This window comes from Pseudoscardovia radai, assembly GCF_002259605.1.
GTDB lineage: Bacteria > Actinomycetota > Actinomycetes > Actinomycetales > Bifidobacteriaceae > Pseudoscardovia > Pseudoscardovia radai.
In genome coordinates this window covers 57,672-173,014 of sequence record NZ_MWWR01000003.1, presented here as the reverse complement: position 1 = coordinate 173,014, position 115,343 = coordinate 57,672, and the positions used below count along the sequence as shown (strand labels likewise).

Below are 115,343 nucleotides of genomic sequence, written 5' to 3'. Positions count from 1 at the left end.
CACCACGGTGAGCTTGCTCAGCGGCTGGCGCACGCGGATCTTCTCCGCCTTGCGCAGCGAGAGCGTGGCGGACACGATCTCGCGCACCTTCTCCATGGCGTCCACGAGCGCATCATCGGCCTGGAGCGTCTGGCCCAGCTCGGTGGCGGGGGCGTCGGCCGCGCCGTCCTCGGTGAGGAACGGCCAGTCGGCCAGATGCACGGACTCGCCTCCGGTCAGGCCGCGCCACATGGTCTCGGTCTCCATCGGGGCGAGCGGCGCCATCACGCGCCCGAGCACCTCGAGCGCCGTGTACAGCGTGTTGAGGGCGTCCGTGTCGCCGTCGGCGAAGCGCTGGCGGTCGTTGCGGATGTACCAATTCGTCAGGGTGTCGATGAAATCGCCCACCTCGCCGCATGCCGAGGAGATGTCGAACTCGTCGAGATCCTTCTCCACACCCAGCACGAGCTTGCGCAGGCGCGCGAGCAGGTAGCGGTCCATCTCGGGCAGGCCGGCCACCTCGTCGGCGCGCACATGGCGCGCGTCGTAGCCCTTGCCGCCGTTCGCGGCGTTCGCATACAGCGTGAAGAAGTAGTACGAGCTCCACAGCGGCAGCATGATCTGGCGCACAGTGTCGCGGATGCCGTCGGAGGTCACGATGAGGTTGCCTCCGCGCAGGATCGGCGAGCTCATGAGGAACCAGCGCATGGCGTCGGAGCCGAACTGGTTGAACACGCCGTTGACATCCGGGTAGTTGCGCAGGTGCTTGCTCATCTTCTGGCCGTCGGAGCCCAGCACGATGCCGTGGCAGATGACGTTCTTGAACGCGGGCTTGTCGAACAGCGCCGTGGCCATGATGTGCAGGGTGTAGAACCAGCCGCGCGTCTGGCCGATGTACTCGACCACGTAGTCGCACGGGAAGTGCTGCTCGAAGTACTCCTTGTTCTCGAACGGGTAGTGGAACTGGGCGAACGGCATGGAGCCGGACTCGAACCAGCAGTCGAGGACGTCGGTGATGCGGTGCATCTGGCTCTTGCCGGTCGGGTCGTCCGGGTTCGGGCGCGTCAGGCGGTCGATGTACGGGCGGTGCATGTTGATCTCGCCCTTGTCATCGCGCGGATAGTCGCCGAAGTCGGCCTTGAGCTCGTCCAGCGAGCCGTACACGTCGACGCGCGGATACTTCGGGTCGTCGCTCACCCACACGGGGATCGGGCTGCCCCAGAAGCGGTTGCGGCTGATGGACCAGTCGCGCGCGTTCTCGAGCCACTTGCCGAACTGTCCGTCCTTGACGTTGGATGGGATCCAGTTGATCTCCTGGTTGTGCTCGAGCAGGCGGTCCTTGATCTTCGTGACCGACACGAACCAGCTCGACACCGGCTTGTAAATCAGCGGCGTGCCGCAGCGCCAGCAGTGCGGGTAGCTGTGCACGTAGCTCTTCTCCTGGAAGAGCAGGGCGCGGCGGTCCTCGGGAATCGACGCGAGCGCGCCGGTGCCGTTGCGAAGGTCGCGCAGCACGGACTTGGAGGCGTCGAACACGTACTGGCCCTCGTATTCGGGGCATTCCGCGGTGAAGACGCAGCCTTCGTCGAGGTAGTCGACGCTCTTGATGCCCTTGGCGTTGAGCGTCGCCATATCGTCCTCGCCATAGGGCGCCTGATGCACGATTCCCGTGCCCTCGACGGTGTCGACGTAGTCGGCCGTGTAAATCGTGAAGGCGTGCGGACCGGGCGTGCCGCCCTCGGCCAGCTGCGCGTCGGAGGCGTAGTACGGGAACACCGGCCAGTACGTGCGGCCCTCGAGCTCGGAGCCCTTGAGTTCGCGCACGACGGCGTAGTTCTCGCCGAGTTCCTTGGAGAAGGCCTCGAGGCGCGGCTTGCCGATGTAGAAGCGCTTGCCGGCGAACTTGCCCTCGGTGGGCTCGACCTCGACGTAGTCGATGTCGGCGCCGACCACGATGGCGAGGTTGCCGGGAACGGTCCACGGCGTGGTGGTCCAGAACACGATGTACGCGTCCTCGTCGCGCAGCTTGACGGCCACGGAGATGGAGGTGTCCTGGCGGTCCTGGTACACGTCGGCGTCCATACGCAGCTCGTGGTTGCTCAGCGGGGTGCGGTCCTTCGGGCAGTACGGCAGCACGCGGTAGCCCTTGTAGGCCAGGCCCTTCTCGTACAGCTGCTTGAAGGCCCACATCACGGATTCCATGTAGGTGGTGTTGAGAGTCTTGTAGCCGTTGTCGAAGTCCACCCAGCGGCCCTGGCGGTGCACGTACTCGCGCCACTCGTTGGTGTACTTGAGCACGGAGGCGCGGCAGGCGTCGTTGAACTTCGCGATGCCCATTTTCTTGATGTCGTCGACGGAGTCGATGCCGAGTTCCTTCTGCGCCTCGAGCTCTGCGGGCAGGCCGTGCGTGTCCCAGCCGAACACGCGGTTGACCTTGCGGCCCTTCATGGTCTGGTAGCGCGGGATGACGTCCTTGGCGTAGCCGGTCAGCAGGTGGCCGTAGTGCGGCAGGCCGTTGGCGAACGGCGGGCCGTCGAAGAACACGAATTCGTTCTGGGAGTGGTCGCCGGTCTCACGGCGGTCCACGGACTTCTTGAACGTGTTGTCGGCATCCCAGTACCGGAGGACCTTCTCCTCCATGTCAGGGAAGCTCGGGTTCGGGGCGACGCTGGCGCCCTCCTGCCCGAGGGATGCCTTGGGATACACGTGATCGGTGGTTTCGCTCACTTAAATCTCCTCGACTGGCTGGTTGACATTGCCACGAGGACGACATGGGCCTGGGCCCGCGCCGCGGTACCACCTCGCTTGCCGTGCCGCCGCCGGGCTGGCTCGGGTTCGACCGATGCCGCCGGGTGCGTGCGCGACCGCTTGCGTCCGGCTGTGTCGGGCCGGTCCCGTCGGTTCTACTGGGGTTCCGCAACGATTTACGGATTCCGTTCTTCCGAAGGCTCCCCGCTGATAACGGATCGTTGCCTTTTACAGGCGTCATGATACCACCGCCGGCGGGACTATGCCCCCGGCCGATTGCGAATCGGCCGGCGTGGAGCGGCGGCGGAGCCTGAAATCGTCTAAAGTGGGTGCCGCCACACCCGTCGAAGCCCATTTCGCTGGGAAAATCGTCGAAAACCAACCCCAAACCGCATAAAGTGGGTGCCACCACACCCGCCGAACGCCATTTCGGCCACCCAGACGACCCCAAACCCACCGAAACCGCCCAAAGCGGGTGCCGCCACACCCGCCCAACGCCATTTCGCGCCAAACCGGCCCCTCTCCAACAACGGCGGTACGGCTTTCGGACGGAAACAGACCCCCGGAGGCCCGGCATCGTCGAATAATGTACGCAACCCGCACCACTGTTACAACGGAGGCACAAGAGACACAGAAGAGACCCCGCCGCCACCCCGCATCGCGTACGTATCAGGACGCAGCATACCCGTCGTCGAACAAATCGCCGGCATCAAGGAATATCATGTCGCGGTCGGCGGCGTATTTCTCTCGCGTCGCCGTGGACACACGCCTCTTTGAGAAAACCGCAAGCCGGGTACGGCCGAAGGAACCATCCACCAGTCCGATGCGCCCGCGCAAGGCCTCGATCGCGGAGCTTTCGTTGAACGAATTGCGCCACTTGCACTCGCCCAGAAGAAGCACCTTGTCGAAATCGTCAGCCGCAACCACATCGATGTCGGTCTGCTCATGCGCCACGGGATTCGAACCCCACCACTTGCCGGCGCGCGACACGAGCATCCCAAGCTTGTTTTCGCGGCTCGCCTTCAGCACCCACTGCATGCAGACGGATTCGAACTCCATGCCCACGTAGGTATCGAAAACCTCTCCGAAGGCCACGCGCCGAGCCGCGCTCTCGCCGTTGCCCGTCTCGATAAGCCCCGCATAGGGCGCGACGAACTGGTGCCAGTAGGCGAAGAACGGATCAGCGATGCGGTACCGCCCGCGCCGGGATTTTTCCGGGTTCTCCCCAAACGGCACGGTGCGTTCCACGATGCCCAGTCCGACAAGGGTGCGCAGGTAGACGCCCACCGACTGCGCATCGATTCCGCTCTTCTCCGCCATCTGTTTGGGAGTGGAGGCTCCGTTCCCGATCGACCGCAGAAGCGAGTAGTACGTGGCGGGGTCACGGACCTCCTGACGCAGGAGCATCATTGGCTCCTCGTACAGAAGGCCGGCGTTGCTGAAGCACAGCCGGATGACGTTCTGTTCGAAGGTCTGAGACGGATCGATCTGCCTGAGATAGTACGGCGTTCCGCCGAACGCGGCGTAGTATCTGATTTTCTCCTCCGGACCGGCGGTTGCGGGCAGGAGACGGGCGGCATCGTAATAGTCGAAGGGGCGAAGCTTCATCTGCGCGGTCCGGCGCCCGTACAGCGGGCTTTTGCTTCCCAGCACGTCGCTTTCCATGAATCCTTGGTTGCTTCCGCACAGGATCATCATCACGTTCGAGCGCGAGAACCCATGGTCGATGGCGATCTGCAGCACTGAGGGCAGTGACGGCGACGTAGCCGCGGCATACGGGAATTCGTCGAACACGACGACGATGCGTTCCCCCGGCATCTGGCGCGACCTATCGACGATGAAATCGAACGCATCGCGCCAGCTGGCGAAAGCGGGCGTCGATGCGGGGAGGCCGAAGAAGGAGATGACGCAGGAGCTGAAATCGCGTAGGTTGAGCGCGGCGTTCTGCTGGCTCGCGGTGAAGTAGATGGTCGGTTTGCCATCCACGAAAGCATCGATCAGCGCGGTTTTGCCCACGCGACGGCGCCCATAGATGACGACCATCTGGAAATCATCCTTGGCATAGGCGTTTTCGAGGGTTTCGAGTTCCTTGTCTCGTCCTACAAACGATGGCGCCATGATATACCTCCCATTCCTCCCCGATGGTGAACGCGCTTGATGACGGTTATGCTAAGTAAATCACAATTATCTTAACCACGATTTAGTTATATTTACAAAGTGGGGAACGGGCGACATCGCTCATAATCGGAGACGTGCCAACGCACATATCCAGAACCCTGCCAACCCGACTTACATACATATGTGCAGCCGAACGCCGCTCTAGCAGGAAATTGTCGAGAACCTACCCGAAACCGCCCAAAGTGGGTGCCACCACACCCGCCGAAACCCATCCCGCCGGGAAAATCGTCGAAAACCTACCCGAAACCGCCCAAAGTGGGTGCCACCACACCCGCCCAACGCCATTTCGCGCCAAACCGGCCCCTCTCCAACAACGGCGGTACGGCTTTCGGACGGAAACAGGCCCTCGGAGGCCCGGCATCATCGAATTATGTACGCAACCCGCACCACTGTTCCGGGGGATTCGCCATCGTTCCGCGGGGCCCGCACGGCAGGCGTCAACGCAGGCGCGAGATGCGCGAGATGTCCGCGAAGCGCGACATCATGGCACCACAATCGCCGCAGGCATCACGATCGAAGGAGGACACATGACAGACGACACGAACACCAACCCCGACACCAACGCCACCACCGCCCCCAGCAACACCACCGTCACCCCTGACGACATCTCGCGCTACTCGCTCGCCTTCGAATCCGACCGCGCCAACCGCGTCGCCGCGAACGCCGCGGTCAGCAACGGCGTGCTCGCCGCGGCGACGAGCTATCGCGGCGTGCGCGACCTTCCGCGCGACTTCAACGTCCAGCTCAAGCAGGGCTCGATCACGAACCAGCGCCGCTCCGGCCGCTGCTGGATGTTCGCATCCCTCAACACACTGCGCTACGAGGTGATGCATCGCTGGAACCTCGACGATTTCGAGTTCTCCGAGAACTACCTGTTCTTCTGGGACAAGATCGAGAAGGCGAACGTCTACCTCGAGAACGTGCTCGCCACGCTCGACGAGCCCACCGACAGCCGCACCTTCGAGGTAATCAACGAGGGCCCGGTGGACGACGGCGGCTGGTGGCAGATGTTCGTGAACCTGGCCGACAAGTACGGCCTCGTGCCGAAAAGCGCGTACCCGGAGTCCGCGAATTCCATGGATTCCGACGCCTTCGTGCAGTACCTCAACACGGTGCTGCGCGGTTTCGCCGCCCGCCTGCGCGAGGCGCACGCCCAGGGCGCGGATATGGCGCGGCTTCGCCAGATGAAGGACGATGACATGGCCGTGGTGTATCGCATGACGGCGATCGCGCTGGGCGAGCCGCCGACGCATTTCGAGTTCACGGCGCGCACGAAGGGCGATGCCGACGATGGCGAGGCGGCGGAGGACGTCGAGAAGAACGGCGGCGAGAAGAAGGCCGACGATTCCGCCGACGCCGGCGCGGACGCCGCGAGCGCCGACGATTCCGCCGCCCCCGCCCCGAAGGACGGCACCGAGAACTACGACGGCACCGACCGCAGCGGGATCATCCACGAGGAATCCATCACGCCGCTGGAATTCATGCACAAGTACGTGCCGGTGAGCCCCGACGATTTCGTGACGCTGTGCAACGCGCCGATGGATCGCACGCCCTTCGGCAAGCGCTACGCGATCAAGTGGTCGACGAACGTGGCGGGCACGGAGCAGATGACCTTCGTCAACGTGCCGATGGACACGCTGCGCGACGCTGCGGTGCGCCAGCTGGAGGCGGGCCATCCGCTGTGGTTCGCATGCGACTGCATGCAGTTCGCGTTGCGCGGCAAAGGCATCTTCGACCCTGCCACGGTGCGCGTGGACGAGCTGTTCGGCATCGAGCTGCCGTATGAGAAGGGCGAGGCCATCGAATACGGCGACGCGCCGTCGAACCATGCCATGACGCTCACGGGCGTGAACCTCGATGCCGACGGCCGCCCCAACCGTTGGAAGGTCGAGAACAGCTGGGGCAAAACCGCCGGCGAGGACGGCTACTTCGTGGCATCGAACGATTGGTTCGACCGCTACGTGACCGAGCTCGTGGTGCGCACGGATCTTCTGGATGACGCCACGCGCGCGATCCTCGGCACGCCGGTGGTCGAGGTGGAGCCGTGGGAGCCGCTTACGCGTCCGTGCGAGTGAGTCGTGCATACTCGGCGAGCATCCACTCGCCCATGCGCGAACCGTCCTCGCCGAAGATCATGGTCAGCGAGTTGACGGGGGCGGCACGCAGGAACAGGAGCATCGTCGAATCGTCGGGCAGGGCCGGGAACTCGCCGGCCTCGCACCGGCGTCGCAGCGCGGCGACCACCTGTGCTCCCACCGGGTCGTCGCTCCATTCCTCGAAGGTGCTCCACCCGTCGAGCCGGGCGGCGAGCCCGTCGCCGTCGAGGCGCATGGGAATGCTCGCCGCGATGCGGCGGCTGGATTCGCCGACCTGGACGCGGTACTCCCCCGCCTCCAGGTGCCACGCGTGGTACCGCTCGGACCAGTAGGAGAAGGCGCGGGCGTCAAGGTCGATGACGACCTGCGCTGCGCCATGGGCTGGCACGGCCACCTTCGCGAAACCCTTGAGCTCGTGCGCGGGGCGCGCCACGCGGCTATCGGACGGCGGCGCCACATACACCTGCACCACATCCGCGCCATCGCGGTCGGACAGGTTGCGCACGATGGCGCTCACGCGCACGATGGGGGTGCCATACGATTCCGCGGCACCTGCACCTGCGCCGGTACCCGCACCGGCACCGTTGCCCTCACCATCACCGGCACCGCCGCCATCCAGGCGCTCGACGCGGATATCCGCCAGCTCGAACCGCGAATAGCCCAGACCGTAGCCGAACTCGTAGGCGACGGGCACACCGGCCGTATCGTAATGCCGGTAGCCCACGAACACGCCTTCGCCGTAGTCCACATGGCCTTCCTCGCCGGTCCAGCGGCCGCCGCCGACGATCATCGTGGGGTCGTCGGCGATGCCCATCGGAATGCTCTGCGCCAAGCGGCCCGAGGGGTTCACGTCGCCGAACAGCACGTCGGCGACGGCCTCGCCGCCCGCCTGGCCGGGAAGCCATGTCTCGAGAATGGCGCGGGCGTCGTTGCGCCACGGCGCGACGGAGACAACCGATCCGTTCGCCAGTACCGCGACGGTGTTGGGATTGGCCCGCGCCACGGCGTGCAGGAGCTCGATCTGGCCTGCGGGAAGGTCGATGGCGGTGCGGTCGAATCCCTCCGATTCCGCTGATTCTGGCAGACCGAGGAAGAGCAGCGCCACGTCGGCGCCACGTGCCGCGGCCACCGCCTCGTCGCGCAGACGCGCTGCGGCGCCCGCGTTCGCCGCGCCATCACCCGCAACGCCGCCGTCCGCGCCCGCGTTCGCACCATCGTTCGCGCCATCGTCCGCGTCCGCACCATCGTTCGCGCCATCGTCGAGTGCGAAACCCGGTGCGAAGGCCGCCTCGATGCCACGTCCGCGCAATGCGTCGAGGAAACTCGAGACGCGCGTGGGATTGATATGCGACGATCCGCCGCCCTGGTACCGCGGGGAGCGCGCGAACTCGCCGATCACCGCCAGACGCCGCCCACCGGTGCGCGGATCGAGCGGCAGAAGGCCGTCGTCGTTCTTGAGCAGCACCATCGACTCGGCCGCGGCATGGCGCGCGATGGCGTGATGGATGGCGCAATCGTATCGGTACCCGGCACCGCCCGCCGTCTGCGAAGCCTGCCCGCGCCCCGCCGCCGCGCGCCCGGCCCGCGCCGCCCACTCCAGCGCGGGCCGCGCCTTGTCAGCCAGCCGCAGCACTCCCCCGGCCATCGCATCGAGCTGCGGGCGCGCCACGCGTCCGTCTCGCGCGGCCTCGGCCACGCGCGAATCCGTTCCGCTCGGCGGCATCTCGAGGTTCAGTCCCGCGTTGACGGAGGCCACGCGGTCATGGCACGCGCCCCAGTCCGACATAACCAGCCCCTCGAAACCCCACTCCCCGCGCAGGATGTCGGTGAGCAGCGCCTTGTTCTGTGCGCCGAACGCACCGTTCACACGGTTGTAGCAGCACATGACGGCCCACGGATGGCAGCGGCGCACCACGTATTCGAAGGCGGGAAGGTAGATTTCGCGCAGCGCGCGCTCGCTCAGGCGCGCGTCGACGCGCAGACGGTCGGTTTCCTGGCTGTTGACGGCGAAATGCTTGAGCGTGGCGCCCACGCCGCGCGTCTGGAGCCCGTCCACCAGCCCCGCCGCCTCGTGCCCGGCGAGGAACGGGTCCTCCGACCAGTATTCGAAGCAACGCCCGCCCAGCGGATTGCGCTTGATGTTGATGGCGGGCCCGAGCACGAGCGACACGCCCTCCTGCAGGCATTCCTCGGCCAGCGCGTCGCCCACGGTGCGCGCGAGCGCCGGGTCCCACGAACTGGCGAGCGTCGCGGCCGGAGGGAAGCAGGTGGCGGGGACGGCGCCGGTGCCGTCGAGGTCCTTGCGCAGCCCGTGCGGCCCGTCGCACATCGTGATGCCGGGGATGCCGAGGCGCGCGACGCCCTGCGTATGCCACGCGTCGCCGCCCGACGTCAGCGACGCCGCCTCATCCACGGTGAGCTGCGGAAGAAGGCTTTCATACGATGCCCTCGCTCCGGTCGGTGCCGCGGACGGCATTGCGCCGGAAGCGCCGACAGGACGAGACGATTGCGGATTCTGTGACGAGTGCGAATCGGATGCTGACATGGCCATGGCTCCTCCTGCCCTTGCGCGGCTTCCTCGCCGCCGGTTATGCCCACACCCAGCCTAATGCACCGGCCGTTCATCGTGCACAGACGCTCGCACCGGACGTCCCCGGCCCTTGAAAACCACCCTCAGCCAAAGCCAAGGCCAAGGCCAAGGCCGTCCGGTGCACGCATTCGCCCACACCGAACGGCCCCGGCCTCATCAGGCAGCGTGCCCTACGCCGCCTTCTCCTGATCCGCGCCGACGCCCGCACCGGACGCAACCGCATCGGCCATCGCACCGGCGGCGTCGAGGTCGCCGCGCATGACGGCCTCGTGCTCGCGAGCCGCCGCCTCGGGGGTGTCCATATCGGCCGCGTGCATCTTCTTGGCCGCGGCGATCATGAGCTTGATGCGGTTGAGCTGGTTGGCCTCGGACGAACCCGGGTCGTAGTCGATCGACACAATGTTCGCGTTCGGATACTGGCGGCGGATCTCATGGAACATGCCGCGCCCCGTCACGTGGTTGGGCAGGCATGCGAACGGCTGCGCGCACACCACGTTCGGCGTGCCGGACTCGATGAGCTCGATGATTTCGCCGGTGAGCAGCCATCCCTCGCCCGCCTGCACGCCGAGCGACGTCACCTGCTGCGCGCGCCGGATGAGCTCGGGCAGCGGCAGGTCGGGCTCGAAGCGCTCCGACGCGGCGAAGGCGTCGTTCATCGGCTTCTCGTACTTCTCCACGCACCAGCGCAGCACGCCCTTGCCGAAGCGGTTGCCGCCGGTTCCCAGGATGCGCTTGTTCCACTCGGTGGTGTAGAAGTTCTGCGTCATGAACTCCATCATGCCGGGCACGACGGCCTCGCATCCCTGGGATTCGATGACGTCCACCACATGGTTGTTGGCGTCCGGATGGTATTTGACGAGGATCTCGCCCACCACGCCCACGCGCGGCTTGCGCGGGATGTCGCGCAGCGGCAGCGTGTCGAAGCTGCGCACGATGTCATGCACGAGGCGGTCGTAATGGTACGTGCCGTGGCCGAACCACTCCCTGCCGTGCTTGGTATGTCCGTGGTTCTCGATGGTTTCGCGGATCACGACGTTCCACTTGCGGTGCAGCTCGTCCGCCGCCCCGCGCGTCTTCTCGTACGGACGCACGCGGTTGACGCATTTGAGCAGCACGTCGCCGAGCACAAGGGCCTTGACGGCGCGATGCACGAGCGGCAGCGTGATCTGGAAGCCGGGGTTTGACTCGATGCCCTGCGTCGACAGCGCGATGACGGGGATCTGCGGGTAGCCGGCGTCCACAAGCGCCTTGCGGATGAGGCCGTAGTAGTTCGTCGCACGGCACATGCCGCCGGTCTGCGTGATGACGAGCGCCGTGCGGTCCGGGTCGTACTTGCCCTGGATGATGGCGTTGACGAGTTGCCCGATGACGATGATCGACGGGTAGCACGCGTCGTTGTTCACGTACTTGAGGCCGCATTCGATGTCCTCGTGCGAAGCATGGCGCAGGATGTCGGTTTTGTACCCGCCGGAGCGGAACACGGATTCGAGCAGCTCGAAGTGGAACGGGCTCATCTGCGGGCCGACGATGGTGTAGTTCCTCTTCATCTCCTTGGTGAAGACGCGCTTGTGCGCGTACTTCGACAGGCGGGAGCTGGTATGCGCGCCCTCCTCGCCGGACGATGCGCCGGCGGCATCGCCCGTGCCGGCGGCGGTGTTCGTCTCGATGGCTGCGCGCGCCACGACGCTGTCGGTGGCGGCGGCCGCCTGGCGGGCACGGCGGCGCGCCTCGTCCTTGGTCACGATGGCGTCGCCGAGGCGCACGGTGCCGGTTTTGCGGAATCCGTCGGAGGCGGCGGCCGCCGGCGAGACGTGCAGCTGCTTCGACGATTCGCGGGAGGCGGCGAAAACACCGGTGCCATCGGACGCACCGGCGGCATCGGACGCAGCGGCATCATCGTGCGCCTTCGCGCCCGCAGCGGCACCGGCCGCAGCCGCTCCCGCGGCCTCGCGGCGCCTCTCCGCCTCGCGCTCCTCCACCGCGGCCTTGAGCGAACGCAGGCGGATCTTCGCGGCGCCGAGGTTGCTCACCTCGTCGATCTTGAGAACCGTGTACACGTCGTCCTTCTCGGCAAGCACCTCCTGCACCTGGTCGGTGGTTATGGCGTCGAGGCCGCATCCGAAGGAGTTGAGCTGCACGAGCTCGAGGCCCGGGTACTCGGAGACGAAACGCGCGGCCGCGTACAGGCGGGCATGGTACGCCCACTGGTTGCGCACGCGCAGCGGCTCCTCCACCTCGCCGCGTCCGTCGAGCAGCACCTCCTGGCTCGAGGCGTGGCTTTTCCCGGTGGCGTCCACGAGGCGGCGCACCGGCGCCATGGCACCTGTCACATACGGGTTGAAGCCATCGTCGACCTTGCGGAAGCCCTCGGCGTCCTTCGCGCCGGGGCGCACCTCGTGGGCGCCGACGAACGGCGTGAGGTTGAGCTTGCGGCCGGGTTCGAGCCACGAGACCGCGTCCTCCGAAAGAACCACCATGCCCAGCGTATTGATGGCCTCGGGGATGCCGTGGTTGATCTCGGGGTCCACGTGGTAGGGTCGGCCGGCCAGCACGATGCCGCGGCAATCGTGCTCCTTCATGTACGCGAGCGCGCGCAGGCCCTCCTGCTGCACGTCGTGCTTGAAGATCTTGTCCTCCGCGTACGCGGCGACCACGGCCTTGCGGGCCTCCTCGGGGGTGACGTTCGCCCAGGCGAACTCCTCCACGATGCGCTCGACCATGAGCTCGTGGTTGGCGAGGTTGAAGTACGGGTGCATGTAGCGGATGCCCGGCTGGTGCAACTCGGCCATGTTCGCCCCGATGACGCCCGGGTAGTTCGCCACGATGGGGCAGTTGAAGCGGTTGTCCATGCCCTCGACGTCCAGGTCCTCGAAGTGGACGCACGGGTAGAAGATGGTCTTGTAGCCCTTGTCGAGAAGGTCCTTGATATGCCCGTGCGCGAGCTTGGCCGGGTAGCAGATGTTCTCGGAGGCGATGGAGTCGATGCCTTTCTCGAACAGCTCGTGGTTGGAGCGCCCGGAGATGCCAACGCGGAAGCCGAGGCTCGTGAGCAGCGTGAACCAGAACGGATAGTTCTCGTACATGTTGAGCACGCGCGGGATGCCGATCTCGCCGCGCGTGGCGGCCTTCTCGGTCAGACGGCGGTAGGCGAAGGCGCGGCGGTACTTGTAGTCGTACAGGTTCGGCAGCGTCGACTTCTTCTTGGTGCGGTCGCCGCCGCGCTCGCAGCGGTTGCCGGTCACGTAGCGCGAGCCGTCCTGGAAGGTGGTGATGGTGAGCTTGCAGTGGTTCTGGCACAGCTTGCACTGGTCGCGCGAGGTGGTCATGCTCAGGTGGTCGAGGGCCTCGCCGCGCACGAGGGTGCTTTCCTCGCCGTCCTCGTAGTGCATGCGCGCGGTGAGGGCCGCGCCGTACGCGCCCATGAGGCCCGCGATATTCGGGCGCGTGACCTTGCGGTCGGTCAGCAGCTCGAAGGCGCGCAGCACGGCGTCGTTGAGGAACGTGCCGCCCTGCACCACGATGGTGTCGCCCAGGTCGCCGGCGTCACGCAGTTTGATGACCTTGTACAGCGCGTTGCGCACGACGGAGTAGCACAGGCCGGCCGCGATGTCCTCGATGGTGGCGCCTTCCTTCTGCGCCTGCTTGACCGAGGAGTTCATGAACACGGTGCAGCGCGAACCCAGGTCGACGGGGCGCGTGGAGTTGAGCGCGGCCTTCGTGAAGTCCTGGATCGTCAGGCCCATGCTCGTGGCGAAGGTCTGGAGGAACGACCCGCAGCCCGAGGAGCATGCCTCGTTGACGGAGATCGATTCGATGACGCCGTTCGTGATGGCCAGGTATTTCATGTCCTGGCCGCCGATGTCGATGACGGAAGTCACGCCGGGGCTGATGAGCTCGGCGCCGCGGTAGTGCGCCATCGTCTCCACCACGCCTTCGTCGACGTGCAGGCCTGCGGTGATAAGGCCCTCGCCGTAGCCGGTGGCGCAGGAGCGCGCGATATAGGCTCCCTCGGGCAGCTCGGCCTCGATCTTCCTCACGATGTCGGCGGCGGCGAGCAGGGGGCTTCCCTGGTTCGTGCCGTAGCTGGACCAGACGATTTCGCGGTCGTCGTTGACAAGCGTGGCCTTGATGGTGGTCGATCCGGCGTCGATGCCGAGGAACAGCGGCCCCGTGACGCCATCGAGCGTGCGCTGGACGATGAGCTCGCGGTGGTGGCGCTCGTTGAACTCGTCGCGCTCCTTCTGGTTCTTGAACAGAGGGCGCATGGTTTTCGTCGTGGCCGTGACATGGCGCAGATGATCGAGCTGGCGCAGCAGCTCGTCGATCGTGCGCGGCTGGAGGCGGCCGTAGGCGACGGAATCGTCGGAGGTCTCCGCGCCGGCGGCGCTCGTGTCTGCGGTGTCCGCGTCGGCGGAATCGTCGGAGGCGGAATCGCCGCCGCGCACGGCGCTGACGGACTCCTCCACCGACATGTCGACAGAGCTGGGCGCGGATTCGTTCTGCGCGTCGAGCTCCACCTCGTCGTCGCTGACGATGGCCGCGCCGTACGCCACGTACAGATGCGCGTTGACGGGCGTGATGTACTGGCTCACCTTGCCCTCGAGCGTGCGGTGGAAGGCCTCGCGCAGCTCGGACATGAAGAACAGCGGGCCGCCGAGGAACACCACGTTGCCCTTGACGGGGCGGCCGCAGGCCAGGCCGGCGATGGTCTGGGTGGAGACGGCCTGGAAGATGGAGGCGGCCAGGTCGGGCTTGGCCGCGCCGTCGTTGATAAGCGGCTGGAGGTCGGATTTGGCGAACACGCCGCAACGCGAGGCGATCGGGTACAGCGTGGTGTGGCTTTTCGCCATCTCGTTCAGACCCTCGGCGTCCGTGCCCAGCAGCGTGGCCATCTGGTCGATGAAGGCGCCGGTGCCGCCGGCGCACGAGCCGTTCATGCGCTGCTCGGGCGTGGGCTTGAGATACGTGATCTTCGCGTCCTCGCCGCCGAGCTCGATGATGACGTCGGCCTCGGGGTAGGCGTCGTCGATGGCATCGGTTTCGGCGATGACCTCCTGCACGAAGGGCACACGCAGGCTGTCGGCCAGGCCCAGGCCGCCCGAGCCGGTGATGGCGAGGCGCACGGGCTCGTCCGCCAGGCCCAGCTTGGCGAGGGCCGTGCGGATGTCCTTGAGAAGGCCCGCGGCCGTCGCGCGCACATTGGCGTGGTGGCGGCGGTAGTCGGAGAACAGAACGCGCCCGTCGTCCTCGGTCAGCGGACGGGCGGGCGGTGCGGGGCGTTCCACCGTCGAGTCGAGGACGACGGCCTTGACGGTGGTGGAACCCACATCGAGACCGATGCGGATGCGGGGCGAAGCGGCTCCGGCGGGCGTATGCGGCGTAGACGTCACGAAATCCTCCTTGCGGGGCGCGCGAGCGTACGCGGGCACACGCAATCCCGTCGACGTTCCGGCACACCCCCTCTATGTTCTGGTAGGGAGTCTACTCACCGGTCTGCCCGATGGATATCGTCATCGGCGCCGCTTCGCGGCGGTTTCCCCCACGACGTAATCGTTGATCTCCGGAACCATTCGCCGCATCGCCGCGCCAGCATGCGCCGCACCGCCGCGCCGAATACGGCGACGCCGCCGGCCCGGAACCGGGAACCGGCGGCGTCATTCGCAAGCCTTTGCGGGGCCTGCGTCAGCCGCGCTTCGTCAGCTGGTAGTACGACGGCAGGCCCATGTAGTTGAACACCACGTCCTGCATGGCCGTGCTCGAGCCCGCGTTCACGTTCATGTCCCACAGCGGGATCACGGGCAGGTCCTTGAGCAGCTGGCGCTCGGCGTCCTGGTAAATCGACACCGCCTTGTCAAGGTCGGTTTCCTTCGCCGCCTCGTCCATATACGAGTCGAAGGCCTCGCTTTTGTAATCGCCGTTGTTCAGGCCCTTGCCGTCGGCGTAGGCCGAATCGTAGCCCTGCGCCAGATAGCCCTCGGGATGCGGGTAGTCGGACTGGATGCCGGAGCGGAAGGCCGCGTCGATGGTCCGCTCGTTCACCTCGGTGCTGAATTCCTTGCTCGTCGGCAGGCTCAGCCCCTGCGCGTCGATGCCGAGCGCATTCGAGATGGAGTTCGCCACGGCGTCCACCCACGTCTTGTTGTCGCCGTCGGCGTTGTACGCGATGGAGAAGGTGCCGCTCCACGGCGAGATGGCGTCGGCCTGCGCCCACAGCTGCTTGGCGCGGTCGGCATCGTAGCTCAGCACCTTGTCGGAGTCGATGTCGGTCGAGTAGCCGGCGATGGACGGCGCGAGGAAGTCGGTTGCCGGCGTGGCGCCGTTCGAGAGGATCTTCGTGCAGATGCCCTCGCGGTCGATGGCCAGGGAGATGGCCTCGCGGCGCAGCGCGCCCTCCTCGCCCTGGAAATGCTCGAGGCTCTGCGGAATCGTGATGGACTTGAAGGCCGGGCCCGTCTGCGAATACGCCTCGATCTGCGAGTCGCTCTGGTACGTCGGCAGCGCGGACGACGGAATCTGGTCGAGGATGTCGAGGTTGCCGGCCTGCAGGTCGGCGTAGGCGGTGTCGAGGTCGCTGTAGACGCGGAAGCTGATGCCACCGTTCTGCGCGGCGCGGGGCCCGGTGTACGAGGCGCTGCGGCGCAGCTCGATGCTGTCGTTGACGGTCCACGATTCAAGGGTGTAGGGGCCGTTGCCGATCGGCTTCTTGCCGAAGGCGTCCATGTCGTCGTAGGCGACGGACGGCAACGGCAGGAACGCCACGTCGCCCACCTTGTACGGGAACGAGGAGTCGGGCGCGTTCAGCGTCACCTTGAGCGTGGTGTCGTCCACTGCCTCGAGGCCCGACAGCTGCGCGTCAGGATTGCCGTTCGGGTCCTGCACGTCGTCGTAGCCCTTGATGGTGGCGAAGATGGCGGCGCCGAGCTGGCCGTTGGCGGCGTTCGCGGCGTACGACCAGGCGCGGGCGTAGCTTTCGGCGGTCACGGCCTCGCCGTTGGAGAAGGTCAGGCCGCTTTTGAGCTTGACCGTGTACTCGGAGGCGTCGTCGTTCGGAGTGATGGACTCGGCGTCATCATATTCGAGGCCGCCGTCGGAGGAGAAGGTGACGAGGCCGTCGAAAACCTGCGTGATGACCTTCCAGCCGGCTGTGTCGGCCACGTTGCCCGGAAGGAGCTCGCCGGTCGGCTCGACGGCGTTGACGCTGATGATGGCGTTGGGGTCGCTGCCTTCCGACGAACTGCCGCCGGCGGCGGAACCGCAGGCGCTCAGCGGCAGCACTGCGAGAACGGCGGCGAGCGCCGCTGCGATGACGGTGAGAACGCGCCGGCGGGCGCGTGTCGTTTTCCTGCGGATCATGGTCCCTCTTCTCTGGGGTCTGGGTCTGTGTTCTGGGGCTCTGTGTTCTGGGGTCTGGGGTCGAGACTCCGGGCTTGGCGTTCCGTGTTCTGGTTCTGTGTTCCGGTGTTTCCGCCCGGCGCGGCGTTCCGCGACGGGCTCCATCCTAACGTGCCGTGCGGAAACCCCGCGTTATATCGCGCCGTGGGCGAAATAACGAAATATCATGGATGGAATAGGAACACGCCGCGACGTATTCGATGTGTCGCATCCGACGTGACGCATCCGAGGCGTATCGCGCGCCATGACAAGGAACGCCCTGTCCGCGGGAAGAGGACGGGCGAAAGGAGAACGATGGCTTCCAGAAACACCGGTCTGAAAATCACGCTGGGCGTCCTGTGCGCCCTGTGCCTGCTGTTCACACTGTCCTGGTGGATGCCGTACTCGTGGGAGACCGTCCCCTTCATGGCAGACATCGGCGCCCTGGCGCCGTGGACGCTGGTGCTCATCATCATCACCTTCGCCATCGCCGCCTACAGCCGGCGCGGCATCACATGCATCGTGATGAGTCTGTGCCTCGTGCTGCAGGGCGTGGCCATCTTCCCCTACTTCGGCCACGCGGACACCGAGCTCAGCCCCGCCACGCGCGAGATCATGGCCGACATGTCCACCGACAAGGTGGCCAACCCCAACGACCGCTGCGCGCGCATCATGACGCTGAACGTGGGCCAGGGGCGCGCCGACGTGCATGAGATCGTCCAGACCGTCTCGGAAAAGCGCATCGAGGTGCTCGCGCTGCAGGAGACCACGGAGAGCTTCATCACCGAGCTCGAAAGCGCGGGCATCGAAAGCTACCTGCCCAACCACATCGAGTCGGATTCCTCGAGCGGCACGATGAACGCCATCTACACGATGGCCTCGCTCGGCGACCCCTCGCCCACCTCGATCGACTCGTCGGCGTCCGACTTCCCCGCCGCTACCGTGACCTTCGCCGGATCGGGAAAATCGTCGAGGATCCGCTTCATCTGCGTGCACACCACGTCGCCCAAGTCCGGATCGTTCTCGCAATGGGGCCGCGCGCTTGACGAAATCAGCGAATGGTCGGCCCAGCACGCCTCCGACGGGACGGCGTACGTGCTGCTGGGCGATTTCAACGCCACCTCGAGCCAGAAGCATTCCCAGCGCATCCTCAATCCAGGCTTCCGCGACGCGGCGCGCGTCACGAAATCCGGCATGCAGTTCACATGGCCTGTCAACGGGCCCCTGCCCTCGCTCGCCGCAATCGACCATATCCTCGTCAACAGCGGCGTACATGTAGGCGATGCCACCACCGTGAAAATCAAGGGCACCGATCACAAGGCCGTGCTCGCCGTGGTGGAGCCGAGCGACATCGACGGCAGCAAGTAACGGACTCGCGCCAAGTAACGGACTCGCGCAGTGCGCCACCATGAATAACAATGTGATGGCTTGCGGACACGATCGGAGCATTTTCGGCGCAAAACCGGGGAATTCTGTCCGGAATCCATCACATTGTTAGTGAGTTGTTAGTGAGAGGGGCACGAGAGGGCGCATGCCCGATCTCAGCGCCTCTCAGCGCTGGGTGCCGGCGTGTTCGGCGCCGGCCTGCTGCTTGTCGCGCGCGGCATCGAGCTGCGAGCGCACCTCGGACAGCAGCGCCTGCGCGCGGTCCGCGAGCGCCTCGCCGATCTGCCAGTAGCGCAGCGAGTCCTCAAGCGACATGCCGCCGTGCTCGAGCTGCTTGACGATTTTCGCCAGCTGGTCGCGCGCATCCTCGTAGCTCATGGCGTCAACGCGCGCCTTGTCTTCCTCGGTCATACCCTTCATGGTCACGGTCTCGCCGTTGTCGGTGGTGTTGGTGCTCATATCTGTCTCCTTGAAATTAACGATTGTGATATTGACGATGGGATGGACGAACGATTGAACGGCCGGTTCGCAGGTGTCTACTCGCCGTCCTCCGCAGAGCTATCCTCCGTAGGGCCGCCCGCGGATCCGTCCTCCGCAGGATCCCCTGTCGCGGACGCCTGCGCGGCGGGCGCCGTATGCCGCCCGCCCGTTTTCGTGGCGCGGATGGTGCCGCGGCTGACCACAAGCGTGAGCTCGGAGCCATCGGGCACATCGTCGGGGTCTTGCACCACATGCCCGTCGTGGCTTTGCACGATGGCATAGCCGCGTTCGAGCGTGGACTGCGGGCTCAGCGCCCTCAGCGTGGCCTTGTTCTGCTCGATGGCGCCCTGCCCCCAGTCCACGAGCCGGAGCATGGCGTTGCCCAGCCGCTCGCGGTCCATATGCAGCTGCGCCTCCATCGGGTCGAGCATGGTGGCGGGGTTCGTCAGCAGCGGGTTGTGCAGGTAGCCGTCGAGCGTGGTTTCCTGCACCCTGACGATGCGCTCCATGATCACGTCGATGCTGTGGCGCGCCGCGGCGATGGTATCCCACTGCTCGTTGACGTCCGGCACCACGGCCATGGCCGCGCCGGTCGGCGTGGTGGCGCGGTAGTCGGCGGCCAGCTCGATAAGCGTCCAATCGTCCTCATGCCCGATGGCCGAGACGATGGGCGTGCGGCAGGCGGCGGTGGCGCGCACGACGCCCTCGTCGGAGAAGCCCAGGAGGTCCTCGAAGCTGCCGCCGCCACGCGCCACGATGATGACATCGACGTCCGGATCGGCATCGAGCTCGCGGATGGCGGCGGTCACCTGCTGCGGGCATTCGGGGCCCTGCACCTTGGCGTAGCGCTTCTTGAACCGGATGACGGGCCAGCGCAGCAGGGCGTTCTTCTCCACGTCGGTTTCCGCGCGCGACTGCGGCGCGCAGATCAGGCCGATGCAGCGCGGGAACTCCGGCAGCGGCACCTTGCTCTCCGCGTCGAACAGACCTTCGCCCTTGAGCTTGCGGCGCAGCTGCTCGATGCGCGCCGCGAGGTCGCCCTCGCCGAGGCGGTAGACCTCCATGCCCTTGATGGACAGGCGCGTCTCCTTCTGCCAGATGTCGGGCTTTCCATACATCACGATTTTGTCGCCCTGGCGCAGCTGCAAATCGGCGCAGGCATGGGCGAACTCGCCGAATCCGACGACGTTCACCGACACGTCCTCGTCGAGGTCGCGCAGCGTCATGTACACCGAGCCGGCACGGCGCATGGAGATCTCGCCGATCTGCCCGATCACCCAGGACGCGGGCCATTTCTGCACGGTGACGGCGTATTTGTAGCTCACGAGGCCGACGGGCCATGGCTCGTCGCGCGTGGTGTCGTGCGCGTACATGGGGACCTCGCGACGGCCCCAATGATCGTAGCGGATGCCGGCGCGCTGCTGCGGGGCCTCGGGCTCCCGCCCGCCCGGCGTGGCGCCACCGGCGGCGCCGTCCCCGCCGGCTCCCCCGGCGGCGATGATATCGGAAAGATTCATGTCCCTCCCCCTGTTCGTGTGGTTACATTCGTCTGGTTACGTTCATGTGGCCGCGTTCATGTGGTCCGGCTCCTGCGGTCCGGCTCCTGCGATCGTTTCGCGGCATCGCGATCCCGCACTCGTCATGGTGCTCCCATCGTAGCCGATATGGGCCGTCGTTCGCGGGAAGACGAATTCATCATCTGTACATGAACCGTTCACCGTGTATCACGACCACATTCACCTTGCCCGCCTAGCGTCTTGTCCAGGCGGCGATGTTTTCCGTCTTCCCCAACGGCGTCGATCCGCCACCCATCAGAAGAAGTCTCAGGTTAGAGAAGAAAGATCCATGAACACGAATTCCATTCGACGCAAAGTCATGGCCGGCGTGACCGCCTTCATCGCGGGCGCCACCCTCATCGCCAGCGTCCCGGCCGCCTCCGCGACCGAAACCGCTGATGTCCAGACGCTCAGCCAGCACGGCGGCGCGCAGCGCATCGCCAACACCCCGGCGTCGGGCAAGGCCAAGAACGTCATCCTGTTCATCGGCGACGGCATGGGTGATTCCGAGATCACCGTCGCCCGTGATTACCTCTACGGCCCCGGCGGCACGCTCAACGGCATCGACAAGATCGGCCAGCCGGGCGCCACCTCCGCCACCGAGACCGGCGTCGGCCAGTACACCACCTACGCGACCGGCGATGGATCGAGCCGCACCAACCAGGTGACGGCCGTCACCGACTCCGCCGCCTCCGGCTCCGCTTGGGCCACCGGCACCAAGACCTACAACAACGCCGTGTCGGTCGACAACAGCTTCACCCCGCAGATGAACCTCCTCGAGCTGGCCAAGGCCAACGGCAAGGCCACCGGCAACGTGACCACCGCCGAAGTGCAGGACGCCACCCCGGCCGTCATGGAATCCCACTCGACGCAGCGTTCCTGCTACGGCCCGCAGGGCAAGACCGACGGCTCCTCCGATGACTCCGCCGCCCGGTGCGACGCCGAGCAGCTGCTGCAGAACGGCGGCATCGGCTCCATCTCCGAGCAGCTGCTCGACACCCGCGCCGACATCACGCTCGGCGGCGGCAACAAGTACTTCAACCAGACCGCCCAAGCGGGCGAGTGGGCCGGCAAGACCCTCAAGGAGCAGGCCACCGAGCGCGGCTACCAGTACTTCGAGGATCCCGCCCAGCTCTCCTCGCTGACCGAAGCGAACCAGGACTCCCCGGTCCTGGGCCTCTTCTCCTCCGGCAACATGCCGACCCAGTACAACGAGTCGAAGGCACTCGACCATGACACGGCCGAGCAGATGGCGCTTGCCGGCCAGCAGGACGGCAACCAGAGCCTCGTGAGCTGCACCACCAACTCCGAGTGGCTCGGCAACAAGGGCGCATCCCTGGCTGACATGACCTCCAAGGCCATCGACCTTCTCTCCGACAACCAGAACGGCCAGAGCAACGGCTACTTCCTGCAGGTCGAGGGCGCCTCGATCGACAAGCAGGACCACAACGCCAACGCCTGCGGCCAGATCGGCGAAACCGATGACCTCGACAAGGCCGTCGCCACCGCCCTGAGCAAGGTTGACCTGTCCGACACCCTCATCATCGTGACCGCTGACCACGCCCACACCAGCCAGATCGTGTCCTGGCCGTCCTACTACGGCCTGACCACCCCGCTGCGCGCCAAGGACGGCTCCGCCCTGTACGTGTTCTACGGCACCTCCTCCTCCCAGATGGACAACGGCGGCTCCATGAGCCACACCGGAACCCAGCTGCGCATCGCCGCCTCCGGCCCCGGCGCCTCCCGTGTGGACGGCCTGACGGACCAGACCGACAACTTCTTCACGATCACCAAGACGCTGGGTCTCGCTTCGAGCACCAGCGAGATCAACGCCCTGTCGGATAACGCCGACGTCAGCGTCGAGAAGGCCTCCGACGGCGCCTACACCGCCGACCTGACCGCCTTCAACGGCGACGCCTCCGTGTCCTACTCGCTCGTCGACACCGCCACCGGCCAGACGGTCGCCTCGCAGGACGGCTGCACGGTGGACAACGGCCACCAAGGCGTCTGCGGCGTCCGCGTGCGCACCACGCAGACCACCCCGATCTCCTTCTCCGCCGACACCATCAAGGACGGCTCCACCTACCGCCTCACGGTGAAGGGCAAGCAGTCCGGCAAGCAGGTCGTCAAGGAGTTCACGGCCGGCGCCACCAATAGCGCCGACACCACCGCCGACGGCACGATCGAGATCCCGACCACGGACGTCACCGAGGCCCAGGCCGCTGCCGCCGAACAGAAGGAAGCCCTCGCCAAGACAGGCATCGCCATCATCATGCTCGCCCTTCTCGCCGCCGTCATCGCCGGCGCCTCGTGCGCGGTGCGCCGCTTGCGCAACGGCGTCGAGACCTCCGGCGACGGCGAGTGAGACCGGACGCCGGACGCCGATGACCCGCCGGTGAAATCCGGCCCCGCACGGTGACACGACACGCCGAGCGGAGCCGCCGTCCATCCCCCTCGCCGCAGCCATCGGATCCGCACAGCAGGCCCTCCCCTTCACGGGGAGGGCCTGCCATATACGCGACCTCATGCTCCGCTCCACACCGCCACGACCGCCACGCCGCCACGCCGCCACGCCCCCACGCCGCCACGGCGACGGCCGGAAGACGCCTCGAGCTTTCACAAAATGTTTTCCAATAATACGGTGGGTTACCTGTCTCGAGCCGCCAGTTTCCAGTAGAATCGGGAAATAGAGGTGGTTTCAATGGCGATACTCTCCCCAGAAAGAACGTATATAAGACCTGCCGCCGTGGCAGGCAGCTTTTACCCGGCCGACCGCTTCGTCCTGCGCGAAAGGGTGCAGCGCGAGATCAGGTCGGCCACCACGGCCGTCGTGACGATGGCGACCGAAGGAATCGTGCATCCCACGATTCCCAAGGCCATCATCGTGCCCCACGCCGGCTACACATACTCCGGCTCGACGGCCGCCCTCGCCTACGCCCTGCTCGAACGGGGCCGCGGCGAGGTGACGCGCGCCGTCATCGTCGGCCCCACGCACCGCGTGGCGGTCCGCGGCGTGGCCTGCTGCAACGCATCGGCCTTCGACACGCCGCTGGGCGCCATGACGGTGGACCGCGACGCCGAGCAATACGCCCTCGACCATGCCCCCGCGATGATTGTCAACGATGACACGCACCGACAGGAGCACGCCGTCGAGGTGCAGCTGCCCTTCGTACGCGAGACGCTCGGGAACGTCGAGATCGTGCCGCTCAACGCCGGCGACGCGACGCCGCGCGAGGTGGGCGACGTGCTGCGGGCCCTGTGGGGCGGGCCCGAGACGGTGATCATCATCAGCTCGGATCTGTCACACTACTACCCGCACGAGAAGGCGCGGCATCTGGACGACCAGACCATCGGGCGCATCTGCGAATGCAACCTGCCCATCAACCCGGACCAGGCGTGCGGCGCCATCCCCGTCAACGGCCTGCTCGACGTGTGCATCGAGAAAGGCCTGCACCCGGTTCTTCTGGGACGCGCCACGTCGGGCGACGACAACGAGGTGTCGGTGGCCGGCGAACCGCGCGTGCCCATCGCCGACACGAACGAGGCCGTGGTCGGCTACGCGTCGTTCGCCATCTGGGAGGCGCCGCATGACGGCGGCGCAGACAACGCCGGAAGTGCGTCGGCGCGCGCTTGCGCCACGATGGCCCCGATGCGTACCTGCGCAACCGGCTCCTTCTCCCCCGGCTCCGACGACGAGAATGACACGAAGGATCCGCCCGCCGTGTCGAGCGACGAGATGCCCGCCATCGGTGCGCCATCGTCCGCCGCTTCGCACGCGCAGCCGGCGCCGCATCCGCACGCCATCCGCACGCCAGTGCAGGCCGTCAGGGATGCGCTCGCGCGGCAGAACGCCCAGCGCGCGCAGCGACCCACCGGACTCGCGGGGCTTGTCAAGCACACTGAGGAATACGCCCATCTGGCGGATGACCCGGAGACCTACGCCTCCGACCCGGCCACGAATACCACCGGTATGATCCCGCTCGACGCGGGCAACGACCTGCTCGTCGTGGCACGCAACGCCATCGCGCGCGAGCTCAACCGCCCGCCGGTCGGCGAACCGTCGAACACCACGAGCAAATGGCTCGACCGCAAGGCCGCCACCTTCGTCACGCTCACCGAGAACGAGAGGCTGCGCGGCTGCATCGGCACGCTGCACGCCCGCGAATCGTTGCGCGATGACGTGGCGCGGCACGCCGTCGACGCCGCGTTCAACGACCCGCGTTTCGCCCCCGTGCAGAACGAGGAATACCCGATGCTGCATATCGAGGTGTCGGTGCTCTCCGAACCCGAGCGCATCGAGGGCGTGCATTCGCGCGGCGACCTGCTCGATCGCCTGCACCCGTACTCCGACGGCCTCGTGCTGCGCTACGGCCCGCATCTGGCCACGTATCTGCCGCAGGTATGGGAGCAGCTGAGCGACCCGCGCGACTTCGTGACGCATCTACTGCTCAAGGCCGGGCTCCCCGGGGATTTCTGGGACGAGGGCATCGTGGCGGAGCGCTACTCCGTCATCACCTTCTCCGAACCCGAGAAGTAGCGGCCGCAAACCCGCCGCCTCGCCACCGACCACCTGCCACCAATGCGAAAATGCAAAAGGGACGCCCCCATCAGGGAGCGCCCCTTCGTCATGCGGTCTGCGGTACCACGCCTACAGCTCGAAACCGAGCTCCTCGGCGGCCTTCGTCGGCACCGGGTTGTCGCACCAGTAGAAGCCGAGGTTGTCTTCGTCGGTCAGGGACCGGATCTCGGCCTTGTCGATATACACCTCACCGCTCAGGTGGTCGGTTTCGTGCTGGAAGATACGCGCCGGCCAGCCGTGGAGATGCTCGGTGTGCCACTGCGCCTGCTCGTCCTGCCACGTGGCCTCGATGTCGAGCCAGCGCTTGCGCACGGCCTGGTAGCCCTCGAAGGAGAGGCATCCCTCGTAGAAGCTCGCGGTGGCGTCGCCGATGGGCTTGTAGGAGGGGTTGATGATGACGTGGAACGGAAGATCGTCGATCTCGCGCGGATCGCCCTCGTCATCCTTGCTCTTGTGGTCCTCCACCACGGCGAGGGCGAGACCCAGGTCGATCTGCGGGCCCGCGAGGCCGACGCCCGGCGCCGCGAGCATGGTGCGGCGCATGAGCTGGATGAGGTTCTTGAGCGTGCGCTCGTCGAGCTGGCCCGTGTACTCCTCGGTCTGGTGGCGCAGCACCGGCTCGCCCATCTGCGTGATGGGCGCCACGCCGTCCTTGCCGGCTTCGGAGATCATCTCGCGCACGGCCTTGTCGAGGTGCTTGTTCTTATTCGCCTTGTCGAATGCCATAATCGCCTTTCGTCGTTATGCGGATGGGTTTGCGGATGGGTTGACAGGTCTGCGGGTGGCGCATGTGGCCGGCGCATGCCTGCCGATGACGGCGGACGCGCTCAGATCTTGAGCTCGGGCCTCGCGCTCAGATCTTGAGCTCGTCGGCCACCACCTGCGCCAGGCGCTTGCAGACATCGTCGGCCTGCTCCTGCGTGGCAGCCTCGACCATGACGCGCACCAGCGGCTCGGTGCCGGAGGGGCGCAGCAGCACGCGGCCGGTGTCTCCGAGAACCTTCTCCTCGCGCTCCACGGCGGCCTGCACGGCGGCGTTGGTGGTGGCGGCCTTCTTGTCGACGTTCGGCACGTTGATCAGCGTCTGCGGCAGCTGCGGGAAGTCCGCGGCGAGCTCCTTGAGGCTCTTGCCGGACTTCATGACCTCGTAGCTCAGGCGCAGCGCGGTGAGCGTTCCGTCGCCGGTTGTGGCGAACTCGCGGTTGATGACGTGGCCGGACTGCTCGCCGCCCAGCGTGTAGCCGCCGCGCAGCATCTCCTCGAGCACATAGCGGTCGCCCACGTTCGTCTGCACGGTTGTGATGCCCATGTCCTTCAGGGCGAGCTTGAGGCCGAGGTTGCTCATGACGGTCACGACGAGCGTGTTGTGCGCGAGCTTGTTCTCGCGCTTGTAGGCGCGCGCGAGGATGCCCATGATCTGGTCGCCGTTGACGAGCGTGCCGTCCTCGTCCACCGCGAGGCAGCGGTCGGCGTCGCCATCGAAGGCCACGCCCATCTGCGCGTCGGAGGCCTTGACCATGGCCTGCAGCTGCTCGGGGTGGGTGGAGCCGGCGTGGTCGTTGATGTTGTAGCCGTCCGGGGATGCGTTGATGACCACCACGTCCGCGCCGGCACGGCGCAGGGCCTCGGGGGCCACGACGGAGGTGGCGCCGTTCGCGCAGTCCGCCACGATGCGCAGGCCTTTGAGTGGCTGCGGGGCGGGCTCGGTGGCGTCGGCCGGCTGCGGGGCCACGGCGGAGACCAGATGGTCGATGTACAGGTTGGTGGCGGTCACGGTGTCATGCGAGATGCGGCCGACGCCGGCACCGGTGGGGCGCTCCCAGTCCTGGCCGAGGATCGCCTCGATCTCGTCCTCCTTGGCGTCGGGCAGCTTGAAGCCGCCGCGCGCGAAGAACTTGATGCCGTTGTCGGGCATGGGGTTGTGCGAGGCGGAGATGACGGCGCCCATCTCGACGTTGAGCACCGACGTGAGGTATGCGATGCCCGGCGTGGGGATGATGCCCACGTCGATGACGTCGAAGCCGCCCGCGGCCATGCCCGCGCCGAGCGCCGCGGCGAGGAAGTCGCCCGAAACGCGCGTGTCGCGTCCGATGAGGGCACGATGCCGCCCCTCCGTCTTCTTCTCGTCGCCGAGCACTCGCACGGCGGCGTCGCCGAGGTCCAGCGCCAGCTGGGCGTCCAGATCACGATTCGCCAGTCCTCGCACACCATCGGTGCCGAACATCTGAGGCATTGCAGCTCCTCCACTTGGCGCCCCTGCGTTGCGGGACGCACACGAATTCGCGCGGGGCTCCGTTGGCCTCCGCGCACCCACAGACAAATATAGCGGCCGCCCGCCCGAAGGCAGACGACCGCCACGATTTCGACACACGATGTCAACGTGTCACGCGAGGGAATCGTTGTACGTCCTCACGCGCAGCGTGCGGCGGGAGCCGTCGACGTTCTCCACCACCATGCGGCGCAGCGCGCGGTCGGCGTCCTCGTGCGAGGCGAGCCAGGCGTCGCCGGCCTGGACGAGCGCGGCCGGGTCCGCGTAGCTCGGGTACAGGCCGGAGCCGCGCGAGGTGCCCTGAAGCAGCGCCTCGGACATGTGGAAGGTGCGGTTCTTCCACACCCAGTCCACGGCCTCGAAGTACTTGGCGACGTACGGCTCCTGCAGCTCGGGGCTCGGGGTGAGCGAGAAGCCGCCGGCAAGGTCCTCGATCTGCGAGTTCGTCAGCGTGTCGTCATGCAGCGCGGTGTCCCACGCCCACGCCTTGGCCTCGGGCGTCGGGATGGCGCCCTTGGCCATGTAGGCGAACTGGCGGTTCTCGGTGGTCTCGTTCTTGGCGAGCTCGGCGTCGATCTGCTCCGCGGTCTCGAAGCCGGCGGATGCGAGCGCCACGATGATGCCCCAGCGCATGTTGTTGTCGATCTCGAGGCCATCGAGCGTCACGGTGCCGTCGAGCAGGCCGCGCGCGTCGGCTTCGAAATCGTCTCCCTGGCCGTAGCCCAGCCACGAGTTGACCAGCTGGAACTGCTCGTCGGAGCCCGGTGCGGCCTCGTTCGCGAGCTGCCACAGGCGCGTGGCGACGTGCGAGACCATCTCCTTGCGGCGCGAGGCGGCCGTATAGTGGAACGCCGCCGTGGACACCTGCCCGAGGGCGTAGCGGAAGGTGGTCGACTCGCGTTCGGTGGCGAGCGCCGCGAGCGACGTTTCGATGAAGCTTTCCGCCGGCAGCTCGGCGTCGCGCGTCATATCCCACAGCGCGAGCCACACGATGGAGCGGGCCAGCGCGTCGTCGAAGCGGTACAGGTTCTTGAGGGCGAAGTCGAGCGAGGCGGGGTCGAAGCGCAGCTTCGCGTAGGTCAGGTCGTCGTCGTTGATGAGGATGAACGCCGGACGCTTGCGGCCGATGGCCTCGGTGACCTGCGTGGCGGCGCCGTCGACGTCGAGTTCGAAGCGGGCGGTGCGCACGATGCGGCCGGTCGCCGCATCCTCGCCGTCGGCCACATCGTAGAAGCCCACGGCCAGGCGGTGCGGACGCAGCACCGGATGCTCGGCCGGCGCGGTCTGCTCGATGGTGAACCCGGTGATGGTGCCGTCGGCGGCGGTGTCGACCTTCGCGCCCAGCGTAGTGATGCCGGACTGCTCGAGCCACGTGGCGCTCCAGGCCTTGAGGTCGCGGCCGCTGGCCTTCTCGAGCTCGGCGAGCAGGTCGGCGAGCGTGGCGTTGCCGTAGGCGTGCTTGGTCAGGTAGCTGTGGATGCCGGCAAAGAACGGCTTGCGGCCCACGTAGGCCACGAGCTGGCGCAGCACCGAGGCGCCCTTGGCGTAGGTGATGCCGTCGAAGTTGACGTAGGTGTCGTTGAGGTCATGGATCGGCGCGACGATCGGGTGCGTGGTCGGGCGCTGGTCCTGCGCCTCGCCCCAGCTCTTCTCGCCGGAGCTGAACGTGGCCCATGCGTCCTTCCAATCGGTGGCCTCGGCCGTGCACAGCGTCGACATGAATTCGGCGAAGGATTCGTTGAGCCACAGGTCGTTCCACCACTTCATGGTGACGAGGTCGCCGAACCACATGTGGGCGAGCTCGTGCAGCACGGTGACCACGCGGCGCTCCGCGAGCGCGTCGGTGACCTTCGACTCGAATACGTAGGAGTCGCGGATGGTGACGGTGCCGATGTTCTCCATGGCGCCCGCGTTGTATTCGGGTACGAAGAGCTGGTCGTACTTGGCGTAGGGGTACGGCACGCCCCACTGCTCGTTGTAGAAGGCGAAGCCCTTCTTCGTGATGTCGAAGAGGTAGTCGACGTCCTTGGCCATGGCGTCCTTGAGGGCCTGGCGGCAGTAGATGCCCATGGGCACGGTGCGGCCGTCCTCGTTGGCGTATTCGGTGTGCCAGCTGGCGTAAGGGCCGGCGCAGAAGGCCGTGAGGTAGCTGCTCATGGCGGGGGTCGGCTCGAAGCGCCAGGTCTTGGTGGCTTCGGCGGCCTGGTCGCCGGCGGTGGCGGGCTCGGCGGCGGTGACGTCGGCGGCGGGCATGTTCGTCACGACGGTCCACGATTCGGGGGCCGTGACCGTGAACGTGAACACGGCCTTGATATCGGGCTGGTCGAACACGGCGTAGACGCGGCGGGCGTCCGGCACCTCGAACTGGGAGTAGAGGTACACGTTGCCGTCAGAGGGGTCGACGCTGCGGTGCAGGCCCTCGCCGGTATGCGAGTACTGGCAGGTGGCCGCCACGGTGACGGTGTTGTGCTCGGCCAGGCCCTCGAGCTCGATGCGCGAGTCCTTGTAGACGGCGGCCGGGTCAAGGGCGCGGCCGTTGAGCTCCACGGATTCCACGCGGTCGGTGGAGTCGACGATGAGGTCGAGGAAGGTAGAGGCGCCCGGCTTGGCGTCGAAGGTGACGGTGGTGACGGAACCGAAGTTCTCGGTGCGTTCCGATCCGTCGGATTTGTCGCCGCCCGTCAGGTCGAGCGCGACGGCGTACTGGGGGACGCCGCGGACGACTCCGCGGCGTTCGATGGCTTCCTGCTGGGTGAGATTCGCTCCTGGCATACTGCTCCTTGCTCGGTGCTTCTTCGTGTTGTGGTCGCGTCTCGACCGCACGGCGCCCGGTGCCGTGCCGGTTCGCACCGCGGTCTTCCCGCCCCTGCGGGTGCGCGGCCGGTTATTCACATGCAACCATACCCGACTCTCGCCCATGCGGCAGCCACCGCCGCGGCACCTGATGCCTATGGAGACTCAGATGAAATCGTACATATAGAGGATCTCGATGTCCTCGATGGAGTACCGATTGACGAAATCGCGCTTCTCCTGCTCGGTCATGCGCGCGGCGCTGCCAAAGCCGTTCATGCAATTGATGAAATTGTCAACCAGCCCCATGTTGCACTTGATCCTGTCATACAGGCTGAGTTTCTCGCGCTTCTCGGTCGGCGCAGTCTGCTCGGTCTGCTCGGTCTTCTCAATCAGCTCGGCCTGGTCGGTCTGGTCATTTTTCTCTTCCATAGTCTTTTCCCCTTCGTGTAACTGTGTGCGGATGCAGATTGGAACCCTTCATGAAGCCCTGCACCACCGTCTTCGGCGATGTCACGAACTCCATATAAAAATGCTAAACCCGCGACACGCCGTACTGAAGAACTTCACTTTTCATCGCGCACCATCCCCGCAGCGCAACGGCACAACACCACAGCGGCGCCATCGTGTACCTTCCTCCCGCCGCCCGCCGGTACCATGGCAGTGACGGAAGGAGCGCGGAGCATGAACATCGACATCATCGCCCCCGGGCGCATCAAGGAGCGCTACCTGCGCGACGCGATCGACGAGTATTCGAAGCGGCTGCAGCGTTTTTGCAAGCTGAGCATCTACGAGGTGGCCGACGAGAAAACGCCCGAGCACGCGACGCCCGGCACCGACGAGCTCATCAAACGCAAGGAAGGCGAGCGCATCGCGAAGCATATCAAGGACGGCGCGTATGTGATTGCGCTCGCCATCGACGGGCAGATGCTCGCCTCGGAGCGGTTCGCGGCGAAGCTCGACGACCTCGCACTGCACGGCGCCAGCCACATCCAGTTCATCATCGGCGGCTCGCTCGGGCTGGCGCCCGAGATCCTGGCGCGCGCCGACTGGAAGCTGAGCTTCTCCCCCATGACCTTCCCGCACCAGCTCATGCGCGTGATCCTGCTCGAGCAGGTCTACCGCGCGTTCAAGATCAATGCGCACGAGCCGTACCATAAGTAGAAACCAAGTGCACCGCGCCGGAAACCGACGCCCCAGACCAGCAAAGAAGCCCCATGCACGCCGGCATCGCAAACATCAACCACGTGGCGCCGTATGTGAACGACCTCGAGGCGGCGAAGGATTCCTTCGTCACCTATCTGGGCCCACGGCGAATGACGAGTACCATAATCCGACCACCGACTTCCGCTCGTATTTCCTCAGCTTCGGCGAGGGTACGCACGATGGAGCCGCACATGATGGGACTATGCCACGAAGATATGCCACGTGTGCAGGATTCGGGTTGAACTTGCCGCGTACTTGCCACGTACTTACCAGCAGGTGGCAAGTAAGTGGCAAGTAACAAGTAAGTCGAAAAACATCCGTCGACGGCGGCAACACATTGCCCGAAGTGCAGACCCCATGCCCTTTCCCGAAACGATGGTACGGTTTGCGGACATAAGTCGTGCATTTTCCGTAAAAAACAGACGGAATTTGTCCGCAAGCCATCACATTGTTCCCGGAGGGAATCAGATGTCTTCCAGGCGGTCGGGGTCGCGGATGAGGATGTCGCGGCGGCGACGGGCGATGTAGCCTTCCTCCTCCAGGAAGCGAAGCTTGCGCGAGAGGGTTTCGGGCGTGGTGCCCAGATACGATGCCAGCTCGCGCATGGTCATCGGAATGCGGATGCGCGGCGACCCGCCCGCGCCTTTCGACAGGTCGAGCAGATACATCGCGAGGCGCTCCTCCACGCGGCCCATCGTGAGGAACTGCGCCTGCTCCTCGGCGCGCGCCATCTTGCCGGCGACCGCCGACAGCAGGCGCAGGCTCAGCTGCGGATGCGTGCCGAGCAGCTCCATGAAGTCGCTGCGCCGCAGGATGCACACCTTGGTGTCGCCCAGCGCCTCGCCGTAGAGATTATGCGCCGGCGCGGCGTTCGCGGCCGTGTCTGCAGCCGCGGCGCCATCGTTGTCAAAAAGCCGCGCCTCGCCCTCATACCCGCCGGGCTCGACCACACGCAGCAGCTGCTCGCGCCCGTTGGGCGAGATGCGGTACACCTTCATGCTGCCGCGCGCCACGATGGTCAGCTGCGGTTCGGACGCCGGGGAGAAGACGATGTCGCCTTTGCCGAACATGCGGAAACGCGTCTTGCGCTGGATCTCCATCTGGTCGTCGAGGACCAGGCCGTCGAACAACGGCACCAGCTGCACGCACAGGTCATGCGGCATATCGTCTCCTTCCCCGGTCCGATGCGCGGGATTCCCTACTGTACACGAGCGGCGTCGGCGTTCGTACCCGCAGCGCCCGTGCCTCCCTCCGCCTCATACAGGCGATGCGCCTCCTGAAGCATGCGATACGTCCCTTCGAGCGTCATGCAGGCGTCGTCCGGAATCGCGTACCCGCCGGTCAGGCGGCTGATCTGCGCGAGCTCCTCGCCGACCTGCGGCTGCGCCCCATGCGACGCCGCCACGCGGTCGCGAATCGTCTCATAGTTCCTGCGCACCTCGAACACCTCGGGGTGATGCGCCGCGTGCGCGCGCGTGATGGCGAGGGTGCCCAGGTCGAGGCGGTCGAGGTTGGCAGTGATGTAGTCGGTGAATGCGGTCATGGTCTGTCCTTTCGGGATATGTAGGTTATGCGGGTTGCGTGGCTTGCACTACAGGTTCGCTGCGTGGAGCGAGGCTCCACACCTCACGCGACGCTCGTGCCGAGCACCGGGTATCCGACGGTTTCGATGGCCTTCGCCACGGTCTGCGCATCGGTGCGGGCGTCGTCGAAGCGGAACTTCACCTTGCTGTTGGCGAACGAGACGTGCACCGTGTCGCTGTCCACGCCCGGCACCGAGCGCGCGGCGGCCTCGATCTTGAGCATGCAGGACGGGCAGGTGAGGGTGTCGAGTTTCAGGGTTGCGGTTTTCATGGGTTCTCCTTGTCTTTGTTGTGTTTTTCGAGATCTGGTGTCGGTCGGTTGCGGAATGCTCCACGATTCGCCCGGTCTGTAACGGCGGGGCAATCGTGTAGTTTCGCCACACGCCGCTTATTTCACGCGGTACCGCAGCAGGCGCATGCCGTTGAGAATCACCGCCAGCACGCTCGCCTCGTGGACGAACATGCCCACGGCCATGGTGAGCCACGATGTGAGCACGAGGCCCGAGAGCAGCAGCGCCACCGCTCCCACCGCGATCGCGATGTTCTCGCGCATGTTGCGCACCGTACGCTTCGCCAGGCCGTACGCGTGCGGCAGACGCGAGAAGTCGGAGTCCGCGAGCACCACGTCGGAGGTGTCGATGGCCACGTCGGTGCCGTTGCCCATCGCGATGCCCACGTCCGCGAGCGCGAGGGACGGGCTGTCGTTGATGCCGTCGCCGACGAACACCACGCGGTGGCCTTCGTCGCGCAGGCGCGAGATGTACGCGGCCTTCTGGTCGGGCAGCATGCCGCCAACCGCGCGGTCGAGGCCAAGGCCGGCCGTCATGAGGTCGACGGCGCGCTGGTTGTCGCCCGAGAGCACCACGATGTTCCTGGCGCCCAGGCGGCGCAGGTTCCCGATGCCGTCGGCGATGCCGGGGCGCAGGCGGTCGCGCACGCCGAGCATGAGGCGGATGCGTCCGTCGAGGGCCACGGCCACGAGCGAATCGCCGTGCGATTCGAGCTCGGCCGCGTCCGCGTGGGCCGTGGGGCCGAGCTCCACGCCTTCCGTTTCGAGGAAGCGTGGGCTGCCGACGAGGATCCGGTGGCCGTCGTGCACGGCGCGGATTCCGCCGCCCGTCACCACCGACACCTCGTCCACCTGTGGGGCGGGGACATCGTCGAAATGCCGCACGATGGCCTTCGCCAGCGGGTGCTGCGACTGCGCCTCCACGCCGACGAGGTAGCGCGTGGCGTCATCGGGGGCGGAGGATGTCCCGGCAGCGTCGTCAGGGGCGAGGGCGATGGAATCGTCGTAGCGCCTCACGTCCGTCACCTGCGGCATGCCGACCGTGATCGTGCCGGTTTTGTCAAACACGAAGGTGCCGACGGAGCTCAGGCGGTGCGTCACCTCGCTGCCTTTGATGAGCACGCCGTGGCGCGCGCCGTTGCCGATGCCGGCCATATTCGACACGGGCACGCCGATGACGAGCGCGCCGGGGCAGCCGAGCACGAGCATGGTGATGGCGAGGTCGACGCGGCGCGTCACCAGACCCACGATGACGGCGATGACGAGCACCGCCGGCGTGTAGTACGTGGCGAAGCGGTCGATGAAGCGTTCCTCTTTGGATTTGGAGTCCTGCGCGTTTTCGACGAGCTCGATGATCTTGCCGAAGGTGGTGTCCTCCCCCACCGTGTCGGCGCGGATGGTCAGCATGCCGTCGTCGAGCAGGGTGCCGGCGGAGGCGCTCGAGCCCTCGGCTTTGTCAACGGGGATGGGCTCGCCGGTGATGGCGGATTCGTTGACGAGGCCGGCGCCCGATGTCACCACGCCATCGACGGGGATGCGGTCGCCGGTGACGACCTTGACGATGTCGCCGACGCGCACATCGTCGACCGGAACGGTTTCGAAAGTACCGTCGGTGCGGCGGACCGCGGCGGATTGCGGCGCCATGTCGGCGAGGGCGCCGATGGCCGAGCGCGTCTGGTTGAGCGTATAGCGCTCGATCTGGCCGCCGACGAGGAAGAGGAACGTGACGATGGCGGATTCGTCCCAGCTGCCGATAAGGAATGCGCCGAACACGGCGATGCTCACGAGCACGTCGATGGATATGACCCGGACGCGCAGTGCCTGCACCGCCTGGATGAGGATCGGCAGCACGCCGATGACCGAGGCGGCGATAGACGCCGCGGCGTAGGCCGGCTGCGAGTGCAGGGCGAAGCGCGCGACCAGGCCGGCGGCGATAAGCGCGCCGCCGATGATGGTGAGCTGCGGCTTGTGACGCAGGATGAAGCTCTGCATGGGCGGGGCCTCCTTTCGTGATGTCTGTCACGATGTCTTGATGGTGCCCAAGATACGGGCGCCGCACCGGGAAAACATTGACCGCCGTCAAGTTCGGGGAATTCCTTTGGGATTATTGAGAGGAGCCGAGCGAGGCTGGTGGGACGCTGCCGTGCAGGTTCGAAGCATCCGGCGCCCCTGTGCACCGGAAGTCTCTCCCATCCGTCTATACGGACACCCGCGCGATTGCGTCGGCGAATGGGCAAAGCCGCATGATTCCGCGGTTTTCCGGCATCCGCCATGTGTTCGATACACGTGCGAAAACCTATCTGCCGGTTTGTGGGGTCCCGCGGCGCGAGACGCCGACGCAATTTCAACGTTTTCGAGCCCCGTATACTCGCCCCACCCCCGAAAAAGGACCTCACAAACCGCGAAATACACCCCCGGAGCCGTATCGAACACCCCGGAATGCGGCTATGAGTCCACGATTCCTGCGCCGCGATGGGATACGCCAGACAGCATGCACCCAGCGCCATAACGACCAGGGCCGCGATGACGCGGACCGGTTTGCCGCCGGTCTTCGGCTTGGCGGCGCCTTCGGGATTGGTGCCGGCCTTCGGTTTGTTGCAAGTCATGGTGCCCCGTATGTCGGTCAGCCATCCGGAACGGTCCATGTTTTCAGCCCCGGTCGACCGATGGTGATGGATTACATACGGACGCCCGAATAGTCCCCGTAGCAACCCGTGAGTAAGTTGGACTTGGCGCCGGCTGCACGCAGCGCGCACGCACCGTCTGCACGAAACCCGTCGGGCCGGCAATCGCAACGGAAAACACAAGAAGAAAAGGAAGGTACACGTGGTCACCAAGGATTTCTGGGTGCTGCTGGCCATGGTCCTGTATTTTGTGACCATGCTGTCCATCGGATTCGCCTACTCCAAGCGGTCCAACTCGTCAGCAAAGCAGTACTTCGCGGGAGGCCGCGGCGTCGGTCCGTGGCTGACGGCCCTGAGCGCCGAGGCGTCGGATATGAGCGGCTGGCTGCTCATGGGCCTGCCTGGCCTGGCGTATTTCACCGGCGCGGCCGACGCCATGTGGACGGCCATCGGCCTGGCGATCGGAACATATCTCAACTGGAAGCTCGTCGCACGCCGCCTGCGCCGCTACTCCGTGGTGGCCGGCGACGCCATCACGGTGCCGGACTTCTTCTCCAAGCGCTTCCATGACCGCAAGAACGTCATCTCCACCATCGCGGCGCTGATCATCCTCGTGTTCTTCTGCGTCTACGTGGGCAGCTGCTTCGTGACGGTCGGCAAGCTCTTCTCCACGCTGTTCGGCTGGGACTACCACCTGACGATGGTCATCGGCGCGGCCGTGGTGTTCGCGTACACGCTGATCGGCGGCTACCTGTCCGTGGTCGTGACCGACTTCATCCAGGGCATGCTCATGTTCTTCGCCCTCGCCGTGGTGTTCATCGGCTCCGTGGCCTCCGTCGGCGGCGTCGACAACACGGTGGCGTTCCTGCGCGGCATCCCAGGCTTCCTCGACGGCACGCATACGGCCACCCCGGTGCTCGACGCCATGGGCCAGCAGATCGTGCGCGACGGCCAGGCCGTGTTCGGCTCCCCCACGGACTACGGCATCATCTCCATCGTCTCCATGCTCGCCTGGGGCCTGGGCTACTTCGGCATGCCGCAGGTGCTTGTGCGATTCCTGTCGATCCGCAGCTCCGAGGAGATCCGCAAGTCCCGTATCATCGCCACCACGTGGTGCGTTATCTCGCTGACATGCGGCGTGTGCATCGGCCTGGCCGGCCGCGCCATGATGCCGACGCAGTTCGCCACGCAGGCCACCGCCGAGAACGTGTTCATCGTCATTGCGCAGGCGCTGCTGCCCAGCTTCCTGTGCGGCATCGTGGTGTCGGGCATCTTCGCCGCCTCCATGAGCTCGTCGTCGTCCTACCTCATCATCGGCGCGAGCGCCGTGGGCGAGAACATCTACCGCGGCGTCATCAACCGCAAGGCCAGCGACCGCCAGGTCATGCGCGTGGCGCGCGGCACGCTGCTCGTCATGTTCCTGTTCGGCATCTTCGTGGCCTTCGACCAGAATTCCTCGATCTTCCAGGTGGTCTCCTACGCGTGGGCCGGTCTCGGCGCGTCGTTCGGCCCGCTGATGCTGACGTCGCTGTACTGGCGCCGCACGAACAAGTACGGCGCGATCGCGGGCATGCTCTCGGGCACCGCGATGGTGCTTATCTGGCATAACCTCGTCAAGCCGCTGGGTGGCGTGTGGGGCATCTACGAGCTGCTGCCGGCGTTCATCGTCTCGCTGCTGTTCATCGTGGTGGTCTCGCTGCTGACGCCCGCCCCGGAGGCCGAGGTGCTGCATGAGTTCGACCATTACCTCGACGATCCGAAGGGCGACGATATGATCGACTCCACGCTCGCCTCGAATATGGAGGTCGAGGAGGAGCGCCGCGAGGAGCTGTAAAACAGACGATGGCGCTGCATAACCGCCTGGGCACACGATTGCCTTGATGCACGATTTGAAGGCGGGTGATTGAAGGTGGCGGGCCTACGCGGTCCGCCACCTTGCATAAGAGGGAGCGGCGCCGGAGCGCAACGCTCCCCGCCTCATCCGCCTACAACGCAAAACCGCCCCTCGCAAAGCGAAAGGCGGTTCCGTGAATCGTGAAGATCTATTGCAGATCCATACCAGTTATCAGTGCATCACTTGGTGCCGGCGGGCAGCTGCGCGGCCTCGTCCTCGTCGGCGATGTCGGCCACGACCGGCACAATCATCGGACGGCGATGCCACTTGCGCGAGATCCAGCCGCCGAGCGTGCGGCGCATGACCTGCTGCAGCTTCTGCGTATTCGTCGTGCCCGACAGCAACGCGTCCTCGAGGTTGCGCACGATCTGATCCTTGACGGACTCGATGCTGCTCTCGTCCTCCGCCACGGCGTTGAGGAAGATCTTCGGGTCGGTGACGACCTCCTTGTTCTCGGAGTCCACCACCACGAAAGCACTCACGAAGCCCTCCTCGGAGAGGATGCGGCGCTTCTCGAGGTCATCGTCGGTCAGTTCGCCCACGGAATCGCCGTCGACGTACACGTAACCGCACGGCACGGAGCCGACGACCGCGGCTTGGCCGTGGTAGAGGTCCACCACGTCGCCGTCCTCGGCGAGCACCACGTTCTGCGGCGGAACGCCGGTCTTGACCGCAACGAGGCCATTCGCCACGAGGTGGCGGTTCTCGCCGTGGATCGGCATGGCGCACTTGGGCTTGATGATGTTGTACAGGTACAGCAGCTCGCCCTGGTTCGCATGGCCGGAGACATGGATCGCCGCGTTGTCGCGGTTGACAACCTTCGCGCCGAGGCGCGTGAGCTTGTTGATGACGCCGTACACGCTGTTCTCGTTGCCCGGGATAAGCGAGCTGGCGAGGATCACCGTGTCGAACTCCTCGATGTGGATGTCCGGGTGGTTGCCGTCGGCGATGCGGCCGAGCGCGGCGAGCGGCTCGCCCTGCGAACCCGTGCACATGTACACGATCTTGTCGTCCTGGATGTCCGCGGACTTCTTGAGGTCCACGACGGTGCCCTCGGGGATGTGCAGGTAGCCCTTGTCGGCGGCGATGGCCATGTTGCGCACCATGGAGCGGCCGACGAACACCACCTTGCGGCCGTACTTGTGGGCGGCGTCGACGACCTGCTGCACGCGGTGCACGTGGCTGGAGAACGATGCCACGATGATCTTGCGCGTGGCCTCGGCGAAGGCCTTGTCGAGCGCCGGGGCGATGGACGTCTCGGGCTTGACGAAGCCGGGGACCTCGGCGTTCGTGGAATCGCACATGAACAGGTCGACGCCCGGGTTCTCGCCGAGGCGGCCGAATTCCACGAGGTCGGTGATCTTGTGGTCGAGCGGCAGCTGGTCGAGCTTGATGTCGCCGGTGTCGATGAGGCTGCCGGCGGGCGTGCGCACGAACACGGCGAGCGCGTCCGGGATGGAGTGCGTGACGGTGATGAACTCGAGGTTGAACGGGCCCACCTTGGCCTTGTCACGGCCCTGGACGACGTGCATGACCGGGTTGATCTTATGCTCGTCGCACTTGGCCTTGACGAAGGCGAGCGTCAGCTCGGAACCGTACAGCGGGATGTCCGGACGCAGGCGCAGGAGGTACGGCACGCCGCCGATATGGTCCTCGTGGCCATGCGTGAGGACCATGCCCTCGACCTTGTCGAGACGGTCCTTGATATAGGAGAAATCGGGCAGGATGAGATCGACGCCTGGCTGCTCCTCCTCGGGGAAGAGCACGCCGCAGTCGATGATGAGGATGTGGCCGTTGTACTCGACCACGTTCATGTTGCGGCCGATTTCGCCGAGTCCGCCGAGCGGCACGATGCGCATCGAGCCCTTGCGGTACTTCGGCGGGGCGACGAGACCGAGTTCCGGCGTCTGGTTTCCGCCGACCTCATGGCTGCGCGGCGCCGAAGAACGGCGGCCGCGTCCACGGCGGGAGGCGGAGCCGGAGGAGCGCCGGGGCTTGCCCGTATTTCGCTTTTCTGTTGTGGTATCTGCCATAGCTGCTTTCTATCCTTACGCGCGCCGCGCGGCGGGACGCCGGAGCGGCGGACCCTCGGGCCCGTCCGGTTCCGGCCGCCTCCCCGCGCGGTGCTTCCTGTGTCCGCGCCCTATGCGCGAACCTCACATCTTGAGCTATGCGACAGGTGTGCGTTGTGGTCGTCGCGGCCGCCCGGGCGGGGCGGTCGCGGATCCGGATGTCCGGGCCCTTCGGGGCCCGGTGCTGGGGAATCTCAGATCAGACCGGCGGCACGCATGCCGTCTTCGACCTTCTTGTACTGTTCGTCATTCGCCTCGACGTTCGGCAGACGCATCGCGGCGCTGGGGATATAGCCCTTCACCTTGAGGGCGGCCTTCGCCATGACGGCCTGGAAGCCGTCGCCGTTAAGCGCATGCACGACGGGCACGAGGCGCGCGGCGATGCTCTCCGCCTCGCGGATATCGCCGCGGTCGAAGGCCTCGACGAGCTCGCGCATCGGCGTGCTTGCCACGTGGGCGATGACGGAGATGACGCCGACGGCGCCCACGGAGAGGAACGGCAGGAAGATGCCGTCGTCGCCGGAATACCACGTCAGTCCGGTGCGGTTGTGACGCTCCAGGGCGTTGGCGAGGTTACCGGTGGCGTCCTTGACGGCCGCGACGTGCTCGAGCTTGGCGAGCTCGTCGTACGTCTCGGTGGCGATCTTCACGCCGGTGCGACCCGGAACGTCGTACACGATGATCGGCTTGTCGGACACGGCATCGACGGCACGGTAGTGCTCGATGATGCCGGCCTGGGAAGGACGGGAGTAGTACGGCGCGACGATCAGCAGAGCGTCGGCGCCGGCCTCCTGGATGTTCTCCGCCATGCGCACGGTGTGGGCGGTGTCGTTGGAGCCCGCACCGGAGATGACCGGCACGTTCACGGCTTCCTTGACGGCGCGAACAAGGTCGATCTTCTCATCCATATGCGTGCAGGGCGACTCACCGGTCGTGCCATTGACAAGCAGTCCGTCGGCGCCGTCCTTCACGAGCTGCTGCGCCAGCTTCTGGGCGGCGTCGTAATCGATGCTGCCGTCATCCTTCATAGGGGTGACCATAGCCGGGATGATACGCCCGAACGGCGCGGGATCAAGCAGATGAGAAGTAGCTTCAGTCATGTCTCTAACGGTAGACCGTGGGCGCGACTCTCCACAAGGGGGTTAGGTTACCGTTGTGTTGCGCGGACGGGCGGGGCGGCGGGGCGGGCGAGTGCGGCGGCGCGAAAAGCCCCGCGCCGCGGCATGGCGGTGCGGGGCGTGTTGTGAATCGTCGCGGTCCACGATTCGCCCGATCCTCACACGATTCCGGATTCTCCTAGGAATCGGCGATCCGATGCGGAAGCCCGGCATCGGTGAAGATTACGAAACGGTGTCGGACTTACGAAATCGTGGATTCTCGCGGCCCTTTACAGATCGAGGTAGTTGTCGAGACCCACGGTGACCGTGCCCGGGTTCTCCCCCGCGTGGCGCACGGCCAGCAGGACGCCCGGCATGAAGGAGCTGCGGTCGAAGCTGTCGGCGCGCAGGACGAGCTGCTCGCCCGGATTGCCGAACAGCACCTCCTCGTGCGCGTTGAGGCCGCGCAGGCGCACGGCGTGCACATGAATGCCGTCCACCACCTGGCCGCGGGAGCCGCCGTCGGTCTGCGTGTTATCGGGAATCGGGCCCATGCCGGCGTCCTTGCGGGCGGCGGCGATGGCGTGCGCCGTGTGGATGGCGGTGCCGGACGGGGCGTCCACCTTGTTCGGGTGGTGCATTTCCACGATTTCCACGGACTCGAAGTACTTGGCGGCCTGGGCGGCGAAGTTCTCGGCCAGGACCGTGGAGATGGCGAAATTCGGGGCGATGAACACGCTGACGTCCGGATGGGAGGCCAGCGCCTCCTTAACGCGGGCGAGCTTCTCGTCGGTCCAGCCGGTGGTGCCGACCACAACGTTCACGCCCTGGTTCACGAGGGCGAGCACGTTGTCAAGCGAGGCGGCCGGGACCGTAAACTCCACCACCACGTCGGTGTTCTCCGGGGTGATCTGCGTCAGGTCGTCGCCGGCGTCGAGGGCCTTGGCCAGCTCGGTGTCGGGGGCGTTCTTAACGGCGTCGACGACCGTCGCGCCCATGCGCCCCTTGGCGCCCACCACTGAGACTCGAATCATGATTCCTCCATCCAATCGTTAATCGTTCGTATTCCGATCTCTTGCGGTCCCGCCGGGGTTGGGGCCGGCCGGGCCACTGCCACGAGACCGCATCCATCCACAGTTCTACTCGACGCCCGCTACAGATACAGGAATCGTCGACACCACCCCGAAATCGTCTACAACGGGTGCCACCACACCCGCCCAACGCCATCTCACCGGAGAAATCGTCAAAAACCAACCCCAAATCGCCTTCGGCGGGTGCCACCACACCCGCCTAACGCCATTCTGGCCACCCAACCGAAGCAAAACACTCCAAAATCGTCTTAAGCGGGTGCCACAACACCCGCCTAAGACGCATCCCCTCATCTCACCACTGACCGCGGCGGGCGGACAGCGCGGCGAGCGCGATGAGCGGAATCGACACGGCGCACGCGGCCATCGGCAGGGCGAGGCCGGCGTTCGGACCGGCGTGGTCGAGCACTACGCCCACAATCGTGGAGCCAATCGACTGGCCGATGTTCACGGATGTGCTCAGCCACGAGAGTCCCTCAGTCAGGAAGTTCGGCGACACGGTCTGCTTGACGATGAGGTTGCCGGTGGCGTAGATCGGCGCCACGCCCAGGCCGGCGACGAGCTCGATCGCGCCGATGAGCACGAGGTTCTCCCCCGCCAGATGGATGCCGACGAATCCGAGCGTGAGGTACGCCATGAACACGAGCATGTGCTTCCAATGCGAGCCGCGCAGCCGCACGCTGCCGAACACCAGCGCGCCGATGCACGAGCCGACGGCGAACATGGCCAGCTGCACGCCGACGATGTTCGCGCGCCCGAGCGCCTTGGTGAGGCTGGTCATGGAGACGTCGAACATCGAGAAGCACATGTTGAACACGACCCACATGATCATGAGCATGAGCATGCCCGGGAACTGCAGGGCGCTGTGCTTCGACGGGTCCGCCTTGGCACGCAGGGGCTCCGTCGTATCGAAGGCGGAGGCGGAAGCAAAGGCGTCGGAGGCAGACGATTCTTCCGCCGTTCCGCGCGCCGCATCCTCACGCGCCGCATCCCCGCGCGCCGTCGTATCAACGGGCGTGAGGACGGCGACGGGCGGCTCGGTGCGTTTCTGCAGGAAATACACGGCGCCGCCGATGCCCGCCGCGGCCGCCGCCACGAAGAACGGCGCGACCGGGTGAATCGAGGTGGCGAGCCCGGCCGTGAGAATCGGCCCGAGGATGAACACCACCTCATCCACCGCGGATTCGAAGGCATACGCGGTGTTGAGCAGGTTCGGGTCGCCTTGGTCGCGCAGGGCCCACGACCAGCGGGTGCGCACCAGCGCACCGAACGCGAACTGCGTGGCGCCGATGCCGGCCGCGAGCACGAACAGAACCGTCAGCGGTACGCGCATCATGGCCGCAAGTGCGAAGGCCACGAGCACGGCCACCTCGGCGCCGAGCGCGATCCAGCCGACGCGGCTCTGGCCGTATCGGTCGAAAAGGCGCGCGTACACCGGGGTGGCGATGGCCATGGCGAGCACGCAGACCGCGCTCATGGTGCCGGCGACGGTCCAGTTGTCGTACAGGTTGTTGAGCGCAAGCACGATGCCGAGGCTGGTCATCGACATCGGCAGGCGTGCGAGGGCGCCGGCGGCGGAGAAGGCCTTGGTGCCGGGGATGGAGAAGACACGGGCGTACGGCGAGCGGTGACCGCGCGGGGACGGCTCCGGCGTGCGCGACGGCGAGGGGGCTATCGTGTTCCTGCGTGCCATCGCAACCTCACGCGCGACCCGCGTACACGTACTTGTCGAGGAGCTCGTCGGAGCAGAACGACGGGATGCGCGGCGTCTCGGCCACGCGTTCGAGGCCGTGGGCATCGTAGAAGCCGTAACTGCAGCCGCTGTCGGTGAACAGGAAGTAGCGCGAAACGCCGCGGGAGCGCAGGTGGTCGAGAAAGCCGGAGAACAGGCGGCCTCCGATGCCCCGGCCACGGGCGCGCGGCGACACGATGAACAACTGGAGCTCCGCGTCGAAGGCGCCGTGCACGCGGCGGCATGCGGATTCGAGAAGCATGTGGTTCACGTCGATGTCGGCGTCGATGTCATGCACGATGCGTTCGCCGCCGGTGACGTTCCCGGCCTGGGCGCGGCGATCGCTACGGAGGCGGGCGGCGCCGGGCAGGGCGGGGGCGTCGCCGCGCACGGTGCCGAGCGCGAGGCCGAGCAGGCTTCCGTCGGCGTCAAGGGCGACGCGGCCGTAGGTGGTGTGGGGAAGGTAGCGCAGTACGTCGACATGCGAGGCATAGGCGAACGATTCGTCGGTCGGGTAATACGCGCGGTCGAACCAGGTCTCGCGGTCGAGGCGCGCGACCGCGGGGATATCGTCCTCGCGGATGGCGCGGAAATGCGGCGCGGACGCGGACGCAGCGACGTGCGCGGCGTGCACACCGGACGGCGCCACGATTCGCGCGGCGTGCGCGGTCTGCGCGATCCGGTCTGCGGGCGATGACGGGGCGGTCTGCGCCGGCGCCGTCATCGTCGGAATGGTTGTTTCTGCCTGTTCTGCCGTTGAGACGCCAGTCGTCATCTGGCTTTCCGACGACACCATGTCACACTCTCCTTGTGATTCCCGCGACGGCGGGCGGCCGTGTCGGGCTTTGCTTCTGTGACCGATGGGCGGCTTCTGCCGATTAGTGGCTTATGCCGGCCATGGCCTGGGTATCGGGGTTTCGGTATCGAACGCGGGTTTCCCAACGACGCGGGTTTCTCAACGACGCGGGCGCGCCGCTTGCGGGGGCGGCGTGACGCGGCGTACGAGCACGGTGCGCAACGCGGATTCCGGAAACGTTCGATACGGTTCCCATCCGGCGGCTGTCGCGCGCCCGCACGACCCGGGCGATGAACCTCAGCCCGGGCGATCGGCGCGGCGCACGACGGCCGCCTTGTCCGCGTCGCCTCTTCCGTCTCGTGTGACTTCGCCGACTGCACCCCGGCGCACGGCGCCATGGGGATTTGCCAGTGGGAGGTTCATCTTCGCCCCGCAGCAGGTCGGGCGACATGCAGGCGCGGCGAGCTCCTCCACGATTCCCGCCCGGCCGGATCGGGCGCCGCATGGGCGACGCCGGATCCGGCCGGCGGATACGAGAATCAGTGACGCATACGCGTCCAGTATACGGCCCCCAATCGTCCCGCTGCTGAACGAATATGGCGGTGAGCGAAATGAACGGACGCTGCCGGGTGAACGCATGGGCGGCGCAACCGGGGTGGGCGCCCCAAGCGCGGCGCTATTGGGAATCGGCCTCCTTCATGTCAGCGTCCTTCGAATCGGTGTCCTTCGAAAGGTACAGGCCCTTCTCGATCTCGCCGACGATCTCCTCCTCGGTTTTCCGCCGCGCGACGACGAATCGCCCGGCCTCGTCCCCGACGCCCACGTAATACAACGTGGCGTCGATGTGGTCGAGGGGGATCTGCCAGAACCTGCTGAGCATCAGGCGATAGGCATCGAGCTGGATGAGGCGGTTCTCCTCCTCATCGGCGTTCGGCCTGCGGCCCGTTTTCCAATCGACTATGGTCACGAGGCGTTCGCCGTCTTCCGAGGCGGTGGGACCGCCCATCGGATTGCGCGAATCGAGACCGCCCTCGAACACCGCGTCGATGGTGCCGATGATGGCGCGGCCCGCCACAACCGTCGTGATCTTCTTCTCCGTGGCGGCGCAGACGCGCTGCATCCAATTCGATTCAGCCAGACGATGCCGCCACTGCTTCTCGTCGCCGGTGAGATCCGGGTCCGAGTCGATGCCTTCGACGAGCTGCCAGCGCTGATCCGGTTCCGTGTTGAAGAGCTGCTCGGCCCAGGCGTGAAACACGGTTCCCTTCGAGGCACCCGCGAAAGGCTCCTGGGGGACGGGGCGCAGGATGGCACGGGCCTCGTCCTCGGCCGTTCCCACCGCGGCGCCCTTCCCCGAACGAATGCCCAGGGTGCGTTCGATGCCGGTCACCGATGCCGGTTGCGTGGCGCGCACGGCGTTCGCACGGGCGATGAGATCGCGCGACATCGCCGCATCGCGGCGCTCCACGTCGAGAACGCGCATGGCCCTCGACAGCAGCGGCCACGTTGCACGGCGTTCGTCGGCCGCCAGCTCCTGCGCCTGCACAACGGCCTCGGATTCAGTGCCGTCTGACGGCAGGATGCTACGAACAGCCTCGGAGCTCATGCCGATCAGCATACGGGCCGTGGCATTGAGCTTCTGCGGCCAGCAGGCCGACGTATCGCCGAAAGCTGTGCCGTCGAGCACACTGCAGAAATCGTCAATACCGGACCACCAGCCCCATTCCGTGAGCGTGCGGCACACGTCGGCGCATTCGTGCTCGTCGGTTCCGGACACATAGCCCGCGGGAGCCAGAAGAGCGTTCTGGTTCGCGAGAATAGCCACCGCATTCCGGAAGCGCTTCTCCACCGTCGAGCGGGAAGAGACTGTGAAAAAATCGGAAGGATCGGTGGCATCCGCGGTGTTTCCGGCTATGTCTTCGGCATCGGACGCCGCATCCTGCGAGTCTGCATCCGACCGGGCGATGTATCCGTACAGCTCCATCCACAGGTTGGACGGCACCGTGTTCTCAATTCCCTCGTCTTTATCGTTCTTATCGGGCTTCCGATACGGATTCACCTCGACAAGTTCAATGGGAAATTCGCTGTCCTCCTCCGCTTCGTGTTTCCTGGAATAGTATGAGTCGAGTCCTTCACCGACCCCCTGCTTCCACTCCTCGACATCAGCAAGCGAATCCTCGGATCCATCCACGGGCTTGCCTTGGTCGCCCCACACCATGCATGCGGCGCGAGTTGTCGACCGGTCGCGGAAAGACTGGCCCACCACATCGCTCGGATCGGTTTCGGAATCGGTGGATGCCCTGAAGCCATCCGGCATGGGCATGGATGCGGCGGCTTGCGCAGCGGCATCCCACTCGTAAGACAGCGACGCGACGTCGTCATCCGTCAGACGGTCGAGATACCTCTTTGTGCTCTTGGTGGCGACCACCAGGGCATCACCGCGGGTCCTGGTCAGCGCCACATAACCCAGACGACGTTCGTCGTCATGGCGCCTGCGCCCATACTCTTCCTTCTGGCTCAGGTAGGCGTCGCCAGGCCTGTGCTCCGTCTCGTTCACGCGGTACAGATCGTCGCTGTACTCGTGTTCGAGCTGCTGGACGGTCGAGATGTCCTCAAGCGTCCCGGCGTGCGGGAACGGGGGCAGAATGGCGCTGTCCGCCCGCACTTCGGCCGGAACCTCCTCGGGCATGTCGAGCCAGGACTTGCACAGGGAGATGTATTCGACGCCTTCGGAACCGGCATAGTCCGGATGCTCGTTCGGTGCACCACCAGTGGCCGCAATCGACAGATAATCCCCTTGCTTCGTCGGGAACCTGCCCTCGGTCATATTGACGATGGCGACGGCAGGCCACTCCAGGCCCTTGGACTGATGCACGGTCATGAGCTCCACATCCACCGCGGCACCGACCGTGGAGTCAGGCCCCTCCACATCGGTCGACGCGCTGTTCAGCCACGAAAGGAAGCCGGGAATGGTGGCGTGGAAGCCATCGGGCAGCTCCTGCTCGTAGCTCTGCGCCTGCTGGACGAGAAGGCCGACGGCCTGCGTGTAGTCGGACTGCGTTCCGCGAATGACGGCCGACACGGAGGAATCGACATCGAGGGCAAGCACAGCACCCGCCGCACGAATCGAGGCAGGAACGTTCTCCCGCGCGATGCTCTCCGCACGGTGGAGCATATCCGCCACGCGCATAGCCTGCTCCTTGCCACGCGCACTCAGGTCAGATTCGGAAATGAGCTCGCACACATTCGGCGACATCAGCGCATCCACCAGCGTCACGCCTGTCGGCAGCTGGTATTCCTGTCGCTTCTCGGCGACGATGGCCTCGATCTGGCTGCCCGACGGCTCTTCCGACTCTCCGGGTTCCACAAGACCGGCCTCGCGCAAGGCGCGGTACTGGTAGCGGGAGTTTTCGGCATCCGCGAGCTTGGCGAGCTTGCGCGCGTCGTCCGCGCCCATGCCGATGCGCGGGGTCATGGCAAGGCGCTGGACCGATGCGTAATCCCCATGGTCGGAAATGGCCGACAGAAGCGCCATGATATCGCTGACATCGGGACGGTCGAGCAGCGCGCCGAGTCCGACGACACGGCATGTCAGGCCCGATTTCTCCAATGCCTCCCTGTAGCCGTTCATCGTGCCCTTCGATCGGAACAGCACGGCAACGGGCACGTTCCTGCCATCCGTGCCGTATTTGGCGACGGCGGAGTGGGCGAAGGCGACGACCGCTGCAATGGACTCCGACTCGTACTGGTAGCACATCGTGGCGATGTAGGACGAATTCGTCGCCGCATCTGCGACGGCGCCCTCCTTGGGTGTCAGAGGCGACACGGGGATTTCCCGCTGGCTCTCCGACAGGCTGGACGGCACGGCGTACGCGTGGTGGAAGGCATCCGTCAGATGATTCGCCGCCTCCAGAATCACACGCGGATTCCTCTGCGACACGGTCAGCTCATACGGATCGCGCGTAATGCCGAACGTCTCCTTGAAGAAACGGAAGGCGCCCGGGCTCGCCCCACGCCACGAGTAGATGGACTGGTAGGGATCGCCCACGGCGGTGACCGCGGAGCGATGTCTGGCGTCATGGTGGAACAGCTCGGCCAGCAGCAACGCCTGGGTGGTGGAGGTGTCCTGGTATTCGTCGAGGAACACATGGGTGTACCGCTTGCGGTATTCGGCGGCGATGGACGGGTGCTCGACCACAAGGCGATAGGCGGCGATGGTGAAGTCGCTGAATTCCGCCATGCCGCGCTCACGCTTGGCACGGATGAATTCCTCGACGAAATCGAGAAGGAGATCGCGCTGTTCAACCGTCTTCCCAAGCCTGGTGACGACGCCGAGATAATATCCGTCGAGCCTGGGGTCGTTCGCGCCCTTGCCAATCCACTCCTCGACGGTCATGGCCTTGTCGGCATTCGACTTTTTCGGCTTGGTGGGAACTTTGTCGGTGACCTTCACGGAATCGGCGTTGGGAATGGAGTCTCGCAACTCCTCCAGCTTCGCCCTGAAGCGCTTGTCCCAGTCGCGGATTTTCTTCACTGCTTCCTCGCAGGACAGGCATTCCCGATCGATCATGGACGACGCGATGGAGCAGGACAGCGCATACACCTTGTCGACGATCGTGGTGAACGCACTGGCCTTATTCGTATCACCGTCGGACGAATCGGACGATTCCTTCGTGCCGTTCTCGCCTTCGTCATCACCTGCGGCGAAAACCTTATCGAGGTTTTCACCCACGATGTCGGCGATCATCTGCCGTGCGCCCGCGTCGCTCAGCGGCTGCGTCTGCGGGTCGATGCCGACAAGCGGCCCGTACTGGCGCACGATGGACTGGAAGAAGGCATCGTAGGTGGCGACGGACGGCTTCATGAATCTTCTGTCGGGGTCCGCGACGGCATGCGTCCGGCCCGTCTCGGCGTCATCCGGCGCAGGGTTCCCCGCCTCCTTGTCCACGGCATTCGACACGCGGCTGAGCAGCTCCCCGGCCGCCTTGCGCGTGAAGGTCAGGCCGAGAATCTTCTCCGCGGGCACGTGGTCCTGCACGATGAGCTTGATGATCCGGTGCGTCATCGTGAACGTTTTTCCCGAGCCGGCTCCTGCGATGACGAGGATATCCTCGTTCGCGGGGGCGCCGATGATGGCGCTCTGCTGGTCCGTGAACTTGATGGCGGGCTTGCCCCCATCGGGCGCTGCGGCGCCTCCGGCATGATATGCCCCGGACTGACCGGGCGTTGTGTTCTCCCTTGTGTTATCGGCGATCATTCGTTGCCTCCCATCACGGTATCGATGTTGGCGTCATATGCCTCGGCGCATGCGGGGCAGACGTTCTTGTGCCTGCAGAAATGCTGCTTCTCGACCGGCGGACGCAGCGGGATGAGGTCCGCGTTCACCACGGCGGCGGCATAGAAGACGCGGGCGATCATGGTCAGCGCCCACACCGTGGTGGTTACGTATTCGTTCTCCCTGAGATAGGCGAGAACATCGTCGGGCACTCCGTCCGCATGGTCGGGAAGGGATATCTGGATGAACTCGCTCAACCCACCTGTGTTGTTCGAACGATTCTGATAGAAGCGGGCGGTCAGCTTACCGTTCTCGAACAGCGCCGGCTGAGAACGAACCTCTTCCTTACCGCTCCTGCCGCCTTTGCTGCTCTTGCTGCTCTTGCCGCCCACCATTGCCGGAAGCTCCGAGGCTTCGACGTCAAACAGACTGGCATTCGCCACCTCGACGGAACGGGAACGTTCCGAGGAAGACGCAACGGGATAATGCAGCGCCAGCTGGTAGCACACAAGCTGCAGATCGTTGAAGGACGCCTCGAAGCTATGCGCCTTGCCGGTTTTGTAGTCGATGACCCGGCAGAACTCGCCTTGATCGTCCTTACGATGCTCGAGCCGGTCGATGCGAGCCCTCAGGTGGATCCGTGTCGAGGCATCGAGTCCTTCCGGGAACCCGGGCACAAGAAGGCCGAACAGCCTCAGCATGGATTCTCCGGTCATCTGCGTCGGGGGCACGAACATGGAGCCTTCCGCCATCGCCTTCGTTGCTTCGGCTGCCATCGCCTTGTTGAAATCATCGGCGATATCGGCTGCGGTGAAGGACGAACTGACGGATTTCTCGCATTCCACCCCGTCGAATTCTCCGACGCGGAAGGGCACGTGGGAACCGCTTTTCCCGATATCGGCGGCATATGCCTTCTCCGGATCGTTCTCCTTGACGAAATAGGAGGCGATGTTGTGCAAGGCCGTCTGCGCGTTCCGGTCCTTGAGCAAATAGGAATAGCGGTCCTCCGGGGATGCCGAGGCATCGGGCTCCTGGCGCAGCCCGCAGTAGACGTCGTACATCTTGGTCTGGATGTCCTTGATGCACGCTTCATTGCCCTCCCGCTGGCGAAGGTCACGGTAGTTTTCAGGATTGTCCCATCCCTTCTCGGAGGCTATCTGGGCCACCTTGTGGATCAGCGTACCGAAGGAGGTGCTGACGGAGAAAGGCGTCGGACCGGACATCGACTTGTCGAGAACGGCGCAAATCGGGCACCCCCAGATGGCATCGACCATCGAGGGGTTCAGCGACACGGAAGAGGCGTGGCGCCGGGGAAGCGGGTTGGCGACGGCGCGGGTCTCCTCCCCCGCCGACGTCACGGCCGGCACAGGGGTGAAGAACCAGCGGTCGGGGTCGGCTATATCCACTCCGCGATGCGCCAGATAGGCAAGCGCCAGAGCGGCATCCTGACCGGCGGCGTCAAGGTCGCGATACGCAACCGCTCCCGTCGCGGCCTTGCCCTTCATGCCGGCAGGTTGCGTTTCCCTGGCTTGCGCGGTTTCCTTGGCCTGCGCGTCCTCGGCATTGAATGCCCCGGCATGGGAGAACAGCATTCCCGCGGCCATGTTCAACGTCCCGGATGCCGATGAGGCAGCCGAGGGTGCCGTCGATTCATCGGCGGCCGATGGCGCGGGCGCCATCTCACGGCATGCCTCGCCGACAAGCGTCATCCTCGCCCGGCTGACAATACCCCGCACAGAGGCGGGCATGGAGTCGGAAACGGATTCATACGGCACCTGCGACAGGTCTCCAGTGCGCTGGAACAGCTCGGGCATGAACACGAAGAGGAAGTCCGAGGGGATTTCGGAGTCGTTCCAGGAGCAGCTCACCGTCGTGCGCCGGGTGGCGCGCGTCAGCGATACGAGCAGGCTTTTCTCCTCGGAATGAAGCACCGACGCAACCGCCGCATTATGGCCATGCGCGGCTGCCGACGCGGCATCGCGCACTGTGCCGCGCATCATGATATGGGCGAGGTACTCGGTTCCGAACATCGTGTTGCGCTCCTCGAGGTTCGGCCACACGCCCTGCTGCAGGGAGGGAATCCACACAAAGCCCCACGACCTTCCCGCGGCGCCGGCGGGCGTGGTCACGGTGACGGCGTCAAGCACCGGCGCCTTCTGCGCCAGGGAGTCGGCCACCACGTCCATATTGCGCACACGCGCGGCGAAGGCGGCGATGGATGCGCCGGCCGAGTTCTCATGCGCATAGCGGAACAGGCGCGTGGCCATGTCGAGACGGTCATTGGCGATATTCGCGTCCTCGCCGTCGAACAAGGCGATGCCGCTCCATTCGTCGGCCACATCGCAGGCAGCCCAGGCCGCCCACAGCACGGTTTCCACCGTATGCTCGGGATTCCTCAGCTCCTCCACCACGGGATCGATGTGGCTCAGCGCCTTGTCGAATTCCTCGATGTCATCGCTGGGATCGATGGCCTTGATGCCCGCCATCAGCCGTGCGGAATCCTGATCGCCGAGAACAAGCGCGCGCAGCAGGTCCGTCGCCGTCAGGGCGGTGGCATCGTCGCTGGCATCATCGGTGCCCGGTGTCACAATGCCCGGCGTCACAGCACCCAGCGTCATGGCGGAGAGTGCGGTGCGGATGGCGGACAGACGCAGCGGGCGGCGAATGGCGATGCCGCCGACGGTGCGGTCCGACTTCACGCCCGCCAGCGGGCTGGTCAGGTAGGTGTTCACGACGCGCCGGATGATGGCCGCCTGTTGTGCGGATTCGTCCATCGACGCCGTGGGGCTCGTGGCATACGAATACGTTCCATTGCGCATCTGGGCGAGGTCAATGAGGGCGAGCAGCCCCTCGACCGTGGGATTGCCGGCGAAGGTCTGCATGACGGAGCTGTACCGCACCGGAACGCCTTCGCGCCTCAGGGCATCGCCGAACGAGCGGACCGCGTTGTTGTCATGCACGATAACGGCCGCATCATTCCACGAATCGATAACACCGGTGAGATACGCCTCGCGAATATCGCGGACCGTGCTGTCGATTTCCTCGTCCTGCGAACGGTAGACTGCCGCGTGCATCGTGGCATCCGTGCCCCGGCGCTCCGCGGAATCCGAATCGCCTGCGATACGCCCGTCGACGGGGAACGCAGGATCGCTTTGCGAAAGGGCTGCGCCGTCCACGGCCGTGCGCAGGGCGGTCATCTTCCACGGGCGGGATGCCAGGGGCGGTAGTCCGTCCTCGTCAGAGGCGATATGCAACGACACACGCGACGCGACGATGTCGCGGTAGGTCGCCGACTTTTCGTCGAGCTCCGCGCCGTTCATCGCATGCCCCAGATCGCAGCGGTGGGCGTTGAGGCGGCCAAGGTCGGCATCGGCCAGTCCGATGCCGCTGACATCGCTGCCGGGCGTCGTGCCGATGCGAACGGCGAGGTATTCCGGATAGGCACCGCGGAAGGACTGCACCGATTCATCGGGGTCGCCCACGAGCACGAGCCTGGCCCCATGCCGTTCCATGCTCTGGAGGAAGCCCATGCCGGCGAGGGTCAGGTCCTGGACGTCGTCGACGACGACGATATCCGGAATGGCGCGTGCGCACCCCTCCGGATTGGAGTCCACTTCCTGGGTGGCGCGCAGCAGGAGATACGAGGAATCCACACGGAACTCCTTCATGTACCGGGCGTTGATGGCGTCCACGTATTCGTGGCGCAGGGCGAACGCCAGCTGCCACTGGGTCCTTAGCCGCAGCACCCCGGCGTCCTCGGTGGCTTCCGAAACCAGAGCGTCGAGCACTGCATTCTCATCGGCCTCGTTGCGTCCGACGCCCACTTCGTCGGCGCGGGCGAGGACGTCACGCAGCTGTGCGACGAATTCCGGCGTGATGTTGCGTGCGAAAACATCCTCCGTCGTACCCGCGACGCGGCCTTGCGACGCCTCCGACGAGCCGAGTCCGTCGTCCGGCGCCGATGCGGCGGCTCCCTTGATAGCGGACTGCTCGTCGAAATAGTTCAGCAGCAGACGGCACACATGGCACAGCTCGCCTGCCTGCGCGTGCTTCTGGTGCTCCGCCAGCACATCGGACAGCAGCTCGTCCTGCTCGGCGCCGTTCAGGAGCCTGGGCGTGGTCTTGCCCTCGCTATGGCGCCCCTGCGCCAGAACCTTGTAGGCAAGCGCCGGAATCGTGGTAATGACGCGCGAATCGTCATGCACCCCGAGCCGGGAGATCATGCTGCGCCCCAGCTCATCGGCCACGATGCGGCCGGACACGACCATGCGCGCGCTTCCATTGCCCACGGCATGGGCGCGGCGGAAGGCCTCGAGCGCAAACATGGTCTTGCCGCTGCGTGGGGCGCCGCTGACGTACAGCGTGCGCGTCGCAGTGCCGTCCGCGCCGGGCAAGGTGCCGGCGTACAGCGAGTCGACGGCGGCGAGGGCCGCGGCCTCGCCGGCGCCCTGGAACTCTGCGCCCTGTGACCGTGCGCCCTGTGACTGTGCGCCCTGGGGACGCGTGGGACCGGATTGTGTGGGAGTGTTTGCCATAGGTGTCTCTCCTTCCGCGGGTCTCCCCCGCTTCCGTGCCGCCGATGCCGGTCCCATCCGGTACGGCGGCGTGCGTTATGCGAATGCGGTATGTTCCGTAAGTCAGCGCTTCGTATGTTTGAGTTTTTCGTAAGTCAGTTTTTCGTAAGTTTGTGTTTTGTAAGTTTGTGTTTTCGAAAGTTCGTGTTCCCGATTCCTGAGTTGCGCGGCTCGGTGCTGCGCCGTTCAACTCCCGGTTTCGGGCATTCCTTTGTTCGGTTGTGGCCATGTTCAGTTGTGGTCATCGCCTGCGCCAACCGCTCCCCCGCGATTCCATCGTCGGAATCGACACCCCCGGGAAGCGACCTGCGCCACGCGATTCGCTTTTACAGTACACGTTTCGTCCGTTGCGCGGAGGGACGACGCACCGCGGCCGCGCGAGCGACCCCGCACAATCGTATGAAAACTCCGCAAAGCGCCTGTTCCCAACGATTCTGCACCGCCCCTTCCGTTGCTGCCACCACTGTACAAGTACGTTTTTCTCGGCGTGTCGCGACTTTGTGGATTTTTCATGCCCCGCCGGAAGCATCGCGACTCACGCCAACCTCTCTGCCACGACGAAGGCCGACGCGACGGCGCCATCGTGGCTCAGGCTCACATGCCACCGGATCGGGAACGGCAGCCGCGCCTCCACCGCAGGCGTCAGCATGACGCGCGGCCGGTGCCGTGCATCCTCCACGATGCGCACGTCGCGCCATGGGAAATCGTCGATCGTATACGGCGCCTCCCCCGGCCCCAGCGCCTCGGACCACGCCTTGAGCACAGCCTCCTTGCCGGCCCACCGCGCGGCCAGATGCACGGCCGTGCCGTCGCCCGCCCGCGCGGCGCGCTCCTCGCACTGCCTCAGCTCCACGGGCGCGAACGCGCGCGCGGCGAAACGCGTGCCGGGCATCGCCAGCTGCTCGGCGAACGCAGGAACATCAACCACGTCATGCCCCACGCCCGCCACCTGCCACGATTCCGTTCCCGCAGGACGCGCGGAATCCACCTGTCGGTCTGTCATGCCCACCACGCTACCGCGCAATGCCGCCGCCGCACAATGCAGTCGCCACACAATGCAGTCACTACACAACGCACCCACACACAACGAAAAGCGGGCCCCAATGCCGAAACCGACACCGGAACCCGCTTGTCCGCCAAGGGCCCTCAGACCATGCCGCGCCTACCGCGCGTCGTAATACCCATCGGCCCCCAGACGCGCCTCGGGGTCGAGAAGCATGGCCTTCTCCACCTCATGCGCATCGTAGCCGTGGCCGTCCTCGCGCAGACGGCGGCCCTCCACCGGCTCGAACAGCGGCGCGTGGCCGAGCATGCCGGCGGCCAGGCGCTCAGCGCCCGCGGCCAGACGGCGGTCGGCGTGCGCACGCCACGCGTCCAGCGCGTCCTGGCCCGCGGTCTTCGCCACGGCGGCTTCGAACGCACCGGGGTGCACGAGCGCCACGAGGCCGGAAACATGCCCGAAGCCGAGGGACGTGGCGAGCCCCGCCTTCACCGTGCGGCCGGCGGCCCCGAGGTCGAGCGGCTCGCGCAGCCACACCATGAAGTCGTCGCGCTCGAGCTTGGGGTCCACGCAGTCGAGCGATGCGTTCGCCGGCACGGTGCCGGATGCGAAGATCTGCGTGAGGCCATGCACCTGGAACACGCAGGCGCCGCCCTTGGCGTGGCCGGTCAGGCTCTTCTGCGACACCACGTAGAGCGGGTTGCCGGCCGTGCGGCCGATGGCGTGCTCGATGGTGTTGTGAAGCTCGGACTCGTTGGGGTCGTTGGCATTCGTGGACGTGTCGTGCTTGGAAACCACGGCGATGTCGTCCGGCTCCACGCCGAGCGCCGCGAGGTCGCGCACGAGCGCGGAGTCCCTGCCGCCCTGCGCCGCCGCGAGCGCACCAAGGCCGGGCGCCGGGATGGACGTATGCGCGCCATCCGCGAAGGAGCGCACATACCCCACCACGCCGGCGACGGGCAGCCCCAGGCGCAGCGCGATGTCGCCGCGGGTGAGCAGCACGGTGCCGCCGCCCTGCGCTTCGATGAATCCGCCGCGGCGCCTGTCGTTGGCGCGCGAGAAGAAGCGCGGGGCGATGCCCTTGTCAGCCATCTCCTGCGAGTTCGCGGTGGCGTTCATGTAGCCGAAGCCGTTGACGGATTCGACGCCGATGTCGTCGATGGCGCCGGCAACCACGAAGTCGGCCTTGCCCAGGCGAATCTTGTCGAAGCCCTCCTCGATGGACACGGCGGCGGTGGCGCAGGCGGAGACCGGCTGCACCATGGCGCCGTAGCCGCCGATGTAGGACTGCATCACATGCGCGGCCACGACGTTCGGCAGCGCCTCCTGCAGGATGTCGCTGGGGTATTCGCGGTTCAGGTAGCGGTCCACGTACAGCTGGCGCATGGAATGCATGCCGCCGAAGCCGGTGCCCTGCGTGTCGGCCACCTGTGCGGGGTGCACGGACTGCAGCAGTTCGGCGGGGCTGAATCCGGCGGAGAGGAATGCGTCGACGGTGGTGACGATGTTCCACAGCGCGATCGGGTCCACGTCACCGACCATGGAGGCCGGGATGCCCCAGCGCGTGGGATCGAAGCCGTCGGGGAACTGGCCGCCGACGGTGCGCGTCATGGTGGCGCGGCGCGGCACGAAGGCGCTGGCGCCCTTGAGACGCGTGACGGTCCATTCGCCGGTTTCCTCGTCGCGTCCGATGCGCGTGTGCACGGGGTCGGCGGCGGCGTATTCGTCGGCCATCTGGCGGTTGGCCACGCTGAAGGTGACGTCGTGGTCGAGGAAGACCTCGGCGGATTCCTCGTCGCTGCCGTCCTTGTAGCTCACGCCCATCGCCTCGGTGAAGGGACGGATGCCGGAGCGAGCGATCACCTCGTCGCGGTAGCGGTCGGCGATGTCCTCCTCGGCGATCGGCTCGCCGTCGGCGTCCACCCAGCCCGGCTGCGGGTTGTCCTGCCACGAGACGAGTCCCATGTTCCAGGCAAGCTCAAGCACACCCATGGCAGAGAGGTTGACCGTGCCGTCCGAACGGATGCCCAGCTCGGCTTCGAAACGCGTGCGACCGAAGCCCCACGGGCCCAGTTCGCCGATGGACACGATAACCACCTCGTCCTCGGGGCGGGCGGTGACGCCGCTCCATTCGGCGAGGTCGGCGACGGGCTGGCGCGGCACGCGCGGCGTGGGCAGCGCCTTGATGCGCGTCTGCGGCGCGGCTGCGGCCTGCACCGGGGAATCCGACGATTGCGCCACCGCGGCCTTCGCCGCCGCATCCGCCTCGGCCTCCGCGCGCAGGGCGCGGATGTCGAGCGGCTCGCTGCCCAGGCCTCCGGTGAGGTCCACGTCGAGCGGACCGTCCGCCGCGGCCTTCGCGCGGGCGTCGGCGGTGGCGAGGTCGAGCAGACGATTCGCGATCTGCTCGGTGGAATACGTGGTCAGGCCATGCCTCTGAACCACTTCGACGAGCGGGTCGTTGCCGCCCATGAGGCCGGTGCCGCGCACCCAGCCGATCTTGGGGTGGGCGAAGGTGACGCGGTCGGACCACACGCGCTCGGGGCGCGCACGGTTGACGAGCGCGTCGAAGGCGCTCTTGACCTCGCCGTACGCGCCGTCGCCGCCGAACACGCCGCGGTTGGGCGAGCCGGGCAGCACCACGTGCAGCCTGTGGTCCACGTCCGTGTCGGCGCCGATGGCGGACAGCCCCGCGATGAGGCGTTCCACGCCCCACAGCATGAGGCGTGCCTGGGATTCGAACAGCTCGCCCGAATCCGCCATCGTGCCATGCACGGGCGGTGCGGCGAACGGGAAGAGCACCGTGGGCTCGAGCGCCGGCTTGATGACGGTGGTGGTGGCACCGTGCGTCTCACGCTGCTCCGTGCCAATCCATTCGATCAGCGCGTCCACGTCGCGGTAGCTCGACAGGTTCGCGGGCACAAGCCACAGGGCCGCGCCGCGCGTGACATGCGTGCGGTACGTCCTCTTGGCCCACTGCACGATGGACGGGCGGAAGCTGTGGCTGGTGGCGATCACCGTGGCGCCGCCGGCCAGCAGGCCTGCCACGACCTGTCCGGCGATGGAGTTGGCGGACACGCCGGTGACGACGGCGATGTCGCCGTCGAAGCGGCGCGCGGCGCGCACCTCGGCGCTGTCGGAGGCGGCCATCGTGTCGGACGCATCCGCGCCCTGCTTGCCGGAGGCGGCCTTCTTCAGCGCCTTGGACGCCTTCTTCGCGGCTTCCTCGTCGGCCGCGGCCACGGCATCGGCATCCATCGCGGCCTGCTCGGCGATGCGGCGGAACACGTCGCGCAGCGTCTTGTCGCCGCCCTTCGCGGCCTGCTCCGCGTACCAGCGGGCCTGCTCGGCCACGGCCTCGCCGGCGCCGGTGAAGTCGAGCGCGGCGCGCTCCTCGTCATGGCCGTAATAGATATGCGCGAGGTCTTCGCGGGCCGAGGCCCAGCGGTCGTCGAACAGAATCGCCTTGCGTTCGTCGAAGCGCGGCGTGACCTGCTCCACCCATTTCGCCCCGAGCTCGGCTTCGACAGCCTCGACGGTGCGGCGCGCGTCCTCGTCGTCGTCCCCAGTCGGCTGCGGCGCTTCGACGCCAAGCTGCCCGAGCACGAAGCGCGCGGTGGAGGCGAGCACGCCGTCCTTGCCGGTCACGGAGCTGGCGAAGGCGTCGAGAGCGGCGGAATCCACGACGGCGCCGCCGGCGCCTGCTCCTGCGGAGACGGGGGCCACAGCCACGCCGTGCTCGCCGGCCACCTGCTGCACGGCCGCGTCGATGAGCGCGTCCGCCTCGGCGGTGTTGGCCACCGGGTTGGCTGGCAGCGTGGCGAGGTCACCGCCTCGCGAGCTGGCGCCCTCGCGGGTGCCGAGCAGGATGGCGGCCGTGACGAAGGCCGTCCACCCCTCGCCCAGACCCCAGAAATCGTTCAGACGCTGCGCGATATGCGTGGGCTTGACGCCGGCGGAGCCGAACAGCGCATGGAGGCGTTCGCGCACGGCCTCGCTGAGCACCTGCCCGAAGGCGCGGTACTTGGGGGCCACCGAGGTCACGATTCCCGTGAGCTTGGCGACGGTGGCCTCGGCCGCTCCCTCGACGCTGGGCACACCCAGCTCTCCCGTGATATCCATGAGCAGCTGGTTGCGGCGGGACGACACGCCGTTGGTCAGCGTATCGGTGGTGTCCTGGTCGCCGATCTGGTCGGGGCGCACCTTCGACTCGTAGGCCAGCAGGGTCTTGATGCCGTCGGCCGCCGTGAACGGCAGGTCGGCGACAGGGCCGGAGGCTGCCGGCGCGGCGGGCGCAGGCGCAGGCGCGGCGGACGCGGACGCGGCAGCTGCAGGAGCAGGCGTCGCGGCGGCCGCCGAAGCCGCCGGCGTCGCGGACGCGGCGGCACCGGACGCAGCAGCCATCGTGGAGGCCGCGGCCGGCGCGGATGCCGGCGCCTCCTCCAGATCCTCCTGCGGAACCAGCGAATCCGTGTCCGTGCAATACACACGGGCCTCGTCGCGCTCCACATTCCGCACGGTCACGTCCAGGCCCTCGAAACGCGGCAGGCGCAGCGTCTTGGCGCCGAGGTTCGCCAGCGTCGGGGACTTGCCCAGGCCCACCTCCACGTAGTTGGTGACGCCCAGGCCGCCTTCCTCACGCGGTGTGAACAGCAGGCGCTGCGTCTCGATCCAGCGCACCGGCGACGCGAACTGCCAGCTGAGCAGCTCGGTGAGCAGCAGGCGGCCGAGCTTCTGGTCGTCCTTGGCGTAGGAATCCCACACGGAGTCCTTCTCGAGCGCCTTCCTGATGCGCTCGGACGGCACCACGTCGAGGATCGAGCGGGCGAAGTCCTTCGTCATCTCGAAGGGCCGGGCCACGAGGTTCGGGATGTAGCGGCCCACGAGGCGCGAGTAGTCGATATGCTGCGGCAGCAGGGCGTCGAGCTTGTCACGGAACTCAGGCACGCCGCGGCGCAGCTTGCTCGAATGGAACGGCACGTCGATGCCGGGCACGAACATGAACGCCGGCTTGCCGCCCGCCTCCTTGGCACGGCGGTTCGCGTCGTCACGCAGGGCCTTGAGACCCGCGATGGTGCCGGCGACGGCGTACTGGGCGCCCTCGAGGTTGTAGTTGACGATCTCGAGGAACTCGCCGCTTTCCTTGGCGACCTGCGCCACGTACTCCTTGACGCCGTCGTCGCCCACACCGAACTGGTTGGGGCGCAGCGCGCCCATGCGGTAGTTCGAGCGGCCCTGCTCGTCGCGTTCGATGAGATGGTGCATCGTGGAGCCGCGGTGGAACACGAGCACGAGCTCGGTTTCCAGCGGGATGATGCCCGCGAAGGAGCTCAGCGCATCGTATTCGCCGAGGGAATGGCCGGCGAAGTAGGAGCCCTCCACCAGCGCCCCCGCCTCGCGCAGGCGCGCGGACTGCGCGAAGGCCACGGTGGCGAGCGCCACCTGCGTGAACTGCGTGAGGTTGAGCAGGCCGTCCGGGTGGTGGTAGTGCACGCCGTTGGCGATGATGTCGGTGGGGTTGTCACGCACGATGGCGAGGATCGAGAACCCGAGCTGGCTGCGCGTGACCGCGTCGGCGCGCTCCCACACCTCGCGGGCGGCGGCGCTCTTGGTGCGCTCGTCGAGCACCATGCCCTTGTGCTGGATGCCCTGGCCGGGGTAGACGAAGGCGCTGATGGGCGCGCGGGTGATGGCGGTGGCGCGCGAGACGAGCTCGCCGTCGGCGCGGCACGTCACTTCGAGCACGATGCCGCGGCCGGCCACGCGGCCGATGCGCTCCACATCGATCGTGACGGTGGCGCCGAGCTGCACCATGCCGTACATCGTGTACGTCCAGCCTTCGATCGGCCAGGCGTTGCCCTTGGCGTCACGCGCCTCGACGGCGTGCTGCGCCGTGGCGGACAGCCACATGCCGTGCACGAGGGGCGCGGCCAGGCCGGAGATGGCGGCGGCGCGGCGGGACGTGTGGATGGGGTTGAAGTCGCCGGAGGTGCGGGCGAAGGCGGTCATGTCGGTGGGCGCGGTGACGGTGACGCGGCGCAGCAGACGGCGCGGGGTGTCGCGTATGTCCGCCACGATGCCTCCGTTGGCGGGTGCGTCGGCCGGCAGCTCGGCGCTGTAGGCGCGGCCGCGGATGGCGAAGCGCTCGGTCTGCTCGGCCAGGACGGTGCCGTCCTTCGCGATATGCGTCACATGGATGGTGATAACGCGGCCGGAGGCGGATTCCACGTAGTCCTCAGCCCATGCGGAGAGGTTCACGCTCTGGCCGGTATGCGCCGCGAGCGCGTCGCGATCGTCGGACAGGCGGATGAGGTGGTCGAGGTGCACTGCGTTGAGCAGGCCTTCGATAATCGGCGTGTCGCCGTCGTGGACGGAGCCAAGGGCCGCGTAGATGGCGGGCCAGGCGGGTCCGACGAGGGCGTCGGGCACGATGCGCGCCTTGGCAAGCGTGCCGGGAAGCGCCGCGCCGGTGACGGTCTCATGGTCGGGGCCAAGGTTGGCGGACAGCGTGTAGTGCGACTCCACATGGCCGAAGGGGTGACCCTGCTCGCGGTCCGCGTCGCTCACGGTGACCTGCGGCATCGCGTCGAGCACGTCGCCGGTGATGGCGGTGTTGCCGATGCCGGCGGTGGCGGCGAGCATGGCGTAGACATGCTTGGGCAGGCGCGCCTTGTCAACGACGGGCATGAGGTACGGCGCGTCGGCGTCGAGGGTGAGCGGGATGACGATGTCGCGCACGGCGTGCTTGCCGGTGCCGCCGTCCTTTTCACCGTCCCAGTGCGTGTCGAGATGCACGTCGAGGTCCCACCGCGTGATGGCGGACGAGGCGGAATCGGCGTCATCGGCGGCGGGCGTGATCTCGTAGGTCTCATCGCCCTCAGGCGTACCGAAGGCCGGGTTGTCCATCATATGGCCCATCCAGCTGATATGCGGGGTGCGGCGGATGGCGGCCTCGGGGTCCGTGGCACCGTCGAGGGCGGCGAAAGCCGTCGCGACGGCGGAATCGTCGGAAGTATCGTCGGCGCCATCGTCGGCCTGCGCACGCTCGAGGCATGCGTCGGCGAAGCGCCCCAGGATATCCGTCACCGGCTCGTTCTTGGTCGTGATGCCCGCGACGGCGATGGGGCCGGGGATGATGCGCACGGAATCGGCGGAGTAGCGCGGGTCCTCGGACTGCCACAGCTGGTCGCGGCCCCACCAGCGCAGCAGGTCGCCGTCGATGACGGGCACGAAGGGCACGGGCTTGGGGTATTCGCGGCACAGCGCCGGGAACCAGGCGGCGTCGGTCGGCGTCACATGCAGCTCGCCGGCCTGCGGGTAGGCCTCGGCGAGGCGGTCGAGCGCCGCCGGGGCGTCGAGCACGGCGTCGGTGTCGGCGAACAGGGACGTGAACTCGCCGGTGTCCTGCTCGGTGACACGCGCCTCGATGCGGTGCAGCAGGTGCAGGAAGCGGTCGGCGAAGGTGCGGTCGGCCCACGGGTAGCACAGGTCGGCGAAGCGCTGCGCCCACTCCTGATAGGTCATGGCGTCGAGGTCGCCGAAATACGGCTTGCTCGTGGCGTCCAGCGCGGCGATCACCTCGTCGCGTCGGGCGGCGAGCTCCTCGGGGTGCTTCTCCAGATGCACGATGAGGCGTCCGGCCCGGGCGGAGGAATTCTCGATCTCGTACAGGTCGGCGTGCAGATGCGACAGGCCGGAGGTCATGCCGCCGCGCTCCTTGCCGGACGGCACCCAGCTCTCCCCCAGCGGCGCGAACACGTCGCCGTCCTTCGCGTCCGGGTCGATGCCGGGCGTGGCCACGAGAAGGTCCTTGACCTGCTCGCTGGTATGCGCCTCCTTGGCGGTCATGACGGCGGTGCCCACGAGCACGCCGTCGACGGGCATGCGCGGCACGCCGTAGCGTTCGCTCCACTGGCCGCAGATGTAGTCGGCCGCGCGCTGCGGCGTGCCGATGCCGCCTCCGGCGACGAGCACGACGTTGCGGTGGTCGCGCACCTGCGCGTAGGTGCTGACGAGCAGATCGTCGAGGCTTTCCCACGAATGGTGGCCGCCGGCGGAGCCGCCCTCCACCTCCATGATGACGGTCACGGGCTCCACGGCCTGCGCGATGCGCAGCACCTGGCGGATCTGGTCCACGGTGCCGGGCTTGAACGCCACATACGGGAAGCCGTCCTTGTTCAGGGTGTGCACGAGCTCGACGGCCTCGTCGAACTCCGGGATGCCCGCGGACACCACGACGCCGTCGATCGGGGCGCCGGACGCGCGCTTGCGCGGCACGAGGCGCTTGCCGCCGAACTGCAGGTTCCACAGGTAGCGGTCCATGAACATGGCGTTGAACTCCACGCTCGCGCCTTCGCGCAGCTGGCTTTGGAGTTCGGCCACATGGCGGTCGAGCACCTCCTCGGTCACCTGGCCGCCGCCGGCGAGCTCGGCCCAGTAGCCGCGATTCGCGGCCGCCGCCACGATCTCGGGATCGACGGTGGTGGGCGTCATGCCGGCGAGCAGAATCGGCTTCTTGCCGGTCAGGCGCGTGAAGGCCGTGCTCACCTCGCGGCCCGCGGCGGTTTCGATGACGCGCGGCGCGAAACGGGACCAATCGGCGAGGCGGTGCGGCTCTTCCTCGAGCTCCACGGCGGCGACGCGGTCCTTTGCGGTGGAAAGGGACACGATTCCCGCGCCGGTGCCGTCCACCAGGGCGCCGGTGAGCTTGGCCGCCGTGACGCCGGGGCCGAAGTCGACGAACCACACCTTCGAGGCATCCGCCTTCGCGAGCGCTTCGGCCACCTGGCCGCTCCAGTCCACGTCGTCGGTGAGCACCTGTGAGGCGAGACGGCGGGCCTGCGCGCCATCAAGGCCGCAGCGGGCGGCCCATTCCTCCACTTGGGCCACGGCGGGTTCCATCAGCTCGGAGTGGAACGGCACGGTGACCTCGAGGTATTCGACGGAGGGGTCGAACACCTTGCCGCCGCGCACCTTCTGTGCGCGCAGCTTGGCCTGACGCTCGTGCTCGAGGCCGATCTGGCGCTCGAGCCTGGCAAGGTCGGCCGGGTGGCCGGAGACGACCATATGCGTGCGAGAGTTGGTGACGCCGATGGCGATGGGGCCGGCCGGGTTGGCGACGCGGCGGATAAGCTCCTCCACCTGGGCGCGGGTGGCGCCCTTGATGGACATCATGGGCGACGTGCCGCGCTCGCCCTCGAGGCCGAGCAGATGCGACTGGCGGGCGCCGGCCGCTCCGATGAGGCGCGCGATGGCGAGGATGCGCACGATGGCGTCGCGCGTGGACTGCGCGTCCGACGCCTCGTGGGCGGCCTGCACCATGTCGACGGCCAGCACGCCCTGGGAGTGGCCCAGGGATGCGATCGGCGAGACGGCGGAGGCCTTGAAGCCGAGGTCGGCCGCCGACAGCAGCGCGCCCAGCTGGGCGAGCGCGATGCCGGGCACGCTCACGGCCGCGTCGGCGGCGGCGCCGAGCACCGGGGAGTCGGATGCATAGTCGAACAGATCGGCGCTTTCGCCGGTGGTGGCCAGCAGGTCGGCGGCGATGGGCTCGAGCAGGCGCTCGGAATCCGCCGCGTAGGCGTGCAGACGCTCCGAAAGGTCGGGGTCGTTGTCCAGCTCGCGAAGGGCGGCCGTCCACGGCGTGGACTGGCCGGCGAAAGTGAGGATGACCTGTGCGTCGCACAGGCGGGTCAGGAAGGAAGTCATGCCTTGTATCTCCTGGTGATGTATCTGGTTGTGCGTGATGGTGTGTTGTTCGTTCGGAAAATCGTAGGGAAGCCGCCGGCGTCACAGCGGCTGGTTGCCGTGGTGGCGCGTCGTCGGACGGCGGCGCTGCTTGCCGCGCAGCACGGACAGCGAGCGGATGATGACGTCGCGCGTCTGCTCGGGGTCGATCATCGCGTCGATCTGCCCGGTCTCCAGCGAGAGATTCGCGTTCACGGTCTCGGCCTCGTACTGCGCCACGAGCTCGGAGCGCAGCCGCTCCTCGGCCTCGGGCCCCTGCTCGCGCGCCTTGCGCAGCTCCTTGCGGTGGATGATGTTCACGGCTCCCTGCGCGCCGAGCACGGCGATCTGCGAATTCGGCCACGCGAAGTTGAAATCCGCGCCGATGGCCTTGGATCCGAGCACGATATACGCGCCGCCGAAGGCCTTGCGCAGGATCACCGTGATCAGCGGCACCTGCGCGTTGGCGTAGGCGTAGATCACCTTCGCGCCGCGGCGGATGATGCCGGCGTGCTCCTGGTCGCTTCCCGGCTTGTAGCCCGGCACGTCCACGAGCGTGATGACGGGCAGGTTGAACGCGTCGCACATGCGCACGAAACGCGCCACCTTCTCCGAGGAATCCACGTCGAGGCTGCCGGCGAGCTGGCACGGCTGGTCCGCCACGATGCCCACGGGCTGGCCGGCCACGCAGGCGAAGCCGACCACCGCGGAGGGCGCGAACAGCTCCTGCACCTGCACGAGCTCCCCGTAGTCGACGATGCAGCGGATCACGTCCACCACATCGTAGGGCTGACGGTCGTTCTGCGGCACGATGGTGCCGATGCGGCGCGCCGCCACGTCCTCGGCATGCCCGGCGCCGTACGCGTAGACGGGCGGCAGCGAGTCGCTGTTCTCGGGCAGGTACGCGAGCACGGTGCGCGCGTAGTCGATGGCGTCGGGCTCGTCCTCGCCCAGGTAGTGGGCCACGCCGCTCGTGGCGTTGTGCACGTAGCCGCCGCCGAGCTCCTCCATGGAGATTCGCTCGCCGGTCGATGCCTTGACCACGTCGGGTCCGGTGACGAACATATACGAGTTCTCGCGCGTCATGATGATGATGTCGGTCAGCGCCGGGCAGTACACGGCGCCGCCCGCGCAGGGCCCCAGGATCAGCGAGATCTGCGGCACGAGGCCGGACGCCTCGCAGGTCTTGCGGAAGATGCGTCCGTACTGGGTCAGGGCCGCGACGCCCTCCTGGATGCGTGCGCCGCCCGAGTCCACGATGGCCACGATCGGCACCTTGAGCTCGATGGCCATGTCCATGAGGTGGCAGATCTTGTCACCCTCGGCCACGCCCATGGAGCCGCCCTTGACGGAGAAGTCCTGGGCGTAGACGGCTACCTTGCGGCCCCACACCTCGCCGAATCCGGTGACGACGGCGGCGCCGGGCACATCGTGGCCGATGTTTCCGCCGGCGAAGCGACCGATCTCCTGGAAGGTGCCGGAGTCGAAAAGCAGGTCGAGGCGTTCACGCGCCGTGAGCTTGCCCTTGGGATGCTGGCGTTCGCGCGCGTGGTCCTCCGCGGCCTTCGCAAGCTCCGCGGCACGCGCGAGGTCCTGGCGCATGGGCTGGCGGCGGCCCTGCCCGTAGGCGCCGGGGCCCGCCGGGTCGGGGATGCGCACGCCGTCGGCGGCTTTCCGCGCGCCGTTCTCGTTCACGATTCGCTCCTGGATTGCGGTCACTTGCCCTCCTCCTTCGCCGTCTTCGGCTGCTTCTTCTTCGCAGCCGTATCCGCCGCACCCGCCACATCGAAGGAGACGAGCGGATCGCCCGCCTCCACGCCGTCGGACGGTCCCACGAGGATGTCGGTGACGGTGCCCTTGGCCGGCGCGTACACGTAGTTCTCCATCTTCATGGACTCGAGCACCACGAGCAGGTCGCCCTTGCCGACCTCCTGCCCCGCGGCCACGTTGACGCGCGTGACCACGGCCTGCATCGGCGAGCAGATGTTGCCGTCATGCAGACCGCCGCCGTTGGCGCGCTGCTCGCGCACCTGGATGCCGGCGCCGCGCAGCGGCTGCACGCGGCTGCGCTGGGCGCGGCCCTTCGCGCCGAGCGCGCCGATGAACTCCTCGGGAATCGTGACCTCCACGCGTTTGTCGTTGACCTCGAACACGAAGGATTCGCGCGTCGGCTCCACCTCGGTGGGAGCCGTGTCGAGCCCCTCGGTCAGCGAGGCGGGCTGTCCGGCCTTGGAACTCGCCGGCTTCTTGACGAGGTACTTGCCCTCGAGCCACTTGGTGGTGACGGCGAAGTCCGTGCCGTCGCCGACGAAATCGGGGTCGCGGAAAATCGTGTCGAACAGGGCGCACGGCGTGGGCACTCCCTCGAGGGAGAACTCGCCGAGCGCGCGCAGCACGCGGGCGATCGCGGCGTCGCGGTCCTGCGCCGTCACGATGATCTTGCCCATCATGGAATCGAATTTCGGCGAGATGACGCTTCCTTCTCTCACGCCGAAGTCCACGCGCACGCCCGGGCCGGATGGCAGGCGCAGCGCCGAGATCGTGCCGGCGCCCGGCGTCAGGTTGCGTTCCGGATCCTCGCTGGTGATGCGCAGTTCGAAGCTGTGGCCGCGCGGCGCCGGCGCCTGGGTCAGTGTGCCGCCGTCGGCGATCGTGAGCTGCTCGCGCACGAGGTCGATGCCGCTGACCTCCTCGCTCACCGTGTGCTCCACCTGCAGGCGAGGGTTCACCTCGAGGAAGTAGATGTCGGCCGTTGGCGTGAGCATGAACTCGCAGGTGCCGAGCCCCACGTATTTCGCGGCTTCGAACAGGCGGCGCGAATATGTCACGAGGCGGGCGTTCTCCTTCTCGGTCAGGAACGGCGCCGGCGCCTCCTCGATGAGTTTCTGGTTGCGGCGCTGCACCGAGCAGTCGCGCGTCGAGTACACGGTGAAGTTGCCGTGGCTGTCGCGGCCGCACTGGGTCTCCACATGGCGCGACTTCGCCACGAATTTCTCGATGAAATAGCGCCCCAGGTCGCCTCCTTGCAGGGCGTCGTGGCTCATGAAGAACGAGCGCAGGCCGTCGTCGTCGCGCACCACGGTGATGCCGTGTCCGCCGCCCCCGTCGGTGCGCTTGAGCATCACCGGATACCCGTATTCGTGCGAGAAGCGCAGCAGCGTGGCGATGTCTGTGACCGGCTCGGAGATGCCGGGCACGGGCGGCACGTCGGCGCGTTCGGCGAAGCGGCGGGCCGTGATCTTGTCGCCCAGGTCCACAAGAACCTCGGGGTCGGGGCCCACCCACACGAGGCCGGCGTCGATGACGGCGCGCGCGAAGTCCGGCACCTCTGAGAGGAATCCGTAGCCCGGGTGCACGGCGTCGGCGCCGGAACGACGCGCCACGTCGATGATCAGCGACTGGTTGAGGTAGGTCTCGGCGTAGGTGTCCCCGGGCAGGCGGTAGGCCTCGTCGGCGGCGGACGCAAACGGCGCGTCGCGGTCGGATTCCGAGTACACGGCGACCGTGGCGATGCCCATTTCGCGCGCCGTGCGGATGACGCGCAACGCGATCTCGCCGCGGTTGGCGACGAGCAGCTTGCCGATATGCGTCAGCGGGTGGCGCGGGCGCACGACGGGACGGCGCTTCGGGGCGGCTTCCTCGCCGGTGGTGGCGCTGGGTTCGGATGTTTCGATGGTCATTCGTCTCCCTTTGGTGTGTGGTTTCTCTACAGATTGTGCGGGGCCTGCGTGTTCCGGGCCGGCGCATTCGAGGTCGGCGTGTGGTGCGGCTCCATAGTGCTATTGCTCAACAGTGCCATTGCTCCACGATGGCGCGGCTCCACAGTGGTTCATGACGCGGCGTCATCGTCGATATGCCGCAGGCACGGGCCGCTTACGGGGCGACGGCGCGCTGTTCCGCCTGCCGCGCCGCTCGACGTCGCCGCCGCCGCGCCATCCATGCGTGCCGGAAGCATGCCGACGTCGCCGGCGGTGACCTCCGTGCTGCCGCCGTCGTCCCGGGCGACCAGCAGTGCGGCGGTCGGCAGAATGCCTTCGGCCCGCCCGCGGATGCGCGTGCCGTCGGGAAGCGTCACTTCGACGCGGCGCCCGAGGGTGCGGCTCAGGGCTTCGGCGCGATCGGGGAAATCCTGCGGAACGCTCGGCGGCTCCAGGCGCGACGATTCGACGAGCCGCGTCATGTCGCGGCGCATTCCGCGCGCGATGCCGGCCGCGATGGCCCGGCGCAGCGTGTCGAAATCCGGCAAGCCTTGCACATGGCGGTGCAGCGAGGTGGCGATCGGCGTGGGCTGCGCGTCGAGGAACAGGTTGAGCCCGATGCCGACCACGATGACGACGGACTCATCGTCGATTGCGGAATCGTCGGACACGAAATCGTCGGACACAGAATCGTCGGACGCCACGATGTCGCCGGCGGGCACGGCCTCGGTGAGGATGCCGCCCAGCTTGCCGTCGTCCCAATACACGTCGTTGGGCCAGGCGAGGCCGACATGGCGCGCGGCCTGTTCCCCCGCGGCATCGCGCACGATTCCTCGCAGCGTCTCCACGGCCTCCACGCCCGCCATCGTCGTGAGCCATCCGCCGAGGCGGCCCGACACGACGGCGCGCGGCACACGGTAGACAAAGGAGCTCAGGAACGAGGTACGCGGCCCGCTCGTCCACGTGCGGCCGATGCGGCCGCGGCCCGCCGTCTGCTCGTCGGCCAGCAGCAGGTCCAGCGGGAACGGCTCCGGGGCAGCGAGAACACCGGCGGCGAACAGCTCGCGCGCGCGGGTGTTCGTCGAACCCACCGTCGGCAGCATGACGAGCCGGTCCACATATCGCGCCGGGTCGGGCAGCGTGTTGTTCGTTTGAGATTGCACATACGTGAAAATACGCCCCGCCCGCTTCTCCGGCCGGTGACATGGACCACAAAGAAGCAACCGATATTTTGTCGGTTCGTACAAAAGAATCGCGCAGGCCTGTTGTTAGCATGTGGAACTGCCTTGAAATCACGATGTTTCCGGGATGGAGTGGAGTTCCAGCCCCGATTCTTTTTGTAGATTCGTACAAAGAATCCCTTCTCTGCCGCCGGCGGTCTGTGACATACGCCAATCGTTCCGGCGCCCGCGTCGACGGGAGCATCGGGATACGCATGGCCGAAAGCCCACCGGCAGCAAGCCGACCAGCAGAAAAGAGGAAGCATGTCAGCACCCATCCGTTCCGACGCCGCCAGCGCCACCGAGACCGCCGCCCTCACTCACAGCACCGCATCGCACCGCGCCGCCACCGCCCTGCGCATCATCGCGCTCGCCGTCCTTATGTGCGCGGCCGCGGGCGTTGGGCGCATCCCCGTGCCCGGCACCGTCGTCGGCATCACGCTGCAGACCTTCGTGCTCATGATCGCCGGACTCACGATGAGCCCCGTCGAGGCGGGCGCCGGCGCACTGCTGTATCTCGTAATCGGCGCATGCGGCGCGCCCGTCTTCTCCGGCGGCGCATCCACCGCGGCGCTGATCGGCCCGAGCGCCGGCTTCCTGTTCGGCTTCGTGCCCGCCATCATCGTCACGGCGCTGCTCGCGCCGTCCGCCGATTCGCGCCGTTCCTTGCGTCGCCCGCTGTGGCTCGACACCCTGCGCTCCCTCGTGGCCTGCACGCTCGGCTGCATCCTCGTGCCCTTCGCAGTGGGCGTCACCGTGCAGTCGCTTGTGACCGGCGTCGACATCCGCGCCCTGGCCGCCGCATCCAGCGTGTTCTTCGTCGGTGACATTATCAAGGCCGTCACCGCCACGCTGCTCGTCACCGGAGCCCGCACGGCGCGCAAGTAAGGGTGCACAGACACGTACCCCCGAACAGTAACCCTGCCGGCCCGCGAAGCCCATTGCTCCGCGGGCCGGCTTCTACAATGGACGGCATGACCATGGCACATGACGCAACCCCACAGGACGCCGAGCCGCAGAACACCGCGCGCAAGAAGCGCCCCGTCCGCTCCGCCGCCGCGCACTCAGCCGCCGCGCCCAGCGACGGACCAGCGCTGACAGGCGGCCCGGGCATCCCTCTCGTCACCGCCGACGAGGCCAAGATCAAAACCGCGGTGGTGAGGTGCCTCGAGATCTCCGAAAATCGTCTGACCGCGCAGACCGACTGGTACGCCGACCTCTCGGATTCCGACAAGGCCCTTCTCCACCGCGTGTTCGAGGCCGCCGTCCACGGCTTCGTCGACTGGGTCGGCACCTACGTCTCCCCACAGGAGCATGCGCCGATCAACACAGACCATATTTTCTTCGTGGCGCCCGTCGAATTCATGCGCTCCATCAAGCTGTCGCAGACGCTCGACGCCACGCGCGTCATCGTCGACGTCATCACCGAGAACCTCGACATGCTCTCCAACAACAGCACCGTGCAGCAAGACCTGATGGACGCGGCGCTGATCTACTCGCGCTCCGTGGCGTTCTCCGCGGCCGAGGTGTACGCGAACGCGGCCGAGGTGCGCGGCACATGGGATGCGCGCGACGAGGCCTTCGTGGTGGAATCGCTGCTCATGGGCGACACCGGGCAGGCGCTGCAGGCGCGCATGGCGTCGTTCCAGTGGACGCCGCAGACGTATTCCGTGGCGTTCGTGGGCAAGCCCGACGCCCGTGGCGACCTGCGCGCGGGCATGCAACAGGACCGGCTGCGCAGGCGCGTGTCGTCGATGGGCGGGTATGTGTGCATGTCGCGGCACCGCGACCTGCTTGTGACGCTTTTCGGCTCCCCCGAGCAGACGATTCCCTCGGTGGACCCGGACCATTCGGCGAAATACAGCCAGGAGCTGGCGAAAAACCTGACGTCCGGCAGACAGGCATCCGCGGAAACGGCGGGCGAATCGTCTGACACCACGATGCCACCCAGCACGATGCCGCCGTCGGGTACCCTTCCCAATGCCTACGACCTCGTGCTCGGCACGGCGCGCGCCTCTGCCGACGAGCGCATCACGCTCGACTCGCTCACGCGTCTGGCGCTGCCTCTGTTCGACGCCGACAGCGCGGTATGCATGGGGCCGGTGCGGCAGGGTTTCGACGGGGCGTCCGCCACGATGCGCGCGGCGCTGAACGGTTATTATGCCGCCGTCACGATTGCCGACTGTCCGCGGCCGCTGTCGAGCGATGACGTACTGCCCGAGCGCGCGCTATTCGGGGACGCCGACGCGCGGCGCGAGCTGTATGAAGGGATCTACCAGACGCTGAAACAGCCCGACGAGAAGAACGTCATGCTCGAAACCGTGAAGCTCTACCTGTTCAACGGCGGGTCGCTTGACAAAACAGCGCAGCAGCTGTCGGTGCACCCCAACACCGTGCGATACCGCCTGCGTCGCTCCGTGGACCTCACCGGTTGGGACCCGACCGACCCGCGCGAGGCCTATGTGCTGCTCACCGCCCTGAAAATCGGCATGTGCAAGGACTCCAACCCCGATCTGTGAGGATGGGCGGCGGTTCCGGGCGGGAAATCGTGTTAGGCGGGTGCCACCACACCCGCCTAACGCCAAAACAGCCACTCACGACAGTCAAACCCACCTCAAATCGCCCAAAGTGGGTGCCACCACACCCGCCGAAGCCCATCCCAGCCGGAAAATCGTCGGAAACCGCCCGAAACCGCCCAAAGTGGGTGCCACCACACCCGCCTAACGCCATTCCACGCCGGGAAACCCACCCCAACCGCCCGAAATCGTCTTAAGTGTGTATTCCCACACCCGCCTAACGCCATCTCGGCCAGGAAATCGTCCACCCAAGGCCCAAAAATCGCCTTAGGCGGGTGCCACCACACCCGCCTAACGCCATCTCAACCGGAAAATCGTCCGCCCAAAGCCCCAAACCGCCTTAAACGGGTGCCACCACACCCACTTAACGCCATTCCACGCCGGAAAACCCACCCAGACCACCCGAAATCGTCTTAAGTGTGTATTCCCACACCCGCCTAACGCCATCTCGGCCAGGAAATCGTCCACCCAAGGCCCAAAAATCGCCTTAGGCGGGTGCCACCACACCCGCCTAACGCCATCTCAACCGGAAAATCGTCCGCCCAAAGCCCCAAACCGCCTTAAACGGGTGCCACCACACCCACTTAACGCCATTCCACGCCGGAAAACCCACCCAGACCACCCGAAATCGTCTTAAGTGTGTATTCCCACACCCGCCGAACACCAAAACAGCCCCCAGCGAGGCAAAACCAATACCAAACCGCCTTAAGCGGGTGTCACCACACCCGCCCAACACCAAATCGCCTACCCCCACCACCACCGCAACCCCACCCCAACTCACTCCTCACCTCGCCCCACGCGCCTGACGGCGCGCACGCACGGCGAGCTTGTGAATCGTCAACGGACCGCTCACCTCCACGCGCCGCCCGGACAGCATCGTCATTCTCTGCGCCACCCGCTGCGCAAATTCACGGGCCGACTGCTCGTCACGGAAATCCTCGTGCGACGCGCCGACCCGCGTCCACCCCGCCGCCGCGAGGTCATCCAGGCGCCGCAGGTCCTTCTCCCAGCGGTCCTCGTGGTGCTTGCCGTCGTATTCCACCATGAGCTTCAGATCCGGATACGCACAATCCGCGAAATACCGCCGCGCCGGCGCGTCCCTCCCGGCCGCCGCCACGCCAATCGCTGGATTCACCTCAGGGCATGGCAGCCCCCACATCATAAGCGTCAGCCGCATTGTGGACTCCGGCATGGAGTCCGTGCCCTCGCGCATCACATCGAGCGCGTCGAGGCAAGCGTCGAACCCGCGCGGCATGCGCATGCCCAGTTGGTGTGTGGCCACAGTGAATTTCCCCACGTCCTCGCGCAACTGCTCGAGCGTGGTGCGTTGGAGCTCCCGATGCCGGCGCATCAGCGCGTCGCCAAGCGCCACCACGTCAATCGGCTCCAAACGGTGGGCGAGCATCAACCACGCGGTTTCGGGCGACACAACCCGCAGCCCCTCCTTGATGACAAACCGCACCGGATGCTGCCATTGGAAGCCTTGCGCATCGGCAATGCGGTGCCGAGATTTGTCGCTTGTGTACACGACGGTGATCGGCTCGTCCTCCAGGGCGGTGGGCACGTCGATTCCGTGCACGCGCAGGGACGTGGTTCCGCCGAAAAGCAGCGGGGTCCGGCAGCGTTGCTGCAGCTCGGCGCAGCGACGCATGGCATCGTGCGCGATCAACCGCGATTTCGTCGACATCGGAATCGAACGGTCCGCGCGTAGGAGATGGCTCAGGTCTGTGGTTTCGTTGTCTGACATGTTTCGACCATATCGGGCATCGCGCGCAATCCGCGGGAGGCCGCGCTTCGAAATTCGTACTTGACAGGCGGCGATCGGAGGTTGCGTTTGGCAGGCGTCGGTTGAAAGCCGCGGAAAGCCGCGCCCTTCCTCCACGATTCTCCCGTTGTGGTCGGCGTCTGCGAGCCATGCATTGACAGGTTCCACGATGCTCCCGCTCGGCGCGTCGCGTTCGCTCTGAGCGAGGCCCAATCGTCATTTCGATCCGCCGCTGCTTCCCACTCCCCTACCCGCTCACCGCCTGGCCCAAAATCGCCTTAAGCGGGTGCCACCACACCCGCCTAACGCCATCTCGGCCAGGAAATCGTCCATCCAAGGCCCGAAATCGCCTTAAACGGGTGCCACCACACCCACCCAACGCCATCTCAACCGGAAAAACGTCCGCCCAAGGCCCGAAATCGCCTTAAACGGGTGCCACCACACCCACCCAACGCCAAAACAGCCCTCCCCCGCACCCTCCCCAGCACGGAAAAGGCCGCTGGCACTGCTGGAGCAGTGTCAGCGGCCCTATCGTGGCGACTCGTGCAAAGCGGCGCAAGCCTTCCGGCTCACGCACACCCGCGCTTATCCGCACTCACGCGCGAAACCTCACGCGTGCGGAACGTCACTCAACTTCACTCGCCGTCGGCATCATCATCACCGGGCAGCGGGGTGTCGCCGTCGCCGATCTGGAAGCCGTCGGCCGCGTCGGAGCCATCGTCGGAATCGGCGAGCTCCTGCGCGTCGGTGTCGCCATCGGCATCGGTATCCGCGGCCGAACCCGCGGCACCGGCACCGGCCGAAGCGCCATCCGACGCCGCGCCATCCGCGCCATCCGAAGCACCATCGGCGCCCGAATCGTCACCGAAGTCGAGCACGGTCTCGTTCGACCCCTCGCCGGAAAGCCCGTTGAGGAAATCATCCGGGTTGAAGTCGTCGCCGAGGCTCAGGTCGCCGAAATCGACGTCGGAGAAGTCCATCTTCATGCCGTCGTCGAGGCCGAGCTCGCCGTCCTCGCCGCCATCCAGACCGAAGTTCGGGAAGATGGTGTCGCGGATCGCCTTGTCCGGCTCGACCTTGGCGTTGCGGTAACGCGCCAGGCCCGTACCGGCCGGGATGAGCTTGCCGATGATGACGTTCTCCTTGAGGCCCTTGAGGTCGTCCACCTTCTGGCTGAGCGCGGCCTCGGTGAGCACGCGCGTCGTCTCCTGGAAGGAGGCGGCGGACAGCCAGGAATCCGTGGCGAGCGACGCCTTGGTAATGCCCATGAGCTCCGGACGCGCCTGCGCCGGCTTCTTGCCGGCCTTGGCGAGCGCACGGTTGAGCTCGCGGAAGCGCGCGTGGTCGATGAGCTGGCCCGGCAGCAGGTCGGAGTCGCCCGAATCGAGCACGGTGTCGCGGCGGATCATCTGGTGCACGATGACCTCGATGTGCTTGTCGTGGATGTCGACGCCCTGGGAGCGGTACACGTTGTGCACCTCCTCCACGATGTTGACGGTCGCGGCGCGCGGGCCGAGGATGCGCAGGATCTTCTTCGGATCCACGGAACCCTCGATGAGCTGCGTGCCCTCGGAGACGTGCTGGCCGTTCTTGACGAGCAGCGGCGCGCGGCGGGTGACCTGGTACACGATCGGCTTGCCCTCGTTGACGGTGGCATCGTCGGGATGCAGCACCACCTCGCGGGCGTTGCCTTCCTCGTCGATGATTTCCACGGTGCCCGGGAACTCGGTGATCGGCGCCTCGCCCTTCGGGGTACGTGCCTCGAAAAGCTCGGTGACACGCGGAAGACCCTGGGTGATATCGGAGGCCGACGCCACGCCACCGGAGTGGAAGGAACGCAGGGTCAGCTGCGTACCCGGCTCGCCGATGGACTGGGCGGCCACGATACCCACGGCCTCGCCAATGTCGACGAGCTGGTTGGTGGCCAGCGACCAGCCGTAGCACATGGCGCACACGCCGCGCTTGGACTCGCAGGTCAGCACGGAGCGGGCCTTGACGAACTCCACGCCGTGCGCCACGAGGTCCTTGAGCACATCCATGCTCAGGGCGTCGCCGCGCTTGTAGAGCACCTCGCCGGTAGTCGGGTCGAGCACGTCCTCCGCGAGCATGCGGGAGTACGGGCCGCCGTCGGCGTTGCGCACAAGCACGAGATTGCCCTCTTCGTCACGCTCCGCCACGCGGATCTTGAGGCCCTTCTTGGTGCCGCAGTCCTCCTCGCGCACGATGACGTCCTGGGACACGTCGACGAGTCGACGGGTCAGGTAGCCAGACTCGGCGGTACGCAGAGCGGTATCCGCCAGGCCCTTGCGGGCGCCGTGCTGCGAGATGAAGTACTCGAGCACGGACAGGCCGTCGCGGTAGTTGGACTTCACCGGGCGGGGGATGATCTCGCCCTTCGGGTTGGCCACGAGGCCTCGCATACCCGCGATCTGGCGAATCTGCATCCAGTTGCCTCGCGCACCCGACGTGACCATGATGTTCACGTTGTTGTCCGGGGTGAAGTGCTTCTGCATGGCCTCGGCCACCTTGTCGGTGCACTCGGTCCAGAGGTTGATGAGCTCCTGGCGGCGCTCCTCCTCGGTCAGAAGACCCATGTCGTACTGGTTGTTGACCTTCGCGGCCTGCTTCTCGTAGCCGTCGACGATCTGCTTGTGCTCCGGCGGGGCCACGATGTCGGAGAACGCCATCGTGACGCCGGACCACTGGGCGCGCGTGAAGCCGAGGTCCTTGAGGGCGTCGAGCGTCGCGGCCACCTGCTGCGTGGAATAACGCGCGGCGATGTCGTCGACGATTCCCGAGAGCTTGCCCTTCGGAACCTGCTCGTTGACGAACGGGTAGTCCACCGGCAGCGTGGAGTTGAACAGCATGCGACCGTAGGACGTGGCGAAGAGGATCGTGCCGTCGGAGAAACGCTCCTCGTGCACGGTGTCAGGCTCGCCCGGAAGCGGGTCGACCACCTTGATCTCGCTCGGCTCCCAGCCTTCCGGCAGCACGAAGTCGGACGGCACGCGCAGGAGGATGCGCGCCTGGATGTCGATGTCGTGGCGGTCGAGCGCCATGCGCGCCTCCTCGAGGGAGCCGAACACATGGCCCTGCCCCTTGGCGCCGTCGATGACGGTGCTCAGGAAGTACAGGCCGAGGATCATGTCCTGGGACGGCATGGTGACGGTGTGGCCGTCAGCCGGCTTCAGGATGTTGTCGGACGCCATCATGAGGGAGCGGGCCTCCGCCTGCGCCTCAGCGCTCAGCGGAAGGTGCACGGCCATCTGGTCGCCGTCGAAGTCCGCGTTGAACGCGGCGCAGGCAAGCGGCGGCAGGTGGATGGCCTTGCCCTCGACGAGGATCGGCTCGAAGGCCTGGATGCCGAGGCGGTGCAGGGTCGGCGCGCGGTTGAGCAGGACGGGGTGCTCGGAGATGACGTCCTCGAGCACGCCCCACACCACGGAGTCGGCGCGATCGACGAGACGGCCGGCGCTGCGCGGGTTCTGCGCGTAGTTGAGGTCGACGAGGCGCTTGATGACGAAGGGCTTGAACAGCTCGAGCGCCATCGGCTTGGGCAGGCCGCACTGGTGCATGCGCAGCGACGGACCGACGACGATGACGGAGCGGCCCGAGTAGTCCACGCGCTTGCCCAGAAGGTTCTGGCGGAAGCGGCCCTGCTTGCCCTTGAGCATGTCGGACAGCGACTTGAGCGGACGGTTGGAGGCGCCCGTCACGGCGCGGCCGCGGCGGCCGTTGTCGAACAGGGAGTCGACGGCCTCCTGCAGCATGCGCTTCTCGTTGTTGAGCATGATCTCCGGGGCGTTGAGCTCGAGGAGGCGCTTGAGGCGGTTGTTGCGGTTGATGACGCGACGATACAGGTCGTTGAGGTCGGAGGTCGCGAAGCGGCCGCCGTCGAGCTGCACCATCGGGCGCAGGTCCGGCGGGATGACCGGGATCACGTCGAGCACCATCGCGGTCGGGCTCGTGCCCGTCTTGATGAAGGCGTTGATCACCTTGAGGCGCTTCAGGGCGCGGGCCGTGCGCTGGTTGGAGCCGGACTTGATGATCTCGCGCAGCTCCGTGGCCGCGGCCTGCAGGTCGAAGTCCTCGAGGCGCTTCTTGATGGCCTCGGCGCCCATGCAACCCTCGAAGTAATCGCCGTAGCGGTCCTTCATCTCGTTCCACAGGTCGACGTCGCCCTCCATGTCGCCCGGCTTGAGGGTCTTGAAGCGATCCCAGACGGCGTTGAGGCGCGCAATCTGGTCATCGTACTTCTGGCGGATGGACTTCATCTCGCGCTCGGCGCTGTTGCGCAGCTTGGACTTGGCGGCCGACTTGGCGCCGCCCTCCATCTGCTCGATCTGGGCGAGGTCCTCGGCCACCTTCTTGGCGCGGGCGTCGATCTCGAGGTCGCGCTTATGGGAGAGGGCGTTGATCTCGGCCTCGTGCTCCTCCTGGAGGTCCGGGAGGTCCTGGTGGCGCATCTCTTCGTCGACGGCCGTCACCATGTACGCGGCGAAGTAGATGACCTTCTCGAGGTCCTTCGGGGAGATGTCGAGCAGATAACCCAGACGGCTCGGCACGCCCTTGAAGAACCAGATATGCGTGACGGGCGCGGCCAGCTCGATGTGGCCCATGCGCTCGCGGCGCACGCGGGAGCGGGTCACTTCGACGCCGCAGCGCTCGCACACGATGCCCTTGAAGCGCACGCGCTTGTACTTGCCGCACGCGCACTCCCAGTCGCGGGTCGGTCCGAAGATCTGCTCGCCGAACAGGCCGTCGCGCTCCGGCTTGAGCGTGCGGTAGTTGATCGTCTCGGGCTTCTTGACCTCGCCGTAGCTCCAGCTGCGGATATCGTCGGCGGTGGCCAGACCGATCTTCAGCTTGTCAAATTCATTAACGTCCAGCACTTGATGTCCTGTCTTTGTGTTGCTTTCAAACGTTTCGTGATGCCGGGGCGAAGGGGCGGCGGTGTGCGCCGCCCCATGCCGTCCGGCTGTATGCCGTCAGACTATGCGCCGTTCTCGGTGCGTGCCGGCGCGTGTGCGCCGGCGTGCATCGGTTCCGGACAGGCGTCAGAAATCGACGTCGTCGGTCGGGGCGCTGGTGTCCGAGTTCGGACGGGCGCTGATGTTGAAGCCCAGGTCGTTGGAGGACGAGGCGGGATCGTCGTCTTCGTCCTTCATGTCGATCGGCTGGCCCTCGGCGTTCAGCACCTCCACGTTCAGTGCAAGGGACTGCATTTCCTTGAGAAGCACCTTGAAGGACTCCGGGATGCCTGCCGGCGGCAGGTTCTGGCCCTTCACGATGGCTCCGTACACGCGCACGCGGCCGTCGACATCGTCGGACTTGACGGTCATCATCTCGTGCAGCGTGTAAGCCGCGCCGTAGGCCTCGAGGGCCCACACCTCCATCTCGCCGAAACGCTGGCCGCCGAACTGCGCCTTGCCGCCCAGCGGCTGCTGGGTGATCATCGAGTACGGGCCGGTGGAGCGGGCGTGGATCTTGTCATCCACGAGGTGGTGCAGCTTCAGCATGTACATGTAGCCCACGGAGATCGGCTTCGGGAACGGCTCGCCGGTGCGGCCGTCGAACAGCTGCGCCTTGCCGTCGGGGCCGACGAGCTTGTTGCCGTCGCGGTCGGGCAGCGTGGTGCTGAGCAGGCCCTTGATCACGTCCGGACGCACGCCGTCGAACACAGGCGTGGCCACCGGGGTGCCCGGGGCGCCCTTCTCGGCGCCGTGCGGGACGTGCTTCTTCCACTCGGCCTCGAGGTCGGGGTCGAGGGAGATATCCCAGCCGGCATGGGCGATCCAGCCCAGGTGCAGCTCGAGCACCTGGCCCAGGTTCATTCGGCTCGGCACGCCCAGCGGGTTGAGCATGATGTCGATCGGCGTACCGTCGGCGAGGAACGGCATGTCCTCCTCCGGCAGGATGCGCGAGATAACGCCCTTGTTGCCGTGGCGGCCCGAGAGCTTGTCGCCCTGGGTGATCTTACGATGCTGCGCGATGTACACACGGATCTGGTCGTTGACGCCGTTCGGCAGCTCGTCGCCGTCGGACTGCGCGGCCTCCTTCGTGATCTCCTTGACGGAGATGACGACGCCGGTCTCGCCGTGCGGCACGCGCAGGGACGAGTCACGCACTTCCTTCGACTTCTCGCCGAAGATGGCGCGCAGCAGGCGCTCCTCCGGGGTCAGCTCGGTCTCGCCCTTCGGCGTGACCTTGCCCACGAGGATGTCGCCGGCCTTGACCTCGGCGCCGATGCGCACGATGCCGCGCTCGTCGAGGTTCGCCAGCGCGTCCTCGCCGACGTTCGGCAGGTCGCGCGTGATCTCCTCGGGGCCGAGCTTGGTGTCTCGGGCGTCGATCTCGTACTCCTCGATGTGGATGGAGGACAGCGTGTCTTCCTTCACGAGGCGCTGGTTGATGATGACGGCGTCCTCGTAGTTGTAGCCGTTCCACGGCATGAACGCGATGAGGAGGTTCTTGCCGAGAGCCATCTCGCCCTGCTCGGTGGCGGGGCCGTCGGCCAGGACGGAGCCCTTCTCCACGCGGTCGCCCTTCTTGACGACCGGCACCTGGTTATAGCAGGTCGTCTGGTTCGAGCGCTGGAACTTGGCCAGATGGTACTTGGACTCGGTGCCGTCGTCGTTCATCACGCGGATCACGTCGGCGGAGACATACGTCACGACGCCATCGTTGTCGGACAGCACCACGTCGCCGGAATCCACGGCGGCGCGCCATTCGCCGCCGGTGCCGACGAGCGGACGCTGCGACTCGATAAGCGGCACGGCCTGGCGCTGCATGTTCGCACCCATGAGCGCTCGGTGGCCCTCATCGTGCTCGAGGAACGGGATAAGCGAGGCGCCCACCGACACCATCTGGCGCGGGGAGACGTCCATGTAATCCACCTGGCTGACGGGCACATCCTCGGCCTCGGCGTGGTCGTCTCGCACAAGGGCGGTGTCGTTGACGAAGTGGCCGTTCTCGTCGAGCTCCTGGTTGGCCTGGGCGATGACGTGGCCGGCCTCCTGGTCGGCGGTCATGTACACCACGTCATTGGTCACCTGGCCGTCGACGACCTTGCGGTACGGCGTCTCGATGAAGCCGAACGGGTTCACGCGGCCGAAGGTCGCGAGGGAGCCGATAAGGCCGATGTTCGGGCCTTCCGGGGATTCGATCGGGCACATACGGCCGAAGTGGGACGGGTGCACGTCGCGCACCTCCATGGAGGCGCGGTCGCGCGACAGGCCGCCGGGGCCAAGGGCGGACAGACGACGCTTGTTCGTGATGCCGGCCAGCGGGTTGTTCTGGTCCATGAACTGCGAGAGCTGCGACGTTCCGAAGAACTCCTTGATCGCGGCCGCCACCGGGCGGATGTTGATCAGGGACTGCGGCGTGATGGAGCCCGGGTCCTGCGTCGTCATGCGCTCGCGCACGACGCGCTCCATGCGGGACAGGCCGGTGCGGATCTGGTTCTGCACGAGCTCGCCCACCTGGCGGATGCGGCGGTTGCCGAAGTGATCGATATCGTCCACGTCCACGCGCAGCTCGATGTCCTCGCCGTCGCGGGTGCCGTGGAAGGTCTCGCCGCCGTCGTGGAGGGTCTCGAGGTACTTGATCGTGGCGACGATGTCCTCGAGGTGCAGGCTGCGGTCGTTGTAGTCGGTGTCGAGGCCGAGCTTGCGGTTGACCTTGTAGCGGCCCACGCGCGCCAGATCGTAGCGCTTGGTGTTGAAGTAGAAGGAGTCGAGCAGCGAACGGCCGGCCTCCGGGGTGGCCTGGTCGCCCGGGCGGATCTTGCGGTACAGGTCGACGAGCGCGTCGTCCTGGTTGTCGATGGTCTCCTTGTCGAGGGCGTCGAGCACGAGCGGGTAGCCCTGGAACTCCTGGGCGATCTGCTCGCGGGTCATGCCGATGGCCTCGAGGAACACGACAGCCGACTGCTTGCGGCGGCGGTCGACACGCACGCCGAGCACGTCGCGCTTGTCGATCTCGAACTCAAGCCATGCGCCGCGGCTCGGGATGATCTTCGCGCCGAAGACCTCCTTGTCGGAGTTGCGGTCGCGGGTGCGGTCGAAGTACACGCCCGGGGAACGCACGAGCTGCGACACGATGACGCGCTCGGTACCGCCGATGATGAAAGTGCCGTGCTCGGTCTGGAGCGGGAAGTCGCCCATGAACACGGTCTGGCTCTTGATCTCGCCGGTCTCCTTGTTGTAGAACTCGGCGTTCACGTACAGCGGGGCCGCGTAGGTGTAGTCCTTCTCCTTGCACTGCGCCACGGAATGGCGGGCGGGCTCGAAGTACGGGTCGGAGAAGGACAGGGACATCGTCTGGGTGAAGTTCTCGATCGGGGAGATCTCCTCGAAGACCTCGGCGAGGCCGGACGTGCGCGGAACGGTGAAGGTGCCGTTCTTCTCGTCCTCCTCGACGCGCTTCTGCCAGCGCTCATTGCCGATAAGCCAGTCGAAGCTGTCGGTCTGCACGCCAAGGAGATAGGGAACATCGATGGGCTCGCGAATCGAGCCGAAATTCACGCGATCGGACGCCTTGCGCAGCTCGATGTCATGTTCATCGGCGCGCGCCTGGACGGCGGTGACGTTTTCATTAGTCTGAGCAGCCAAAATGCTTGGTTCCTTGCTTTCGCTGTGTTGTCAATCCGTGGTATCGACGCGCCGATTGCAAGAACCGGCCGCCGACCTTGCAGGCGCCCGCACAACCGCCATATGCTCTGCGGGCGCCCCCATGACACATGCCCGCCATATGACAAATGCCACAAAACATGTCAAGGCTAGCACTCGTCGGCGTGTCGCGCAAGTCCTGCGCGTCGTGTTTTCCGCGAATTTCCACGATTTTCCCGCCGTGGAGAGGCATGCCGTTCGATGTGTGCCGCCACACCCGCCGAACGCCATCCCGGCCGGAAAACCTCCAGCCAGCACCCCGAAACCGCCCAAAGTGGGTGCCCCCACACCAGCCGAAGCCCATCTAGCGCCCAAAACCCACCCTAACCCAGCCAAAATCGCCTTCGGCGGGTATCCCCACACCCGCCGAAACCCAAAACACCACCTCACCAAGGCAAAACCAACCCAAAACCGTCTTAAACGGGTATTCCCACACCCACCGAAGCCCATCCCGGCAGGAAGACCTCCAGCCAGCACCCCGAAATCGTCCAAAGTGGGTGCCCCCACACCCGCCGAACGCCATCTCGACCCCGAAACCCACCCTAAGCCCACTAAAACCACCTTCGGCGGGTGCCGTCGCACCCGCCGAACGCCATTTCGACCGCCCACCAGCCCAAAACCGACCCAAAATCGTCTTAAACGGGTGCCGCCACACCCGCCGAAACCCAAAACACCACCTCACCAAGGCAAAATCAACCCAAAACCGCCTTAAACGGGTGCCCCCACACCCGCCGAACGCCATTCAGTCCGCCCAACAGCCCAAAACCAGCCCGAAGCCGCCCAAAGTGGGTGCCGCGACATCCGCCGAAGGCACAAACACGGCGCGCGGCGGCGCGGTATCGTCGAGGTATGCACGATGGGAAGGATCGACGATGATTCACCAGAACAATCCGACGCCGGACAACCAAGGCACCGCACAAACCCCACACGGTATCTCAAACAACCGGGGAATCCCAGAAACCCCGCAGATTGCGGAAACCACAGGCGTCATCCCGGATCCCACGGTCGGCCGATGGCAGCATCGCGAGAAACCCGCTGCAACTGCTGACCCCACCGCGGCTGCCGCCCCGCCGTGCCCAACCGCCGCACCAACCGCGCCGTGCCCGGCCACCGACCTCGCCCCCGCACCCTCCACGCACCCCACGCCGCCCCTCCTACGCGCCATATGCGACGTGTGCCCGCGGCACTGCCGCCTCGCACCGGGGCAGCGCGGCGCATGCTTCGTGCGCTCGTGCCACGACGACGGCCTCATCCACTGCGACACCTACGGCGTGAGCTCCGGCTTCGCCATCGACCCCATCGAGAAGAAGCCGCTGAACCACTTCCTCCCCGGCTCGACTGCGCTGAGCTTCGGCACGGCCGGCTGCAACAGCGCATGCCGTTTCTGCCAGAACTGGGAGCTCTCCGCCGCGCGTAGCTGGGCCCGCCTCGGATCGCACGCCTCCCCCGCCGACATCGCCTCCGCCGCGGCGAGCCGGGGCGCGCGCAGCGTGGCGTTCACATACAACGACCCCATCGTGTTCGCCGAATACGCCATCGACACGGCCGACGCGTGCCGCGAGCGCGGCGTGCATCCGGTGGCCGTGACGGCCGGTTACATGGCCGAGCGGGCCGCAACCGACTTCTACGCGCATATGGACGCGGCGAATATCGACCTCAAGGGATTCGACGAAAGCTTCTACCGCCGCGTCACGGGCACGCGCCTGGGCGACGTGCTGCGCACAATCGAGATAGCATGCGCGGCGCCCGGCTGCTGGGTGGAGCTCACGACGCTGCTCATCCCCGGCTTCAACGACGATGATGCGCAGCTGCACGCCGAATGCGCGTGGATCCGCGACCACGTAGGCCGCGACGTGCCGCTGCATTTCTCCGCGTTCCACCCGGATTTCCGCATGATGGACGTGCCGCCCACGCCGCCGGACACGCTGACGCGAGCGCGGCGCATCGCGATAAGCGAGGGGCTGCGCTTCGTGTACACGGGCAATGTGCGCGACGCCGAGGGGTCCACGACGTTCTGCCCCGCGTGCGGCGAGGCGCTGGTTGTGCGCGATTGGTTCCGCGTGACGCTCGACAGGCTGTCGGGCGGCGGGATACACGGCATACTCCACGATTCCACCGCCGTGCAATACGCACGCTGCCCGTCATGCGGCGAGGCGATTCCCGGCGTCTGGCGCTAGCGTCCCGGCATGGCGGCGCGGCACGCACCGCGCACTAGAGATTGCGCTGGGGCGGAATGATGCGCGTGGTATACGGCACATCGTGGCGGCCCACATGCTCTTCCCCCACGAAACCGAGCACTCGCGGCAACGCCTTCGTCGCCTCGCGTACGCCGCAATCGTAGACCCTTTGCAGCTCCGACGGATCCTTGCACAGTGCGCCGATATTCAGGGATTCCGCTGGGCGGATAACCAGCGCGGCGCCCGCCTTCTCGCGCTCGCGCACATAGTCGATTTCGCGGTTATACATGCCGGGGCGCCGTTCGATGGCCTCCGCCAGGTGCGGGTAGCGGTGCAGGGCGAGGCGGATCGCGCGCATATGCGGCAGCGGCGTCTTGCGGTAGTCGTCGGGCTGCGTAAGCACCACGATGGTGCGCGCGTAGCCTTGTTTTTCGAAGAATTCCAGCGGCACCGGGTCGCTCACGCCGCCGTCCACATAGCGCCGGCCGTCGATCTCGACCGGGCGCGAGGCGATGGGGATCGAGGCCGAGGCGCGAACGAAAGGCATGTCGATGGCGTGCCTCATGCACCGGTAGGCCGGTTCGCCGGTGGCCGCGTCGGTGGCGACGCACCAGAACTCCATGGGATCGGCGGCGAAGGCGCGCTCATCCATCGGGTCGGCGCGGAACGGCACCACGCCGTAGGCGAACTTGACGCTGTAGATGTCTCCGGTGGTGAGCCACGAGCGCACGCCGGCGTAGCGCGGGTCGGCGCAGAAACGCTTGTTGTAGCGCAGCGCCCTGCCGATCTGGCGCGACTTGTAGTTGCAGCCCAGTGCGGCTCCCGCCGAGACGCCGATCATCGCGTCGCATTCCACGCGGGCGCGCATCAGCACATCGAGCACGCCGGCGGTGAACATGCCGCGCATGGCACCGCCTTCGAGCACGAGGCCTATGCGCGGGGCGGGCGGTTGCGCCGCGACGGGGCGGGCGGCGGCATCGTGCGGCATCGTGGCGCCGGACATCGTGGCGCCGCTCGCCCTATCGCCACCTGTCATTTCTTCGCCTCGCAGGCCACGCCGTCGTGATCCCTGTCAAGTCCCGACCGATACCCCGGCTGGCCGGCGTACAGCGGCGCCTTGCCCGCCGCGCGCACATCAGAGCAGCTGCCGTAGTACACGTCGGAGCTGCCGGAATCGGCGGTCTGCGCCGGCTGCTGCGCCGCGGCCGCACCGGAATTCGACCCGGACCCCGAACCGGACGATGCCTGCGCCGTGGAATTCTGCGCGGCCGCCGCCGTCGCCACCTTCGCGCCCTGCGACACGCCGCCGTCCGTCGGAACCGTCTGCGTGGGGCAGCTGGACAGCACGGTCTGCATGGCCGATTTCTCGCCCTGCGTCACCCACAGCGAATACTTGCTTTTTACGCCGATCTGCCGCGCCACGTACTCGCAGCGGAACGCCGTGTTGCTCGGCAGCCACGACGCGGCGTCACTATCGGATTTCTGCTCGTTCGCCGGCCCGTCCACGGCGAGCAGGTTATACGGATCGTTCGCCAGCTGGAGGCGCTGGTCGGAGCTCAGCTGCTGGGCGCCCGTCTGCCAGGCGTCCGAGAGGGCCACCACGTGATCGATCTGCACGGCGGTCGACGTCCCCTGTCCGCGCTGGAACTGGATGGTGGTGCCGGTGTAGGGGTCGTCGAGCGTTCCCGTGAGCACCACGCAATCGTGGGTGCCGGATTTGAAGGTGACGTTCGTCATGTCGCGTTTGAGGATGTCGTTGCGCGTGTCGCAGCCGTTGTGGTCGACGTCGCTCCACGCCTGGCCGAATTGGTCGCGCGAATAGCCGGTTTTCGGTGCGCGTCCCTTGACGGGCAGCGCGTCGAGCACGGTTGTGGCGAGCGTGCCCTGCGCCGCGTCGCCGGATGCGGCAGCGGCCGTGTTCTCAGGTGCCGGTGCGGCGTCGGTTGTGGCGGTGTCGGTGTCGGCGGGAGCGGGTGTGCTTGACGACGCGGTGTCCGTCGGTTCTGACGATTCCGGGGACGATGAGGAGGCGCTGGCCTCGGCGGTTGGCTGGGTGTCGGATTTGGTGCCGCCGGAGCATTGTGGGATGGCGATGAGCAGGAGGAATGCGAGGACCGCAATCCAGAATTTCTTGCTGTGCAGCATGGTTCCGTCACCTTTCGACGATGTTCCCGTCTTCTTCGTCTGCCGTCCGGCCATCTTCGCCGCCGACCTTCGTTTCACGCATATCGAATGGCACGCTATGGTGCCCTATTTCACGAATTATGCCACGATGCCGTCCTTGCTCGCGCCCGGAGCGTCGGCGGACCCGATGCCAGCGGCCGAAATCGTCCAAAATGGGTGCCCCCACACCCGCCCAACGCCATCCCAACAGAAAAACCGCCAAATACCCGGCCGAAATCGTCCAAAATGGGTATCCCCACACCCGCCCAAGCCCATCTAGCACCCATCCGGCCCGCCCAAAGCCCCAAAATCGTCTAAAGTGGGTATCCCCACACCCGTCCAACGCCATCCCGACCACCCAACAGCCCAAAACCAACCCAAAACCGCCTTCAGCGGGTGCCCCCACACCCGCCCAACGCCATCCCAACAGAAAAACCACCAAATACCCGGCCAAAATCGCCTAAAGCGGGTGCCCCCACACCCGCCCAAGCCCATCCCAACGGAGCCCTCGCTGCATCTCCCCCGATCGCGAATCAGCGGACAAAAGCGCGCCGCGAAAACTTGTCCACAAAATGTACCGCAATCGACGCACTCGGACGCATGGAGAATGCACCGAAACGCACGCACGTTCGAGACGGGGAACGCCCTGGGAGAATCCCGCAACCCCTAGAGAACACTGGGATTCCAAGACGGAAAAGGGGTTCCGGCGGAAACCGCCGGAACCCCGTGCGCGGATGATAAGAGATTCGAACTCTTGGAGGTGTTAGCCTCACACGATTTCGAGTCGTGCTCCTTCGACCGCTCGGACAATCATCCACGTTGCGCAAGCAACTTTTGCATTATGCCACACTTTTCGCGAAACGTCCATCCGACGCGCCGAGACGTGCCGAGACGCCACGAACACCCGCGCGCCCGACCCACCCGGTCACTCGGTCGGTTCATGCACGGAGGCGTTGACCCACTGGTCCTGGCGCACGTCGTTGCCCATGAATGTGCCGATGTCGAGCATGCAGTCGCGGTAGTCGCGACCGTGGGCGATGGTGATGTAGTTGTCGTCCACCATGCGATCGTGCGTCGGGTCGAGCCCGATCCAACGACTGTTGTGGTAGACCTCCACCCACGCGTGCGTGGCGCCCTCGCCGCCGAGAAGCCCGGCGATATACCGCGCGGCGAGGCCAAGGCGCCGGCAGACCGACAGCATGACGTGCGCGTAGTCCTGACAGACGCCGCGGCTCTGGGCCAGCGCCTGCTCGGCCGTCGTGTGAATCGTGGTGGAACCAGGGGCATAGGTGAAGGCACGATAGACCTCGTGCATGACCTCCGCGGCCATGTCGACGGGCGACGGATCGCCGGGAAGCGCCGAGATGCGCCGGCGGCAGGTCTCCGTCATCGCCTCTATCTGCGGACCCGGCTGGGTGAGCACGGATTCGAAGCGGTACAGCGGCTTGCACATCTCGGTATGCGTGTTCGCGTTGTCGACGAACACGATGCCGCGCACCGAATAGCTGAACTGCGTATGCGGCTGCGGGATGTAGCCGGTGAGCACGATGGAATCGAAGGAATCGACGGCGGTCTCGACGTCCACGGACGGCTCGATATGCACGTCGACGTCCATGACCTGCTGGCGCGGGCAGGTGTTGGGCACGCAACGCAGCTGGAAACGATGCTTGGTGACCGGCGAGCTGAAGGACAGCTTCATCTCGTAGTCGAACACCAGCTTCTTCATGGTTTCTCCTTCCGCGTCCGCATCGGCGGATCGGTGGCACCGGGCAGCGCCCATCTTCCCACCGTTCCCCGACACGCCATGCCGTCAGGATTCCGGGGCGCAGCCGTCAGGATTCCGGGACAGCCAAGCCTTACGCCTCCGCTCCGTCCCGATCGTTCGCTCCGTCCCGATCGTTCGAACCGTCCCGCGCCTCGGGTGCGTTCTGCGACATCGCCATCATCGACCCGTTCACCGTCGCCTCGGGCAGCACGTTCGAGAAACCCTGGAGGATGCTCTCGATATCATGCGCGAGCGCCGGATACCCACGCTGCGGAAGGTGGTCGACGAGCCATTGCAGGCCGTCGCAGTAGCAGCGCGGAAGCGGGTTGCCCGACACGAGGCGGCAGTACGCCATGAGCTTGTCGAGAGCGGGGCGCGTCTCCTCGTCGTCGCCGCCGAGCCTCGTGTACAGCTCGAGGCGCTCGATGTACTTGCCGATGAACAGGAACGATTTGAGCAGCGGCGCCACGCCGGAGTTCTCCACGCTTCCCCAGAAGGTCAGGATGATATCGGTGATGTCGCGCTGGCGGTAGATGTCGGATTCGTCGCGATCCGGCGTGTCGCCGCCCATCACGATCAGTGCCATCTCGATATAGGAGATCGCCTTCGAGCCCAGCATGGGCCGCAGCACGATGGCATCCTCGAAGGCGCGCTTCATGGCGCTGACCACGGAGTTCGGATCGGACGCATCGTAGAGGAAGGAGTGCACGAAGGCGTCGAAATCCTTGAAGTCGGTCGGCAGGTCGAGCGCCTCGGCGAAGGGGCGGAAGGCCTCCACGTTCGTGTCCATCACGCGGTCGTAGAAGGGGAAGAAGCGGTTGAGCGTCGTGAACACGCGCTCCGTGTACCGCCCCAGCCAATACAGGCTTTCCGCCTTCGACGCGGTGATGAGGGACGATGAATGCGCCGCCGAATCGCTTGCCAGCGCCATCGGGCGGCCCGGCCGAATCGTGCCCAGCGCCTCCGCGTCCTTCGGCGCCAGCACCCACGTGTCCTTGAAGCCGCCGCCCTGCGAGGAATTCACGATCATCTGCCCCGGCACGCTGGAATATCGGGTCAGGCCCGAATACCACACGCTCGTGTCCTTGCCCGTCACCACGAAGGCGCGCAGATCCGCCTTGCGCGGCACATGCTCGCCCGTATCCGGGTCCACTACGTCAAGGTCGCGGAACTGGATCACCTCCTGCGCGATGAAACGCCGCGGCTCGGCGGTGATGCGCTCGCGCATCTCCTCGAGCCCATGCGCGTCAAGGCTTGAGCCGAACACCACGCCGTAGCCGCCGGCCTCCGCCACGTCCTTGATGACGAGTTCGCCGAGCCTGTCGAGCACGGTGGCGCGGTCCTTCTCGAACATGGGCATATACGTGGGCGCGTTGTGCAGAATCGGCTTTTCGTGCAGGTAGTACTCGATCATGCGCGGCACGAAGTAATACATCGCCTTGTCATCGGCCACGCCATTGCCTGGCGCATTGATGATCGCCACGTTGCCCGCGCGGTACGCGCCAAGCAGGCCGGGTACGCCGATGACGGAATCCGGGTTGAAGGCGAAGGGGTCGAGGTACTCGTCCGACAGGCGGCGGTATACGGCGCCCACACGATGCCGCCGGCCCGCGTAGTCGATGAAATACACCTTGTTGCCCTGCACCTCGAGGTCCTCCGGGAAAGCGAGGACGGCGCCGATTTTCTCCGCCAGGTAGGAATGTTCGAAGAAGGCGGAGTTGTAGCGGCCCGGCGTGAGCACCACGTTGATGCCCTTGGCCGAGACGAAGTCCATGGAGGCGCGCAGCAGCTGCGGGTACTCGCGGTTGTCGCGTACATGCACGTCGCGGAACAGATGCGGGTCGATGCGCCGCTCGATGTCGCGCACGAACAGCGGGTAGCTGGCGCCCGACGGGATGCGCAGGTTGTCTTCGAGCACCCACCAGCGCCCGTCCTGTCCCTGCACGAGGTCCTCGCCCGCGATATGTGCGAAGACGCCGGCCGGCGGCGTCATGCCGTTGACCTGCGGCAGATAGCCCGCCGACGTGTAGACATATTCCTCTGGAATCACGCCGTCCTTCACGATGGCCTTGTCGGAGTAGACGTCGCGCAGGAACGCGTTCAGCGCGGTGACGCGCTGTTTCAGGCCCGCCTCGAGCTCGTCGAATTCATCGGAGGGGATGATGCGTGGGATCGGGTCGAAGGGAAAGAGCCGGTCGTGGTACTCGCCGTTCTTATAGATGCCGAAGCGCACCCCGTTTCGGCTCAGCTCGCGGTTGATCTCACCGCGGCGGCCGATGAACTTGTCGATGCGCTCGGTCACGAACTCCGTGGCGTTCCCCGTGGTCGGTATATCGCTCATCCTTCCGTCCTCCTTCATGCATATACGCGCAGACACTGACACTACGGTCCCCGTATTACCCAGCATGTCGCCCGATGTTTCGGGAATGCTACAAAAGGAGGCACGGCGAGAAGAAGGAAATACGATACGATGTCCGCGCCCATGCGTGCGGTTGACTAGGCGTGCGGCTACCCAACGTGCGGCGACGCGAGCTCCCCTACTCAAGCGTGCGGCGGGCGCGGATGCTGGCGGCGCGGCTGGCGAGGTCGGCGTCCGCGGGATACACGACGCGCTCGAGCGTCAGCCCGCATGCCGGCGCGGGTCCCGTGCCGCCTTCGCGCACGGGGCTGGCGATCTTCCCGCGGAACCACTCCACGCTTTTGCGCCCGCGCCCCACCTGGAGGCACGCGTTGACAAGCGAGCGCACCATGTTATGCGCGAAAGCATCGGCCACAATCGTGAACGTCAGAAGCCCGGATTCGCAGAACGGCACGTCATGCGCCCCGTCGCCGTCGGGATTCGGCAGCGTGCCCGTCCCGGCCCGCGCCCACAGCACGGACTTGACCTCGCGGATCGTGGTGCCGCCCGGATTCGGCGTGGCGAAGCTGCCGAAATCGTGCAGGCCGATCGCACAGCGCGCGGCCTCGTTCATGGCCGTCACGTCCAGGTCATCGTCGCAACGCAGCACGAAACCGCGCAGGCGAGGATCGCACAGGCGCGCGCCGTCGCTCACGCGGTACACATAGACGCGTTCGAGCGCCGAGAAACGCGCGTCGAAGCCCTCGGGCGCTTCGACGATGGCGTGGACGGCGATATCGGGCGGAAGGATATGCGAGATGCGCCGGCGCAACGCCTCGGTGGGCGGCACATCCATATGCCCCACGGCGCGACGCAGCACATCCTCGGGAACGTCGAGATGACAGACCTGGTGGGAGGCGTGGACGCCTGTGTCGGTGCGCCCCGCCACGACGACGCGCGGCCAGGGGTCGGCGGCGGAGGGCGCAATCCCTGCCGGCGTCGCGCGGATATGCATCGCCAAGGCCAGGGCGCGTTCGAGCTCCCCCTGCACGGTGCGCAGGCCGGGCTGCGTGGCCCATCCGTGGAAATCCGTGCCGTCATATGCCAGGTCGATGCGAAGTCTCATGCCCCCCATCATGCCACAGCCGAGGCATCGTGGCTCAAGGTCAGCCTCATAACAATGTGATGCTTTGCGGACAAAATCCTCGCCACGAAGCCCGAAAATCGTCGAAAACTGTCCGAAAGCCATCACATTGTTAGATGAGGACATAGGCGAGGACATACGAAAGGACCCCGCACCATTCGGTACGGGGTCCTGATCTCGAACGTGAGCTTCGCTCTACGCGGCGCGACGCCACGTGGCTGCGCTCGGTGTCGAGCTACTCGTTGTCGGCCTTCTTGTCGGCGGCAGCGGCCTCGTCGGCCACGTCGGCCTCGAGAGCCTGCTCGTTGGCCTCGGCATCGGCGGCCTTGGCGTCCTTCTCGAGCTCAACGGCGGCGGCGTCGGCAGCGGCCACGTCGGCATCGTTGTTCTCGTTGGCCTCGACGGCGGCCTCCACGGCATCCTCCGCGGCACCATCGGCGCGAGCGGCATCAGCGGCGGCGGCAACGGCTTCGGCTTCCTCAACCGTGGCGCGCTTGGCGCTCACCGGCTCGGTGACGAGCGAGATGATGGCCATCGGAGCGGCATCGCCACGGCGCGGGGCAAGGCGCACGATACGGGTGTAGCCGCCCTCGCGCTGCTCCATGGTCTCGGCGATCTCGGTGAAGAGCTTGTGCACGATGGACTTGTCACGGATGACGCGCATCACGCGACGGCGGGAGTGCAGGTCGCCGCGCTTGGCAAAGGTGATCAGACGCTCGGCGAGCGGACGCAGGCGCTTCGCCTTGGGAAGCGTGGTGCGGATGCTGCCGTTCTGGAACAGGCTGGTGGCCATGTTCGCGAGCATCAGGCGCTCATGTGCCGGGCTGGACGCGAGGCGCGGGCCCTTCTTCGGTGTAGGCATGTTGTTCTCCTTGGTTTCCGTCCGTCAGGTGGGCATTCGCCCGAACATCCGGCAGACGGGTGGTGGTGGACACGGCGGTTCCCCCGCCTGGCGCACGATGGACGCAACGCGCCGCGCGCGCCGGGGTCTGCGGCGGCGGGGCCGGAAGGCCACGCCGCCACGCTCCTGGCGGGAACCGGAGGCGAGGGTTACTTCTCCTCGTCGTCCGGCGTGTAGAACGTGCCGCCTTCCAGGTTCATCGGGATGCTGCCCAGCGGGGATTCCTTGAGGCTCAGACCAAGGGCCTGGAGCTTCTCCTTGACCTCGTCGATGGACTTCATACCGAAATTGCGGATATCGAGCAGGTCCTGCTCGGTGTGATTGACCAGCTCGCCAATCGTATGGATGCCTTCGCGCTTCAGGCAGTTGTACGAACGCTGCGTCAGGTTGAGTTCCTCGATCGGAACCGCCAGCTCGCTGTTCGCCTCCTCCTTGACCGGAGCCGGGCCGACTTCAATGCCTTCGGCCTGGTTGTTGAGCTCACGGAAAAGTCCGAAGAGCTCGACCAGCGTGGAACCGGCGGACGCCACGGCATCACGCGGTGTGATGGCCGGCTTGGTCTCGACATCCACGATGAGGCGGTCGAAATCGGTGCGCTGCTCGACGCGCGTCGCCTCGACCTTGTAGCTCACCTTGAGAACCGGGGAGTAGATGGAATCAACCGGGATGCGGCCGATCTCATCGTTGTCGCCCTTGTTCATGGAGGCGGGCACGTAGCCGCGGCCTCGCTCGACCGTGAACTCGACCTCGAGCTCGCCGTCCTCGGCGAGGGTGGCGATGTGGTGGTCGGGGTTGGCGATGGTGACGCCGGCGGGCGGAGTGATGTCACCGGCGGTGACCTCGCCCTCGCCGCTCTTGCGAAGGTACATCACGACAGGCTCGTCGTATTCACTGGTGAGAACGATTCCCTTGATGTTCAGGAGAATCTCGGTGACATCCTCGGTGACGCCCGGCAGGGTGGTGAACTCATGCAGGGCTCCGGAGATGCGCACCGACGTCACGGCCGCTCCAGGAATCGAGCTCAGCAGGGTGCGGCGCAGGGAGTTACCCAGCGTATAGCCGAATCCCGGCTCCAGGGGCTCGATGGTGAAGCGCGAACGCTGAGGAGAAACGACTTCCTCAGACAGTGACGGACGCTGTGCGATAAGCACGTTGGTATCCTTTCAGCTCAAACCGGTTGTGCACTTACCGGCCGGCGGGTTGGATTTAATGTTCTCTGTGTCTCAGTGCTTCAGACGCGGCGGCGCTTCGGAGGACGAACGCCATTGTGGGCCTGCGGGGTGACGTCGGTGATGGAACCGACCTCGAGACCCGCGGACTGGAGGGAGCGGATGGCGGTTTCGCGGCCCGAACCCGGACCCTTGACGAAAACGTCAACCTTCTTCACGCCGTGCTCCATGGCCTTGCGCGCGGCGGCCTCGGCGGCCATGCCAGCGGCATACGGCGTGGACTTGCGGGAGCCCTTGAAGCCGACGTCGCCACCGGACGCCCAGGACACCACGGCGCCGGACGGATCGGTGATCGAGATGATCGTGTTGTTGAACGTGGACTTGATATGCGCCTGCCCGACGGGAACCGACTTCAGGTTCTTGCGACGGGGCTTACGGGCGGCCTGCTTAGCAGCTGCCACTTTGCCTCATTTCCTCAGATTTGCTGATATTGCGTCCAGGCGATGGACCGCACCCGGCGACCGGATGGCGACCCGTGGTCCGGACTACGCCGCCAAGACTCAGGCGGCCTTCTTCTTTCCGGCAACCGTACGCTTCGGACCCTTGCGGGTACGGGCGTTGGTCTTCGTACGCTGGCCGCGCACCGGGAGGTGGCGACGATGACGAATACCCTGGTAGCAATTGATCTGGATCTTGCGACGGATATCTGCCTCGACTTCGCGACGCAGATCGCCTTCGATCTTGTAGTTGCCCTCGAGATAATCACGGAGCTGAATCAGCTGGTCATCAGAGAGGTCCTTGACTCGCGTGTCCGGGTTGATACCGGTGGCAGCGAGCGTTTCCTTGGCGCGCGTACGACCCACACCATAGATGTAGGTGAGGGCGATTTCGATGCGCTTCTCATTGGGGATGTCGACTCCGGCAAGACGTGCCATTGCCATTCCTTCTGTTTGTCAGAGATCGTGCGCCAAACCGTCCCCCGTCCGCTGCGCGAGCGGAGGCCCAGGTCTCTGTCCTGGGGTGCGGCCTGCCGTCATTCGGAGAAGCTCTCCGGATAAGCGGAAGACTGTGGCCTAGCGCCTTTTCTGTTATGTCGCGAGGTGTCCGCTCAGCCCTGACGCTGCTTGTGGCGCGGGTTCGTGCAGATCACCATGACGCGGCCGTGGCGGCGAATCACGCGGCAATGCTCGCAGATGCGCTTCACGCTGGGGCTAACCTTCATGGTTTTCCTTTACTTGTATCGGTATGTAATACGACCGCGGGTCAGATCGTACGGGCTCATTTCGAGCACCACACGGTCCTGGGGAAGGATGCGAATATAATTCTTGCGCATCTTTCCGGAAATCGTGGCCAGAACGATGTGATGATTCTCGAGTTCGACACGGAACATCGCGTTCGGCAACGCCTCCACGACGGTCCCTTCGACTTCGATCACACCATCTTTTGCCATATGACTCCGTTCTCGCTGTGTTTACAGGTATGCCTTGAAGAAGACACACCAAGTCTTGAAAATATCACAATCGTGTCAAATGCGCAACCCTCCCGGTGCGCGACACGCCGAGAGGGTTGACAGAACGGGAATCCTCGGCGTGTCTCCGCCGGCTGGGCGGTATCTCGCGCGGCGTCACCGTCACGGCGCGAACCATCATCTGCCGCCGAAGCTGCCGCCACCGGCGCCACCGCCGCCGCCCGAGAATCCGCCGCCGCTGAAGCTGCCGCCGCCATAGTCGGAGCCTGTGCCGCTTGTCGCTGTCTCGAACACGGAGGCCACATCGTGGAAACTCGCCTCGAGATTCGCGCCGAAGTCGCCGAAGCCACCGAAAGCATCGCCCGGCAGGCCGCCGCCGTAGGTCTGGTCCACTCCCCCGCTGTACATATTCGCGCGCGGCGAAACATACAGGTACATCAGCGAATTGTCGAGCTGCGAGTCCACCCACGTGATGTCGCGCATCTGCGGCATGGCCATGTACAGCTGCGCGATGACCTTCTTCGAAATGCCGAAGGCCGCGGCATACACCAGATACCGGTCCCAGAGCACAAGGTCGCGCACATCGCGGTCGTTGAAATGCGAGTAATCGAGCAGGTAGTTCTTGAAGCACTGCACCTGCTGCGCCCACCTCTGGCCCTCCGGCGAGATGGCCGTCGTCGAGCCGTAGCTCGTGGCGAAGGACACGAACGCAGAGACCACCAGACCCGCGACGATGGCCAGGTACCGCACCATCGGCAGCGACGTGGACAGCAGGATGGCGATGAGCCCGAACAGGTACACAAAGCCGACGATGGCCGGCACGCCGCACAGCCTGAACTGGGACGTGATGGCACCGAGCTCGTCGAATTCGCTCGTGCATGCGTTCTCAAACGACTTATAGGACACCAGCAGGCCGTTCATACCGGTCGACTTCGGCATCTGCTCGGTCAGCTCGTTGAGATCGAACTGGCCACGGCCCAGTTCCGCCGCGCAGTCCTCGAGCAGTTCGAGAAGGCGGCGTTCGGAAACGCTGAGGTTAAAGGCCTTGAGCGGTGCGCCCCTGCGCACGGTCAGCGCGATGGTCGTCGTCAGGCTTTCCTTGTGGCGCGAATGCGACGACGCGATGTCGGCCACATATGGGCGCAGCGCGCTCTGGTCGGCCTGCGTCAGGTCGATGCCGGCATACCAGTCATGCGGCCCCGGCGCCAGGACGATGCAATGCTTCGAGGCAAGCGACAGCAAGGTCGAGGAGAAGGAGCGGGACGTCACGTCCTTCTCCCCCGTTCCCTCGAGTACGGCGTTGAGGCGGGCGGCGGCGGCCGGGCTCATGGCCGGCGGTTCGCGCCAGTACTGCATGCCGCCACGGTACTGGGAGTTGCGGTAGCTGACGAAGGCACCGACCATGGCCCAGATGATGAGCAGCACGCCGAGTACGATCATGGCGATGACGAGCATGATGGACAGGCGTGCCTCGTGCTGCTGGGCGGCAAGATAGTCGCTGCGCTTCTGGTTCTCCTGGTCGATGATGGTCTGGCGCATGCCTGCGCTCGATGTGGTGGTGCCTGAGGAAGCGTCGGCGCCGGTGTCGGGCGCAGTGCGCTGCACGTCGCCCATCGCGCTGTTGTCCACGATGAACACGGGGTCGAGGTATTGCCCGGCTTGGATATGCGTCACCGTGAAGGTCATCGTGCCATCGTCGGCGATGGAGTAGGTGGAGTTCGCGTCGGAATGCAGCCACGCCGCCACGTCGGAGCTGTCCGCGCCATGCGGCATGTGGATCGTGCCCGTGCATTTGATGATGGGCACGGTGTTCTGCGCGGAGATGGGCTCCCACTGGAAATAGGAGATGTCGCTGTATTGGGTGGCCACGTCGTCGAAGGTCATGGCGATGCGGAAGGTGTAGGTTCCGCTCGACGCCTCCGCGATGTTCCAGCCCAGCTCGAGGGTTTTCTTCGTGGAGCCGTCGGCGTTCGGCGTCACCGCGTCGGTGGTGGGGTCGAAGTCCTTGGCGTCGGTTGTGTCATAGAGATACCAATGGCCGGCGTATCGGGAATCCCATGTGCTTGAGGAGATGGAACCCGGGTCCTGGAAGTCCTGCTTGGTGTAGGTGGTGCTCATGTGGTTGTCGAAGATCTGCGTGACCGAGACGCCCGTGATACTCGACAGCTGGCGGCTGTCGAGGGTGTAGGTCTGGTAGATCTGGTGCCACGGCGTGTCGTCGTCGCGGGACTTGAGCTGCACCGTCACGTCCTCCACGATGCTCAGGCTGCCGTCGGGCTGCGTCTGCACGTCGTAATTGAGGTTGGTGTACTGCATCGCCGAGCTGCTGCCTGTGTCGGAGAGGTTCACGATGACGAAGGCGAAGGCGATGACGAGGCAGGCGACGAGTGCGCCGATAAGCCCTTCGCGCAGACGCTTGGCGGAGAACAGCGAAACATGCGAGCCCGGGGTGCCGGGGACGACCGGGGCCGGGGCGGCGTCAGCGCCGGAGGGGGCTTGGGCCGTGCTTCGGCCTGCCTCGTCGGTGACCGGTGCGGGAATCGTGTTTCCGGTGTCTGTGGTGTCTCTCGAATCGTTCGTCATGGCCGTGCGCTCATCGCCTATCGATCACTGCTGCGAGGGACGCTGGAAGGGCTGGTCGCCGGCGGGCGCGGAGGTGAAGCTCACCTGCGGCACGCTGCGGTCGGTGTCGGAGGCGGTGAACGACTGTGCCTCCTGGAAGTGGAACGCGCCGGCGATGATATTCGACGGGAACATCTGCAGCTTGTTGTTGTACTTCATGACGACGTCGTTGTACATCTGGCGTGCATAGGCGATTTTCTGCTCGATCTGCTTGAGCTGGTTCTGCAGGTCGAGGAAGTTCGTGTTCGCCTGGAGCTGGGGGTAGTTCTCCGAGACGGCATACAGGTTGAGGATGGCGCGGCTCAGTTCGTTTTCCGCGACGGCGCGCTGGTCGGGCGTGGCGTTCGATTGCGCCACCTCCTGCGCGTGGGCGCGTGCCTGCGTCACCTGGGTGAACACCGTGCTTTCGTGGGCGGCGTAGCCCTTGACGGTTTCCACGAGATTCGGGATCAGGTCGGCGCGTTGCTTGAGCTGCACATCGATCTGCGCCCACCCGTTCTTCACGAGGTTGTGCAGCGACACGAGCGCGTTGTATGTCGCGATGACCCAGACGATGAGCAGCACGACGACGATGACGATGATGAGGACTCCCATGTTCATATGTCCAAGCATATCGGGTCGAGTGGGCAGAACATGTGGAGAAACGGGAATTTTGGAACGCGGATAGTCCATCGTGGAATCCGCGCCGGCCGACGTATGGAACAGCCTTAAACAGCCGGGGTATGAAACGACCCGCGGGCAAAAGGCACCCGCGGGTCGGAAAGGAGATGCGACGGCCATACAGGCCGCCGTATGAAAGGAGTCGGTCGATTACTCGCCGAGCTCGCTGACGATCGTAGCCTGGATCTGGTCGATATCGCCGGAACCGTCGAATTCGTGAAGCAGTCCGCGCGTCCTGTACGTGTCGAGCAGCGGGGCGGTTTCCTTCGCGTACACGTCGAGGCGCTTGGCGATGGTCTCCGGGTTGTCGTCGGAGCGGCCTTCGAGCTGGGCGCGCTTCATCATGCGCTCCATGAGCACATCGTGCTCGGCGGTGAGGGCCACGACCGCGTCAAGCGGCGTGCCGAGCTCCTTGAGCATGACGTCGAGGGCCTCGACCTGGGAGGCGTTGCGCGGATATCCGTCGAGGATCCAGCCGTTGGCGGTGTCGTCCATGGCGAGGCGATCCTTGACGATCTTGTTGGTCAGCTCGTCGGGAACGAGCTCGCCCTTGTCGATATAGGCCTGCGCTTCCTTGCCGAGCGGGGTCTGGTTCTTGAGGTTGTAGCGGAAGATGTCGCCGGTGGAGATGGCGGGGATTCCGTAGTGCTTGCTCAGAAGCGCGGCCTGCGTGCCCTTGCCGACGCCCTGGGGGCCCATGATGAGAAGACGCATTGTCTGCCTTTCTTGGTCGGGATTGCGCGGTGCCGGACCGGCCGGCGGAAAACCGGAGGGCTCGGCATCGCGTAATGCTCAATGGTATTGGAAATCTGGTGGTGATTGAAAATCTGGGCGGTTGTCGAAATCTGGTCTGCCGCGGCGACCGCAGGGGCGAGGGCCGAAGCCGGCGGGAAGACGATAACCGCAACCATGCCGGCGAATGGCTCCGCCGTATGGAAAGGCCGCCGGAACCGGCGGCCTGATGTGTCCGGCCCGAGAGCCGGGAGGAACTACTTGGTGGATGCGACCGCGTCGTCGTCGGAATCGTCATCCGAAGAATCGTCGGAATCGGAATCGTCGGACACCGACGCCGTCTTATCCTTGTCGGACGCGGCGGAGATGGCCGGTGCATCGTCAGACGTCGTGTCGTCGTCCTTGCCGGCCTTCTTATCCTTGTCATCATCCTCGTCATCCGGATCGGTGGCCGTGAGGAAGCGCTCGTACTGGAACTGCTCGGTCTGGGCCTTCGCCTGGCGCAGCGTGTCGAGGCCGACGCCCGCGATGATGAGGATGGTGGTGCCGCCGAACGGCAGGGCCGTGTTGAGGTTCAGGGCCTTGATGAGCACGGTCGGGATGAGGGCGACGAAGAGGATGTAAATGGCGCCGACCGTGTTCAGACGGTTCACGACGTAGTTGAGGTACTCGGCGGTGGCACGGCCGGCGCGGATGCCGGGGATGAAGCCGCCGTACTGCTTCATGTCGTCCGCGACCTCCTCCGGGTTGAAGGTGACGGAGGTGTAGAAGAACGTGAAGAACACAATCATGACCGAGTACAGAACGATGTACCAGACCGTCGTGGACGAACCCAGGTTCGTATTGATCCACTTGACCCAGGACTGGTCAGAGCTTCCGAACTGTGCGATAAGCGTCGGGACCGAGAGGATGGACGCGGCGAAGATTGGCGGGATGACGCCCGACATGTTGATCTTCATCGGCAGATAAGTGGAGCTGCCGCCGTACATCTTGCGACCGATCATGCGGCGCGTGTACTGCACCGGAATGCGGCGCTGGCACAGCTCGACGTAATCCACGAAGATGAGGATGACGATGAACACGCCCACGACGACGCCGAACTTCACCCAGCCATTGGTCTCATCGTGGATATTCCACAGATTCGTAAGGAAGCCGGAGCAGATGGAGATGAAGATAAGGACGGACATGCCGTTGCCGATGCCCTTGTCGGTGATGAGCTCGGCCATCCACATGATGAGGCCGGTGGCGCCCGTCATCACGAGGATCATGACGATGATGGTGATCGGCGAGTCGTCGGCGATGACGTTGGAGCACATGTAGTTGAACAGAGCGCCGCTGCGGGCCGTCACGATGATGGTGGCGGACTGGAGCAGGGCGAGGCCGATGGTGACCCAACGGGTGTACTCGGTGAGCTTGGCCTCACCGGACTGGCCTTCGCGATGGAGCTGTTCGAAGCGCGGAATCACGACGCGCAGCAGCTGCACCACGATGGATGCGGTGATATACGGCGTGACGCCCAGCGCGAAGATCGAGAGCTGAAGCAGCGAACCGCCCGAGAAGAGGTTGACCAGGCCGATGAAGTTCTCCTGGCTCGAGCCCGACATCGTCGTGACGCAATCGTGGACGGCGGTGTAATCGACGCCCGGGGTCGGGATGAATGATCCGATTCGGTAGATCAATATCATGAACAGCACGAAAAGGATCTTGTTGCGCAACTCCTTAGTGCGCAACGCCTGGATAAGCGTTCTCACTCTATGTTCCTTCCTCGGTCGAACATACAGACTCCAGCTCTGCAGTCCGTTCTCGGGCACACACTGAACAACATCATAGCAAACAAATTGTCCCCTTCCCGCACAAACGGCAGGAAGGGGACAAAATCTCCGGCTATGACCCCGCGGACCAGTCTACTAGTCCTCGGAGACCGAACCGCCGGCGGCCTCGATCTTCTTGAGCGCGGAGGCGGAGACCTTCACGCCCTTGAAGGTGTAGGCCTTGGAGATCTCGCCATCGGCGAGGACCTTCACCGGCTCGCCGGCGCGCACGGCACCGGCCTTTGCGAGCTGCTCCGGGGTGATCTCGCCACCCTCCGGGAAGAGCTCGGCGACGCGCTTGAGGTTCACGACCTGATATTCCTTGCGGAACGGGTTCTTGAAACCACGAAGCTTCGGCAGACGCATGTACAGAGGCAGCTGGCCGCCTTCGAAACCAGGACGGACCTGGTAACGGGCGCCGGTACCCTTGGTACCGCGGCCCGAGGTCTTGCCACGGGAGCCTTCGCCACGGCCGACGCGCTTGCGACGCTTGTTCGCGCCGGGCGCCGGACGCAGGTCGTGCATCTGGAGGATGTCGACTTCTTCGTTGTTGTTAGCCATAATCAGTTAGCCTCCTCGACGGTGACCATATGGCGCACCTTCTGGATGATGCCGCGATGCGCCGGATCGTCGGGGACAATCACGGACTGGCCGATCTTGCGAAGGCCAAGCTGCTTGACGTTGACTCGCTGGTTGGGCGTGCGGTTCACAAGCCCGCGAACCAGGGTGACCTTGATCTGCTTGTCAGCCATCACTCACCATCCTTCTGCTCGGCGGCCTTCTCGGCCGCAGCCTTCTCACGAGCCTCGCGAGCCTCGGCGATGCCCTTGGCACGCTCACGCAGGAGCCTGTCCGGGGCGACCTCCTGGAGAGACAGACCGCGGCGGGCGGCCACCTCCTCGGGCTCCTCGAGCTGCTTGAGGGCGGCGACGGTCGCGTTCACGGTGTTGATCGCGTTGTCGGAGCCCATGGACTTGGTCAGCACGTCGGTGATGCCGGCGCACTCCATGACGGCGCGGACTGCGCCGCCGGCGATAACGCCGGTACCCGGGGCTGCCGGGCGAAGAAGCACGGTGCCTGCGGCATCGTGGCCGATCACCGGGTGGGTGATGGTGCCACGCACGCGCGGAACGTTGAACATGTGCTTCTTGGCGTCGAGCTGGCCCTTGGCGATGGCGGCCGGGACCTCGTGGGACTTGCCGTAACCGACGCCCACGGTGCCGTTGCCGTCACCGACGACCACGAGAGCGGCGAAGCTGAACGTACGGCCGCCCTTGTGCGTCTTGGACACGCGGTTGATCGTAACGACGCGATCGAGCATCTCGTCGCCGCGGTTCTCCTCGCGGTCACGGCGGTTGCGACGCTCGTTGCGGCCGCCACGACGGCCCTTGCGGTCCTCGGTGTTCTGAGCCGCGGTGGTGTTCTCGGACTCTTCTGCCACTGCAGTTTCCTTAACTTCGTTATCGCTCACAGCGCCAGACCTCCCTCACGGGCGCCGTCCGCCACAGCGGCGACGCGACCATGGTACTTGTTGCCGCCACGGTCGAAGCAGACAGCGGTGATGCCGGCGGCCTTCGCCTTCTCGGCGATGCGCTGGCCCACGAGCTTCGCAGCCTCGGTCTTCGTGCCCTGGAAATCGCCGAAGTCGTTCTGCAGGGTGGACTCGGAGACGAGGGTGATGCCCTTGGTGTCATCCACGATCTGGGCGGTCATGTTGCGGTTGGTGCGGGTCACGACGAGACGCGGACGCGCGGGCGTGCCGACGATCTTCTTGCGCAGACGAGCGTGACGACGCGCACGGGCAACGAACTTGCCCTTACCCTTGATCTTGACGCTCATTACTTACCAGCCTTTCCAGCCTTGCGCAGGATGTGCTCATCCTCGTACTTGATGCCCTTGCCCTTGTAGGGTTCCGGGGCGCGCAGCTTGCGGATGTTCGCAGCGACCTGGCCGACGAGCTGCTTGTCCGTACCGGACACGAAAAGCTCGTTCTGGTTCGGCACCTCGAACGTGATGCCTTCCGGGGCGTTCACGGTAATCGTGTGCGAATAGCCCAGGGAGAACTCGAGGCTCTTGCCCTTGGCCTGCACGCGGTAACCGGTGCCGACGATGAGGAGGTGCTTGCGGTAACCCTCGTGCACACCCTTGACCTTGGAGGCGATCAGAGCGCGGGTCAGGCCGTGCTGCGCACGGGTCTCACGCTCGTCGTCGACCGGGGTCACCACGATCTCGTTGTCCGCCACCGACACGGTGACGCACTCCGGGAACGTGAACTCGTCGGAGCCCTTCGGGCCCTTGACGGAAATAGTGGAACCATTGACGGAAGCCTCAACGCCGGACGGGATGGCGATGGGGAGCTTACCAATATGCGATGCCATGTTCAGCTCTCCTCTCTCACCACACGTAGGCGACGACTTCGCCGCCGATGCCCTTGTCCAGGCATTCCTTCTGGGTCATCAGGCCGGACGACGTCGAGATGATGGCGATGCCGAGGCCGCCGAGCGGCATCGGGAGCTCATCGGACTTCGCGTAGCGGCGAAGGCCAGGCTTCGACACGCGCTTGATGCCCTGGATGGACTGCTGGCCGTACTTGCCATACTTGAGAGTGATCTCGAGCGTCTGGCCGACCTTTGCTTCCTTCGCGGTGTAATCGGCGATATAGCCCTCGCGCTTGAGGATATCGGCGATGGCCGCCTTGAACTTGGAGTACGGCATATCCACGGTCTTGTGCTTTGCCGCGCTCGCATTACGCAGACGCGTAAGCATGTCTGCGATCGGATCTGTCATTGTCATGTGGGCTTATGCCCTTCCTCGCCGTGGTTTCCGCCGCCGTGCTCTGCTCAGCAGGCACGGCCGCGGACCTTCAGCGTCAATTTTCACCAACTGGACTTCGTCACACCCGGGAGCTCGCCGCGGTGGGCCTTCTCGCGAAGGCAGACACGGCAGAGGCCGAACTTGCGATACACGGAATGGGGACGTCCGCAGACCTGGCAGCGCGTGTAGGCACGCACCTTAAACTTCGGCTTTGCGGCCGCCTTGTTCTTAAGAGCGGTTTTTGCCATATCAGTTCTCCTTGAACGGGAAGCCGAGGGCCTTGAGCAGCGCGTAGGCTTCCTTGTCGTCCTTGGTCGAGGTCACGACGGTGATGTCCATGCCGCGGCGGTGGTCGATCTGATCCGGATCGATCTCGTGAAACATGGACTGCTCCGTCAGGCCGAAGTTGTAGTTGCCGTTGCCGTCGAACTGCTTGCCGTTGATGCCGCGGAAGTCGCGGATACGGGGCAGGGCGAGGGTCAGCAGGCGGTCCAGGAACTCCCACATGCGGTCGCCGCGAAGCGTGACGAAGGCACCGATGGCCTGGCCCTCGCGCAGGTGGAACTGCGCCACGGACTTCTTGGCCTTGGTGATCTTCGGCTTCTGGCCGGTGATGAGGGTGAGGTCCTTCACAGCGCCTTCGATGAGCTTGGAATCGCGCGCGGCCTCGCCGACGCCCATGGAGACGACGACCTTCTGGATGCGCGGGATCTGCATCGGGTTGGCGTGCTTGAACTCCTTCTCGAGTTCAGGAACGATGACCTCGTTGTACTGCTGCTTGAGACGCGGGGTCGCGGGAGCTTCGATGTCGCTCATGCGATCTCCTTTCCGGACTTCTTGGCATAGCGAGTGCGAACGCGCTTCACCTTGCCGTCACGGACCTCCTCCGCGACGTGCACGCCAACGCGGGTCGGCTTGCCGGTCTCGGGATCGATGAGCATGACGTTCGAACGGTCGATCGGAGCCTCGGTCGAGATGATGCCCGACTGCTGGCCTTCACGCGTGGCGCGCACGTGCTTCTTGACGATCTGAACGCCCTCGACGATGATGCGGCCATCGTCCAGGACACGCAGGACCTTGCCCTCGGCGCCGCGGTCGCGGCCCTTGATGACCTTGACCTGATCGCCTGTCTTGATCTTGGCTACCATGTCAGATCACCTCCGGAGCGAGGGACACGATCTTCATGAAGCGCTTGTCGCGCAGCTCACGGCCGACCGGTCCGAAAATACGAGTGCCGCGGGGCTCATTGCCATTGCCGAGAATGACGGCCGCGTTCTCGTCGAACTTGATGTAGGAGCCATCCTTGCGGCGGCTTTCCTTGACAGTGCGGACGACGACGGCCTTGACCACGTCACCCTTCTTCACCGACCCGCCAGGGATGGCGTCCTTGACGGAGGCGACGATCACGTCGCCGATGCCGGCGTAGCGACGCTTAGAACCACCGAGCACGCGGATTGCCAGGATTTCCTTGGCGCCCGTGTTGTCGGCGACTTTAAGCCTTGATTCTTGCTGAATCATATTTCTCCTTAGCCGAGCTGGTCCTCCCCGTACACCCGAAAAGGGCCGCAATCGTCCATTGCACGGAGCAACGGGATGTGCGGCCCAATCCGAGGTGTACGGCGAGCCTTGCCGAACTTATTACTTTGCGCGCTCGACGATGGCCGACAGACGCCAGCGCTTCGTCTTGCTCAAAGGACGAGTCTCCATAATTGTAACAAGGTCACCGACATGTGCCTCGTTGTTCTCATCATGGGCCTTGACCTTGCGAGTGGTGCGCACGACCTTGCCGTACAGCGGGTGGGTGGAACGCTGCTCGAGCTCGACCGTGATGGTCTTGTCGGCGGCGTCGGACACCACGTAACCGCGGCGGACCTTGCGGGAGTTGCGCTCCTGAGTTTCAGTAGCTTCAGCCATTACTTCTCCTCAGCCTTGTTCTCGGACTGCGCGCCAGGCTCCTGGCTGATGCCGAGCTCACGCTCGCTCAGCACAGTGTACATGCGCGCGATGTCGCGCTTCACAGCCTTGAGACGGGCCGTGTTCTGGAGCTGACCGGTGGCGGACTGGAAGCGGAGGTTGAACAGCTCCTCCTTGGACTTCTTCAGCGCGTCCTCGATTTCAGCGTTGGTCTTTGCGTTGAGATTATCGATGCTGTACTCAGCAGTTCCGATCATCAGTTGTCACCGCCTTCACGAGCAATGATCCTGCACTTCATCGGCATCTTGTCGATGGCACGACGAAGAGCCTCGCGAGCGACGTCCTCAGAGACACCGCCGATTTCGAACATCACGCGACCCGGGCGCACGTTGGCGATCCAGTACTCAGGAGCACCCTTACCGGAACCCATTCGGGAACCGAGAGCGTGCTTGGTGAGCGGACGATCCGGGAAGATCGTGATCCACACGCGGCCGCCACGCTTGATGTAGCGGGTCATGGCGATACGGGCCGCCTCGATCTGGCGGTTCGTGACGTACGCCGGAGCCAGGGCCTGGATGCCGTAATCGCCGAAGGCGATCTCGTTGCCGCCCTTGGACATGCCAGAACGCGTCGGACGGTGCTGCTTGCGATACTTGACCCTCTTAGGAATCAGCATCAGATCACTCCTTTGCTTCCGTTGCGGCTGCGGGAGCTTCCGCAGCGGCTGCAGGAGCCTGGGCGGCTTCCTGCTGCGTGGCCTCGTTGGCCTCCCTGTTCGGACGACGGTTGCCGCGCGGACGGCGGTCGGAACCACGACGGCCGCGGTTATTCTGCTGAGCCTGCTGCTCCTCGAACTCGGCCTCCGTCATATCACCCTTGTAGATCCACACCTTCACGCCGATGCGGCCGTAGGTGGTGCGGGCCTCGAAGAAGCCGTAGTCGATGAGGGCGCGGAGCGTCTGAAGCGGAACGCGACCCTCACGGTAGAACTCCGAACGGCTCATCTCGGCACCGCCGAGACGGCCGGAGAGCTTGATACGGATGCCCTTGGCACCGGCGCGCATGGCGTCCTGCTGGGCCTTGCGCATCGCACGGCGGAACGTGACGCGGTTCGTCAGCTGCTCGGCGATGGACTGGGCGACGAGCTGGGCATCGATGGCGGCGTTCTTGACCTCATAGATGTTCAGCTGCACCTGCTTGCCGGTGAGCTTCTCGAGCTTGCCACGCACGCGGTCGGCCTCGGCGCCGCGGCGGCCGATGACGATGCCCGGACGCGCGGTGTGGATGTCGACCGTCACGCGGTCGCGGGTGCGGGAGATGACGACGCGGGACACGCCGGCACGCTCCAGGTCCTTGTTCATGGCCTTGCGGATCTTGTCATCCTCGAGCACGAAGTCGCTGTAACGCTCACCCGGCTTGGTGGAATCGGAGAACCACTTGCTGCGATGGGATTCGGTCACACCGAGGCGGTAGCCGAACGGGTTGATCTTCTGCCCCATTTAACGGGCTCCTTCCTTATCGGCGACGACCACGGTGATGTGGCTGGTGCGCTTGTTGATACGGGCTGCACGTCCCTGCGCACGGGCGCGGAAACGCTTGATCGTGACACCCTCGTCGACGAAGGTCTGCGCCACGACGAGGTCGTTCTCACGGAACGGCTCGTTCGCGCGCTCGGCCTTGACGCGGGCGTTCGCGATGGCGGACTCAAGAACCTTCAGCACCGGGACGGAGGCGTCCTGGGGAGCGAACTTGAGGATGTTGATGGCTTCGGTCGCCTGCTTGCCTCGGATGAGGTTGACCATGCGGCGAGCCTTGCGCGGCGTCACGCGGACGTGACGAGCAACTGCTTTAGCTTCCATGTGTCTCTACTCTTCCTCGCCTTTAGCGGCGCGCCTTCTTGTCATCCTTCACATGGCCACGGAAAGTGCGCGTCGGGGCGAACTCACCGAGCTTGTGACCAACCATTGCCTCGGTCACGAACACGGGGACGTGCTTGCGACCGTCGTGAACGGCGAAGGTATGTCCGATGAAATCAGGGGTGATCATCGAACGGCGCGACCACGTCTTGATGACGTTGTGCGTGCCCTTCTCGTTCTGCTCGTCGACCTTCTTCTGCAAGTGGGCGTCGACGAAGGGGCCCTTCTTGATGCTACGAGTCATCTACCTGACACTCCCTTACTTGCGGTTCTTACCATTCGGACGGCGACGGACAATCATCTTGTTCGAAGCCTTCTTCGGACGACGAGTACGAACCTCGCCCTTGCCCCACGGCGAAACCGGCGGCTTGCCACCGCGGGTACGACCACCATGCGGATGGTCCACGGCGTTCATCGACTCACCACGCGTGATCGGGCGCTTGCCCATCCAACGCGCACGACCGGCCTTGCCGAGCTGGATGTTGCTGTGATCGGAGTTGCCGACCTCACCCACGGTCGCGCGGCAGTTCGCGTCGACGTTGCGGATTTCGCCGGACGGCATACGCAGCTGGGCGTAGGCGCCGTCCTTCGCGACGAGCTGCACGGCGGCACCGGCGGAGCGGGCGATCTTCGCGCCGCCCAGGGGGCGGAGCTCGATGGCGTGCACGATGGTACCGGTCGGGATGTTGCGCAGCGGCAGGTTGTTGCCGGGCTTGATGTCGGCATTGGCGCCGGTCTCGATGACGTCGCCCTGCTTGATGCCCTTCGGGGCGATGATGTAGCGCTTCTCGCCATCAGCGAAGTGCAGGAGCGCGATGCGGGCGGAGCGGTTCGGATCGTATTCGATCTCGGCGACCTTCGCCGGCACGCCGTCCTTGTCCCAACGCTTGAAGTCGATGAGACGGTACTGACGCTTGTGACCGCCACCGCGATGGCGGGAGGTGACGCGACCATAGGAGTTGCGACCACCGGTCTTGGTGAGTTTGCGAACGAGCGACTTCTCAGGAGTCGAACGCGTGATCTCGGAGAAGTCCGAAACGGAAGCGTTGCGACGGCCTGCGCTAGTCGGCTTGTAAACGCGGATAGCCATAATTTAGTTCCTAACTTTCTCGGCTAGCCTTCAGTTGCCAAAGATGTCGATCGACTGGCCCTCGGCCACGGTGACGATGGCGCGCTTCTGGGAATCGCGCTGGCCGTAGCCGTAGCGGGTGCGCACGCGCTTGCCCGGGCGGTTGAGGGTGTTGACCGAGGTGACCTTGACCTTGAAGATCTCTTCGATTGCCTGCTTGATCTGGACCTTGTTCGCGTCCTTGGCCACCACGAAGGTGTACTGACCGCGATCGGAGAGCGCGTAGCTCTTCTCGGACACAACAGGCTTGAGGATGATGTCGTGTGCGGGCTTGTGAACTGCCACCATGAAAATCAGGCCTCCTTCTTGCCATTCACGAAGGCGTCGAAGCCTTCCTTGGAGAAGACGACGTCCTCGGCGGTGACCACGTCATAGGTGTTGAGCTGGTCGGCGAACAGCACGTGCACGGTGCGCAGGTTGCGCACGGACAGGTACGTGTTGAGCTCCTCGCGGCCCAGGACCACGGTGGTGAAGCGCTCGGCCACGAGCGGAAGCAGGGCGGCCTTGGCCTTCTTGGTGGACGGCTCGTCGATGGCGAAGTCCACGACATGCACGCGGTTGGCGTTGGCACGATCGGACAGGACGTAGCGCAGAGCGGCGGCCTTCATCTTCTTCGGGGTGCGCTGCGAGTAATCGCGCGGAACCGGGCCGTGGACCACGGCGCCGCCGGCGAACTGCGGAGCGCGGATAGAGCCCTGGCGTGCACGGCCGGTGCCCTTCTGCTTGTACGGCTTCTTGCCACCGCCGGAGATGCGCGCACGGTTCTTGACCTGGTGCGTGCCCTGGCGGGCGGCAGCGAGCTGCGCGATAACGACCTGGTGCACGAGCGAGACGTGGTTGCGGACCTCGTCGAACTCGATGCCGAACACGTCGGCAGGAGCCTCGACGGTGCCGGCGGCCTTGCCCGAAGCGTCGGTGACGTTCAGTGTAACGTTAGCCATTTATCTCAGGCTCCCTTCACTGCAGAGCGAACCACAACGAGGCCGCCCTTCGGACCGGGGATAGCACCCTTGATCGCGAGGATGCCGTTCTCGGCGTCGGAGGACACGACCGTGAGGTTCAGCACGGTGTTGGTTGCGTGGCCCATGCGGCCAGCCATGCGCTTGCCCTTGAGGATGCGGGACGGCGTGGCGCATGCGCCGACAGAACCAGGACGGCGCTCGTTCTTGTGAGAGCCGTGCGTACGGCGGTAGGACTTGAAGCCCCAGCGCTTGATGGTGCCGGCGAAACCCTTGCCCTTCGTGGTGCCGGTCACGTCGACCGTGGCGCCATCGGCGAAGAGCTCAGCGGAGAGCTCCTGGCCCGGGGTGTAGTTCGCGGCGTCGGCGGTGCGCACCTCGACGAGGTGACGACGCGGCGTCACGCCGGCCTTCTTGAAGTGGCCGGCCAGCGGCTTGGTGACCTTGGCGGGATCGATCTCGCCGTAGCCGAGCTGGATGGCCTGGTAGCCATCGGACTCGTCGGTCTTGACAGCCGTGACGACGTTCGTGGAGACGTCCACGAGCGTGACGGGGACGAAGAAGCCGTTCTCGTCCCAGACCTGCGACATGCCGAGCTTCGTGCCCAGCAGAGCGGTGCGGTTCTTTTCGTTAGCCATGGCTTCCTCCTCCCTACAGCTTGATCTCGATGTTGACTTCCGCCGGAAGGTCGAGGTGCATCAGCGAGTCGACCGCCTTCGGCGTGGGATCCACGATGTCGATGAGGCGCTTATGCGTGCGCATCTCGAAATGCTCGCGGGAATCCTTGTACTTGTGAGGAGAACGAATAACGCAGAACACGTTCTTCTCTGTGGGAAGCGGAACCGGGCCAACAACCGTTGCGCCCGCGTTCGTGACCGTCTCGACGATTGTCTTCGCCGACTGGTCGATGACCTCATGGTCATAGGACTTAAGCCTGATGCGGATTTTCTGTCCCGCCATTCGCCGTCCGCCCTTTCTTAAGGTTCGTTACTATTCCAAACCTGTTCCAACGCCACCAAGGCGGACCCACCCATGGCACGGCGCATCGCAAGACACGATGCATCCGCATGGCGGAGCCACATCAGTGCGCAACCCTTGGCATATCGCCACGTTGCGCTCGCTTTTTAGAAGAGAATTATGCGAGCCGTAAAACAGGCAACTCGTATATTTAACCATAGGGCGACGACTCTGGATAATCCGGGCGTGTCGCGCCACAGCCCTTGCGTTCCAAGCCCTTTCGGGAACGGGCGACAGTCGGCTGAGCCCGTGGATATGGTCCCCGATTTGACAAATCCGGAACGATTCGGCATGGCGCCGGGATGCCCACGAGTAGCCGAGACGCTGTCGGTACGGGGAGCGAGTCTACGGAACGCCGGCGGCACGGGGACGAGCATGGCAAAGGCGGGCGCCGGTATCCGACGCCCGCCCTGCGGGTTATGCGCAATCGTTAGGTTAAGCGCCATCGTTCACGCGTGTCCGGCTGCGGAATCGTGATGTCTCCCGGCACCGCGCCCGCCGCGCGTTCGCGCGATTCATGCGCTCCCTGTGCGATATTTCTCCGTGCTACTTCTCTGCGCTATTTCTCCTCGGGAACGAAGTCCGAGGCCTCGTGCAGCGCGGCCTCGCCCTGGCGCTCCTCGCGCAGGCGATGGCCCTCGGCCTGCGACACACCGTAATACGCGGCGATTGCGATGTCCTTCATGTCCTCGATCTTCGGGATGCGCGGGTTGGCCGGCGCGCACTGGTCCTCGTAGGCGCGCATGCCAATGCGGTCGAGGATGGACCAGAAGTACTCCTCGTCCACGCCGCACGCCTTGAAGGAGGCGTCCATGCCGAGCTTGTTGTCGCGGTAGTCCTCGATGGCACTGGCGAGCTTCTCGACGCCGTCCTCCGGAGAGGTGGTCGGGATGTCGAGCAGCTTGCAGATGCTCTGGAAACGCTCCGGCGCGATGTACTTGTTGTACTTCGGCCAGCTCGTCGGCTCCTCCGGCACCTGTCCGTTGTAGCGGATCACATACGGCAGCAGGATGGCGTTCGTGTGGCCGTGAACCACATGGCACAGCGCGCCGATCGTATGCGCCATCGCGTGGCACATTCCGAGGAAGGCCGAGCCGAAGGCCATGCCGGCCATCGTCGCCGCGTTATGCATCTTCTCCTGGGCCATGACGTCCTTCTTGTTGACGGAATCGTCGAGGTTGTGCCAGATGAGGTCGATGGCGTGCAGGGCCATGGCGTCGGTGAAATCGTTGGCATACACGGAGGTGTAGGCCTCGATGGCGTGCGTCAGGGCGTCCATGCCGGAGTCGCAGGCGAGGCGGCGCGGCTGGGTGCGCGCGAGCACCGGATCCACGACGGCCACGGACGGGGTCAGCGCGTAATCGGTGATCGGGTACTTGAAGCCGGTCTTGTGGTCGGTGATCACGGCGAACGGCGTGACTTCGGAGCCGGTGCCCGACGAGGTCGGGATGCACACGAGCTTGGCCTTGTGGCCGAGCTCCGGCAGACGGAACACGCGCTTGCGGATGTCGAAGTACTTCTCCTTCACATCGTCGAAGGAGACCTCCGGATGCTCGTAGAGCAGCCACATGATCTTCGAAGCGTCCATGGCGGAGCCGCCGCCGACGGCGATGATCGTGTCGGGCTGGAACTCGTCGCGCATCATGGCGGCGCCGCGCTGGACGGTCTCCACGCTCGGCTCCGGCTCCACGTAGTCGATGATGCGGTACTCGACGTGGTTCATGCGATGGCGCAGCTGGTCGATGCACTTCTCGACCACGCCGAGCTGGATCATGACCTTGTCGCACACGAACACGACGCGGTTCACGCCGACCATATCGCGCAGGTACCGGATGGCGTTCGGCTCGAAGTAGGTCTTGGGCGGGATCTTGAACCACTGCATGTTATTGTTCCTCCGAGCGACGCGCTTGATATTGATGAGGTTAACCGCCTGGACGTTGCCGGAAACGGAGTTGCCGCCGTAGGAGCCGCAGCCCAGCGTCAGCGACGGGGCGATGGCGTTGTAGATGTCGCCGATGCCGCCGAGCGACGACGGGGAGTTCCAGATGATGCGGCACGCCTTCATGCGCATGCCGTATTCGCGCACCAGATCCTCGTTGTTCGTGTGGATGGCGGCGGTGTGACCGGCGCCGTGGATCAGCATGCGCTCGCACTTCTCGAAGCCGTCCTCCTTGTCCTCGGCCTTGAGGATGGCCTGGACCGGGCACAGCTTCTCGAGGGTCAGCGGCTCGCGCTCGCTCACCTCGGAGCACACTGCGGCGATCATCGTGCAATCCTCGGGAACCTCGAAGCCGGCCTCCTTGGCGATGAACTGCGGGGACTTGCCCGGCACCACGCTGTTGAGCCTCGGCGCGGGGCTGCCTTCCGGAGCGAAGGCCTGGACACCGAACATGTACTTCTCGAGCTTGGCCTTCTCGTCGGCGTTCACGAAATAGACCTTGCGGCGCTTGAGCTCGTCGATGGTCTGGTCGTAGACGTCCTTGTGGATGATGATCGCGTTCTCGGTGGCGCAGATCATGCCGTAGTCGAAGTGCTTGGAGAGCACGAGGTCGTTGACGGCGCGCTTGACGTCCACGTCGGAGTCCACATACGCGGGGGCATTGCCGGGGCCCACGCCGAGGGCGGGCTTACCGGAGGTGTAGGCCGCCTGGACCATGCCCGGGCCGCCGGTGGCGAGGATGGTGGCGACGCCCGGGTGCTTCATCAGGGCCTGTGTGGCCTGGATGCTCGGGTGCTCGATCCACTGGATGCAGTTCTCCGGCGCGCCGGCCTTAATGGCCGCGTCGCGAACGATCTTGGCCGCGGCGACCGACGACTTCTGCGCGAACGGGTGGAAGCCGAAAACGATCGGACAGCGGGTCTTGATGGCCAGGAGCGACTTGAAGATGGCCGTCGACGTCGGGTTCGTGACCGGCGTGACGCCTGCGACGACGCCCACCGGCTCGGCGATCTCGATGATGCCGTCCACGTCGTTCTCGTTGATGATACCGACCGTGCGCTGGCCCGCCATATAATGCGTCACGTGCTCGCAGGCGAAGATGTTCTTCGTCGCCTTGTCTTCCACGAGGCCGCGATGCGTTTCGTCCACGGCAAGCTTGGCCAGCTCAAGGTGCTTGTTCAGGGCCGCGAGCGAAGCCTTGCCGACGATGCGGTCGATGGTCTCCTGGTCGAACTTCTCGTACTCCTTGAGCGCAACCTGGGCCTTGGAGACAAGCTCGTCGACTTCCTTCTGGGCCGCAGCCTCCTTGGCCTTGGCCTCGGCCTCCTTGTCGACCTGGGGTTGCTGGGTTTTGTCTGCCGTTGCTTTTTCTGCCACGGATCCTCCTTGAACACAAGGCTCCCCGTCACCGTGCGGGGGCGGCTTCGATCCGCGTCGGCACGGTCGGGGGCGCACAATTGTTGTGAGCCAACTCACACTTTAATGTAGGACCGGCATGTTTCACAAACTCGCACGATGCTCCCACCATATGAGGGATTTCGTGTCCGACGGCCACCGCCCGCCACAGATTTCGCAATGGCGAGTTTGCGCGATTCGCGGTGTCGCAACGCCCTCGGATCGCGTGGGGCTTCGTGTTTCGGTGAGTAGGGTCGGCGTGTCTTGCTGGCGGAGGTGAGGGGGAAAAAAAACAAAAACGCCCCGGCGAACCGGGGCGTTGAAGGAAACGATTTAACGCTTCGAGTACTGCGGAGCCTTGCGAGCCTTGTGCAGACCAGCCTTCTTGCGCTCGACGACACGGG

The 115,343-nt window shown here is 65.8% G+C and carries 74 protein-coding genes, 1 tRNA gene and 3 pseudogenes (2 of these 78 cut by a window edge); 9 read left to right on the top strand and 69 right to left on the bottom strand.

The features are described 5' to 3' along the window. Both ileS and PSRA_RS01755 read right to left on the bottom strand, forming a co-directional pair. Positions 1 to 2,706, bottom strand: partial view of an isoleucine--tRNA ligase gene (gene ileS, locus PSRA_RS01760; protein ID WP_094660139.1) — the 5' portion only. 621 nt of this gene lie to the left of the window's left edge; only the first 2,706 of its 3,327 coding nucleotides appear in the window; its start codon is at positions 2,704 to 2,706; its stop codon lies beyond the left edge, outside the window. 690 nt (positions 2,707 to 3,396) lie between these two features. Continuing rightward, positions 3,397 to 4,845: an ATP-binding protein gene (locus PSRA_RS01755; protein WP_094660138.1), complete on the bottom strand. Its 1,449-nt coding sequence runs from the start codon at positions 4,843 to 4,845 to the stop codon at positions 3,397 to 3,399. A 587-nt stretch (positions 4,846 to 5,432) separates the two neighbouring features. On the opposite strand from PSRA_RS01755, the gene PSRA_RS01750 reads away from it, so the two are divergent. Continuing rightward, complete coding sequence (locus tag PSRA_RS01750) at positions 5,433 to 6,980, top strand: C1 family peptidase (RefSeq protein ID WP_094660137.1); 1,548 nt, start codon at positions 5,433 to 5,435, stop codon at positions 6,978 to 6,980. Here the strand turns inward: PSRA_RS01750 and PSRA_RS01745 are convergent. From PSRA_RS01745 to PSRA_RS01730, 3 genes and pseudogenes are all read right to left on the bottom strand, one after another. Next, the gene (locus PSRA_RS01745) at positions 6,961 to 9,477 is read right to left on the bottom strand and encodes a glycoside hydrolase family 3 protein (protein ID WP_094660227.1); all 2,517 of its coding nucleotides are present in this window, start codon (positions 9,475 to 9,477) and stop codon (positions 6,961 to 6,963) included. The genes PSRA_RS01750 and PSRA_RS01745 overlap by 20 nt on opposite strands. 817 nt (positions 9,478 to 10,294) lie before the next feature. Next, a pseudogene (locus PSRA_RS01740) lies at positions 10,295 to 14,981 on the bottom strand (acyl-CoA dehydratase activase-related protein); the annotation flags it as partial. 292 nt (positions 14,982 to 15,273) lie between these two features. Then, positions 15,274 to 16,944, bottom strand: coding sequence for a peptide ABC transporter substrate-binding protein (locus PSRA_RS01730; RefSeq protein WP_094660136.1), 1,671 nt, complete (start codon positions 16,942 to 16,944; stop codon positions 15,274 to 15,276). 333 nt (positions 16,945 to 17,277) lie between these two features. Between PSRA_RS01730 and PSRA_RS01725 the strand changes: the two genes are divergently transcribed. Then, positions 17,278 to 18,330 carry an endonuclease/exonuclease/phosphatase family protein gene (locus PSRA_RS01725; RefSeq protein WP_094660135.1) on the top strand — a complete coding sequence of 351 codons (1,053 nt, stop codon included), beginning with the start codon at positions 17,278 to 17,280 and terminating at the stop codon, positions 18,328 to 18,330. A gap of 183 nt (positions 18,331 to 18,513) precedes the next feature. Here the strand turns inward: PSRA_RS01725 and PSRA_RS01720 are convergent, their stop codons facing one another. Next, positions 18,514 to 18,807, bottom strand: a complete 294-nt coding sequence (locus PSRA_RS01720; protein WP_094660134.1) for an exodeoxyribonuclease VII small subunit — start codon at positions 18,805 to 18,807, stop codon at positions 18,514 to 18,516. Positions 18,808 to 18,884: 77 nt separating this feature from the next. Further along, positions 18,885 to 20,345 carry an exodeoxyribonuclease VII large subunit gene (xseA, locus tag PSRA_RS01715; RefSeq protein ID WP_143516291.1) on the bottom strand — a complete coding sequence of 487 codons (1,461 nt, stop codon included), beginning with the start codon at positions 20,343 to 20,345 and terminating at the stop codon, positions 18,885 to 18,887. Positions 20,346 to 20,673: 328 nt separating this feature from the next. Here xseA and phoA point away from each other — a divergent pair, with 328 nt between their 5' ends. After that, entirely contained in the window at positions 20,674 to 22,749 is a 2,076-nt protein-coding gene (gene phoA / locus PSRA_RS01710) for an alkaline phosphatase (protein ID WP_094660133.1), read from the top strand. A gap of 381 nt (positions 22,750 to 23,130) precedes the next feature. Then, positions 23,131 to 24,921 (top strand): AmmeMemoRadiSam system protein B, encoded by a 1,791-nt coding sequence (gene amrB, locus PSRA_RS01705; protein ID WP_245834826.1) that lies wholly within the window; start codon positions 23,131 to 23,133, stop codon positions 24,919 to 24,921. Between the two features lie 111 nt (positions 24,922 to 25,032). On the opposite strand, the gene PSRA_RS01700 is transcribed toward amrB, so the two are convergent. The 4 genes from PSRA_RS01700 to PSRA_RS01685 all read right to left on the bottom strand — a co-directional run bounded on the left by PSRA_RS01700 (position 25,033) and on the right by PSRA_RS01685 (position 30,454). Continuing rightward, on the bottom strand, positions 25,033 to 25,635 hold the full coding sequence (locus tag PSRA_RS01700; protein WP_420820533.1) for a peptide deformylase: 603 nt from the start codon (positions 25,633 to 25,635) through the stop codon (positions 25,033 to 25,035). Positions 25,636 to 25,816: 181 nt separating this feature from the next. Next, a complete protein-coding gene (gene glmM / locus PSRA_RS01695) occupies positions 25,817 to 27,196 on the bottom strand; it encodes a phosphoglucosamine mutase (protein WP_094660130.1) in 1,380 nt (459 codons plus the stop codon). A gap of 150 nt (positions 27,197 to 27,346) precedes the next feature. Further along, positions 27,347 to 30,004 carry an aminopeptidase N gene (gene pepN, locus PSRA_RS01690; protein ID WP_094660129.1) on the bottom strand — a complete coding sequence of 886 codons (2,658 nt, stop codon included), beginning with the start codon at positions 30,002 to 30,004 and terminating at the stop codon, positions 27,347 to 27,349. 186 nt (positions 30,005 to 30,190) lie between these two features. Then, the gene (locus tag PSRA_RS01685) at positions 30,191 to 30,454 is read right to left on the bottom strand and encodes a hypothetical protein (protein ID WP_094660128.1); all 264 of its coding nucleotides are present in this window, start codon (positions 30,452 to 30,454) and stop codon (positions 30,191 to 30,193) included. A 252-nt stretch (positions 30,455 to 30,706) separates the two neighbouring features. Here PSRA_RS01685 and rlmH point away from each other — a divergent pair, with 252 nt between their 5' ends. Further along, positions 30,707 to 31,186 carry a 23S rRNA (pseudouridine(1915)-N(3))-methyltransferase RlmH gene (rlmH, locus tag PSRA_RS01680; RefSeq protein WP_094660127.1) on the top strand — a complete coding sequence of 160 codons (480 nt, stop codon included), beginning with the start codon at positions 30,707 to 30,709 and terminating at the stop codon, positions 31,184 to 31,186. Positions 31,187 to 31,692: 506 nt separating this feature from the next. Here the strand turns inward: rlmH and PSRA_RS01670 are convergent. The 4 genes from PSRA_RS01670 to PSRA_RS01655 all read right to left on the bottom strand — a co-directional run bounded on the left by PSRA_RS01670 (position 31,693) and on the right by PSRA_RS01655 (position 35,092). Further along, entirely contained in the window at positions 31,693 to 32,391 is a 699-nt protein-coding gene (locus tag PSRA_RS01670; RefSeq protein ID WP_094660126.1) for a Crp/Fnr family transcriptional regulator, read from the bottom strand. A 35-nt stretch (positions 32,392 to 32,426) separates the two neighbouring features. Further along, on the bottom strand, positions 32,427 to 32,771 hold the full coding sequence (locus PSRA_RS01665; RefSeq protein WP_094660125.1) for an iron-sulfur cluster repair di-iron protein, ric: 345 nt from the start codon (positions 32,769 to 32,771) through the stop codon (positions 32,427 to 32,429). An 83-nt stretch (positions 32,772 to 32,854) separates the two neighbouring features. Beyond that, a complete protein-coding gene (locus PSRA_RS01660; RefSeq protein WP_094660124.1) occupies positions 32,855 to 33,082 on the bottom strand; it encodes a heavy-metal-associated domain-containing protein in 228 nt (75 codons plus the stop codon). A gap of 117 nt (positions 33,083 to 33,199) precedes the next feature. After that, positions 33,200 to 35,092, bottom strand: a complete 1,893-nt coding sequence (locus PSRA_RS01655) for a heavy metal translocating P-type ATPase (RefSeq protein ID WP_094660123.1) — start codon at positions 35,090 to 35,092, stop codon at positions 33,200 to 33,202. An 867-nt stretch (positions 35,093 to 35,959) separates the two neighbouring features. Between PSRA_RS01655 and PSRA_RS01650 the strand changes: the two genes are divergently transcribed. Further along, entirely contained in the window at positions 35,960 to 37,558 is a 1,599-nt protein-coding gene (locus tag PSRA_RS01650; protein WP_211280475.1) for a sodium/proline symporter, read from the top strand. Between the two features lie 239 nt (positions 37,559 to 37,797). Here the strand turns inward: PSRA_RS01650 and PSRA_RS01645 are convergent, their stop codons facing one another. The 12 genes from PSRA_RS01645 to PSRA_RS01590 all read right to left on the bottom strand — a co-directional run bounded on the left by PSRA_RS01645 (position 37,798) and on the right by PSRA_RS01590 (position 69,839). Continuing rightward, positions 37,798 to 39,651: a ribonuclease J gene (locus PSRA_RS01645; protein WP_094660121.1), complete on the bottom strand. Its 1,854-nt coding sequence runs from the start codon at positions 39,649 to 39,651 to the stop codon at positions 37,798 to 37,800. Positions 39,652 to 39,884: 233 nt separating this feature from the next. Beyond that, positions 39,885 to 40,790, bottom strand: coding sequence for a 4-hydroxy-tetrahydrodipicolinate synthase (gene dapA / locus PSRA_RS01640; protein ID WP_094660120.1), 906 nt, complete (start codon positions 40,788 to 40,790; stop codon positions 39,885 to 39,887). 287 nt (positions 40,791 to 41,077) lie between these two features. After that, on the bottom strand, positions 41,078 to 41,821 hold the full coding sequence (gene dapB, locus PSRA_RS01635; RefSeq protein WP_094660119.1) for a 4-hydroxy-tetrahydrodipicolinate reductase: 744 nt from the start codon (positions 41,819 to 41,821) through the stop codon (positions 41,078 to 41,080). 349 nt (positions 41,822 to 42,170) lie between these two features. Beyond that, positions 42,171 to 43,568 carry an MFS transporter gene (locus tag PSRA_RS01630; RefSeq protein WP_094660118.1) on the bottom strand — a complete coding sequence of 466 codons (1,398 nt, stop codon included), beginning with the start codon at positions 43,566 to 43,568 and terminating at the stop codon, positions 42,171 to 42,173. Between the two features lie 7 nt (positions 43,569 to 43,575). Beyond that, positions 43,576 to 44,403: a GNAT family N-acetyltransferase gene (locus PSRA_RS01625; protein ID WP_094660117.1), complete on the bottom strand. Its 828-nt coding sequence runs from the start codon at positions 44,401 to 44,403 to the stop codon at positions 43,576 to 43,578. A 676-nt stretch (positions 44,404 to 45,079) separates the two neighbouring features. Then, on the bottom strand, positions 45,080 to 49,660 hold the full coding sequence (locus PSRA_RS01620; protein WP_094660116.1) for a UvrD-helicase domain-containing protein: 4,581 nt from the start codon (positions 49,658 to 49,660) through the stop codon (positions 45,080 to 45,082). Next, positions 49,657 to 54,213 (bottom strand): PD-(D/E)XK nuclease family protein, encoded by a 4,557-nt coding sequence (locus tag PSRA_RS01615; protein ID WP_158216285.1) that lies wholly within the window; start codon positions 54,211 to 54,213, stop codon positions 49,657 to 49,659. The genes PSRA_RS01620 and PSRA_RS01615 overlap by 4 nt, the downstream gene beginning before the upstream one ends. A 574-nt stretch (positions 54,214 to 54,787) precedes the next feature. Then, the gene (locus PSRA_RS01610; RefSeq protein ID WP_169712459.1) at positions 54,788 to 55,255 is read right to left on the bottom strand and encodes a holo-ACP synthase; all 468 of its coding nucleotides are present in this window, start codon (positions 55,253 to 55,255) and stop codon (positions 54,788 to 54,790) included. Positions 55,256 to 55,414: 159 nt separating this feature from the next. Then, positions 55,415 to 64,960 (bottom strand): type I polyketide synthase, encoded by a 9,546-nt coding sequence (locus PSRA_RS01605; RefSeq protein ID WP_094660114.1) that lies wholly within the window; start codon positions 64,958 to 64,960, stop codon positions 55,415 to 55,417. An 81-nt stretch (positions 64,961 to 65,041) separates the two neighbouring features. Beyond that, on the bottom strand, positions 65,042 to 66,580 hold the full coding sequence (locus PSRA_RS01600) for an acyl-CoA carboxylase subunit beta (protein ID WP_094660223.1): 1,539 nt from the start codon (positions 66,578 to 66,580) through the stop codon (positions 65,042 to 65,044). Positions 66,581 to 66,693: 113 nt separating this feature from the next. Beyond that, complete coding sequence (locus PSRA_RS01595; RefSeq protein ID WP_211280473.1) at positions 66,694 to 68,658, bottom strand: ATP-binding protein; 1,965 nt, start codon at positions 68,656 to 68,658, stop codon at positions 66,694 to 66,696. 149 nt (positions 68,659 to 68,807) lie between these two features. Continuing rightward, positions 68,808 to 69,839 (bottom strand): biotin--[acetyl-CoA-carboxylase] ligase, encoded by a 1,032-nt coding sequence (locus PSRA_RS01590; protein WP_143516290.1) that lies wholly within the window; start codon positions 69,837 to 69,839, stop codon positions 68,808 to 68,810. A 321-nt stretch (positions 69,840 to 70,160) separates the two neighbouring features. Between PSRA_RS01590 and PSRA_RS01585 the strand changes: the two genes are divergently transcribed. After that, positions 70,161 to 70,784 (top strand): biotin transporter BioY, encoded by a 624-nt coding sequence (locus PSRA_RS01585; RefSeq protein ID WP_094660112.1) that lies wholly within the window; start codon positions 70,161 to 70,163, stop codon positions 70,782 to 70,784. An 86-nt stretch (positions 70,785 to 70,870) separates the two neighbouring features. After that, on the top strand, positions 70,871 to 72,415 hold the full coding sequence (locus tag PSRA_RS01580; protein WP_143516289.1) for a helix-turn-helix domain-containing protein: 1,545 nt from the start codon (positions 70,871 to 70,873) through the stop codon (positions 72,413 to 72,415). An 841-nt stretch (positions 72,416 to 73,256) separates the two neighbouring features. Here PSRA_RS01580 and PSRA_RS01575 read toward each other — a convergent pair. From PSRA_RS01575 to rpoB, 3 genes and pseudogenes are all read right to left on the bottom strand, one after another. Further along, positions 73,257 to 74,405 (bottom strand): DUF559 domain-containing protein, encoded by a 1,149-nt coding sequence (locus PSRA_RS01575; RefSeq protein ID WP_143516288.1) that lies wholly within the window; start codon positions 74,403 to 74,405, stop codon positions 73,257 to 73,259. A 689-nt stretch (positions 74,406 to 75,094) separates the two neighbouring features. Beyond that, positions 75,095 to 79,129: pseudogene (locus PSRA_RS01570) on the bottom strand (DNA-directed RNA polymerase subunit beta'); the annotation flags it as partial. 165 nt (positions 79,130 to 79,294) lie between these two features. Next, the gene (gene rpoB / locus PSRA_RS01565) at positions 79,295 to 82,849 is read right to left on the bottom strand and encodes a DNA-directed RNA polymerase subunit beta (protein WP_158216284.1); all 3,555 of its coding nucleotides are present in this window, start codon (positions 82,847 to 82,849) and stop codon (positions 79,295 to 79,297) included. A gap of 929 nt (positions 82,850 to 83,778) precedes the next feature. On the opposite strand from rpoB, the gene amrS reads away from it, so the two are divergent. Beyond that, complete coding sequence (gene amrS / locus PSRA_RS01560) at positions 83,779 to 85,083, top strand: AmmeMemoRadiSam system radical SAM enzyme (protein WP_094660107.1); 1,305 nt, start codon at positions 83,779 to 83,781, stop codon at positions 85,081 to 85,083. 34 nt (positions 85,084 to 85,117) lie between these two features. On the opposite strand, the gene PSRA_RS09645 is transcribed toward amrS, so the two are convergent. From PSRA_RS09645 to rpsI, 39 genes and pseudogenes are all read right to left on the bottom strand, one after another. Further along, positions 85,118 to 86,119 (bottom strand): patatin-like phospholipase family protein, encoded by a 1,002-nt coding sequence (locus tag PSRA_RS09645; RefSeq protein WP_211280472.1) that lies wholly within the window; start codon positions 86,117 to 86,119, stop codon positions 85,118 to 85,120. Continuing rightward, the gene (locus tag PSRA_RS01550; RefSeq protein WP_245834825.1) at positions 86,116 to 87,282 is read right to left on the bottom strand and encodes a GmrSD restriction endonuclease domain-containing protein; all 1,167 of its coding nucleotides are present in this window, start codon (positions 87,280 to 87,282) and stop codon (positions 86,116 to 86,118) included. The genes PSRA_RS09645 and PSRA_RS01550 overlap by 4 nt, the downstream gene beginning before the upstream one ends. Before the next feature lie 695 nt (positions 87,283 to 87,977). Next, positions 87,978 to 88,062: transfer RNA gene (locus PSRA_RS09300), tRNA-Ser, on the bottom strand. 109 nt (positions 88,063 to 88,171) lie between these two features. Then, positions 88,172 to 88,972 carry a transglutaminase family protein gene (locus PSRA_RS01545; RefSeq protein ID WP_094660106.1) on the bottom strand — a complete coding sequence of 267 codons (801 nt, stop codon included), beginning with the start codon at positions 88,970 to 88,972 and terminating at the stop codon, positions 88,172 to 88,174. Positions 88,973 to 89,102: 130 nt separating this feature from the next. Beyond that, positions 89,103 to 91,352 carry a circularly permuted type 2 ATP-grasp protein gene (locus tag PSRA_RS01540; protein ID WP_094660105.1) on the bottom strand — a complete coding sequence of 750 codons (2,250 nt, stop codon included), beginning with the start codon at positions 91,350 to 91,352 and terminating at the stop codon, positions 89,103 to 89,105. Between the two features lie 196 nt (positions 91,353 to 91,548). Then, entirely contained in the window at positions 91,549 to 92,475 is a 927-nt protein-coding gene (truA, locus tag PSRA_RS01535; RefSeq protein ID WP_245834824.1) for a tRNA pseudouridine(38-40) synthase TruA, read from the bottom strand. Positions 92,476 to 92,728: 253 nt separating this feature from the next. Next, positions 92,729 to 93,355 (bottom strand): 50S ribosomal protein L17, encoded by a 627-nt coding sequence (gene rplQ / locus PSRA_RS01530; protein WP_094660103.1) that lies wholly within the window; start codon positions 93,353 to 93,355, stop codon positions 92,729 to 92,731. Between the two features lie 188 nt (positions 93,356 to 93,543). Continuing rightward, entirely contained in the window at positions 93,544 to 94,545 is a 1,002-nt protein-coding gene (locus tag PSRA_RS01525) for a DNA-directed RNA polymerase subunit alpha (RefSeq protein ID WP_094660102.1), read from the bottom strand. Positions 94,546 to 94,625: 80 nt separating this feature from the next. Further along, on the bottom strand, positions 94,626 to 95,024 hold the full coding sequence (rpsK, locus tag PSRA_RS01520; RefSeq protein ID WP_094660101.1) for a 30S ribosomal protein S11: 399 nt from the start codon (positions 95,022 to 95,024) through the stop codon (positions 94,626 to 94,628). A gap of 99 nt (positions 95,025 to 95,123) precedes the next feature. Next, positions 95,124 to 95,498: a 30S ribosomal protein S13 gene (rpsM, locus tag PSRA_RS01515; RefSeq protein WP_094660100.1), complete on the bottom strand. Its 375-nt coding sequence runs from the start codon at positions 95,496 to 95,498 to the stop codon at positions 95,124 to 95,126. A 173-nt stretch (positions 95,499 to 95,671) separates the two neighbouring features. Then, positions 95,672 to 95,785: a 50S ribosomal protein L36 gene (gene rpmJ, locus PSRA_RS01510; RefSeq protein ID WP_094660099.1), complete on the bottom strand. Its 114-nt coding sequence runs from the start codon at positions 95,783 to 95,785 to the stop codon at positions 95,672 to 95,674. Positions 95,786 to 95,794: 9 nt separating this feature from the next. After that, positions 95,795 to 96,013, bottom strand: coding sequence for a translation initiation factor IF-1 (gene infA, locus PSRA_RS01505; RefSeq protein WP_094660098.1), 219 nt, complete (start codon positions 96,011 to 96,013; stop codon positions 95,795 to 95,797). Between the two features lie 195 nt (positions 96,014 to 96,208). Beyond that, the gene (locus PSRA_RS01500; protein WP_094660097.1) at positions 96,209 to 98,614 is read right to left on the bottom strand and encodes a DUF2207 domain-containing protein; all 2,406 of its coding nucleotides are present in this window, start codon (positions 98,612 to 98,614) and stop codon (positions 96,209 to 96,211) included. A gap of 24 nt (positions 98,615 to 98,638) precedes the next feature. Continuing rightward, positions 98,639 to 99,253, bottom strand: coding sequence for a LemA family protein (locus PSRA_RS01495; protein WP_094660096.1), 615 nt, complete (start codon positions 99,251 to 99,253; stop codon positions 98,639 to 98,641). A 210-nt stretch (positions 99,254 to 99,463) separates the two neighbouring features. After that, on the bottom strand, positions 99,464 to 100,027 hold the full coding sequence (locus tag PSRA_RS01490; RefSeq protein ID WP_094660095.1) for an adenylate kinase: 564 nt from the start codon (positions 100,025 to 100,027) through the stop codon (positions 99,464 to 99,466). A gap of 473 nt (positions 100,028 to 100,500) precedes the next feature. Next, positions 100,501 to 101,796 (bottom strand): annotated as a pseudogene (gene secY, locus PSRA_RS01485) (preprotein translocase subunit SecY); the annotation flags it as partial. A gap of 156 nt (positions 101,797 to 101,952) precedes the next feature. Continuing rightward, positions 101,953 to 102,417 carry a 50S ribosomal protein L15 gene (gene rplO / locus PSRA_RS01480; RefSeq protein ID WP_094660094.1) on the bottom strand — a complete coding sequence of 155 codons (465 nt, stop codon included), beginning with the start codon at positions 102,415 to 102,417 and terminating at the stop codon, positions 101,953 to 101,955. 2 nt (positions 102,418 to 102,419) lie between these two features. Further along, positions 102,420 to 102,608 carry a 50S ribosomal protein L30 gene (gene rpmD / locus PSRA_RS01475; RefSeq protein WP_094660093.1) on the bottom strand — a complete coding sequence of 63 codons (189 nt, stop codon included), beginning with the start codon at positions 102,606 to 102,608 and terminating at the stop codon, positions 102,420 to 102,422. Next, positions 102,608 to 103,327 carry a 30S ribosomal protein S5 gene (gene rpsE / locus PSRA_RS01470; protein ID WP_094660092.1) on the bottom strand — a complete coding sequence of 240 codons (720 nt, stop codon included), beginning with the start codon at positions 103,325 to 103,327 and terminating at the stop codon, positions 102,608 to 102,610. Before rpsE ends, rpmD begins: the two co-directional genes overlap by 1 nt. Then, entirely contained in the window at positions 103,324 to 103,695 is a 372-nt protein-coding gene (gene rplR, locus PSRA_RS01465; protein WP_094660091.1) for a 50S ribosomal protein L18, read from the bottom strand. The genes rpsE and rplR overlap by 4 nt, the downstream gene beginning before the upstream one ends. Continuing rightward, positions 103,695 to 104,234 (bottom strand): 50S ribosomal protein L6, encoded by a 540-nt coding sequence (gene rplF / locus PSRA_RS01460; protein WP_094660090.1) that lies wholly within the window; start codon positions 104,232 to 104,234, stop codon positions 103,695 to 103,697. The genes rplR and rplF overlap by 1 nt, the downstream gene beginning before the upstream one ends. A gap of 16 nt (positions 104,235 to 104,250) precedes the next feature. Beyond that, the gene (gene rpsH, locus PSRA_RS01455) at positions 104,251 to 104,649 is read right to left on the bottom strand and encodes a 30S ribosomal protein S8 (RefSeq protein ID WP_094660089.1); all 399 of its coding nucleotides are present in this window, start codon (positions 104,647 to 104,649) and stop codon (positions 104,251 to 104,253) included. Between the two features lie 83 nt (positions 104,650 to 104,732). After that, entirely contained in the window at positions 104,733 to 104,918 is a 186-nt protein-coding gene (locus PSRA_RS01450; protein ID WP_004114370.1) for a type Z 30S ribosomal protein S14, read from the bottom strand. 1 nt (position 104,919) lies between these two features. Further along, positions 104,920 to 105,486, bottom strand: a complete 567-nt coding sequence (gene rplE, locus PSRA_RS01445) for a 50S ribosomal protein L5 (protein ID WP_094660088.1) — start codon at positions 105,484 to 105,486, stop codon at positions 104,920 to 104,922. Further along, positions 105,483 to 105,818 (bottom strand): 50S ribosomal protein L24, encoded by a 336-nt coding sequence (gene rplX / locus PSRA_RS01440; protein WP_094660087.1) that lies wholly within the window; start codon positions 105,816 to 105,818, stop codon positions 105,483 to 105,485. The genes rplE and rplX overlap by 4 nt, the downstream gene beginning before the upstream one ends. 1 nt (position 105,819) lies before the next feature. Then, the gene (gene rplN, locus PSRA_RS01435; protein ID WP_094660086.1) at positions 105,820 to 106,188 is read right to left on the bottom strand and encodes a 50S ribosomal protein L14; all 369 of its coding nucleotides are present in this window, start codon (positions 106,186 to 106,188) and stop codon (positions 105,820 to 105,822) included. A 120-nt stretch (positions 106,189 to 106,308) separates the two neighbouring features. Continuing rightward, positions 106,309 to 106,584: a 30S ribosomal protein S17 gene (gene rpsQ, locus PSRA_RS01430; protein WP_094660085.1), complete on the bottom strand. Its 276-nt coding sequence runs from the start codon at positions 106,582 to 106,584 to the stop codon at positions 106,309 to 106,311. Then, complete coding sequence (gene rpmC / locus PSRA_RS01425; RefSeq protein ID WP_094660084.1) at positions 106,584 to 106,844, bottom strand: 50S ribosomal protein L29; 261 nt, start codon at positions 106,842 to 106,844, stop codon at positions 106,584 to 106,586. The genes rpsQ and rpmC overlap by 1 nt, the downstream gene beginning before the upstream one ends. Continuing rightward, a complete protein-coding gene (rplP, locus tag PSRA_RS01420) occupies positions 106,841 to 107,260 on the bottom strand; it encodes a 50S ribosomal protein L16 (RefSeq protein WP_094660083.1) in 420 nt (139 codons plus the stop codon). The genes rpmC and rplP overlap by 4 nt, the downstream gene beginning before the upstream one ends. 4 nt (positions 107,261 to 107,264) lie before the next feature. Continuing rightward, on the bottom strand, positions 107,265 to 108,083 hold the full coding sequence (gene rpsC, locus PSRA_RS01415; protein WP_094660082.1) for a 30S ribosomal protein S3: 819 nt from the start codon (positions 108,081 to 108,083) through the stop codon (positions 107,265 to 107,267). Further along, positions 108,084 to 108,443: a 50S ribosomal protein L22 gene (gene rplV, locus PSRA_RS01410; RefSeq protein ID WP_094660081.1), complete on the bottom strand. Its 360-nt coding sequence runs from the start codon at positions 108,441 to 108,443 to the stop codon at positions 108,084 to 108,086. It lies immediately after the preceding gene. A 22-nt stretch (positions 108,444 to 108,465) separates the two neighbouring features. Then, positions 108,466 to 108,744 carry a 30S ribosomal protein S19 gene (gene rpsS / locus PSRA_RS01405; protein WP_094660080.1) on the bottom strand — a complete coding sequence of 93 codons (279 nt, stop codon included), beginning with the start codon at positions 108,742 to 108,744 and terminating at the stop codon, positions 108,466 to 108,468. 15 nt (positions 108,745 to 108,759) lie between these two features. Further along, on the bottom strand, positions 108,760 to 109,590 hold the full coding sequence (gene rplB, locus PSRA_RS01400; protein ID WP_094660079.1) for a 50S ribosomal protein L2: 831 nt from the start codon (positions 109,588 to 109,590) through the stop codon (positions 108,760 to 108,762). Positions 109,591 to 109,620: 30 nt separating this feature from the next. Further along, positions 109,621 to 109,917 (bottom strand): 50S ribosomal protein L23, encoded by a 297-nt coding sequence (rplW, locus tag PSRA_RS01395; protein WP_094660078.1) that lies wholly within the window; start codon positions 109,915 to 109,917, stop codon positions 109,621 to 109,623. Between the two features lie 5 nt (positions 109,918 to 109,922). Then, positions 109,923 to 110,570: a 50S ribosomal protein L4 gene (gene rplD / locus PSRA_RS01390; RefSeq protein ID WP_094660077.1), complete on the bottom strand. Its 648-nt coding sequence runs from the start codon at positions 110,568 to 110,570 to the stop codon at positions 109,923 to 109,925. Between the two features lie 5 nt (positions 110,571 to 110,575). Further along, entirely contained in the window at positions 110,576 to 111,226 is a 651-nt protein-coding gene (gene rplC / locus PSRA_RS01385; RefSeq protein WP_094660076.1) for a 50S ribosomal protein L3, read from the bottom strand. 13 nt (positions 111,227 to 111,239) lie between these two features. Beyond that, positions 111,240 to 111,548, bottom strand: a complete 309-nt coding sequence (gene rpsJ, locus PSRA_RS01380) for a 30S ribosomal protein S10 (RefSeq protein ID WP_094660075.1) — start codon at positions 111,546 to 111,548, stop codon at positions 111,240 to 111,242. 616 nt (positions 111,549 to 112,164) lie between these two features. Continuing rightward, on the bottom strand, positions 112,165 to 114,921 hold the full coding sequence (gene adhE / locus PSRA_RS01375) for a bifunctional acetaldehyde-CoA/alcohol dehydrogenase (RefSeq protein WP_094660074.1): 2,757 nt from the start codon (positions 114,919 to 114,921) through the stop codon (positions 112,165 to 112,167). A gap of 351 nt (positions 114,922 to 115,272) precedes the next feature. Continuing rightward, positions 115,273 to 115,343: the 3' portion of a 30S ribosomal protein S9 gene (gene rpsI / locus PSRA_RS01370; protein WP_094660073.1), read on the bottom strand. Its footprint extends 421 nt past the window's final position; 71 of the gene's 492 nt are visible here — the last part of the coding sequence; the start codon falls outside the window, past its right edge; the stop codon is at positions 115,273 to 115,275.

Coding starts and splice junctions, on each gene's coding strand:
- PSRA_RS01645 (WP_094660121.1), bottom strand. CDS start 39,651: ATGGCAGATACCACAACAGAAAAGCGAAATACGGGCAAGCCCCGGCGC.
- PSRA_RS01625 (WP_094660117.1), bottom strand. CDS start 44,403: ATGGTGTCGTCGGAAAGCCAGATGACGACTGGCGTCTCAACGGCAGAA.
- PSRA_RS01755 (WP_094660138.1), bottom strand. CDS start 4,845: ATGGCGCCATCGTTTGTAGGACGAGACAAGGAACTCGAAACCCTCGAA.
- PSRA_RS01600 (WP_094660223.1), bottom strand. CDS start 66,580: ATGCGCCAGGACCTCGCGCGTGCCGCGGAGCTTGCGAAGGCCGCGGAG.
- rplQ (WP_094660103.1), bottom strand. CDS start 93,355: ATGCCTACACCGAAGAAGGGCCCGCGCCTCGCGTCCAGCCCGGCACAT.
- rpsS (WP_094660080.1), bottom strand. CDS start 108,744: ATGACTCGTAGCATCAAGAAGGGCCCCTTCGTCGACGCCCACTTGCAG.
- rplF (WP_094660090.1), bottom strand. CDS start 104,234: ATGGCATCGCATATTGGTAAGCTCCCCATCGCCATCCCGTCCGGCGTT.
- rplN (WP_094660086.1), bottom strand. CDS start 106,188: ATGATTCAGCAAGAATCAAGGCTTAAAGTCGCCGACAACACGGGCGCC.
- rpsM (WP_094660100.1), bottom strand. CDS start 95,498: ATGGCACGTCTTGCCGGAGTCGACATCCCCAATGAGAAGCGCATCGAA.
- PSRA_RS01685 (WP_094660128.1), bottom strand. CDS start 30,454: ATGGAAGAGAAAAATGACCAGACCGACCAGGCCGAGCTGATTGAGAAG.
- pepN (WP_094660129.1), bottom strand. CDS start 30,004: ATGCCAGGAGCGAATCTCACCCAGCAGGAAGCCATCGAACGCCGCGGA.
- rpsJ (WP_094660075.1), bottom strand. CDS start 111,548: ATGGCGGGACAGAAAATCCGCATCAGGCTTAAGTCCTATGACCATGAG.
- dapB (WP_094660119.1), bottom strand. CDS start 41,821: ATGATTCGAGTCTCAGTGGTGGGCGCCAAGGGGCGCATGGGCGCGACG.
- rplV (WP_094660081.1), bottom strand. CDS start 108,443: ATGGAAGCTAAAGCAGTTGCTCGTCACGTCCGCGTGACGCCGCGCAAG.
- PSRA_RS01665 (WP_094660125.1), bottom strand. CDS start 32,771: ATGACCGCATTCACCGACTACATCACTGCCAACCTCGACCGCCTCGAC.
- PSRA_RS01620 (WP_094660116.1), bottom strand. CDS start 49,660: ATGATCGCCGATAACACAAGGGAGAACACAACGCCCGGTCAGTCCGGG.
- PSRA_RS01585 (WP_094660112.1), top strand. CDS start 70,161: ATGTCAGCACCCATCCGTTCCGACGCCGCCAGCGCCACCGAGACCGCC.
- rplO (WP_094660094.1), bottom strand. CDS start 102,417: ATGGCTAACAACAACGAAGAAGTCGACATCCTCCAGATGCACGACCTG.
- rpmD (WP_094660093.1), bottom strand. CDS start 102,608: ATGGCTGACAAGCAGATCAAGGTCACCCTGGTTCGCGGGCTTGTGAAC.
- PSRA_RS01545 (WP_094660106.1), bottom strand. CDS start 88,972: ATGAAGAAGCTGGTGTTCGACTACGAGATGAAGCTGTCCTTCAGCTCG.
- infA (WP_094660098.1), bottom strand. CDS start 96,013: ATGGCAAAAGATGGTGTGATCGAAGTCGAAGGGACCGTCGTGGAGGCG.
- phoA (WP_094660133.1), top strand. CDS start 20,674: ATGAACACGAATTCCATTCGACGCAAAGTCATGGCCGGCGTGACCGCC.
- PSRA_RS01700 (WP_420820533.1), bottom strand. CDS start 25,635: ATGATCTCCGAAGCCGGCAAGGACGGCGTGGCGCCCATCACGCAGATG.
- PSRA_RS01725 (WP_094660135.1), top strand. CDS start 17,278: ATGGCTTCCAGAAACACCGGTCTGAAAATCACGCTGGGCGTCCTGTGC.
- PSRA_RS01540 (WP_094660105.1), bottom strand. CDS start 91,352: ATGAGCGATATACCGACCACGGGGAACGCCACGGAGTTCGTGACCGAG.
- xseA (WP_143516291.1), bottom strand. CDS start 20,345: ATGAATCTTTCCGATATCATCGCCGCCGGGGGAGCCGGCGGGGACGGC.
- rpmJ (WP_094660099.1), bottom strand. CDS start 95,785: ATGAAGGTTAGCCCCAGCGTGAAGCGCATCTGCGAGCATTGCCGCGTG.
- PSRA_RS01720 (WP_094660134.1), bottom strand. CDS start 18,807: ATGAGCACCAACACCACCGACAACGGCGAGACCGTGACCATGAAGGGT.
- rpsC (WP_094660082.1), bottom strand. CDS start 108,083: ATGGGGCAGAAGATCAACCCGTTCGGCTACCGCCTCGGTGTGACCGAA.
- PSRA_RS01580 (WP_143516289.1), top strand. CDS start 70,871: ATGACCATGGCACATGACGCAACCCCACAGGACGCCGAGCCGCAGAAC.
- PSRA_RS01595 (WP_211280473.1), bottom strand. CDS start 68,658: ATGACCATCGAAACATCCGAACCCAGCGCCACCACCGGCGAGGAAGCC.
- rplR (WP_094660091.1), bottom strand. CDS start 103,695: ATGAGCGTCAAGATCAAGGGTAAGGGCAAGTTCGTTGCCCGTGCGCGT.
- rplW (WP_094660078.1), bottom strand. CDS start 109,917: ATGGTGGCAGTTCACAAGCCCGCACACGACATCATCCTCAAGCCTGTT.
- PSRA_RS01670 (WP_094660126.1), bottom strand. CDS start 32,391: ATGCCGCATGACCTGTGCGTGCAGCTGGTGCCGTTGTTCGACGGCCTG.
- rpsQ (WP_094660085.1), bottom strand. CDS start 106,584: ATGGCTGAAGCTACTGAAACTCAGGAGCGCAACTCCCGCAAGGTCCGC.
- rplB (WP_094660079.1), bottom strand. CDS start 109,590: ATGGCTATCCGCGTTTACAAGCCGACTAGCGCAGGCCGTCGCAACGCT.
- PSRA_RS09645 (WP_211280472.1), bottom strand. CDS start 86,119: ATGACAGGTGGCGATAGGGCGAGCGGCGCCACGATGTCCGGCGCCACG.
- PSRA_RS01730 (WP_094660136.1), bottom strand. CDS start 16,944: ATGATCCGCAGGAAAACGACACGCGCCCGCCGGCGCGTTCTCACCGTC.
- PSRA_RS01660 (WP_094660124.1), bottom strand. CDS start 33,082: ATGAAAACCGCAACCCTGAAACTCGACACCCTCACCTGCCCGTCCTGC.
- PSRA_RS01630 (WP_094660118.1), bottom strand. CDS start 43,568: ATGGCACGCAGGAACACGATAGCCCCCTCGCCGTCGCGCACGCCGGAG.
- glmM (WP_094660130.1), bottom strand. CDS start 27,196: ATGCCTCAGATGTTCGGCACCGATGGTGTGCGAGGACTGGCGAATCGT.
- rplC (WP_094660076.1), bottom strand. CDS start 111,226: ATGGCTAACGAAAAGAACCGCACCGCTCTGCTGGGCACGAAGCTCGGC.
- PSRA_RS01550 (WP_245834825.1), bottom strand. CDS start 87,282: ATGGCCGGACGGCAGACGAAGAAGACGGGAACATCGTCGAAAGGTGAC.
- rplP (WP_094660083.1), bottom strand. CDS start 107,260: ATGCTGATTCCTAAGAGGGTCAAGTATCGCAAGCAGCACCGTCCGACG.
- rpsH (WP_094660089.1), bottom strand. CDS start 104,649: ATGACAATGACAGATCCGATCGCAGACATGCTTACGCGTCTGCGTAAT.
- PSRA_RS01495 (WP_094660096.1), bottom strand. CDS start 99,253: ATGAACATGGGAGTCCTCATCATCGTCATCGTCGTCGTGCTGCTCATC.
- dapA (WP_094660120.1), bottom strand. CDS start 40,790: ATGACTGAAGCTACTTCTCATCTGCTTGATCCCGCGCCGTTCGGGCGT.
- PSRA_RS01490 (WP_094660095.1), bottom strand. CDS start 100,027: ATGCGTCTTCTCATCATGGGCCCCCAGGGCGTCGGCAAGGGCACGCAG.
- PSRA_RS01610 (WP_169712459.1), bottom strand. CDS start 55,255: ATGACAGACCGACAGGTGGATTCCGCGCGTCCTGCGGGAACGGAATCG.
- PSRA_RS01500 (WP_094660097.1), bottom strand. CDS start 98,614: ATGACGAACGATTCGAGAGACACCACAGACACCGGAAACACGATTCCC.
- PSRA_RS01450 (WP_004114370.1), bottom strand. CDS start 104,918: ATGGCAAAAACCGCTCTTAAGAACAAGGCGGCCGCAAAGCCGAAGTTT.
- truA (WP_245834824.1), bottom strand. CDS start 92,475: ATGAGACTTCGCATCGACCTGGCATATGACGGCACGGATTTCCACGGA.
- PSRA_RS01605 (WP_094660114.1), bottom strand. CDS start 64,960: ATGACTTCCTTCCTGACCCGCCTGTGCGACGCACAGGTCATCCTCACT.
- rplE (WP_094660088.1), bottom strand. CDS start 105,486: ATGAGCGACATCGAAGCTCCCGCGACCCCGCGTCTCAAGCAGCAGTAC.
- PSRA_RS01745 (WP_094660227.1), bottom strand. CDS start 9,477: ATGCCGTCCGCGGCACCGACCGGAGCGAGGGCATCGTATGAAAGCCTT.
- rplD (WP_094660077.1), bottom strand. CDS start 110,570: ATGGCTAACGTTACACTGAACGTCACCGACGCTTCGGGCAAGGCCGCC.
- PSRA_RS01615 (WP_158216285.1), bottom strand. CDS start 54,213: ATGGCAAACACTCCCACACAATCCGGTCCCACGCGTCCCCAGGGCGCA.
- PSRA_RS01650 (WP_211280475.1), top strand. CDS start 35,960: ATGGTCCTGTATTTTGTGACCATGCTGTCCATCGGATTCGCCTACTCC.
- PSRA_RS01655 (WP_094660123.1), bottom strand. CDS start 35,092: ATGCAGAGCTTCATCCTGCGTCACAAGCCGCAGCTCACCATCATCGGC.
- amrS (WP_094660107.1), top strand. CDS start 83,779: ATGATTCACCAGAACAATCCGACGCCGGACAACCAAGGCACCGCACAA.
- PSRA_RS01750 (WP_094660137.1), top strand. CDS start 5,433: ATGACAGACGACACGAACACCAACCCCGACACCAACGCCACCACCGCC.
- rlmH (WP_094660127.1), top strand. CDS start 30,707: ATGAACATCGACATCATCGCCCCCGGGCGCATCAAGGAGCGCTACCTG.
- rplX (WP_094660087.1), bottom strand. CDS start 105,818: ATGGTAGCCAAGATCAAGACAGGCGATCAGGTCAAGGTCATCAAGGGC.